This window comes from Synechococcus sp. PCC 6716 (assembly GCF_022570815.1).
Classification (GTDB): domain Bacteria; phylum Cyanobacteriota; class Cyanobacteriia; order Thermosynechococcales; family Thermosynechococcaceae; genus Thermosynechococcus; species Thermosynechococcus lividus.
Window position 1 is genome coordinate 57,347 of sequence record NZ_JAKLTU010000010.1, and the last position, 101,523, is coordinate 158,869.

A 101,523-nucleotide genomic window follows, 5' to 3' on the forward strand; every position below is an offset into this window, starting at 1 on the left:
CGCTCTTCCGGCAGGCCATAGACGGTCGTCATCAGTTCCCACGCCCAGGCGATCGCCTCCGCTTTGAAGTAATCCCCAAAGCTGAAATTTCCCAGCATTTCAAAGAATGTGTGGTGGCGGGCAGTGCGACCCACATTTTCGATATCATTGGTTCGCAAGCACTTTTGTGCCGTCGTGGCACGAGGCACGGTTCGCGGCTGCTGCCCCAGAAAAATTGGCTTAAAGGGTAACATTCCAGCAATGGTGAGCAAGACCGTTGGATCCTCAGGAATTAACGAGGCGCTGGGGAGGATCGTATGTCCCTTGGCGGCATAAAACTCAAGAAATTTTTGGCGAATTTGATCACCACTGAGGGCAGTGATCGCCGACGAAGAAGGGGACGAAGTCATAGTAACGGCATCTCGACGGGGTAGCAGTCAGACTACTATTATATTTGTTATATTTGCTTTATATTTGCTTAGCCCTGCGACAACGGCCACCCCCTAAATTCGTTGGGGAGGGGAATCGAGTGCCGTAAACAGTAGCGCAAATACATCAATTGCCGCCCAAGGTAATTATGCCCTTGGCGATCGCGCCCACAACCCCAATAGCTATCTACAGGAGAGTCTTCTACAAGATCCTCCTCTTCAGTTGCCAGCAATAACTGGCGCAACGCTGCGTGAGTCGTAAACTTAGCCACCAGTGCCCGCCACATTACCTGCTGCTTAACCTGTTCCCAATCCTGACGCACCGGATAGGTAGGATCACGCCCCAATTGTGCTGCCGCACGAGCAGTGGGGGCAGTGCGAATCCTATGGCCAAGCGCATCATAGGCGGTTCCTAAAAACTTATGGGCTTGGTAATAATGCTCTACTGTTGGCCAGTAGTAATTGTCCAACCAAAATCCATGACGAGAAAAATTTGAAAAATCACCATAGGCATCCTTAAGATGATAAAAGTAAATTGTCATTGTTGTCAAATATCGAGGTAGCGCACCACAATTATTAATTATTAAAGGATGAGGCTGAAGCTGAGATCATCAAGACGCAGATGAGGAATTAATCATCAAGCCAAACGAGATGAAGTGCAGGGTCATCGCCAGAAATACCTGTGGCATCACCGTTCGGCCTGCCACTTGCCAGAAGGATTTAGGGTGCGGTTTGCAAACGCGGGATACGCCTGCCCCACCTTGCGTTTTGTAAACGCTATATTATTTTTCTAGGGATTCAGCTATCACTAGGGTATTACCCTCCACTCCAGAAGTATTGAAATTCAAAAAGAACGGTAAAGAAAAAGCCTAAAAGCGGAAAACCTTTTAGACTTGATGTTAGGTATTTAACGTCAAACGGTTAACATGGAGAATGCTGCGAAAAGATTGCGTGGATGGCGCATTTGGACAGTTCTTGTCTTTACTGGAGTGGGTGTGCTGGAAATGGGGAGGGTACTTTGCGAAAGTCGATCCCAACGGTACTCGCCAAACCTGTCCGAGCAGTGTTGCGACTGTTAGCAACAGCTTGGAGGTGAGAGGACATCGTTGTTCTGAGTGTGGGTATCGAATGCATCGTGACCATGCGGCATATGCTAAAATCTACGATCTGGCATTATAGATAGCGTTTACCTATGCCCAAAGTTCTGGTTTCCGATCCCATTGAGCAGGTGGGGCTTGATTTACTTGCCCAAGTCGCCCAAGTCGATGTCAAAGTTGGCCTCTCCAGCGAAGAACTCATCAAAATTATTCCCGAGTACGATGCGCTGATGATTCGATCAGGCACTAAGGTGACCAAAGATGTAATTGAGGCGGCCAGCCAACTGAAAATTATTGGCCGTGCTGGGGTAGGGGTCGATAACGTTGATGTGCCTGCGGCCACCCGCAAAGGCATTATGGTGGTCAACTCTCCGGAAGGGAATACTATTGCTGCGGCTGAGCATACTCTGGCATTGATGCTGTCCTTGGCACGCCATATTCCTGATGCTAATGCCTCGGTCAAAGGTGGTGAATGGGATCGTAAACGCTACACGGGCGTGGAAATCTACAAAAAAACCCTTGGCATCATCGGTCTAGGCAAAATTGGCTCCCATGTGGCTACCGTTGCTCGTGCGATGGGGATGAAGCTCTTAGCCTACGACCCCTATCTGTCAACAGAGCGCGCTGATCAACTGGGGTGCCGCCTTGTGGAGTTAGATGTCCTGTTTGCTGAGTCTGACTTTATTACCCTGCACCTACCCAAAACACCGGAAACCCAACACCTGATCAACGCCAATACCATTGCCAAAATGAAGCCCACGGCTCGCATTATTAACTGTGCTCGTGGCGGCATCATTAATGAGTCAGACCTAGCGGCAGCCTTGAAAGCAGGTAAATTAGCAGGAGCTGCTCTCGATGTGTTTGAAAACGAACCCCTCGAACCCGACTCAGTGCTGCGCTCTCTGGGAATGGAAGCCATTTTAACACCTCACCTCGGTGCCTCAACTGAAGAAGCTCAGGTCAATGTAGCCATTGATGTGGCCGAGCAAATCCGAGATGTGCTGCTGGGGTTGCCCGCACGCTCTGCGGTCAATATTCCGGGGTTGCGGCCAGATCTACTTGAGCAATTGTCACCCTATATGCAGTTGGCGGAAACGCTGGGGAATCTGGTTGGCCAGTTGGCAGGAGGACGGGTTGAAGCCCTTGAGGTACGCCTCCAAGGGGAGTTGGCAACCAATGACAGCCAACCCATCGTGATTGCGGCGCTGAAGGGGTTACTCTCTCCAGCCCTACGGGAGCGGGTCAACTATGTCAATGCAGGCTTAGAGGCGAAAGAGCGGGGGATTCGGGTGGTGGAAACCCGCGATGAATCTCAGCGAGACTATGCTGGCTCCCTAACGCTGATTGCTAAAAGCTCCTCTGAAAGTCGTTCCGTCTCCGGTGCCTTACTTGGTCACAGTGAGTTACGCATTACCAGTATTGACGATTTCCCGATTAGTGTATCGCCTACGCGCTATATGCTTTTAACGCTGCACCGCGATATGCCGGGTATTATTGGCAAAATTGGCTCGCAGTTGGGCAGTTTTAATGTGAATATTGCCAGTATGCAGGTGGGACGCAAGATGGTGCGCGGCAATGCGGTGATGGTGATCAGTCTTGATGACCCCCTGCCGGAGGGGCTGCTGGAGGAAATTCTCAAGGTTCCCGGTATTCGTGATGCCTACATCGTCAACCTTTAGGCTATTTGTGTGATTCAACGCTGGTGGGAAATTTCGGTCACCTGCCAAGCCGCCGCTGAGGAGGTTGTCTATTGGCGGCTGCAATGTTTTGGTTGCGAGGGGGTGGCCACCCAGCAGCAGCAGGGTCGTATTCTGATTCAGGGGTATGTTCCCCAGCAACAGATCACGCTGTTGGATATTGCTGCGTTGGGTGTATGGATTGAACAGGATGTGGTGGCGCAGGGGTACTTGCCGCCTAAGCTACAGTGGCAACTGGTGAATGAGCAAGACTGGGCCCATAGTTGGCAAGCCTACTGGCATCCTTTACCGGTGGGCGATCGCCTGTTGATTTGTCCTGCGTGGGAGGATCCGGCGATTGACGAGCAACGCTTTTTGCTGAAGCTAGATCCTGGCATGGCCTTTGGCACCGGCACCCATGCTACTACCCAACTGTGCCTCGAAGCCTTGGAAATGCAACTGGACGATACCTTTGCGCCCCTGCCGCCGACGGTTATTGCGGATATTGGCTGTGGCAGTGGCATCCTTTCCATCGCAGCATTGCTGTTGGGAGCTACCAAGGTTTATGCCGTTGATGTGTCTGATTTGGCTGTGATTGCAACCCAGCGAGGAGCCGCGCTAAATCATATTTCTCCGGAGCAATTGGTGGTTGCCCAAGGCAGTTGGGAGCAAGTTCCTGAGCCGGTGGATGGTATTGTCTGCAATATCTTGGCATCAGTGATTATGGAGTTGGTGCCCCAGTGGACACCCCTTCTGAAGCCGAAAATGTGGGGGATTTTCAGCGGCATTCTACTTGAGCAAGCAGATCAGGTGGCCGCCGTCTTAGAACAGCAGGGCTGGAGCCTAGGCAGTGTTTGGCGACGGCAGGAATGGTGCTGCCTGAATGCTCGGTTTGAACCTAACGCCTATCGCTGAATGGTCAGAAATTCGCTAGGCTAGGGGAAGCAGAATGACTACGGAATGGCTAGCAATGGTATCTGCAAAGGATAATAGGATGTTTGTTAATAGTTGCTGACCTTTGCAGTGGCTGGATCTAAGTTCCTCAAAAAAATGTCTCATAATCCGTGGGCGATTTCTGTTAGAAAGGCTACAATCAATGAGGTTTTAGTTAAAATTGGTCAAAAGATTCCTACCACGTGCCAGCCGTCCATCTGCGCCTGCTCCCTGACCACTCGTGTCATACAGGACTTCTGTCACTAAACTACGGTTGTCAGCACGGTCAGCTGTGGGGTCAACACCTATAACCACACCCCCAACCCATTTGCTCTCGCGTCATCTCGCGAAACGCTGGATGTGGCGATGTGGGCAGCGGTTGGGCACTACTGTGAACCATGCATCATTAGGGAGACTTTAAGAGGACAACGGCATGACCCAAGCGAATGTACTTGACGTTTACGAACCCGCAACGAACCCACTTGAAGATGAGGTTGCTCTCCTCAGGGACTACGGCCTTGATGCTGTGGACACCGATGATGAGGAGAGCGAAGACTTTGAGGAGGTCAGTGACGATCTTGACGACAAGCCTAGCAAAGGTCGTGCCAGTCGGCGGCGCACTCAGGTTAAGAAGAAACACTACACGGAGGACTCAATTCGCCTCTATCTCCAAGAGATTGGCCGCATTCGCCTCCTGCGGGCGGATGAAGAAATTGAACTGGCGCGCAAAATTGCCGATTTGTTGGAAATGGAGCGGGTGCGCGATCGCCTCAGTGAACAGTTGGGCTGCGATCCAGAGTACCTTGAGCGGAATCCGGCGCAATGGGCAGAGAGCTTGGGAATGTCTCTACGGGATTTTCGGCACCGTCTGTTTGTCGGGCGCAAAGCCAAGGAAAAAATGGTGCAATCGAACCTGCGGCTAGTGGTGTCGATCGCCAAAAAGTATATGAATCGGGGGTTATCGTTTCAGGACTTAATTCAAGAGGGCAGTTTAGGGCTGATTCGCGCTGCTGAGAAATTTGATCACGAAAAGGGCTATAAGTTTTCCACCTATGCAACGTGGTGGATTCGCCAAGCCATTACCCGCGCCATTGCTGACCAGTCCCGCACCATTCGGCTGCCGGTGCACCTCTACGAAACCATCTCCCGCATTAAGAAAACCACGAAACTTCTCTCCCAAGAAATGGGTCGCAAACCCACTGAAGAGGAAATTGCCGATCGCATGGAAATGACGATCGAAAAATTGCGTTTTATCGCCAAGTCTGCCCAGTTGCCGATTTCCTTAGAAACGCCTATCGGTAAAGAGGAAGACTCGCGCCTAGGGGATTTCATTGAATCCGATGGCGAAACCCCCGAAGATCAAGTTTCAAAGCACCTATTACGGGAAGATTTGGAAACCGTATTGTGTACCCTTAGCCCCCGCGAGCGGGATGTGTTAAAACTGCGGTATGGTTTGGACGATGGCCGCATGAAAACCCTAGAGGAGATTGGGCAACTTTTTAATGTGACGCGAGAGCGCATCCGTCAAATTGAGGCCAAGGCACTCCGGAAACTGCGCCATCCCAACCGCAATAGCGTTCTTAAGGAATACATTCGCTAAGGAGTACTCTATGTTGCGCCCCCTCATTACTTTAACCCTTGGTGTGACCGTAGCAACCCTAGTTGCGCCTCAACCGGGTCGCGCCCAAGCCTGTGCCTATGTTAAGGGCCTAAGCCAAAGCGTTGGCAGTACGTCGTTTTTGGAGGGGGGGACGCTACCCCTAGGTCTAGGGGCGGGTGCCGTGGCGATCGGTGCTGTGGGGGTTACCCTGTGGCAACGCCAACGCCGCGCCAACGCTAGCACTCGCATGACGACACCAGCTTCTGGGGTGGAACTGAGCGTGGTTCTACCGGAGTCAGAAGCTACGGTGAGTTCAAAGGCGGAAGACGTAACACCGATTGCTTAGGCGAAGGCGATCGTGATTGGCAGCGATCGCCCCCATGGGGGTATTCGTTGACTGTCGTGGCATTGCCCAGTCGGATACCCTTTTACTATTTTTATTGTTAGTGTTTTTCCAGCTTGGGAACCACCGCCGTAATCTGGCGATTAAAGGTCGCGTCAAAGGTATCAGCGCCCTGAAATAGATACCAAACTGCTTCAATAACGCAGGCAATGCGGGCGATCGCCCCCAAGGAGCCATGCTCAACTGTTATTGGCGAAAAGAGGATCCCAAGCAACAGGTAAAACACGCCCCACAGCGGTTGCCGGAGATAAAACTTGTGAACCCCGGGCACGAGAATGCCCGTCAACGCCAGACCGATGGCGATCGCCCGGTTACGGTAGCCCATACTCACTCCCGTTGATGACATACTCTAATAATCACCAATAATCAACAGTAAAGCACTGCGATTGAATCAACGATTTAGGACTACCTGCAGACCCTTGACCTCCATTTCAATTATTACTGCCACCTATAACGCCGCCGCCCACTTGCCCGGCCTCATTGAATCCATCCGACAGCAGAGCGATCGCAATGTGGAGTGGATTGTCATTGATGGTGCCTCTGAGGATGGCACCCTAGACCTCATCAAAGGCGCATCAGACGTCATTACCGACTACCTCAGTGAACCTGACTTTGGCATTTTCCATGCCCTTAATAAAGGGATTCAACGCGCCTCAGGGGACTATTACCTAGTCGTTGGTGCCGATGATCGCCTCGACCCGATGGCGATCGCCCACTATAAACGCGCCGCAGCAGAGACCAAGGCTGATATTATTTGCGCCAATGTTTACTCAGAGCAACATCAACTCATTCAGCCAACAGGAGGAGCCATTTGGCACCATGGTGTACAATCCTTTACCACGACTCAGTCCGTTGGCACACTTATTCGCCGGGCGCTACACCATACCTATGGCTACTACTCCCATCGGTATCCTACCGCAGCCGATGCTGCCTTTATTCTCAAGGCAACTCAACAGGGGGCTAGTACAGCTAGAGCCAATTTTGTTGCTGGTCAGTATAACACAAAAGGCTTTTCTTACCGCTATAAAGCTGCACTACTCTGCGAATTATTTATTATTCAGAAGGAGTTTTTCCCGAAATGGCTGCAATTGCTACTATTAGTTTATCGCCTTATCAAAAATTATGCTCAGCTTTAATCTGTAATGCAGTACCGAATCCTAGCTCATATTACAGGGTACAATGATTCAAATTCCCTCAATAAATGTATTGATAGTCTGTTAAAGCAAACCTACCAGATTTCAGAACTATTGATTATTGATAATTCATCCACCGCTTTAGCAATTAGTGTTCCCCTAGGCAAGATATCTCTGAACGTTCATCATCACCCTGAAAATATTGGTATGGCTGGCAGTTTGTGCCAAGGCATTCAATATGCAGTTAATCATGGATTTGATTTTATTTGGACATTTGATCAAGATAGCTGTCCGACTGATGATACACTAGAAAAATTAATTACTTTCTATACAAATTTTTCAAAAAAAGATCAAATCGGTATTCTTGGTTGTGTAGCTGTTGATGATAGTACGGGTCAAAAAGACGGTGGATTTTTGTACAAAAATTATCGATTTCAGAAAATTTCCTGCGATCTCTTAAATACTTATTATGAATGTGATGCTGTAATCACTTCAGGGTCACTGATTAACTGCCAAATAGCACCAAACGTACCACTGCCCAATACATTGCTGTTTATTGATGCAGTTGATTTTGATTATTGTATGAAAATCCGCCAGCACAATTATAAAATTTTTATCCTAAATGAGGCAGTTCTAAGACATCGATTTGGTAACTCAAGAACCGTCTATCTTCCCTGTCGCTCCCATGCAACCTACTTATACACCTATTCAACCCTAAGATATTTTTACGTCCATAGAAACCATACCTACCTAGAAACCCGCTTGGCGCGTAACCTTTTCTTTCAAGTCTTGTCTGTTGCCTACCGTGTACTGAAAGCCATCAGAAAGGTTGGGGTTATTTTAATTTTTGAAGAATCAGACAAGCTCTTAAAGACCTATGCCTGCCTTAGAGGTACAGTAGATGGCCTACTCGGCCGCCTAGGTAAAACATGGCACTGAGGGTTCAGGGTTGTTTTAGGCGTATCATTTCTGTTTGAATTCGCTGGCTGAAAGCATTGTCCTGCTGTGCCCGTAGTGTAATGGCATTAAATTGTTCAAGGGTCATATTGTATTTCTTGAGCACCTGCATCGCATCCCGAATATAACTGGCACAAATGGTTTCCATGCCACTGGGGATATTTTGCGGACTCATGGCAAAGCAGGAATTTCGGGGGATTTGCCCACCCGCCAACGCCTGCGCTTGGCGATAGTATTTTTGGCGAATGGGTTCAATTTCTAAGACAACACGAGCATAGTTGATGAGTTCCCACGGAGCAATGACATCGGATTGGGATGCTGCTTGCCCTAAAGAGATACTAGGAATCACACTTACGAAAAGTAGGCTCAATATAGTGCCACAAAACATCATGGGCAACCAAGTCCAACGCATCCTCTGTGTTACCACCACGCTAGGGACATTATCTATACACTTTACTTGGAATCCTCTTGCTGGATTCAGGTTCCCGCTCCTGGACGTGTGAGGTTTGCAATACAGAGCATGACCGAGACGTGAACCCTGCGATCAACATCAGAAATGAAGCCTTGCGGAGATTGTAGGAACTCGCTCTACTGCCTTTGGGAGGGAACGTAAGTCATCTGGTAAGACTTCGGTTTTGTTAGATGCTGTCCCTGTTGAACAAGGAAGCCGCTTATCTATCCCGTAGCGATGATGAGCGGTAGTTTACCTATTGTACTCATTGCTGCTACTGTGCCAGCTAGTTATGCAATCTGCTGGATGCAATGCCGAAATTTACCGAAAAATGCTGTAAAGCCCCTGCCTTTAGGCATGGGGAGTATGTCAATGCTGGTGAATCTAAATCTCACAATTTAATTCCCCCAACCGCTGGTTAAAGCGCAGGTTTTCGCTATAGTCCACGGCAACATCAATGATGGTGGGCACCGGCTGCTCGAGGGCTGTTTTCAGGGTGGGAATAAAGTCGGCAGTGGCTTCAATGCGATAGCCCTTGAGACCCATGCTGTCCGCTAGTTTGACAAAATCAGGGTTGCCGAAGTGGACGTAGGCCGGCTCGCCAAAGTAACGGTGTTGCTTCCACTCAATGAGGCCATAGCCGCCATCATTAAAAATAATGGTGGTGAAGTTGGTCTTCATCCGCAGTGCGGTTTCTAGCTCTTGGAAGTTCATCATAAAGCCACCATCACCGGTGACCGCTACGACGTGGCGATTGGGGTGCACAAGCTTAGCCGCCATTGCCCCCGGTACAGCAATGCCCATGGCGGCAAAGCCATTGGAAATTAAGCAGGTATTGGGGCGATCGCAGTGGTAATGGCGGGCAATCCACATTTTGTGAGCACCCACATCGGAAATAACAATGTCGTCAGGCCCCATGACTTGCCGCAAATCATAGATGATTTTTTGGGGTTTGACGGGAAAGCTATCGTCTTGGGCAAACTGGCAATAGTCGGCAACGATCTCTTGCCGCAGTTGCAGGGCATAGGGGGGGGCTTTGTCTTGGCGATCGGCGCGCTTGAGAATTTCGTACAGAGAATCGGAAATATCCCCAACCACTTCAACCACAGGAATATAGCTACTGTCAATTTCAGCATGGGTTGCTGCAATGTGGATAATTGGCAGGCGGCCATCAGGATTCCAGCTTTTGGGGGAGTATTCAATCAGGTCATAGCCAATGGCAATAATTAAATCGGCATGGTCAAACCCACAGCTAATGTAGTCCCGCTGCTGCAACCCCACTGTCCACAAGGCTAAGGAGTGCTGATAGGGAATTACCCCCTTGCCCATAAACGTATTAGAAACAGGAATATTGAGTTTTTCCGCAAAGTGGGTCAAGGCCGGTGCTGCATGGGCACGAATGGCACCATTGCCGACCAAGATTAAGGGGTTGTCAGCTTGGCTAATCAGTTCCGCGGCCTTGAGGATGCTGTGAAAGGAGGCGTAGGTTTTCTCGGCGGGTTTGGGTTTGAGGGGATAGCCTTCGACGGGCATGGCCGCGATATTTTCCGGTAGATCAATGTGAACAGCGCCAGGCTTTTCGTTTTGCGCGATCTTAAAGGCTTTGCGGACAATTTCCGGTGTGATACTGGGGCGGACAATCTGTGCATTCCACTTGGTGACTGGGCTAAACATGGCCACCAGATCAAGGTATTGGTGGGACTCGATGTGCATGCGATCGGTGCCTACTTGCCCTGTGATGGCCACAAGGGGTGCGCCATCTAAATTGGCATCGGCAACCCCTGTCATGAGGTTGGTGGCTCCTGGCCCTAGGGTCGAAAGACACACCCCCGCCTGACCTGTCAAACGGCCATACACGTCTGCCATGAAGGCGGCTCCCTGTTCATGGCGGGTCGTTACAAACTGAATGCTGGAGTGGCGTAAGGCTTCGAGAACATCAAGGTTTTCTTCGCCAGGAAGGCCAAAAATATATTTCACGCCTTCGTTTTCAAGGCATTTGACGAGGAGTTCAGCAGTATTCATGAGGTAATGGTGGGTACTACCTTCAATCCTAATCTGTTATCCGTGGGCAAACCTGAAGATGTTTGCAAATCCTCACCAAAGTTTCAGCCTGCTGCCAAGGTTGAGATCACTTTGGCCAAATCAAGGTCGCGTTGGGTGATACCGCCAGCATCGTGGGTGGTGAGGCTAACAGTGACGCGGTTCCATGAAATGCAAATGTCGGGATGGTGCCCTGCCTGCTCGGACGGTTCCACAAGACGGTTGACAAAGGCAATAGAGCCAAGGAAATCTTGAAACCTAAAGGTTTGCTCGAGGCGATCGCCCACCAGAGACCATCCTGGCAGGGAGGCAAGCTGGGCTTCAATTTCGGCGGTAGATAAGCGTTCAGCCATACTTTTTGCACAACTCTATAGACTAATTATTGCGAATTTGCAGCGGAGGGCGGGGGTGCAACCTCCCTGCGGGAGCCACTGCCAACTCAGCAAATGTCCCACCGCACCACCGGCTCATGCTGCGATCGACGACGTTCGCTAGTTCAGGTCGCCAATGCGCCCAAGCTGCAGGAGGTAACGCTAACGCGCCCCAGTAGGCGCCAAATAGGCATCCCAGCAGGGGTAGGGTAGGAACATCTTTGAGCAAGTGCTGTGCCAGCATGAGGTTACCGGGGGCGATCGCCAACGCATAGCGCACTTGCATCACTGGCTCTGGGGCTGCCGCCAAGCAATTGACTGGCTTGACTAGCGGTTCCGGTCGCCACGCCTGCTCCAAGTATTCATGAAGCAGTGCCTGAATATTGGCCAACGGTGCTGGCACCACAATCAACGGCTGTTGCCATGCAGCCAAAAGATGGGGCAGAGCGGCACACCAATCATCTTGCGCCGGGGCATCCGCCAACCACTGGTGCCTATACTGCTTCACAAGCACGGGGGACTGCTGCTCGAGACCCCACAGCCCGCCTAACAGGGCACCTCTAAACTGCTCGTAAACCCCACCCCTAACCATCGTTGCGCCCCAACACAATCGCTATTTGTTTGATGACCCTTGCTAGGGAGTACTCGCCAAAAGGCTTTACCCCTTCGCCAAAATCCGTTATAGTTGTAAATTGTCGGTAAATTCCACCCCCTATGCAAATAACTGTTGCAACAATCCTACGGCGTGAGCGAGGGCTACAACGATGATTAAACTCCGCCTCAAGCGCTACGGCAAAAAGCGCAATGCCACCTACCGCATTGTAGCCATGAATAGTCGCGATCGCCGCGATGGCCGTGCCCTCGAAGAGCTTGGCTTTTACGATCCCATTCGGGAAGAAGTGCGCCTCAAAGAAGACGCTATTAAACGGCGGTTAGAGCAAGGCGCGCAACCCACGGATACGGTGCGGCGGCTGTTTGTCAAAGCCAATTTACTGCCCCAGACTAAGTCGTAATGAGCGAGTTAGCGTCTGCTCCTAATTATGTGGAGTTGATTCGCTTTTTGCTGGAGCCGTTTATGGAAGCCCCAGACACCCTGCGCATCCATGCTGAGTTTTCACCAGCGACGTCCCGAATTTGGATTCGCTTGGCCTTTGCGGGTGAGGATAAAGGGCGCGTTTATGGTCGTGGAGGGCGTAATTTGCAGGCGATTCGCGCCGTGCTGAAGGCCGCTGCTCAGGCTACGGGTCAGCAGATTTACTTAGATGTTTATGGCGATCACAAAAGTGAGCCTAAAATAAATAATCATGAGGGCGATCGCCGTGGGCGACCCCATCGTCGTTCTTATCCATCATCAAGGAGGCAAAGTTAGCGCGTGTCTGAAGTGCGTTTAGGTGAAAACGAATCCATCGAGTCGGCTCTACGGCGGTTTAAGAAAAAAATTCAAAAGGCGGGTATTTTATCGGAAGTAAAGCGGCGTGAACGTTACGAAAAACCCAGCCTGCGCCGCAAACGCAAACAGGAGGCTGCTCGTAAGCGCAATCGCTAAGCCCTATTGCCAGTGTTGCCATGAGCGACAGCTTAACAATTGATCTCCACAGCACCGAAAGTGCGATCGCCCTTGTCGGGGAGCAAGAAGCCAACCTACGCATCTTTGCTGCGCAAACAGGGGCGACGCTTGTTTTGCGAGGCCGTGATCTTTACATCACTGGTACCACTGCTCAGGTGCAACTGTGTCAGCAACTCATCCACGACCTAGGCACTCTTTGGCGTGAAGGCAAAACCGTTTCGGGTGTCGATATTCTCACCGTACGTCATGCCTACGATACCCATCAGCGGGAAGCCCTGCGAGAACTCCAACAAGACATATTAGCGCGAACCCGGCGTGGTGACGTTATCCGTGCCAAAACCTTTCGCCAGCGTCAATACATTCAGGCAATTCGCCACCACACCCTCACCTTTGGGATTGGACCTGCGGGAACCGGCAAAACCTTTTTGGCCACCGTGCTTGCCGTTCAAGCCCTACTGGCCGGTACCTACGAACGCCTTATTTTGACCCGTCCAGCGGTGGAAGCGGGTGAGCGGCTGGGGTTTTTGCCGGGGGATTTGCAACAAAAAATTGACCCCTACCTGCGGCCGTTGTACGATGCCCTCTACGAACTGGTAGAACCCGACAAAATTAGTCATCTGATGGAGCGAGGGGTCATTGAGGTGGCACCATTGGCCTATATGCGGGGGCGAACCCTCAATAACGCCTTTGTGATCTTAGATGAGGCGCAAAACACTACCCCCGCCCAAATGAAAATGGTACTGACCCGCATCGGGTTTAATTCCTGTCTGGTTGTGACGGGGGACTTGACCCAAACTGACTTACCAGAGCACCAAACTTCAGGGTTAAGTGTTGCTGCCAGTATCCTCAAGGACGTGGAAGGGATTGCCTTTTGCTATCTCACCAAGGGGGATGTGATTCGGCATCCTCTTGTTGAACGAATTATTGATGCCTACGATCGCCACGAGCAGGCGCAGGAGACCCCCAAAAGCCAGCGCCAGCGATCGCGCAAATGATTGATTACTACGGTATCACGCTTAAGTCCACTGGTACAGCTAGCGCCTAGCCTTGCGGCGGGGTTGCAGCAATTGGTGTTGGATTCTGGTGAACGACCGCTTACTTTACCGATCTCACACTAGGAGAATACACGATGGTTGGTTTTATGGGTCGCCTGGGGCTCGAACCCAGGACCAATCGGTTAAAAGCCGAGTGCTCTACCACTGAGCTAGCGACCCATGGTGCTTCACAGCTTTTCTAGCATAGCGGAAAGCAGGCACATATGCAATGGGTTAGTCGTGGGAGGGCTGAACCCAACGTTGCCATAGAATCTGTACACTCAGAGCCACCAAACCCACGCCAATGATGCTAAAGACGCCGGTGCCAAGGGTGCACAGACCCACAACAAGAGTACGAACCGCAACCGTTAAGCTGTAGATCAGTTGATTGTGGGTGCTAACGGCATGGCTGGCAAAGCTATAGGCGATCGCCCCCGTTAAGCGGTAGAGTAACAGCCCAAGCGTGCCTGCAATACAAGCACCCGTGAGGCAACGCACAGGAGTGGCGGAAGGGGCAGTCATAGGCTGATCCACTGTTGAAAAGACTATGCTTCTAGAATACGGTAGCCAATGTCGCGGCGATAGTAGGCATCGGCAAAGTGAATGGCGGCAACCCCAGCATAAGCTTTGGCTTTGGCAGTGGCAAAATCTTCGGCCAAGGCAGTCACATTAAGAACCCGTCCCCCATGGGTCAGCCATTGCCCCTCCTGCCAGCGCGTTCCCGCATGAAAGACCTGTACCCCCTGAGCCAGAGCTGTGGGAATCCCCTCAATGACATCCCCTTTACGATAGGTCCCCGGATAGCCACCGGCAGCCATCACCACGGACAGCGCTACCTCCCTGCGCCAACGCAACGCCCCCAGAGAGTCTAGGCGACCTTCAACACAGGCGAGAAGAATCTCTAATAGCGGGGTCTCTAGCAACGGCAGCACCGCTTGGGTTTCTGGATCCCCAAAGCGACAGTTAAACTCAACCACGTAGGGTTGCAGGTCGGGGGTGATCATCAGTCCGGCATAGAGTACGCCGCAGTAGTGGATTCCCCGCCCTTGCAGAGCCGCTAGGGCAGGTTCTAGAATTTGGTCTTGAATGCGCTGCATCAACTCTGGCGTGACCCACGGTACTGGGGCATAGACCCCCATCCCCCCTGTATTGGCACCGGTATCCCCTTCACCAATGCGTTTGTGGTCTTGAGCCGGCAACAGTGGCACAATGGTTCGCCCATCGGTGAGCGCCAGCACCGACACCTCTTGACCCTCTAGGACAGACTCAATCACTACTTGGTTGCCTGCTGCCCCAAATTCCCCCCCAAAGGCGCGCTCCAGAGCAGCGATCGCCTCCGCTTCTGTGGTGGCAACCGTCACCCCCTTGCCCGCTGCTAAGCCATCGGCCTTGATCACGATGGGTGCCCCTTGAGACTGCACGTAGGCCACAGCATCCCCATAGGTTGTAAACACCGCTGCTGTCGCGGTAGGAATATGAGCCTCCTGCATCAGCGCTTTTGCCCACGCCTTACTGGCTTCGATTTGGGCCCCCGCACGACTGGGGCCAAACACTGGAATGTTCAACGCATGGAGGGCATCTGCCAACCCTGCTGCTAGGGGAGCCTCCGGTCCTATCACGACTAAATCTACCTGCTGCGCTTGGGCAAACTGACGAATCCCTTCTAGATCGGTGGCCTCAATGGCAACATTTTGGCAGCGATCGCAGCACGCCGTGCCGCCATTGCCCGGCAGGCAAAAGATATGGCTCACGCTGGCAGACTCTAACAACTTCCAAGCAATAGCGTGCTCTCTGCCGCCACTGCCGACAACAATCACCTTCACAGGTTGCTCCTATCCTCTTGGTTTTTTAACGTTGTACTCTTCATGGGACAACACACTGCGGGGCTCGATGCGATCGCCCACATCATGGCAGATCAGGCGATAGTCATAGGTGAGGGGAATGCTGATGACACTGCGGTCGTGGTTGAGGCGCTTCCCCTTAAACTGGCGATAGTCTGTGCCAGCGACCAGTTCAGCAATGACTTGGCGGGCTTTGAGGACAATCGTTTTGGGTAACCCCTGCAAATCAATCAGATCGTCAGCAAAAGTTGCCTGCCACTGCTGCCGCTCGAGCCGAGCTAGTTCCCGTTCCGTTGCTTCTCGAGCTTTGACATCCTGTAACTGGGCACAGCGATGACAGACTTGACCATAGCCTTGATGGCCGCAGGGAAATTGTTTACGACGACGCGGCATAGTGACTCCCGGAAAACGTAAGCAGGGCAGAGAGTTCATGCCCCCTTACCCTGCTTGTACGTTTATTTTCTGGTTAAAGGTGGGATCGTGACAACTATCCCCCTTAAGCTAGCAATGCCTCAGCTTTGGCAACCACGTTATCGACCGTAAAGCCAAATTTTTCCATGAGTACCCCACCGGGGGCTGACGCGCCAAACCGATCAATACTTAGGGTGGCATCAGCATAGCGACACCAACCAAAGCTAGCCCCGGCCTCAACGGCTAAGCGCTTCACCCCTGCAGGTAAGACACTTGCTTGGTACTCGCTGGATTGCTCGGCAAAGAGTTCCCACGACGGCATCGAAACCACCCGCACCTTTTTGCCGCTAGCCGTGAGGGCTTCAGCCGCTTTGACACAGAGGGAAACTTCAGAGCCAGTGCCAATCAAGATCAGATCTGGGGTGCCATCACAGTCCACGATGGTGTAGGCACCTTTGGCAACATTGGCTGCGGAACTACCAGCCAAATTGGGAAGGTTCTGCCGAGTTAAGGCTAAAAGAGTCGGCTGCTTGCGCCGTTGTACCGCCACTTGGTAGGCGCCGGAGGTCTCATTGCCGTCAGCAGGGCGAATCACAAGCAGGTTAGGGATAGCCCGCAGCGAGGCGAGGGTTTCGACAGGCTGGTGGGTTGGGCCGTCTTCGCCAAGGGCGATGGAGTCGTGGGTCATGACGTAGATCACCCCTGCTTGAGACAGTGCCGAGAGCCGCAGCGCTGGCCGCAGGTAGTCGGCAAACACTAAAAAGGTGGCGCAGTAGGGAATCAACCCTGAGTTATGGAGGGCAATGCCGTTACAGATGGCGGCCATGCCATGCTCGCGCACCCCAAAACGGATGTTACGGTTTTGATACTGCCCTTTTTGAAAGTCACCGGAGCATTTGAGTTCGGTGAGGTTGGAGTGGGTCAAGTCCGCTGAGCCACCAATCAATTCCGGCAGGTTGGGGGCGATCGCGTTTAAGCAGATCTCTGAATGCTTACGGGTGGCAACGGCTTTATCCTCTGGGGTGTAGTGGGGGAGGTTTGCATCCCAGTTGGCGGGTAAGTCCCCCCGCAGGAGCCGTTCAAACTCCGCTGCTTCCGCAGGATACTTTTGGCGGTAGGTGGCTAGGGTTTGGTTCCACTCGGCTTCTGCACGTGCGCCGCGCTCAATGGCTTTGCGGAACTGCGCTAAAACATCGTCCGGCACTACAAAGGGATCGTAATCCCAGCCTAAGTTCTCGCGGGTTAACTTGACTTCATCCACCCCAAGGGCAGCGCCGTGCACCCCAGCGGTATTGGCTTTGTTAGGAGACCCGTAGCCAATGGTGGTCGTCACTTTGATGAGGGAGGGTTTGTCGGTAACCGCTTTGGCGGCTGCAATGGCTTGGGCGATCGCCGCGAGATCGGTATTGCCATTGGTGACGTGCTGAACGTGCCAGCCGTAGGCTTCAAAGCGTTTACAGACATCTTCGGTAAAGGCAATGTCTGTGGAGCCATCGATGGAAATGTGGTTGTCATCGTACAGGGCAATGAGCTTTCCTAAGCCCCAGTGCCCCGCCAAGGAGCAGGCTTCGCCAGAAACCCCCTCCATGTTACAGCCATCGCCAAGGATGACGTAGGTATAGTGATCGACCAGTTGAACATCGGGCTTATTAAACCGCGCGGCTAAGTGTGCCTCGGCCACCGCGAGACCCACAGCGTTACAAATCCCCTGCCCCAAGGGGCCGGTGGTGACTTCAACCCCTGGGGTCTCAAAATTTTCAGGGTGACCGGGGGTGCGGGATCCCCACTGCCGGAACTGTTTAATATCCTCAATGGTGACGCTATCGTACCCCGTCAGGTAAAGCATGGCGTACTGCAACATGCAGCCGTGGCCTGCCGAGAGGACAAAGCGATCACGGTTGAACCATTGCGGGTTTTTGGGGTTGTACCGCATAAATTGGTTCCAGAGGACGTAGGCCATGGGAGCCGCTCCCATAGGTAAGCCCGGATGGCCAGAGTTGGCTTTTTGTACAGCATCGATCGCCAAGAATCGAATCGCATTAATGCAGAGGTCATCAAGGGATTGAGTTACAGCAGGCATTACTTTCTCTCTCTATAGAATTGGGTGTGCAGCGAACAGTTAAAGGTTGGGGACAAATTTGCGAAACGCTAGGGTCACATTGTGACCGCCAAAGCCAAAGGAATTGGAAAGGGCAACCACCACCGGACAGGCACGACTGTGATGGGGAACGTAGTCCAGATCACAGGCTGGATCCGGCTGCTCCAAGTTAATTGTAGGGGGGATGCGGTCATGGGCAACCGCCATCACCGTGGCGATCGCCTCGATGCCACCAGACCCTCCCAGTAAATGCCCCGTCATCGACTTGGTGGAGCTAATGGGAACGCGGCGGGCATTCTCTTCGCCAAGGGCACGCTTAATCGCCGCCGTCTCGGTACTGTCATTGGCAGGGGTACTGGTGCCGTGGGCATTGATGTAGCTCACCTGATCAGGGGCAATACTGCCATCCTTGAGACAGCCTTCAATGGCACGGGCTGCCCCTTCGCCCCCGGGGGAAGGAGCCGTCATGTGGTAAGCATCACAGGTTAGGCCATAGCCGACCATTTCGGCATAGATGCGGGCACCCCGGGCAAGGGCAAATTCTAGCTCTTCCAAAATTAAAATGCCCGCCCCTTCACCAAGGACAAAGCCATCTCGGTTCTTATCAAAGGGACGACTGGCATGGTGGGGGTCATCATTGCGGGTGGAGAGGGCACGGGCTGCCGCAAACCCAGCAACAGACAGGGGAGTGATTGCTGCTTCCGTGCCACCGCAGATCATCGCCTTGGCATAGCCGTGTTGAACGAGCCGAAAGGCATCGCCAATGGCATTGGAGCCTGCGGCGCAGGCGGTGACTGAGCAGGAGTTGGGGCCTTTGGCACCGGTATGAATTGCCGTTAGGCCTGCAGCCATGTTAGCAATCATCATCGGAATCATGAAGGGGCTACAGCGATCCGGCCCCTTACTGAGATAGATTTCCTGCTGATCTTCCATAACCCGCAGACCCCCCACCCCCGTGCCAATAATGATGCCAACGTCTGTGGCATTGCTCTCATCAATGGTGAGTTGGGCATCGGCAAGGGCTTGTTTACTGGCGGCGACCCCAAACTGGGCAAACCGATCCATGCGCTTGGCATCCTTGCGATCCATATAGAGGGTGGGGTCAAAGCCACGAACCTCACCCGCAATGCGGCAATCATGACGACTGGCATCAAAGAGGCTAATCGTGTCAATGCCGCTACGACCGGCCATTAGCCCGTCCCAATACTCTGCCAAGGTGTTGCCAAGGGGGGTAATGGCACCCATGCCGGTGACAACCACCCGTTTTTGGTGAGCCTTCGTCATTGGTCTTACGCAGCTGCCTTATTGGTGATAAAGTCTAGGACATCTTGAACAGTTTTCAACTTTTCTGCTTCTTCGTCAGGAATTTCGATATTAAAGGCTTCTTCTAGAGCCATGATCAGCTCCACGGAGTCGAGGGAGTCGGCGTTCAAGTCATCTGCAAAGCTTGCTTCGGGCACGACTTTTTCAGCATCAACACTGAGTTGATCGGCAACAATGGTTTTTACTTTTTCGAGAATTTCAGAGTCAGTCATAGATGCCTGTGAATTTCAAATGGATGGACGAATGAATGATGATGCGGGCGATCGCCATTCCTCAAATCTAGGATGTTTTGTGCCCAGAATCAACGCGCCATAATTATAGGACACATTGGGGGTACAGCCCACAACGTCGTGGCAGGGGAGTCTGGCTATGGTAAGCTACATCTTGGGTATCATGGCTTTTTGAGTGCTTTTGCCGCCCCCATCGCTACAGTTGATGTTTGTTGTTGCTACCCGCTATTGAGTTACCGATGCATTTTACAATCGCCAGTCTGCTCGCTAATTTTACTGAAGATAAGTTTGTTGCCCCGAAAGCCCTTGAAAAAAAACTGGGGTGTGAGGATGAACAGAGCCAACGGGAATTAGAAATTGCCCTCGATGCCCTTGAGCGCATTGGTCTGCTCACGAAGGAGCGGGGAAAGTATCGCCGCAACTACGAGGAAGGTCTCATTGAAGGGCGACTGCGCTGCTCCAGTAAGGGCTTTTGCTTTGCCATTCAGGATACCGAAGGGGCAGAGGATATTTTCGTTCGTGAAAATCAACTCAGTACGGCGTGGAATGGCGATCGCGTGCTGGTGCGGGTCACGCGGGAAGGGCGCCGCAAAAAATCTCCCGAAGGAGAGGTCAAACTCATTCTAGAGCGCGGCAACCCGTCAGTGATTGCCCGGGTCAAGCAAACCGAGCATGGTTTCCGCGCTACCCCCCTTGACGATCGCCTCCTGTTTGAAATTGCCCTTGAACCCAATGAACTGGTGTCCGATCTCTCGCAGGTGGTGGATCAGCTAGTACACGTCAACATCCGCCGCTATCCCTTGGGGGGGTATTTACCCGTAGGTGAAATTGGTCAAATTCTGGGGACTGATGCCCAGTCAGCACCGGTGCTGGATCTAATCTGTTGTAAGCACAACCTTGTGCGGCAGTTTAGTCCGGCACTGGGATCGGCGGCCACCGCCTTGAACCAGCATCTTCAAGCCATGGAGTTTGAGCAGCGTCAGGATTTACGGGAGTTAGTCACCATCACCCTCGTGGCTCCCGGCCAAGAACCCCAGGTGGCGTTTTCCCTCGATGCCCTGGATCAGGATCTATGGCAGCTTGGCGTTCATATTGCCGATGTCGGTGGCTTGCTGCCGGTGGATGACCCATTAGATCGGGCGGCACGGCGACAGGGGATAACCCTAGCCACACCAGAACTTAGCGTGCCTTTGTTGCCCCCCGAGTTAACCCTGCTGCGGCTTCTACCTGGGGGCGATCGCGCCGCGATTTCTCTGCTGATCCACCTGACCAGTGCAGGGGAGGTGCAATCCTACACCATTCACCGCAGCCGCATTAGCGTAGATGCCTGTGTTGACAGTGAGCAGGTGGTTGCTACCCTAGAGCGGGGGGATAGCTCCGGGGATTGGTTGCGATCGCTCCTGCGGTTGGCCACTGCCGTGAGCCAGCGGCGACAGCAGCGGGGCAGTATCGAGATCACCCCTGCCGTGAGCTTAAACCTCGCCTACGCCGATGAAGGCTTAGCCACTGCCATTCCCCTACCGATGCTGGCGCCTTGGACAAGTTTAGTGGTGCTGGCCAATGAACTCCTCGGCAAACACTTGGCAACCCTGAATGTTCCTGCCCTGTACCGCACCCAGCAAGTACCGGAACTGTACGCCGTGCAGGACTTTCTGAAGCTGTGCCAAAACCTCAATTTACCCCTCAGTCTTGGGGACAGCTCCAGTGTGGCACCTCAGGATTTTCAGCGCTTCCTTGAGCAGTTAGCCGCCTCCGATCTGGCAACTGTGCTCCAAGAGCTATTGCTCGATACCCTTAAGCCCGCCACTACCTCAGTCGCCCTCTCTCCCCACTTTAGTTTGGCGCTTGGCTCTGGCTATGCTCACTTTTGCTCACCGCTACAGCGCTACAGCGACATTGTCAACCAGCGGATTTTACATACACTGCTCACCCAAGGGCGCGATCGCCGCAGCCCCCGTGCCAAGGAGCGGGTGAACCTCGGCCACTCGAGCTGCCTAGAGCAGGTCACTTGGAATGTCTTAACCACAGATGTACAGCGGGAACTGGAAGCCCTCTTAAAAGAAATTGTCGCTCATTTACAGGAGCGGGAGCGACAAACCCAGAGTGCTTGGAAAGACCTCGTAGGGCTGCAACGGGTGCGCCAAGTGCAAGCCTGTATGGGAGAGGTGCGCCCCGGCATTATCACCGGTGTTCAATCCTATGGGTTTTTTGTCGAGCTAATTGAGTTCAACGTCGAAGGCCTAGTGCACGTTAGCTCCCTCAAGGATGACTGGTACGAATATCGCGCCCACGCCCAGACCCTAACAGGACGGCGCAACCGCCTGCGTTACCGCTTAGGCGATCGGGTTGACGTACTCATCAAAAATGTCGATTCCTATCGGCAGCAAGTGGACTTAACGGTGATGAGTGGCGGCTCCCAAGCCACTGACGAGGATCTAGCAGGGGGGGCTGACCCCATCCAGACCCATGCCCCGATGGCTGAGGATGACCAGCGTGCTTAACTATGAACACTCCCAGTACAACGGTTTCACTCCATGACTTTGGTAATTTCCTGCGGGATATTTGGTATTTTGGCCTGCCATCGGCAGATCTAAAGCCAAAGCAGTTGAAGGCAAAGGTCATTCTCGGTGAGCCCATCCTCTTTGGTCGTACCAGTGATGGCACCCCCTTTGCCCTGCGCAACCTGTGCCCCCATCGGGGGATTCCGCTGCACTACGGTCACTTTGAAGGCGACGAGGTCATCTGCCCGTACCACGGCTGGCGGTTTAATCGCCATGGCCACTGCACCCTGATTCCCTCCCTCACCAGTGACAGTGACGTTGACCCCAAGCAGTTTGGTGTCCTGAGTTATCCAGTACGGGAAGCGCAAGGGAATCTCTGGATTTATATGCCAGCCAAGGAGCGGCAAACCCCTGAACCAGCGTTGGAGGTGCCCCTTGTGCCGGGCTTCAGTGCCACAACCCAACCCCAAGCCGTACAAAAATTCATTTTTCCGGGGCATTTAGACCAAGTCTTTATTAACTTTATGGATCCGGCTCACGCACCCTTTGTCCATGGCGCGTGGTGGTGGCGTACCCGTGGGAAACTCTTTGAAAAAGCTAAAACCTTTGATCCGTCTCCCTACGGGTTTACCATGCGTCGGCATCCCCTGCTGCGTAAATCTTGGGCACACCATATCCTAGGCGGCCACCCGGAGGTGGAAATTATCTATCGCTTACCGGGAATTCGTATTGAAACCAACTACACCGATCGCCACACCTTTTGTTTTTTAATTACCCTCACCCCCATTAACGAGCATCAGACTGAACTGACCAGCATATTTTACTGGACCTTTCCGTGGTTGGCTCCCCTTAAGCCCCTGCTGGCTCCCTTTGCGCGCGAATTTATTAACCAAGACCTGCGCATTGTGGCCAAACAAAGCGAGGGGCTAGCCTACAACCCGCCCCTAACCCTGATCAAAGAGGCCGATAACCAAGCAAAGTGGTACTACCAAATTAAGCGAGAGTATGCCAAGGCCATCCAAGAGGGGCGGGAGTTTGTCAATCCTATGAAAACCCAAGTGTTGCGCTGGCGCTAGGGCTGCTGCGCTAACCACCGCTGGTATAGATCTGGGCGACGCTGCCGGGTTCGCTCAATTTGCTGGGCTTTGCGCCATTTGGCAATGTTCTCGTGGTGCCCCGAAAGCAGCACCGACGGCACCGGCCACCCCCGAAACTCTGCCGGTCGGGTGTAGTGGGGGTAGTCGAGCAAGCCGTCCTCAAAACTCTCCTGTTGCAGGGACGCAGCTTTGCCCACCGTGCCCGGCAAGAGGCGCAGCACACCGTTGAGGATGGTTAGTGCCGGAATTTCGCCACAGGTGAGGACAAAATCACCAATGGAAATTTCTTGGGTCACCAAATGCTCGACAACCCGCTCATCCACCCCTTCGTAATGGCCACAGAGAATGACCAGTTGATCGCGGTGTTTGGCCCATTCCCACAGATGCTGTTGGCGGAGGGGCTGACCTTGGGGGGTAACGTAAATAATCTCCCGTCGCGGTAAGACGGGGAGGGACTCCACCGCAGCAAATAGGGGCGCGGGCTTCATCACCATACCGACACCACCGCCGTAGGGTTCATCGTCAACGGTATGGTGTCGATCCTCCGTAAAGTCGCGGGGATTGGTCAGCACCACTGAAGCAATCCCCCGCCCCAAGGCTTTGGCCATCAGACCGGTCTTGAGGGGCGTGCTAAAGAATTCTGGAAACAGGGTGATAATGTCAAACCGCATGGCTTATGGCCGACACAGGGATGCTAGTTGACCGTAGTAGGCAAGGGCACGCTGCTGGCTGAGGGCGCACAGTTGCTGTTGTTGCCAAAGGTGTTGCTCCTGCTGGGAGGGGCGCGGGAGGTGTACCCCAAACAGTTGGTTGATCAGGGGGGTGCGATCGCGCCGTAGCCGCACAACCGCATAGTTGTCGTCAATCTGGGCGGCACGGGCAAGGGCGGTGATCACCTGAGGGCGACTGAGGGTGCCATCAATCAGGCGATATTGCTGCGCCTGAGCATTGCTAAACACCATGGCGCCCATTTGGTTGCGGATGACGCTGGGATCGATGCCGCGCGCCTTGGCGACATGGCTCACAAAGGTGCTGTACTCCTGCTCTAGCCCCGCTTGGAAGACCTGAATTTCTGCTGGCGTGAGGCGCCGGAAAGGATTGCCAAAGTCTTTGCCTCGCCCGGCACTGAGGGTGCGCTCTTCAATTGCGTTGGCGGTCACTCCCCCCTGAAATAGGCCGCTATCTAAGCTCGTGGGGCGATCGTAAAAGAGCACACTTGGGCCAATAATGCCGATACTGCCGATGAGGCTGCCATGGTCAGCATAGATTTTATCAGCGGCCACCATTGCCCAAACGCCCCCGGAGGCCGAAATACCTTCAACAAAAGCATAGACGGGTCTTTGGGTGGCTTTACGATAGGCGTTGATGCCGTCGGCGATCGCCTGAGAGCCAAAGATCGTGCCTCCTGGGGTGGCAATATTCAGTAGAATGGCCTTTACACTCTCGTCTTCGGCGGCGGCCTCAAGCTGCTGCTGCACTTGGTAGCCGTAGGTTACACCAACAATGGAGGAAAATAGAGTGTCTTCTTCGGTTTGAGGACTCCCTAAAATTGGGCCAACAATATCAATGGTGAGGATACGGTTGCGGCTGGTTTCTTTGCCACTGACGTGCTGGTAGGGGCTGTCCTGATCCGCTGGTGCCATTAAGACTCCCAGAATCGCAAGGAAGAGAGTGGCACTCATGCCAACAATCCCTAGGGTTAGGAAAAAGACGAGGGTGCCAAAAAAAATCATGCCGCAGTGATGTATAACAGCAGGCCAAAATGGAGGCAGAGAACGAGTCATGAATACCAAGGGAGTGTGGTTCGGTATAATCTGTACAGTTTTTTGTCTAACGTTCTCCTCATTTTAGCGGTGCATTGCGTTCTTCTGGGTCTTATCCGTGCTGTTGATCCTCACATTGGCCAATCCTTAATGGGGCTACTGTGGCCGTGAATGCTCGATCACGTTTGTGAGGTAGGTATTAATTCGTTGATGAAACCGTCCATGACTGCTGAGCAGTACTTAAACCACCCTACGTTTGGGCTGTTGTATGGCGTTTGTCCTGTGGAGGAGAATCGGGAACTGTTTACCACCCTCTACGCCCAGCGGCTGTTCTTTATTGTCACCCTGCGTCCGGAGGGGATGGAATTTGAGTCTATTAGTCGCACCGATGCGCGCCTGTTGATTGAACAGCGGTTGCGATCGCTGCGGCGGCTAGGGAAACAGGCGGAGTATGCCGCGCTGCAAAGCGTTCATCGCCAAACGTTTTTATAGGCCCTTGGGGCTGGCGGTAGATTCGCTAGACTGGGGCTAGGATCTGGGGAGAGAGGATGAGCTACGACTACGACTTATTTGTCATTGGCGCGGGTTCCGGCGGCTTGGCAGCGTCTAAGCGGGCGGCCTCCTATGGGGCACGGGTGGCGATCGCCGAAGGAGATAAAGTGGGTGGCACCTGTGTGATTCGCGGGTGTGTGCCCAAAAAACTCTTGGTCTATGCGTCTAAGTTCAGTCAGCTGTTTACAGATGCAGCGGGCTATGGCTGGCGCGCTGTCACGCCAAAGCTGGATTGGGATCGCTTAATTCGCGCGGTGGACAACGAGGTGAACCGCCTGAGCCAGTTGCACATTAGCTATTTAGCTAAGGCTGGGGTAGAACTCCTCCCCTTTTTTGCCCGGTTTGTCGATCCCCATACCCTTGAATTGGTCGATCGCGACGGCCAAGTACAACGACGAGTCACCGCTGCCAAAATTCTCATTGCTGTAGGCGGCGAGGCGATTAAACCGAACCTGCCCGGCATCGAGCACAGTATTACGTCCCGGGAGATGTTTCTGCTGCCGAAGCAACCGAAGCGGTTAGCGGTATTGGGAGGGGGCTATATCAGTGTTGAGTTTGCGGGCATCATGCGCGGGCTGGGCAGCGAAGTCATTCATTTTCTGCGGGGCGATCGCCCCCTGCGCGGCTTTGATCAAGACATTCAGGATGGGGTATATGAGGGGATGATTCGCCATGGCATTGATGTGCGCCCCCAGTGCCACATTAGCAGCCTGAAGCTCACCAAAAAGGGGAAGATTCGCGTTTGCTACGAGCAGCAGGGACAACCCTACGAAGCCAAAGTAGATGCGGTGCTGTGTGCGGTGGGTCGCGCCCCTAACCTACAGGGACTTGGGTTAGATCAAGCGGGGGTGCACCTGAACATTAATAGTCAGGGGATTGCCGCTATTGCTGTGGATGAGGCCTATCGCACCAATCAAGACCATATTTTTGCTGTAGGCGACTGTACAAATCGGGTGAACCTTACCCCCGTTGCCATTGCCGAAGGTCGAGCCTTTGCCGATACCCAGTTTGGCAATCTTCCCCGCACCCTCAGCTACGACAATATTCCCTCAGCGGTCTTTTCTCAGCCTGAGGCCGCCTCAGTGGGGCTTTCGGAGGCGCAGGCCAAGGCCAAAGTAGGGGCAGAAAATGTCTTGGTGTATCGCGCTGCCTTTCGCCCAATGTACCATAGTCTCACCGGCAAGGAGGCCAAAGTTGTCGTCAAGCTGGTGGTGGAAAAGCAAACGGAGTGGGTTCTGGGGGCGCACATGGTGGGGGATAACGCCGCCGAAATTATTCAGGGGATCGCGATCGCCCTGAAAATGGGTGCCACCAAAAAAGACTTTGATGCCACGATCGGCATTCACCCCTCAACGGCTGAAGAGTTTGTTACCCTGCGCTAGTGGCCACTTGAACCGGTTTGTGCAATAGCTCTAGAGCCGCAAGGTACTGGGGATCCGCTGTGGTGCCCATGGCCAGCAAACTTTCAGGTGCCTCAAGAACCCGCTGGTTCGGCTCAATCCCCACCTTATTGATGTTGCGGTGGTTAGGGGTTTCGTAGTGGGCAATAGTGACCGCTAAACCAGCGCCATCGGCAAGGCTAAACAGCGACTGAATCGAACCTTTGCCAAAGGTGCGATCGCCCACCAGTTGGGCGCGACCACTATCTTGCAGGGCACCCGCTAAAATTTCACTGGCACTGGCGGTGCCACCGTTCACCAACACCACCAGCGGATCATGGCTGAGGGGAGTCCCCGTGGCATTGAGGCTCTCTGTTATCCCTTGGCGATCCACCGTATAGACAACCACCCCAGGCTCCATCCACAGTTGGGCAATCTCCACGCCTGCCTGTAACAGCCCGCCCGGATTGTTGCGCAAATCGAGAACATACGCCTGTGCTCCCTGCTCTGCTAGGGTTTGTATTGCTTTACGCATCTCGGCGGGTGCCATGGCACTAAACTGCCCTAGGCGAATGTAGCCAACGGCACGACCCTCGACGTGGCGCAATTCTGCCACAACCGGGTTAATTTCGATGTGCCCTCGCTCAAGGGTGATGAGTTGGGGCGGCTGGCTACCATGTTGCACCTGTAACTGCACCCGAGAGCCACTGGCACCGCGCATTTTTTCCGCCGCCTCATCTAGGGTGAGTTGGGAAGTGGGAATACCATCAATGGCAAGGATGCGATCGCGGGGGAGAATGCCTGCTTTGGCCGCTGGCGAGCCATCAATGGGGGCAATGACTTCTAAAATACCTGTAGTAGGATCACTACTAATTTGGAGGCCAACTCCCGTTAGCTCTCCCGCCGTGGTGGTTTGCAAGCTGCGAAATTGCGCCGGGCGCAACAGGCGGGTGAAGGGATCCTCGAGGCTGGCAAGCATGGTTTGAATGGCTTGGTAGGTTGCCTCACGGTTAGGAAGTGGGCGACTGAGGATCTGTTGGCGCACCAGCCACCAGTTTTGACCATTAAAAGAGGTATCAACGTAAGCTTGGTTAACAATGCGCCATGCTTCGTTAACGAGTTTTTGCTCGTCGGTGAGGGCGATCGCCGGTGCTGGGGCAAGCAGCTGCCACCCCAGTAGCAGCAGCCATAGGGTCAATATCAGAACGTTAGCCGAGGTCTGCCAACGAACAGCCATGGGGCATCTCTATGCATTATTTCTTCTCTTTATCTATTCTAGGCATCTCCTAGACTAATAATTAAGGCATGAGAGTGTGTGGAGCTATGCGTGTGCTACGTTTGCCCCTGCAACCCCTTTGGCAACAACTCGCTGGCTGGCCCATTTGGCAGCCAACGCGCTTGGCGATCGCTGGCTCAGTGGTACTCCACGGCATTATCCTCGCCTTAGTGCGGGTGCCTGACACCACACCAGCGCCGATCGACATCAACGAAACGGTCGAGTTAATGAGCATTCCCGCAGAGCTAGAAGCCGATCTACCCTCCATTGAACCGCTGCTCCCCACGGAATTACCTGCCATCGAGAGTGTGCCGCCCCCCCTACCCTTTACAGGCATTGAACCGCCGCCCCTCACGTTTAGTCCCCTCCCGCCGCTGCCGCCCTTACCTCCCTTGGCAGACCTGCCGCCGCCCCCCCCGTTGACGTTTCAGCCCCTGCCGTCCCCTTGGCAGCTACCACCACCTGCCCGCCCGCGACCGGATACCGGCACGCCTGAACAAGACGTGGCCACTGCCCCAGAGCTTGCACCACCTTCGCCGGCTCCGCCACCCCAAGAACCACTGGCCACCACAGACGGGGAAGCCGCCGCTGCCCTCTCCCGCTGGTTTAATCAGACCCGCCTCACCCTCAATACCACCAATATTGGGATTAACCTCAGCCAGCGAGTGACCGATCTGTACCCCCCCGACGCCTGTGGCGATCGCCTGCAAGGGCAAGCCACCGTCGCCGCTGTGATTACCCCCGACGGTCAACTGCTGCCGGCCAATGCTGCCCCAGAGACCGGACTGCTCACCCAAAACCCGCAGATTATCCGCACTAGTGGCTCAACACTGCTGGATCAGGCGGCAATCGCCGCGGTGAAACAGCAAACCTTCTCGGCCACAGGGCAATACCAAGCCTTAGCCATCACCTTTGACTTTCAGTACCGACCAGAGGTCTGTACTGCAACCCGCCCCACACCCACGCCCCAAGCCCCCCCCCCTGCCCGCGAAGCCACCCCCATCCCCCAGTCATCGCCTACACCACCTGTTTCCACGCCACAGTCATCACCGACACCAGAACCGCCGCCACCTGCACCAAGCACCAGCGAAGCGCCCGCCAGCCCCGAGGCGAGTTCAGAGGCTGACTCTGTGGTATCTGAGTAGTATTAGTAATATTTCTTAAAAAAGTTGAGTCTTACTAACATAAATCTCGACAGAGATGGCTATGAAAATTACAATTTAGTAAGGCTCGCAAGAATCCTGCACTTCAAATCTTTGATTGAAGCGTGAGATGAATTGCGGCAGCAGCTTGTAGTACAATCCAAACAGTCTTGCATGGAAGGCGACTGAGCGAAAACCAAGCTATATACGTACAAGCATTTTCTTGTCCTCCATGCTGTTTGACCTGTGGGACACGGGGCAACGCCTATCGCCAGAAGGTAAGACTCATCACTCTTCGGAGTGGAAAGCACTTCTTTGGGTAGGAAACCGCTATTGTAATCGTTGATTCGATAGCGGTAGTTCACAAACACCATCACTGCCTTACGAGGTCGGCCTGTGCAAGCAACTGGAGCCTACATCCTAATAGATACCTTGTGTCGTCATGGCGTCAAGCATATCTTTGGCTACCCCGGTGGGGCAATTTTACCGATTTACGATGAGCTATACCGTGCTGAATCCCGCGGGGCGATCCAGCACATTTTAGTCCGCCATGAGCAGGGAGCAGCTCATGCTGCCGATGGCTATGCCAGAGCAACGGGGCAAGTTGGGGTGTGTTTTGGCACCTCTGGTCCTGGTGCCACAAACTTGGTCACCGGCATTGCCACAGCCCACATGGACTCCATACCGCTATTAGTGATCACCGGTCAAGTGCCTCGCTCTGCCATTGGCACCGATGCCTTTCAAGAAACGGACATTTACGGCATTACGCTCCCTATTGTTAAGCACTCCTACGTGGTTCGCAATGCCAAGGATATGGCGCGCATCATCGCTGAGGCCATCTATATTGCCACCACAGGCCGGCCAGGGCCGGTACTCGTAGATATTCCCAAAGATGTGGGCTTGGAAGTGTGCGACTACGAGCCGGTAGAGCCAGGGCAGGTTAAGCTGCGAGGGTATCGTCCCACCATTCGCGGCAATGTGCGCCAAATTGCCCAAGCGGTGCAACTGATTCGCGAGGCCAAACGACCGCTGCTGTACGTTGGGGGGGGCGCAATTACAGCAGCAGCACATGATGAAATTTACCAACTGGCTGAGCTGTTTCAAATTCCAGTCACCACAACCCTAATGGGTAAAGGTGCCTTTCCAGAATCTCATCCACTCTCACTGGGAATGCTGGGGATGCACGGCACCGCCTATGCCAATTTTGCGGTGAGCGAGTGCGACCTGCTCATTGCGGTGGGGGCACGGTTTGATGATCGCGTTACCGGAAAACTGGATGAGTTTGCCTCGCGAGCAAAGGTCATTCACATTGACATTGATCCGGCGGAGGTGGGTAAAAACCGCGTCCCGGAGGTGCCCATTGTTGGCAGTGTCAAGCCAGTTCTACAGCAACTTCTGCACCATATCAACGAAACAGGCGTTCCCCCGGAACCGATGACCCATGGGTGGCTAGCGCGCATTAAGGCGTGGAAAGAAGATTACCCCTTAGTGGTGCCGCATCCTAGCGGGGAACTGTCTCCCCAAGAAGTGATTGTGGCCTTTGGCCGTCATGCTCCCGATGCGTTTTATACAACGGATGTGGGGCAACACCAAATGTGGGCTGCCCAATTTTTGAAAAATGGCCCGCGGCGATGGGTCTCTAGTGCAGGCTTGGGGACGATGGGCTTTGGACTGCCTGCGGCAATGGGGGTTAAGGTTGCACTGCCCAATGAGCAGGTGATCTGCATCAGTGGTGATGCTAGCTTTCAAATGAACTCCCAAGAATTGGCCACCCTTGCCCAGTACGGTATTGCGGTGAAGACAGTGATTATTAATAACTTCTGGCAGGGAATGGTGCGGCAGTGGCAGCAGGCCTTCTATGAAGAGCGCTACTCCCACTCCAATATGGCCAAGGGAATGCCAGATTTTATGAAGTTGGCGGAGGCCTACGGCGTCAAAGGATTGCGGGTGAGCGATCGCCACAATCTGGACGACATTATTCAAGAGGTGCTGACCTACGATGGCCCCGTCTTGCTAGATGCCCACGTGACCCGAGATGAAAACTGCTATCCGATGGTGGCTCCCGGCAAAAGCAACGCCCAAATGCTGGGCTTACCGGAGCAAGCAACCCTCGAAAAAGCGGCCGAGCTAGTGTACTGTACAAACTGCGGTGCCAAGACGATTTCTAGCCATCGCTTTTGCCCTGAATGTGGCAGCAAGCTTTAGCCAAGTTCTAACCAGTTGAGTAGCTGAGCCATTGCCAAACCTAGGTAATTGGCGACCCCATAGCCAAGGAGGCCAAGGGTGATGCCAACCCCCAGTAGGGCGGGCTGGTGGCGACTGCTCGCTTGAGCTGCAGCAGTGGTAGGCCCCCCCACCGCCGCTTGGGAGGCTAAGGCCAGTAATTCAACATCCAGCTTGAATAGATACCCCAGCCCAAAGATCACCACCCCATGGCTAAACACGATGGTGGCGGCAAACAGCACAATCTCAACCCCCACAGGCACTAACGAGGGCAGATGGGTTCCCGCGCCAATGACGGTAAAAAAGAGATTGAGACTAAACATGCCAAGGGCACCGGTACCACGGAGGTAGCGTACCCACTGGAATTGGGCAATGGCTACACTTAGGGTGGTGAGCCAAACCACTGTTGGGATAACCGGCCAAAATTGATGTAGCGCTGTAGCCAGCACTAAAACTCCCATGCCTAAGCTCAGGAGAATGGCTAAATCGAGGGGGGCGATCGCCGAGGCTGTGGGCAAGGGCGATAAAGCTAAGGCGTCTGTTGCTGAGCGCTGCGGATAAAACCGTGCCAAGACTGAGGGCAGCGTTAAAGTGAAGCCCAACCATACTGCCGTGAGCAGGTTATCTGCGGTCGTTGCTGCAGTAAAGAGCAGATCAGTGAGGTTCAGGGCACGCCCGACACTCACAAAATTTAAACTGCCACCAATGTAACTTGCTGCTAAGCTGCCCGCCAGCCGTGGGGTGTCGCCACCAAAACGACTGTGAAACAGGAGGCTCGCCAGTAGCGCCCCCATCAAGGTGCCCACAGCCGCAATCCCAAAGGCTAACAAGGCCGATCGCCCCAAGCGGCGCACATCCTGCAAATTCACAAGCAACAGTAACCAGACGATGGCTAAGGAGGTCACTGGCCCATAGATGGTGTCATAGACAGCAGACTGTTGGGGAATGACCCCTAAGTTGGCACACAAGGCCGCTAGGAGCAAAATAATTAAGGATCCCCCCACCCGTGCTGCCCAACGATAGCGGTGCTCCAGCCACAGCCCCAAGGCAGTCAGGGTGAGTAAAATGCCCCAGAGGGTGAGGCTCTCATCCATGGGAAGCCACCTCTGGCATGGGTTGCCCTAAGCGGGTGGGTTGCTCGTAAACTCGCCGCAGGGTATTCACATCCCGCTGAGAAATGGGCGGTGGATCCGCTACTTGGGCAAAATAGAGAGCATCCGTGGGCAGGGGACTATGCCCCCAAATACCGAGGGCATGACCCAACTCATGGCGCAGAGCCGCCAGCACATAGCGGGGGGCTTGGGTGGGTCGCACCACCACCCGAACCCGATGCCGCAGTAGGCCGTTGCTATCCACAAACAGTTCATAGCTGGTTTCCGCCGCTCGGACACGACGGTTGTTTTGGTCGCTGGGTCGCTCAGACTGGAGGCGAATATTGGCCGTAGCGGTTGGCGGCACAATTTGCAGTGGCAGATAGGCCGACCATTCGGCAACAGCTTGCTGGGCTGCCTGTGCCCATAGGTTATTGGGATCCCGCGGCGGGGGGTCAATGGCCACGGTCACCGGAAACGCTGTCCACAGCAGATACCCCACTTCCAACGGCTGTACCTCGGTAAAATAGTCGTCCCCCGCCGGAGGCAGAGTTGCAAGGGAGCTAGGCAAGGGATAGGTGGTAAGGGGGGGTAAGGCAAGATTTTGGCGGGCAAGGGAGGGGGAGCTACCGCTGAGGACAACTCCCACAGCAACGATGAGGGCAATTACCGAAAACCGCCAGCGCGATCGCATCTCTCCTCCTTAGCACCCGCTCAAAAATGGCCAGCCCGGAAAGCGCCAGAGGATGATGGGGATGGCAACGGTCCAGAAAAAGGCATTCCCAAGCGCCAGTTGCCCCGACAGATTCATGGGTAATTGGAGTAGCCCTTGCAACAACCACCGATCTAAGGGCAACACCAGCACCCACATCAGGCAGACTAGCGCCAGACCCAACCAGAATATCGACCAGCGGGCATTGGTGTTAATGTTCTCAAAAAAGGTACGACTCACCAGTTCCTCTAAAAGTGCCGTAGTTCCAGAGCGGTATTGTCCGCCGGTGGCTTGGGTCGCGGCTGCCAGTTGTGGCGCATACTCCCCGACAACAATGGCATTAATTTTAATCCCTTGCCCTTGGGCTGAGGTGACGACAGCGGTATCCACTGGTGCTGCGCCATCGGTAATGATCAGTAATTCACGGCAGCGGTTAGAAACCTGTTGCAGTTGCTGGGTGGCGGTGGCGATCGCCCCCGATAGGTTCGTGGCGCTGGGGTCCACCTGAGCTAAAAGATCGCTGCGGTTGAGCGCCTGATCGAGGTGTGTCAGCAAGACATCGGCCTTGGTTTCAAAGCGTGGGGTTAAAAAGACCACATTGCGGCCAAAGCCATGGATCATGATGGCATTGGGGTTAGCCAACTCCCGCTGATTGCGTTGCAGATAGAGTTTGGCCGCGGCTACCTGCTGCGCCATCACGGTTTGAGGCTGGTTAAACTGTAAGGGATTGTCCCCAAAGGTGCTGCCACTCAAATCCAAGGAAAGCACCACCGCCACACTGGGGCGCCCCCACCCCAACAGCGTAAACAGAAGTGCCAAGAGCAGGCACCCCGTCAGCAGGATCAGGGGACGTTGAAAGAGGGGATAAGACCACAGGGGTCGCCGTTGACGATACATGGGGCTACTGGGTGTCAAGGGTTCCCCTAAACACTGCGACGGCAGGTCCGGTCATATACAGATGTTGACTGTGCACATCCCAGCGAATATGCAGATCACCGCCGGGTAGTTCAACCGTGGCTTGGGCTTGCCCTGCTGCATCGGCTTTGAGTCGCCCGGTGAGTACCGCCGCAACAACCGTGGCACAGGCACCGGTACCGCAGGCAAGGGTCATCCCCGCCCCCCGCTCCCAGACGCGCATGCGCAGGCGATCGCCCCCCAGCACTTGGACAAACTCAGTATTCGTGCGCTGGGGAAACACAGCATGGTGCTCAAACAGTGGCCCTAGCGTCTCTAAGGGAATAGCGGCTACATCTTCTACAAAGGTGACACAGTGCGGATTCCCCATACTCACACAGGTTACCAGCCAAGGGCGATCGGCCACCGTCAAGGGCACCTCGATCACTTTGGCATCTGGAGCGGTTAGGGTAGTGGGGATTTGTTGCGCCAGCAGTTGTGGTGTCCCCATATCCACTGTCACTTGACCGTCTGCTTGAATGTGGGGCACCATCACCCCCGCTAAGGTGTCAATGCGGTAGCTGACGGTTTCACCACAGGTGCGGCCTTCCAGTTCAAAAATAAACTTGGCTAGACAGCGAATGCCATTGCCACACATTTCGGCAACGGAGCCATCGGCATTGTACATCCGCATTTGGTAGTCACAGTCGCCAGTGCCCGCCAGTAGGAAAATTACCCCGTCGGCACCCACCCCAAAGTGGCGATCGCACCAGTGGCGAGCCTCCTGTGGCGAAAGACGAAGGGTCGGCTGCTGACGATTGTCTAAGAGTAGGAAATCGTTACCTAGCCCTTGGTACTTCTGAAAAGATAGGCTCATAGAATTGTAGAGGAACTAGAGGAGAACCCATGACTGACGAATTCCAGACGGGATTACCCAGTATCCGCCAGCTACAGACCTTAATTAAAGATAGCACTGAGGTTGAGGTGAAACTGAGCACAAGTGATCTAGTGGTGGGAAAGGTGCGCTGGCAAGACGCAAACTGCCTGTGCGTGGTGGATCACTATGACCAACCAACGATTATTTGGAAGCAAGCCATTGTCTTTATTAAGCCGAAACTGACTTAGGGAGCTGGGGAGCTTGCCAGTGGCCAGAGGGCTAGCCCCGCCTTCAGTGCTGCGTGATACACCACCTGCCATGGCTGCTGATGCTGCCGTGCTAGGGCGGCACAGTCTTCATACTCCGGCTGCACATTGAGGGGGTGTCCGTGACCATCGGTGGCTAATTTCAGCCGCACCTCGCCAAACGGGGTAGTCACGGTTTTGATCTGCCGCTGGAGGACATAGCGATCTTGCACTTGGCGGCGCAGCCCTAGGGTCGTGGTTTCCCGAAAGAGGGTCTGAACACAGGCGGCTTCGGCACTGAGAGGACACAGTACGGTCAGGAGCACCCCAAGGCGTGACTTTTTCATTGTAATGGCTTGACAGAAGACCTCCACCGCACCAGCGGCATAGAGTTGCTCTATCGCGTAGGCTAAGGCTTGGGGCGGCAGGTCATCCAGTTGGGTTTGCAACTCCACAATGGCGGTGGGGGTTGGCGGTTGGCTGTTGGGGGTTTCGCCTAGCCATAGGCGGAGGAGGTTCGGCAGCGGTAACTCATGGCTGCCAGCACCTAAGCCTACTCGCTCTAGGGTCATGGCGGGTGGGGTGCCAAAGTCTTGGCTAAGGGCACAGACAATCGCGGCACCCGTGGGGGTCACCAGTTCGTTCGCAATCCCGTTGCTGTAAACCGGCACCCGATAGGCTTGCCAGAGTTGCAAGACCGCTGGCACGGGCACCGGCAGTTGACCATGGGCGGCCCGTACTGTCCCGCCACCGGTGGGCAAGGGCGAGCAGTAGATCTGCTCAATGCCGAGGTAATCTAGCCCTAAACAGGTGCCAACAATATCCACTAGGGCATCCACGGCACCGACTTCGTGGAAGTGAACGGCAGTGGGGGCAATGCCATGAACGGCACCTTCGGCGATCGCCAAGGCTTCAAACACCCGTAAACTCCAGTCGCGGGCGCGATCGGGCAAATCTGCGGCTAAAATCTGCGCCTGAATGTCTGGCCAATGGCGGTGGTGCGGATGGCTGTGCTCGTGAAGCTGGACGTGAGCCTTCAGACCCCGCTGCCCTTTTCGCTGCACGGTTTCAGTGGTTAAGGTAAACTCTGCTGCAATTCCCAGCTTTGCCAGTTGCCCGTGCAAGTAGTCAAGGGGAACGCCACCATCGATCAGCGCCCCAAGGCACATATCCCCAGCAATTCCCGCTGGGCAGTCGAAGTAGGCAACGTTCATAGAACCTCCGAAATACCCTAACGCTGGGCTAGAAGTTACCCGCTAAGGCCGCTTCACAGCGATCGCACAACTGGGGATGGGTTGCAGAGCGCCCTACACTCTCGGCATAATTCCAGCACCGGACGCACTTGGTCCCGCTGGCGGTGCCCACGCCAACCCATAGCTCCGGTTGCTCAAGGGTGTAGCTCAAGCTGAGCGATCGCGGCTGTGGCATCACCTCCACTTGTGAGACTAAAAATAGATAGCGAAGTTCATCCACGCCATTACCCGCCAAGGCATCGGCACTGTTCATGGCCTCGAGGCGATCGCGCAGGTCTGGGTTGGCCACGTACAGCCACACCTTGGCTTCGAGGGACGAGCCAATGGCCTTTTCAGCGCGCGCCTGCTCCAGTACCTTGTTGACCTCTGAGCGCAACTGCCGCAGCACCTCCCAGCGGCTCGCCAAGGGTGGGTCGCGCCACTGATCCGCACGCTGTACCCAGCCACTTTGAAACACCGATGTGTAGGGCGTGGCAAACGGTAAGTGCTGCCAAATATCTTCTGCCAAGTGGGGCAGCACCGGGGCGATCGCCCGCGCCAGATTTTGTACCGTAATAGCAAGCACCGTTTGGCAACTACGGCGGCGATCGCTGGCAGGGGCACTAATGTACAAGCGATCCTTGGCAATATCCAGATAAAAATTTGACAAATCCACCGTGCAGAGGTTCTGAATGGTTTGGAAGAACCGGTAAAACTGGTAGCTGTCAAAGGCTGCCGTCACTTCGCTAAACACCTCATGGAGGCGGTGCAGCATATAGCGATCCAGTTCTGGCAACTGAGCGTAGGGCACAGCATCCTGCTGTGGGTCGAAATCGTAGAGGTTACCCAGTAAAAAGCGCGCTGTATTGCGAATTTTGCGATAGATATCCGCCAACTGCTTCAGAATCGTTTTGCCAATGGGCACATCATTGGCATAGTCCACCGAGGACACCCACAGCCGCAAAACATCCGCACCGTAGGCCGGGTCTTGCTTTTGGTTTTTGCCGCCCTCAATTACCTCGCGCGGATCCGTGACATTGCCCAAGGATTTACTCATCTTGCGCCCCTGCTCATCCAAGACAAAGCCGTGGGTGAGCACCGATTTGTAGGGAGCGTGCCCCTGCACCGCCACCCGGGTCAGCAGCGATGACTGGAACCACCCCCGATGCTGATCCGAGCCTTCGAGGTACAGATCCGCTTGCTGCTCCCCTAGAACTGCTGCCCAAGATGAGCCGGAGTCAAACCAAACATCCATGGTATCGGTGCCCTTTTCGTAGCGATCTGCCTGATCTTGCAGGGCGGGGGGCAATAGCTCCGCCACCGAGAGTTCCCACCAAGCATCAGACCCCCGCTGGCGAATGATGGCTTGGACATGGGCAATGGTGTCTGCCGTGAGCAGGGGGTCACCGGTCACCTTGTCATAAAACACCGGAATGGGTACCCCCCAACTGCGCTGCCGCGAAATACACCAGTCGGATCGCTCCGCCACCATGGCGGTAATGCGATTTTCCCCTTGCGCCGGAATCCACCTCACCTCGGCGATCGCCGCGAGGGCAGCATCGCGAAACCCCGCTACCGAAGCAAACCATTGCTCCGTTGCTCGAAAGATCGTGGGTTTTTTGGTTCGCCAGTCGTAGGGATACTTGTGAACGTAAGGCTCTTCTTTAAGAAGGGCGCCGGCAGCCTCTAAAGCCACAATAACCGCCTCATTCCCCTCTTTGAGGACATTCAGGCCAGCGAACTGACCCGCCTCCGCCGTGAAACAGCCATCTGCATCCACCGGGGACAGAATGGGCAGGCCGTAGCGTTGACCAACGGCGTAGTCCTCCAGTCCATGACCGGGAGCCGTATGTACTAAGCCGGTACCGGAGTCCGTTGTCACATAGTCACCGCCGATAACGATTTTGCTCTGGCGATCGTACAGGGGGTGCTGATAGCGGGTATGTTCGAGATCGGCACCCTTGGCGGTAGCTACCACGGTTAAGGTTGTGCCTAGGGTTTGACTGAGGGACGGCACTAAGTCGTGCGCCACAATCAGGTAAGCGTGGCGCTTTGCTGGCGCTACCCGTACCAGAGCATAGGTCAAGTCGGGGTTGACGCTCACCGCTAGGTTCGCTGGCAAAGTCCACGGTGTTGTCGTCCAAATGGCAACCCCCATCTGCCCGAGTGCTTCATACCAAGCTACGGCCAACCCTTGGGGGAGCTCCAGTACGTCAAAGGCAGCGTACACACTGCGGGACGTATGGCCTTCAGGATATTCCAGTTCTGCTTCCGCAAGGGCAGTTTTGGAACTGGGGCTCCAATGCACGGGCTTCAGACCGCGGTAGATATAGCCCCGCAGTACCATTTCCCCAAACACCCCAATTTGTGCTGCTTCGTACTCAGGTGAGAGGGTGAGGTAGGGGTGCTGCCAGTCTCCCCACACACCGTAGCGCTGAAAGCTCCGTTTTTGTTCAGCAACGGTTTTGAGGGCAAACTCCTTGGCGCGCTGCCGCAGGGAGAGGGGGGTAAGGTTCTGGCGTTCTTCAGCACTTAGGGTTTGCAGTACTTTGAGTTCAATCGGCAAGCCGTGGCAGTCCCAGCCGGGGCGGTAGTGAACTTTGCGCCCTTGGAGGAGCTGATATTTATTGATAATGTCTTTAAGAATTTTATTAAGGGCATGGCCAATATGCAGGGCACCGTTGGCGTAGGGCGGACCATCGTGAAGGATAAATACCTCGCCCGGATTGTGCTGTTGCAGCTGTTCATAGATCTGCTGTTGTGCCCAAAAGTCTTGCAGTTGGGGTTCACGGGTGGGTGCATTCGCCCGCATCTCAAAGGTCGTCTGTGGCAGGTTTACCGTATCTTTGTAGTCTGTTGCGGGGTCAGCCATGGCAGCGGGCAGGTTTTAGAATAACAGCAGGATAACGTGCCCTTCAATTGTAGGGGAAGTGATCGGGCACGCTCAAGCTATCAAGAGGTATCAAAGGCAGGCGTGATTTCTGTTCTTGGGTTAGATGTAGGGCGCAAACGGATTGGGGTGGCGGGCTGCGATCGCCTCGGGCAGCTTGCCACCGGCTTAAGGACGATTCAGCGCCGCAATTTTGCCCACGACCTTGAGCAACTCCGGCAACTGTGTCAGGAGCGGCAGGTCGAACGCCTAGTGGTGGGGCTACCCTACACCCTCAACGGTGAGCTGGGATCCCAAGCGCGGCAGGTACAGCACTTGGCAGAACGCTTTGGCAAGGCGCTTGACTTGCCGGTGGAGTACGTGGATGAACGGCTGACCTCCTTTCAAGCCGAAGAGATTCTCAAGCAGCGGGGGCGATCGCCGCGGCGGGAGAAAGCCCTTGTGGATCAAATTGCGGCGGCGTTAATTTTGCAGCAGTGGCTTGACGCACTCAAGCAGCCTGTGCAAACGACGGTAGCAACGCCTAGGCCGACGGCGGCAGAGAGAGATTGAAGCCGTTAATTTGCCACCAACGCACATTTTCCGCCTCAAAGCGACCATCTACATCCACTCTGACTGAAAAGTCAAACCATGCGGCTGGTGGGATATTGATTCCCCACAGGCGATCGCTGCCGAGAACCACACTCACTAAGCACTGCAAAAATCCGCCGTGGGAAATACACCACACACAGTGCTCATCCCCGTGTTTGCGTAGGTGCTTCCACGTTTGTTTGGCCCGCTGCCATGCCGCTGCCATCGACTCCGCTTCGGGAATCGGCACAAGACAGTCCTGCTCCTCCAACTCATTACAGAGATGCGGCTCCTGTTCCTGAGCTTGCGCCCAAGTCAGACCGGTAAAAATCCCCTGATCAATCTCAATTAAGTCCGCCAATTCCTGAATCTTTAAGCCAGAGATGGGGTTCATTAGGCGAGCCGCCTCACAACAGCGCTGCAGCGGACTGGTATAGATAAAATCCGGCGGGGGCAAAATCTCCCGTAGCGCAAGGGCTTGCTGGCGGCCCCGCTGTGTGAGGGGAACATCCTGCCGCCCTAGCATCACGCCAGTGTCATTCCCCACCGCTTCACCATGGCGGACTAAAATTAAGCGCATTTTGCCCTCCCCTGAATATCATGACTCGCGGTAAAATTGGCAATTGCTCCACTCCTCGGTAGAATTATCGTACTGAGTGGCTGCTCTCGATGGCTGGCCACAGATTTATTTACATTTGATTGATTGCATACCTGTGCCCGTAATCGCCCCTCCCATTCGTCCTGCTTGGCATGGCTTAATTCACGCCTACGGTGACTTTTTGCCCGTCAGCGATCGCACCCCCATTGTGACCCTTTATGAAGGGAACACGCCCCTGATTCCGGTGCCCCGCATTGCTGAGCGGGTGGGTCGGAATGTTTCAGTATATGTAAAGTACGACGGCCTTAATCCCACCGGTAGCTTCAAGGATCGCGGTATGACCATGGCGATCTCTAAAGCCAAGGAGGCGGGAGCGGAAGCGGTGATTTGCGCTAGTACTGGGAATACCTCCGCGGCAGCAGCGGCCTATGCGCGGCGGGCGGGTCTGCGCGCCTATGTCCTCGTCCCGGAAGGCTATGTGGCTCAGGGCAAGCTGGCTCAGGCATTGCTCTATGGTGCTGAAGTGATTGCCATTGAAGGGAACTTTGACCAAGCCCTTGACATTGTGCGGGTGATGGCCGATACCTACCCCATCACCCTAGTGAACTCTGTCAATCCCTATCGCCTTGAAGGGCAAAAAACCGCAGCCTTTGAGGTGGTGGATAGCTTGGGCAATGCCCCCGATTGGCTGTGCATCCCCATGGGCAATGCTGGCAATATTACCGCCTATTGGATGGGCTTCTGTCAGTATCGTGAACAAAATCGCTGCAATCGCCTCCCCCGCATGATGGGCTTTCAAGCAGCGGGCTCTGCTCCCCTCGTCAACGGTGCCGTGGTCGTGCATCCAGAAACCGTGGCTACCGCCATTCGCATTGGCAACCCCGCCAATTGGCAGCGGGCGATCGCCGTCAAGGAGGCCAGCCAAGGGGCTTTTAATGCCGTCACCGATGCTGAAATCCTCACGGCTTACTGCCTATTAGCCTCTGAAGAAGGCATTTTCTGTGAACCGGCCAGTGCTGCCTCTGTGGCAGGCTTACTCAAATTAGCCGATCAGGTGCCCAGCGGTGCCACCGTCGTTTGTGTGCTGACCGGCAATGGCCTGAAGGATCCGGACACGGCCTTGCAGCAGGAGAGCGATCGCTTTCATCGCCACATCGACCCAAGCGAAGCCACCGTCGCTAAAGTCATGGGGTTTTAATCACCTCCTAGGAGCCAAGCCAACAGCAGCAAGAAGGCTCCCCACAGCACAACGCCGGGAAGATGGACCCAGCCAAAAAACTCCATGGGAACACTCACAAACAGTTGAGTCAGCAGGATGCTGATGTAGCACAGAGCACTCAACAGAACCAGAAAAACCATGGCTCATACCTAGCTAGGCGTTGCCATAGATGGGGATCGCTGCGCCACTGATTGCCCCTGCACTCTCGGAAATGAGATAGGCAATCAGTTGACCAATGGCTGTTGGCGGCACCCACATCGCGGCTTGGTCGCTCCCCATCGCAGTACGGTTGTTGGGGGTATCGATAATACTGGGAAGAATTACATTGGCAGTAATGTTCATCCCTTTGGTTTCAGCGGCGATCGCCCGCGTGAAGGCCACAACAGCGGCTTTGGCAGCGCAGTAGGCGGCCAACTCAGCCGTGGGTTCCACCGCCCCGCGTGAACCAATCGTGACAATTCGACCGTAGTGTTGGGGTTGCATCCGTTTAAGGGCGTGTTTACACACTAGGAAGGTGGTTTCAACGTTGAGGGCGAAGCTGTGCTGCCAATCACTCAAGGCAACGTTAGCCGTCGCGCCCATGCTAAAGCCCCCCACTAAATGAACCACTGCATCGAGTTGGGGCATACGATTAATCAGTGCGGCTACTTCACTTTCGTTGTTGAGGTCGGCAGCGACAAAGCGGACATTGGCCAGCTCTGCTGCGGCCAGTTGCTGCTCAAGGTGCTCCCGTCCCACCGCATCAATGTAGGGAATGGTGAGGGTATAGCCCTGAGCCAGTAATACCGGAGCTACCCCTTGGCCTAAGCCGCCCGTGCCACCCGTTAACAGTACGGCTCGATGCCCTAGCCCACTCATTTTGCACTCCTTACGTTTAGTTGCCGTGCTTTATAAAACGTTTGCAAACTGTGGCGATCGCCCACAAATCGCCAATGCCACGGTTCATAGCTAACCCCTTGCGAATTGCTCTCAGGGAACGATAGTTCAAAGCTAAAGCGAGCAGCATTCACCGCTAACCACTGAAAGGCCGGGGTTTGCTCAAAGGCCACGCTAAGATGAGTGTCGGGCTGGCTGGCATCGCCAATATCAATGGCATACCCTGTATGGTGTTCACTGTAGCCCGGCGGCGCACTCATTAAGGCACGCTCACTCGTCCGCTGTCCTCGCTGCTCCTTCACCTGAAAAAAGAGATAATCTTGATCCTGCTTAGAGCGGAAGCCCGAAAGGGGAACCAGAATAATTCCCTCCTGCTGAGCCGCAGCAACCATGGCTCGAAATCGCTCCGCCGCCGCTCGGCGTAACTGGATCTGGCCGTCGGCACTTACGGGCACTAACTCACTCAGGGGTGCTTCTTCGTAGGGTAAATGCCCCAGCAGATTCTCTGTGGGAGCCGCAATGGGGTTCCCAACTGCTTCAGCAACGGCTGAGGGTTCCGTAGAACGGCTGAAAACCCAGACACCCCCAGCCATACAACCTAAGCCAATAATGCTGGCGATCGCCCACCGTTTATACAAGGGTTGTTTCTGAAGCCTAACCGCAGAGTCTGTTGGTAAGCGTTCTGCAATAGGAATATCTTGATCCATGCTCACACCCGCTAAGCGTGTTTCCTGTTCACAGGATATATGAGGCTAGCATACAAGGATTATTTTTTCAGTTATCAAGCCCATTGGGATGCAAGCCCCGTCCTTCAGGACGGTGGAGAATGTCAAGTTGATTGCCATGGGTTTGCCCTTCTGTGGCATTCTGAAAGGGAGGATATTATCCTTGGCGTAGAAGTGAGGCGAGAGAGCACCCTATGCAAACCCTGCCTAATCCAGTTCAAGCTGCCCCCACGCCCGTAGAGACGGCAATTGTGCGGCGCAAGACCCGACCGGTTCCCGTGGGATCCATCACCATTGGCGGTGGTCATCCGGTAGCGGTGCAGTCGATGATTAACGAAGATACGCTAGACATTGATGGTTCAGTGGCTGCCATTCGTCGTCTCCACGAAATTGGTTGTGAAATTGTGCGGGTGACGGTACCTAGTCTTGCCCACGCCAAAGCGATGGAAGAGATTCGCGATCGCCTCTACAAGACCTATAAACCTGTTCCTCTGGTGGCGGATGTTCACCATAACGGCATGAAAATTGCCCTAGAAGTGGCCAAGTACGTGGATAATGTTCGCATTAATCCGGGGCTGTACGTGTTTGAAAAGCCCAAGGGCGATCGCACCGAATATTCTGCGGCGGAATTTGCTGAAATTGGCGACAAAATCCGCGAAACCCTTGAACCCCTAGTGATTTCCCTGCGGGATCAGGGTAAATCCATGCGCATTGGTGTAAACCATGGCTCGTTAGCCGAGCGGATGCTCTTTACCTACGGTGATACCCCCGAAGGCATGGTGGAATCAGCCCTAGAATTTATCCGTATTTGTGAGTCCTTGAATTTTTACAACCTTGAAATTTCCCTCAAAGCCTCGCGGGTACCCGTGATGCTGGCAGCTAACCGACTAATGGTGAAACGCATGGATGAGTTGGGGATGGACTATCCCCTCCACCTTGGGGTGACCGAAGCAGGAGATGGCGAATACGGACGCATTAAATCCACCGCTGGCATTGGCACCCTCCTAGCCGAGGGTATTGGCGATACCATCCGCGTCTCTCTCACGGAAGCGCCGGAAAAAGAAATCCCCGTGTGCTATGGGATTTTGCAGGCACTAGGGCTGCGGCGCACCATGGTGGAGTATGTCGCCTGCCCGTCCTGTGGTCGTACGCTGTTTAACCTTGAGGATGTCTTACACAAAGTGCGTGAAGCCACGAAGCATTTAACTGGCCTGAATATTGCCGTGATGGGGTGCATTGTCAACGGCCCCGGAGAAATGGCCGATGCCGACTATGGGTATGTGGGCAAGCAACCGGGCTATATTTCCCTGTATCGCGGTCGGGAAGAGGTAAAGAAAGTGCCCGAGTCAGAAGGGGTGGCAGCCCTCATTGACCTCATTAAAGCTGACGGTCGATGGATTGACCCGCAATGACGGTCGTGCGCCCCAATGAAGCATTGACACGGTTAATGCTAGGGAACCAGCGGTTTGTGCAGCACCGGCTCGATAACCCCCATCGTGACTTCACCCGTATTGAAGCTGTGGCGGAGCATCAAGAACCCTTTGCTGCCATCCTCAGTTGCGCTGACTCGCGGGTTATTCCTGAAGTTCTGTTTGATCAAGGGATTGGCGACATGTTCGTCATTCGGGTTGCTGGCAACTTAGCCATGATGGATACGGTCGCTAGCGCCGAGTACGCGATCGCCGTGCTGGGGGTTTCGCTATTGATGGTATTGGGTCATGAACGCTGTGGTGCAGTGAAAGCCACTCTCACGGGAGGCAGCTTTCCAGGAATTATTAGCACCCTCGCCGAATCAGTGGCTCCTGCTCTCAAAGCCACCCAACACCAGACAGGCGATCGCCTCACCAACGTTATTCAAGCCAATGTCCACCTCCAACTAGAGCGCCTGTCTCGCTCCACAGTTGTCAAAGCCGCCATGGCCAAGAGGCAACTGCGCTTAGTGGGTGCCTACTACGATTTAGATACCGCCGAAGTGCAAATCCTTGAAGACCGTCCTGATGCTGGTGTTTGAGAGTAAAAGTCATGACCGCAGAAACAATTTTTAGCCGCATTATTCGCCGTGAGATCCCCGCCGACATTGTCTATGAGGATGAGCTGTGTCTGGCCTTCCGCGACATTAACCCCCAAGCCCCGATCCACATTTTGATTATTCCGAAAAAGCCAATCCCCCAGCTTAGTCTTGCGGAACCGGAAGACCACCGGGTACTGGGTCACCTGCTGTTGAGCGCCAAGCGGATTGCCGAAAACGAGGGGCTGAGCAATGGCTATCGCATTGTGATCAACAATGGCGCAGATGGCGGGCAAACCGTCTATCACCTCCACCTTCACCTGCTGGGAGGCAGAGCCTTCCAGTGGCCTCCTGGGTGAGGCCACCACAGTTATTTACTTTCTGTAATGCTTTTTACGGGCGATCGCCGAAAACTCGTAGCTTAAGATACAGTTTCTAAGGATAACGCCCCCTTAACCTATGGGAGATTATTGCTTTCATTGATAGAGATAGCAACCCCCATGGCTCAACAATTTGGACTTGGACGACGTAAATTTATTGTGTATGGCTCCGCCGCCTTAGGAACGAGCCTATTGATCAAAGGCTGCGCTCCAGCCACAGAAACCGGTGGTGGTGGCACAACAGCAGGCAGTGGTGAGACAATTAAAGTCGGTATTTTGCACTCCCTGAGCGGCACCATGGCCATCAGTGAAAAAAGCGTCGTTGATGCCACCCAGCTAGCCATCGATGAAATTAACAGTGCTGGCGGTGTCCTTGGTAAACAGATTGAGCCAATCCTTGAAGACGGTGCCTCCGACTGGCCCACCTTTGCCGAAAAAGCCACCAAACTCATCGATCAAGATAACGTCGTTGTTGTCTTTGGCTGCTGGACCTCTGCCTCCCGCAAAGCCGTGCTGCCAGTGTTTGAGGCTAAAAATCATATGCTCTGGTACCCCGTGCAATATGAAGGTCAAGAATGCTCTAAAAATATTTTCTATACGGGGGCAGCCCCCAACCAGCAAATTGAACCTGCCGTAGATTGGTTGCTGGAAAATAAAGGGAAGAAATTCTTTTTGGTCGGCTCTGACTACGTCTTCCCCCGCACCGCCAATACTATTATTAAGGCGCAACTCGCGGCCAAAGGTGGGGAAACGGTCGGTGAAGACTATCTGCCCCTTGGTAGCATCGAGGTCACCCCCATTATTACCAAGATTCGCTCTGCTCTCCCCGATGGCGGTGTTATTTTTAACACCCTGAACGGCGATAGTAACGTTGCCTTCTTCAAACAACTGCAGGGGGCGGGGTTAACTCCCGATAAATACCCCACCATGTCGGTAAGTATTGCTGAAGAAGAAGTTCAAGCCATTGGTGTGGAGTACCTCAAGGGGCACTACGCTGCTTGGAATTACTTCATGACCGTTGATACGCCCCAAAACAAAACCTTTGTGGAGGCCTTCAAAGCAAAATTTGGCCAAAATCGCGTTACCAACGACCCCATGGAGTCTGCCTATATTGGGGTTAACCTGTGGAAGCAAGCAGTGGAGCAGGCGGGAACCGCTGATGATCTCGAAAAAGTGCGCCAAGCTGCCATTGGCCAAGCCTTTGATGCACCCCAAGGCCCGGTGAAGATGTTCCCCAATCACCATATTTCGCAAACGGTGCGCATTGGAGAAGTGGGCGACGATGGCCTCTTTAAGATTGTTTATGCCACCCCACAGCCAGTGGATCCGCTGCCGTGGAACCAGTTCGTGGCTGAAACCAAAGGCTTTACCTGCGACTGGACGCGCACTGATGTAGAGAATCCCGGCCAATTCCGGATGGAAGGGTCATAATCTAGCCATTTGGTAGCTTCAAAAACAGTTTGTGCCACCCCGACCGTTGACGATCAAGGTTAACTGTTGGCGGTGGTTCTTTAACCCTAACCTTGTTTAGCCATGACGTTTTTGCTTGAGAGTATTTTTAATGGCATGAGCATTGGCGCAGTCTTGCTGTTGGCAGCACTGGGCTTAGCCATTGTCTTTGGCATTATGGGGGTGATTAATCTTGCCCACGGCGAACTAATGATGCTGGGAGCCTACACTACCTTTGTGGTGCAAAATGCCTTTCGGGCACTAGGAGATAGCTGGTTTGACTGGTACTTGCTGGTGGCTGTTCCCCTCGCCTTTGCCCTAGCAGCTGGCGTTGGTGTTATGCTCGAGCGCAGTGTCATTCGCTATCTCTACGGTCGTCCCCTCGAAACTCTATTGGCGACGTGGGGGGTGAGTTTGATTTTGCAACAGTTGGTGCGCAGCATTAGCTGGCAGATGACCCTGCAAATTGCTCTGTTCTGCCTCCTGTTTTTTGGGGGTATGTGGCTGCTCAAGGGACGTACCATAGCTCAGCGTTGGCACGCTTGGGTAACCCCTGTCTTGCTAGTGCTGTCTTTGGGAATTGGTATTACAGCGGGGCTGGCTGTAGGGGGGGCAGCGGGCTTAGCTGTGACTAAGCCGTGGTTTGGTGCCCAAGGGGTTGATGTCACCGCACCCAGTTGGTTGCGGGCGGGGGTGAACCTCTTGGGGGTGCAATTTCCCTTTGTGCGTTTGTTTATTATTGCCTTGACAGCAGTATGCTTGGTGGCCATTTATCTGTTCCTGCTGCGATCGCAATGGGGGTTGCGTATTCGTGCGGTTACCCAAAACCGCAGTATGAGTGCTTGCCTAGGCATTCCCACTCAAACTGTGGATGCCTTGACCTTTGCCCTCGGATCAGGGCTGGCTGGGATTGCTGGCTGTGCTATTAGTCTGCTGGGGTCGGTGAGCCCAAACACTGGTCAAAACTACATTGTTGATGCCTTTATGGTGGTGGTGGTCGGCGGGGTCGGCAAAATTGTTGGCTCCATTGTAGCTGCCTTGGGGATTGGTTTTGTCAACTATGTGATTGGCTCTGGGCTCTTCACGCGATTCTTGGCACCCGGTACGGGGCTTTACGACTTCTTTGAGTTTTTTGCCAGTACCAGTATGGCGCGGGTGATGGTCTTTATCCTCATTATTACCTTCTTGCAAATTCGCCCTGCTGGCTTATTTCCGCAAAAAGGACGTACCGTCGATGCCTAAGTTACCTAAACTGTCGTTTCCTAAGCATCGTATCAGTGCTCCAGAGTTAGGGGTGGTGGCTGCCCTTGCCTTAGTTTTAATCTTTATTATGCCCCTTGTCCTGCCCGGCTTCCGTTTGGATCTGCTGCATCGCTATTTGGCACTGGCAATTGTGGCGCTTGGCATTGACCTGATTTGGGGATTTACGGGCTTACTGAGCTTAGGGCATGGCATTTTCTTTGCCTTGGGCGGCTATGCGATCGCTATGCATATTAAACTGCAAGTCCCAGCAGGCGCCGCCAGTCCTCTGCCGGATTTCATGACCCTTTATGGGGTCACGGAGCTACCTTGGTTTTGGTATCCGTTCTATTCCTTTGCCTTCGCTGTGGTAGCAGTGGTGCTGATTCCGGCACTCTTGGGGGCAATTCTAGGCTATCTAGTGTTTCGCAACCGCATTCGCGGCGTTTACTTTTCCATCCTTACCCAAGCGGCCATTATCGTCTTCTTTAATTTCTTTAACGGTCAGCAAAAGCTTTTTAACGGCACTAACGGTCTCACAGACTTTCAGACCCTTTTAGGGGTACCCGTACGGGATGCCCAAACGCAGTATTGGTTTTACGTGCTGACGGTGATCTTCCTCGCGCTGGCGTATTTGCTCTGTCGTTGGCTGACCATGGGACGCTTTGGCCGACTCTTGGTGGCGATTCGCGATGATGAAGCTCGGGTGCGCTTTTCCGGCTACAACCCCACTAGCTATAAGGTACTGGTGTTTGCCATTTCTGCTGCCCTAGCGGGGATTGGCGGTGCTTTTTTTACGCTGCGAACCGGGATCATCTCGCCGCGTGCGATGGATATTGCCTTTTCCATTGAGATGGTGATCTGGGTGGCGGTGGGCGGTCGTGCCAGCCTGATCGGCGCAATTTTAGGGGCACTGCTTGTAAACTTTGCCCGTAGTTTGCTAAGTGAGCAGTTTGCAGATATTTGGCTCTTTTTCCAAGGGGCGCTGTTCCTCATTGTTGTGTTGGCCTTACCCACGGGAATTGTGGGCTGGCTGCGGACGGAGAGCCATTTGTTTTTGGCAAGACTGCTGGGGCGACCCCAACCTTTGGCCACCTATCCTGAATTGGAGCTAGACCCAGACATACAGTATGAGCGTGACGTTCTCACGCAGGAGGGCAAACACCCATCGTGACACCACCGATTCTAGAAATTGAGGATCTCACCGTTAGCTTTGATGGCTTTAATGCCCTGAATCACCTTTCGTTTCAAATGGAAACGGGAGAGCTAAGGGTGATCATTGGTCCCAATGGTGCTGGGAAGACCACTTTCTTAGATGTCATTACCGGCAAAGTGAAGCCTACCCAAGGCCGAGTACTGTTCAAAGGCCGTAATCTCCGCCGTTATAGCGAAGATCAGATTGCCCGTTTTGGCATTGGCCGTAAGTTTCAAACACCGCGGGTGTATCTCAATTTAACGGTACGAGAAAACTTAGAGTTAGCGGGTGCCCGGCAAAAAGGCGTGCTCTCAACCCTGTTACACCCCTTACCCAAACCGGATCGGGAGCGGATTCAGGCCTTGATTGAAACCATTGGCTTACGGCCGAAAGCCAATTTTCCGGCAGGCTTACTCTCCCACGGCGAAAAGCAATGGTTAGAGATTGGGATGCTGGTGGCGCAATCACCGGATCTATTACTGGTGGACGAGCCAGTGGCGGGTCTTACGGATGAGGAAACCCGTCTCACAGGAGAACTCTTAGTGGCGCTGGCGGAAAACCATTCCATTATTGTGATTGAGCACGATATGGAGTTTGTGCGGCAAATTGCCCGTACGGTTACGGTGCTCCACGAAGGCTCGGTACTGTGTGAAGGCTCCATCGAAGATGTCCAGAATGACCCCCGCGTGATTGAGGTCTATTTGGGGGCACCCTTAGAAGAACCTACCTCCCAGAAACAGCCATGACCCGTGTTGATCACTACCCTTTACCCACGACTGCGGTGGCCGCCGATTGGATGCTGCGGGTGCGCGGTCTGAATGTCTATTACGGTGAAAGCCATATCCTACGGGATATTGATCTGAGTGTGCCTACCGGTAAGATGGTGTGCCTGATTGGTCGCAATGGCGTTGGCAAAACTACTCTCCTCAAGAGTATCATTGGCTTACTCAACCCCCGCCAAGGTGAACTGGTGTGCCAAGAGCAGTCATTACTGCCGCTGCGCCCGGATCAGCGGGCAAAGCTGGGGATTGGCTATGTTCCCCAAGGCCGTGAGATCATTCCACGGCTGACGGTTAAGGAAAATTTACTGCTGGGGTTAGAGGCACGCCCGCACTCTGCTCGCAAAGGTGATATTCCCGAGGACATTTTTGAGTTGTTTCCCGTCTTGAAGAAGATGCTACACCGTATGGGGGGCGACCTGAGTGGGGGGCAACAACAGCAGTTGGCGATCGCCCGGGCATTGATGGGGCAGCCCAAGCTTTTGCTGCTGGATGAACCCACTGAGGGAATTCAGCCCTCAATTATTTTAGAAATTGAAGCCGCCGTCCGACGGATTATTGCTGCCCGTGGTATTTCTGTCCTTTTGGTGGAGCAGCACCTCCACTTTGTGCGCGAAGCCGATTGGTACTACGCTATGCAAAAGGGGGGGATTGTTGCCTCAGGCCCAACCAGCGACCTCAGTCAAGATGTGATTCAGCGGTTTTTGGCAGTTTAGGCGTCTGCCCGTCTATATCAATCTCTATATCAATCTAGGGTGCTGGGCTGCTCTACAAGGGTGACCCGCCGCGGTTGAGCGAGTTGCCGCAGTACCGGTTGGAGGGTGGCGAGGGTCTGGTTTAGGGTCTGGAGCACTAATTGCAGGCTGCCCGTCTCTGCAAGTGCGTTGAGGGCATCGCTCAGTTGCTCGATGAGGAGCAGTCGCTGTTGCAGGCGTTGTTCGCTTTGCGAGAGTAACTGGGCTATAGACTGGCCGTGCTGGCGCAGTTCTTGGCCAATGGCTATGTGCTCTTGATTAACGCGCTCAAGAAGTTGAAGTTGGCTTGTTTCTAGCTGCTCTAGCAATCGCTGAAATGACGCATCGGCAGACTGCTGTTGCGTGGTGATGGCCGCCACAAACTGTTGGCGATCGCTCACCATTGCCCGCGCTAAATGGGTGAGGTTTTGCAGCAGTTGCTCGAGCCGCTCGGTAGCGGGTGCCATCAGGGCTTCTGGATTGGGTAACTCGGCTCGGATGACTTCTTGCAGTACCGCTTTGAGGGTGTCTGGTGCCAGCGCCGCTGGACTGGCACCCATGGGTAAGCGCGGTAGCAGATAATCGTTAATGTAGGTGTCAATTTGCAGCAGTAACTTGGCTTCCCAGCGCTCAACCGCCACTAAAGGAATCATGACAAAAACACTCAAGACTAAGGCCACGAGGGTGGTGTCAAAGGCAACCGCCAAGCCAGTGGTGACGCTGCCAATCCCCTCCTTAATTTGGTTGACATCCTGAGCCGTTTCCAAAAAACTGGAAAACCCACTCACCGCTTGGCTAATGCCAACGACGGTGCCGATGAAGCCCAGCAGCGGGATCGCCCACACCAAAACCCGTGGAATAGTGTAGGAGGCATCCGCTGCTGCTGCTGCACTGCCACTGTCTTCTGCGGCAACGTCTGCAGCAATGGCGCGCTGCTCACTGGTCATAAATGCCGCCAACACTCGCCCACAGCGATTGGGGAGCAGCCCCTGGCGTTGGGCTAAGGTCTGCTGTAAGTAAGCGACATCCCGCGCCGTTGTCAGGGGATAGTTAGCCGGGATCCAATTTTGGCGCAGGCTGGGAAACTGCTGCACCAAGGCGATCGCCTTCAGAAGAGTAAAGATCAGCACTGTCCAGGCAAAAAACAGCGCCACAGGTTGGGTCCACCCCCGTGCAAGAAGTAATTGCCCTAAGTAGGTACCCTGAAACGGCAGAAACCCAATATAGACCCCTACAGTGGCCACAAGGGCGATCGCCAACGCCAGCCACAGATTCGCCCGGATATCCTTACGCGCAACCGCCACCGGGGTCAACGGCGGCGTTGAGGTTAGCACAGGGGTTGAAGAAGCAGTCATACTCACCGTCACGGATAATGCAAACGTTTACCATCTTACTGAACCCCAGCCTGCCCCTCTCAGGGCTTGGGTGTAATCGCGGTACTCTGCTGCCAACGCCAAATCCCGGCCAACAGGCTACCAATCAGCGAATGGGTCACCCCTGAAATGGCACAGGGGACGGCGGTCAGGGGGTTAGCGAACGCTTGCCGTGCCAAGGCCACCCCCAACCCCGAATTTTGCATCCCCACCTCAATGGAAATCGTGCGACAGGTTCGCTGGGAATAGCCCACCCATCGTGCGATGTAGTACCCGCCAAAGAAGCCAATACTATGCAGGGAGATCACCGCCGCCAATAGCTGCACCCCATGGGTAACAATCGCACTGGCACTTGCGGCAAAAACCCCACCGCAAATGATGCAAATTCCCAAAACTGAAATAAAGGGGGAAATAGGCAGTACCTTTTTCACCAGATTAGGTGCCTTTGTATTCAAGGCAAGACCCACCAGAATAGGCAACAGCACCACCTGCACCGTTCCCCAAAACAACTGCATTGCATTCACTTCCACGTACTGCCCCGCCAACAGTTTTGTTAGGAGCGGGGTGAGCACAACGGCCGCTAACGTAGAGCAGAGGGTCATCACCACCGACAGAGCAACGTGGGCACGAGCAATAAAGCTCACCACATTAGAGGCCGTTCCCCCCGGACAGCAAGCAACCAGAATCAGACCCACCGCAAAGGGGGGTGGCAACTGGTAAAGACGCGCCACCAGCCATCCGGCCGTTGGCATGATCAAGTACTGCGCTAAGAATCCCAAGGCAACAGAGCGAGGCATTAAACCGACAGCCTTAAAGTCCGCCCAACTGAGGGTCAGCCCCATCCCCAGCATCACCACCATCAAAATCCAGACGATGTAGTCACTGCTCACCCACAAAAACAGCGGCGGATGCAGCAGCGCAACAATAGCAGTGATCAAGACCCATAGGGGAAAAAGATTGGTCAGCCACTCAAGGCGAGACATGGTGGGCACTGCTCCCTAGGGGGTGGGTCGCCGCCGCTGCAAAAACTCTGGAATATCCAGCTTAGGCTTGCCCTCAGGGTCTGTTGGCTCAGACTTTGGAGCGGGCGCAGAGGTAACATTCGATGGGGGCTTGCTAGGGAGGGGGGGGGCTTTGGCAACCGTGCGGCTGCGGGGAGTGGCCTCCCCCGTGAAGCCCGTTGCAATAACCGTGACTTGCACTTCGCCCTGTAGCTCGGGATCAATCACCGCCCCAAAGATAATGTTGGCATTCGCATCGGCCACATTGTAGATGACCTCTGCGGCAGCATTGACTTCGTGCAACGTTAAATCCGTTCCGCCAGTAATGTTAAAGACAACCCCTTTGGCGCCTTCAATAGAGCCTTCCAAAAGGGGTGAAGAAATGGCCGTCATCGCTGCTTCTGCCGCTCGGGATTTACCAGAGGCAATGCCAATCCCCATCATGGCAGAGCCAGCATCGGCCATCACAGAGCGAATATCCGCAAAGTCAACGTTAATCAGACCCGGCAGGTTAATAATGTCGGAGATGCCCTGTACCCCTTGGCGCAGCACATCGTCTGCCACGCGGAAGGCATCCTGCACAGAGGTTTGCTCAGAAATGACGGAAAGAATTTTATCGTTGGGAATAACAATAAGGGTATCTACCCGACTTTGCAATGCCTCAATGCCTTCGTCTGCTTGAGTTGCCCGTCGTCGGCCTTCAAAAGTAAAGGGGCGAGTCACCACCGCAACAGTGAGGGCACCTTGCTCCTTGGCAACTTCCGCCACAATGGGCGCAGCACCCGTGCCTGTGCCGCCCCCCATCCCACAGGTAATAAAAATTAAATCAGCATCCTTCAGTGCCGCCGCAAGCTCTTCCCGGGATTCTTCGGCAGCTTTTTGGCCAATGGCCGGATTGCCACCTGCTCCAAGGCCCCGGGTTAATTTTTGGCCGATTTGTAAGGCGCGATGGGCTTGAGACTGGGCGATCGCTTGGGCATCAGTATTGACCGACCAAAACTCAACGCCAGCAACATTACTGGCAATCATGCGATTGACTGCATTGCCACCACCACCACCGACGCCAATGACTTTAATGCGGGCTGCTGACGTTTCCACCAAATTCTCATGACTCCTTAACACATCGGTCGGCGCGCTATAACCATTTTCGCCAGATGCAACCTCAGAATCTCCTGCAGCAAAAGACTTGGAATCATTAACGGGAACGCTTTCTGCAGGAAAATAGTGCTCTGACTCCATAAGACAACGTTCTTTACCCATGATAAATATGGGGCAACTATATCATGAACTCTAGTAAAGGCATGATTAACATCTACAAAATTATAAATAGGTCGTCCTCATTTTGGCAGACCTATCAACAGATAACGTGAAGGCAGTGTGTCCACTGACGAGCAAATTGACTGCCTAGGGTTTGGATTCAGATCAAAGCTTCGCTAGAGTGTTTTAGGAACCATTGCACAACCTGTCGGAAGAGGAAAGGACGCATGAAACGGCTGTGGACGCAACGTCTAACGCTCATAGGCCTTGCGCTGTTACTGTGGGGGTTGCTCACGAGTGTCAGTTGGGCTGGGGTAAACGACGATCGCTACGACGGCAACATTTTTGCCCTTTACGGTGGCAACGGCTCCCTCGTGCCGCCCAAAGTTAGCCTCAGCCAATCGCTAAAGAGCGATCGCGCCACGCTGCTGGTGTTTTACGTCAACGACAGCCGTGACTGCAAACAGTTTGCCACCACTATCTCCCAACTACAGGGCTATTATGGCCGTGTCACAGACTTTATTCCTATTGATATTGATGCTCTACCCCTAGGGGCTGAATTTACCGCCACCGATCCGGGGTACTACTACAAAGGATTGGTGCCGCAAACCCTAATTTTTGATCGGCAGGGGCGGCTCCGCCAAGAGGTGGTGGGCAATGTCCCCTTTGAAACCCTTGACGATACCCTGCGGCAGGTCTTTGATCTGTTGCCTCGCTCGGAGTCACCAGAACTACGGTCTCGCTTTGTGAATGACAGCCTCCCCAATTTGTAGAGGAGGGGAGTGTTTAGAAGAGGCAGCTTAAGGCAGAACGCAGTTTGAAGCGCAAGGCGATCGCCGTCAGGTTATCGTGGCCGTTGACTTCGTTCCCCATCTCAATGAGTTTATGGAGGGTTTGGCTGAGGGGCACGCTAAAGTCTAGCATGGGCAGGATATGGCTAATGATATGGGTTTCGAGGCAGCGATTATCCGAGAGACCATCGGAGCACAATAAAACTAAGGTATCTTCATCAATGGTAATATCCATAACCTCAGGGGCAACGGATTGATTATTGCGTGGGCCAAGGGCTTGGGTCAGCTGGTAGGCATCGGGGCGACCGTAGGCAATCTCTGGCTCTACGCCCTGCTGAATGAGGCGCTGACCCACTTCATGATCAACGGTGAGCTGCTCTAAGCCTTGGCGTTTGGTAAAGCGATAGATACGGCTATCGCCTACATACCCTAAGCGCAGATGATAGTTATCCACCAGCGCCATAACCAGTGTGGTTCCCATGCGGCCACTGCCGGTTTTTGCCTTTTGCTCGTTGGTTTCAAAAATGGCTTCATTTGCACGATAAATAGCCTTTCGCACCTCGTCGGCGCTGGGCAGGTCTCCCTGCCATGGCCACGTTTCTTCAAAATAGTCATACACCGTTTTAGCTGCAAGGGAGCTAGCAACTTCCCCTTCGGCGTGCCCCCCCATACCATCACACAGGATAAATACTCCTTGCATATTTAATTGCTGGCCGTTGGGGGTGACCCGCAACTGCTGGCGGTGATTCATTAAATACACGTCTTCATTATGGTGGCGATCGCGTCCGGTATCGGTTTGGGCCGCAACCTCTACTTGAACCAGTTGGCGGGGTAGCAGTGCCGTGGGCGCATCATCAATGGCGGTATGGTCGTTATCATCTGGCAAGGGCAGTTTAGGGAGCGCAGCAATCAAATCATCCGTGCTCTCACCCGCCTCATCCGCTTCATTAAGCACTAACAGGGGTTCGGTGCGCAGCGTTTCTGCTAATGAGTCTAGGAGCATTTGTATCTCCCTGATGGTTTCAATGGGAGCGGTACTCAGGGATACCAACAACGGCATGAAGACCGACTGCCGACGCACTGAGGTGTTTTCAAACAGTTGCTGCCAGATAGTGACAAGGGTTGGCCGTTGAGCAAGAGGGCGAAAGCTCTCGACAAGGGGAGGCGTGAAGTCAAGCTGGTGTAACCGTAGGCTTTGATCAGGGTTGACGGCCAAGTTTTTAATTGTTAAAAGCGAAAAATGACTATGCCATGGCTCTAGCAGTTGCCAGAGGCTAAGCATGTCTTCAAGATAGGCAAAAATACGCTCGTCGGGGATGCTGTCGTCTTCCCATACATCTTTGAGGGGGCGGGCGGCGTGGTTGTAGTCCAGAATAACACCGTGGCATTGATTCGCCGGGAAATTAGCTGTTGCAACGGTATCTAGCCAAGCATCATGAATGGCTGGCACTGACTCAGGGCAGGCAAGATTGAGCACTAAGTAGGCGATCGCCACCCCACTGAGACCGGGGTAGGCGGCCTGTAGCTGGGCAATAACACGCTCCGGCTGCGCTAGATCGAGTCCATCGGCCCACAGATGGGGCGAGGCGTGTAACTCAGCCAGCAGGGTGCTCTCATGGGGTTGCAAATCCTGCACGAGTTGCGGCAAATCGTAGGCATAACGACTGTTCCACCGCTGGTAGCGATGCTGGGGGTCAAAATAAGCCGCAGCGTTCGGTGGGTTGGTATCCTGCTCAAAGACTGTGCCCTCCACCTCCGGAGTGGCAACTGCCAAAATTGGATGGTCATTGTAAGCCGGATAGAGAACACCCCACCAGAGCTTGAGGTCTTTATCGGTTTCAGTGGTGTGCATTACAGACTGTAGAGCAGGAGGGACAGTGTGGGTACTCCTGAGGGCAGATGATTGAGCAATAGCGCTCAGGAGTAAGCCTATTGTATAGCGATCGCCCTCGAAGCATCACAGTTTAGCCAGTACGCTCTAGGAGAGCTGCCACTGCCCTAGTCCTCAGAGACTCTAATTAACCGACTCCCGTCCCTCAACCTTGGTGAGGAAACACAACTCGGTTAGAGTGCAGGGCTGATCTACCCCCAAATCCCCTCAGCTAAGGGAAAATGAGGTTGCCAAAAAACTTGACGGCACAGGGGTTGGTGTGGTGGGTTGATGCAGGCGGATAAGCTGCGCTAAGGTCTCTTTTAGCTCGGTGCGGGGCACAATCGCATCCACAAAGCCACACTTTTGCACGAATTCTGCCGTTTGGAAGTCATCGGGTAATTTCTCCCGCAGAGTTTGTTCAATGACGCGCCGTCCAGCAAAGGCAATGGTGGCTTTTGGCTCAGCTAGGATAATATCCCCCAGCATGGCAAAGCTAGCGGTGACCCCCCCAGCGGTTGGATGGGTTAACACTGGAATGTAAAGTAAGCCAGCGGCGCGATGGCGCTCGAGGGCAGCGGCGGTTTTGGCCATTTGCACAAGGCTGAGCATGCCTTCCTGCATCCGCGCTCCCCCGGATGCACAGATGAGCACGAGAGGAATGTGCTCCCACGTGGCTCGCTCAATCAGGCGGGTGATTTTTTCCCCCACTACGCTACCCATGCTGCCACCCATAAAGGCAAAATCCATGACCCCAAGAGCCACAGGTAGGCCGTTGAGCTGCCCTAACCCGGTTTGCACCGCATCCTTCAGACCGGTTTTTTCTTGGTATTCCCGCAGGCGATCGCTATAGGGCTTGCGATCTTTGAACTGGAGGGGATCACAACTCACCAACTGCTCATCGAGGGGTCGCCACGTTTGAGCATCAATCAGTTGTTGGATGCGCTCATGGCTACTAACCCGGTGATGATGACCACACTCAGGACAAACTAACTGATGGCTATGGAGGTCTTTGCTATAGATCATCACCCCGCAGGCTTCGCACTTTGTCCACAGGCCATCGGCAATTTCTCGTTCTTGGTGCATGGGGGTAAGGGCAGTTTCTTTACGGCGATTTGCAAACCAGTCAAATAACGACATTGTTGAAAATTCCCTCTAAGCTTAACGTCAGATTGTTTAATCGATGCCTCTTCCAGCACAAAACCAAGGTTCGAGAAGGCGTAACCCTAGCACTCTTAGTTGATTTCTGCACTGAAACAGGTCATAAGGCGTGTGTATTAAGTGTCCTCAAGGGGCAACAGCTAAGAATAATTACTTATCATCCCACTTTGTTGCAATTTTGCAATATATCGTACAAACTGAGAAAAATATGCATAGCAGGGGTAAATACCCACGGCACACGGGGGGCACAAGTGCCACAATGGGAAAGAAGCGTACCTGTCAAAGCGTAGCATTGGGTTCAGTCCATGTCGATGGTTGCAGTAGCGGTGGCGATCGCCATCCTCGGAATCTTAATTTTCGTTCACGAGTTGGGGCATTTTCTAGCAGCCCGCAGCCAAGGAATTTACGTCAATCGCTTTTCGATTGGCTTTGGCCCCATCCTCTGGAAGTACCAAGGGGCGCAAACAGAGTACGCCCTGCGACTCATTCCTTTGGGGGGGTATGTGGGGTTTCCTGACGACGATCCCAACAGTGCCGTTCCCGCCAGCGACCCTAACCTTCTCAGTAACCGACCCATTCTGGATCGAGCCATTGTCATCAGCGCGGGGGTGATTGCTAACCTTCTGTTTGCCTATCTGCTATTCCTCGTTCAGATGGGGGTGCTTGGGGTCAGCCATGCCACCTACTACGATGGAGTGTTAGTTCCTGCCCTTGTGCCTGAAAGTAGTTTGGTGGCCACCAAGGCAGGCATTCAGCCCGGCGATCTGATCATTTCGGTGGAGGGAAAACCCTTAACCGCCAGTGCCAGTAGCCTGCCCACCCTGATGAAAGCTATTCAGCAGCACCCGAACCAACCCCTCACCCTTGAGATTCAGCGCCAAGGAATCGTTAAGCAAGTCACTCTAATTCCTGAAGTTAACAGCGACGGCCAAGCCCGTATTGGCGTACAACTTGCTCCCCATGCTGAGGTGCGTCGAGAGCGAACATGGAACCCTATCACTTTGGCCACCGCCGCCGCCGCAGAATTCCAAAACGTTATTCTCCTCACCTTCGATGGGTTTCGTGAACTGTTTCAGCACTTTGATCAAGCAGCGCAGCAGGTGTCTGGGCCAGTGGCGATCGTGGCGATGGGGGCTGACATTGCCCGCTCCAATGCCGAGCAGTTGTTTACCTTTACCGCGCTGATCAGCATTAACCTTGCCATTATTAACATCTTGCCCCTACCGGCTCTGGATGGTGGCCAACTGTTATTTTTACTCATCGAAGCCCTGCGCGGTCGCCCATTGCCCAATCGCATTCAGGAAGGGGTGATGCAAACTGGTCTGGTCTTACTGCTGGGGCTAGGGATGGTACTGATTGTCCGTGATACGGTGAACCTGACCGGACTAGCTTGGGTACAGCAACTCTTTTAGTGATTATTCGTTGATTAGTGATGAATCGTTGTCCTGATGGCTATTACCCGCCGCCTTTGTGCTAAACAACAACGAGCTTTGGAAATTCTCACCCGCCTCAAGCGTCTTTATCCAGATGCCACCTGTAGTCTCAAGTTCGAGACTCCTGTGCAGTTACTGGTGGCCACTATCCTCTCAGCCCAGTGTACCGATGAGCGGGTGAACCAAGTCACACCGGCCTTATTTGAGCGCTTTCCGGATGCAGTGGCTTTTGCTAATGCCGATGTGGCAGAGCTAGAGCACTATATCAAATCCACCGGCTTCTATCGCAATAAAGCGCGGCATATTCAAGGGGCGTGTCGGCGGATTGTGGAGGTGTATGGCGGACAGGTGCCTAAGGTGATGGAGGATCTACTCTCACTACCGGGAGTGGCTCGCAAAACTGCTAATGTGGTACTGGCTCACGGCTTTGGTATTTTWGGTGGGGTAACGGTGGACACCCATGTCAAACGCCTCAGTCAGCGGTTTGGGCTAACCACAGAAACAGACCCGGTGAAAATTGAGCGCGATCTCATGCGCTTAGTGCCCCAGCCTGATTGGGAGAATTGGTCTATTCGCCTGATCTATCATGGTCGTGCAGTGTGCCAAGCGCGCCAGCCCCATTGTGAGGGCTGTGAGCTAGTGGATCTGTGTGCGACGGGCAAACAACTCTTGGGGGTGCGCTGAGGAGCGTCTCCCCGCAGGCTAAGATGCCTCTAACAAACTACAGTGTTCAAAAGCAACTTTAGCGGCGATCGCCATGGTGGATGCAATCACTGCGACCAGCCCCTTGATCCTCTGGACTAGCCTTGGTTTGGTACTGGGACGGTGGCTACCGGCAGTCATCCCCCAGTGGTTGGGTCGTGGCCTTTACTGGGTGGGGGTACCGCTACAAATCTTTGCCCTTGTGCACCACACTGACTTTACGGGCCTCATTTGGCTGTCGCCCGTCTTTGCCTTTTTGACGTTGGTGGTGGGCTATGTTGTAGCCCAGGTCTGTTACCCTTGGCAAGAACGCTATTTTCTGCCCCAATGGCTCCAGTACACACCGCCAACTTTAACTACAGCGTTGCCTGTGGCTGAAGCTCGGCGCTTTCAGGGCAGCTACCTCATTTCTTGCATCCTTGGTAATACGGGCTTTGTGGGGTTAGGCGTAGCCATTCCCCTACTGGCAGCGGCGGATCTGCGCTGGGCCACCTTTTATGCTATTACCCAAAATGCCATTGGTACCTATGGTCTGGGGTCGTTTCTGGGACAGTACTACGGTAAAACGCACTCCCAATCCTGGTGGCACGCCCTGGCTGTCCTCCCCACAGTACCCACCCTCTGGGCAGCGATGGCTGGATTTGCCACCCATGGGATGCTGTTTCCCCCAGGGGTTGAGTTCATACTGCAACTGGATATTCGCGGCGTGATTCCCCTAGCCTTTGTCCTGACGGGGATTCGCTTAAGTCGGCTGCCGGGGTGGCACAGTTTTGCGATGGCGATCATCCCAGCCTTGGTTAAAACGTTGATCTTGCCCCTGCCGATGTTAGCGATTGTCTATGGTCTGGGGCTGCGGGGCGATCCCCTGCTGGCGATCGCCATCATGACGAGTACGCCCACCGCCTTTGCCGCATTGATCCTTGCAGAAGAGTATGAGCTAAATGCAGAGCTACCACCGGCAGCCATTGCCCTGAGTACCCTAAGCTTTATTGCGGTGCTGCCCCTGTGGATTTTCCTGTGTCGCCATCTGCTGGTATTTGGCTGAGTTCAATGAGGTTGCCATCGGGATCCTGCACAAAAATGGCCGCGCGACCTGAAGCGCTGGCTTGCACAGGAATACCCGCCTCCGTGAGGGTTGCCTTCAGAGCCTCTAAATTGGTAACCCCCAAAGCAAGGTGAGGGTTCCGTCCCCAGCGATCGCCATCTTGGAGCCGATTGGTCACATGGGCTGCTTGGATGAGGTGAATTTGCACCGCACCCACTTGGTACCACAACCCCGGAAATGTCAGGGGGCGATCGACTCGGTGTAACCCGAGCAGCCCCTCATAAAAGGCAGCGGCACGATCAAGGTCAGTCACATTGATTGCTGTGTGCAAAAACAGCATCATGACTGGGCGGGTTGGGTCACCCCCAAACGAATTTCAGAACAAAAGGATGCCATACTAAAGCCGCCAAAGCGCTTCAAAATACTGGTGCGCAGTCGCAGATTGGGGCTGGCAAACCACAACCGCTCTTCCGAGTACATGGTTTCGTACTCTGTAATCAGCGTGAGCGCACCATCACTGCCCATACTAAAGCGACCCGCCACTGGTGCTTTCTCGGCATAGCCCATCTCCCGCAGCAACTTGCCTTCGTGGGTTGATCCGTCCCCCATAATCGGTACAAGCACCGTTGATCCCTCGTGCTTTTCAGCATCCCATTCCATCGTGCCATCCCAACTAACCCGCGCCCCACAAATGGCCCATTGCGGATCCATTTCGTACTGCTGGCACAGGGCAATCACCGCCGGATCATCCACACTCAGTAAATCAATCGTTAGTTGAGACTTGCCCGACTCAGTCTGCTTAAAGGCAAGATGATGACTTGTGCGCTGGGAAAACCAACGACCAGCACTCTGAGCAAAAAAATCGCGGATATCCATGCTAACCCCATGCAACTATAGCTAGATAGACGAATCGATTTACAGCATTGCCACCCTAGGCCGAAAAATCAACAACATAAGCGTTGACTCCTTCATCTAGGGTACTACAGCCAATTTCCCTCAGTGTTGGCAATGACCAGCTTGGAGGGCTGCCCTCAGCGCCTGGCACCATGGCGACAAATTCCCTGAACAAATTGTAACAATATGTAAACGAGATTAAGATTTAAGATAGAAGTAAGGTTGTCCCCATTGCCCTATGTTGCACTCCAATTTACCTGAACCCCAACTCCTCAAGGTGTTACTGGAACCGTTGCTTGACGATTTCCAAGACTGGTTTAGCCGTGCTCAATCCCTGTTGCGGACGGAGGTCATGCCGTTTTTAGAGGTTGCTGACCAGCAAGCCCTGTTGAGTCGAGTGGATGCCGCCCTAAATGATGTGGTTGCGACCCAAAGTCTATTTCGAGCAACAGAAGGGCAGGTTGGCGTGGATACGCAGGTATTAATGCAATGGCATACGCTGTTGATGGAGTGCTGGCAGGTTGCCCACCACTATCGCTTATCCAAATCCAACGGTTGTCACACTTAAAACGTCTTTTATTGTCTTAAACTCTTGGCTCGGAGGTGCTCTTTTCATGTTGCAGTTGCTTTACATTGTTGCCTTTACGGTACTGGCACTATTGGCAATGGCCAACCTTATTCGGAGTTTGTTGACCTTAGGGATTGAATCGCAGCGACAGTCTGCCGCCCCTCGGGGGCGAACCGTTAGCCATCCCGAACTGCTCGATAGCCATGGCCATGTCATTGACGAGCCATTACTGGTGATGCGCTCCCTGAGTGTGGAGGATGCCCGGGCACAACTGGATGCGATCTATCGCGAGTCTCCCAGCTACGGTGATGATCAGCGTGGTGAAAGCCAACGTTAAGCCACTCCCCCAGTATCTGCGATCGCTAACCCGCTGGTTTCAGGTGGATGCCACGGCCTTGGCAGAGGTGTTGGCGACAGCGCGGCAACAGCTTCCTGTGACCGAAGTGCTACTGATTGGCAAGCCCCAATCGGGTAAAAGTTCAATTGTGCGAGGGATGACGGGAGCCTCCCCAAGTATTGTGGGTTCGGGCTTTCGCCCCCATACACGTCAGACGCAACGCTATCACTACCCGACAGCGGATTTACCCCTGATCACCTTTACCGATACGGTGGGGTTAGGGGAAACCCCAGCCCAGACAGAGCAGGTGGCGGCGGAACTGGATCACCTCCTGCGGGAGAGTCAGCGGGCACGGGTGATTATTCTAACCCTGAAAGTCACAGACTTTGCCAGCGATCGCCTGTATCAGGTGGCCAAGGAACTCAAACGCCATCATCCCGACATTCCCTTTTTAGTGGCAGTTACCTGCTTGCACGAGTTATATCCACCCAGCCAAGAGAATCATCCGCCCTACCCGCCGGACTTCCCTGATCTCACCTTGGCGATCGCAGGGTTAACAGAGCGCTTTGCTGACATTAGCGATCGCGTGGTTCCGATTGACTTTACGCTGGAGGAAGATGGCTACACACCGCTGTTCTATGGGTTTGAATCCTTAGCAGCAACCTTGGAAACTGTGCTGCCCAAGGCAGAGGCTCATATGCTGCGGCAGCTGGTGGTGCACTCAGACCTCGGCGATCGCCTTGCCCCACTCTATCGCCAAGTGGGACGGCGTTACATTGCGCCCTTTGCGGTGATGGCGGGCACCCTCTCAGCGGTACCCTTTCCCTTTGCCACGATGCCGGTCTTGGTAGCAGTGCAGGTGGTGATGGTGATTCTGCTCGGGCAGCTGTACGGTCAAACGCTGTCACCATCGCAAGCTGGGGGAATTTTAACCACGATTGGCGGTGGGTTTGTCGCCCGCTTGATCGGTCAGCAGTTGATTAAGTTCGTTCCTGGGGTGGGGTCGGTGCTCGCTGCCTCCTGGGCTGCGGCCTATACTTGGGCATTGGGAGAGGCAGCCTGCGTCTATTTTGGTGATCTCATGGGAGGGAAAACCCCGGATCTCGAACGGATTCAGCAGGTATTACAAGACACCTTCACCTCAGCAAAGCTCAACCTACCCCAGTCTTAGAAAATTCCATCATTGCTGGCATCGAGATTGGCCGTTAGCGCGGTGTTGGGGGTCCAGCGGATCTCGCCATCGCTGCCGACAATAAAATAGGGAATATTTTTTTGCTGTAGGGCTGCACTGATCTGTGGTGCCAGCCGTGCCTGACTAAAAATAATCGCTTTAGGCTGAATGTGCTCTAACAGTTGCAGGTCAAACCGACGCCCCCACCACCAGAGAACATCTGGGGTGGCGACAGGGGAACCCCTCAACCAGTGGTACTGGTCAGCGGCAGGATCGCTAATAAATAACCAATCACTGCGACCAAGGTTGAACCGAAGAATCGCAGGATCGGCTCGTTGTACTGTAATCTCAACGTTCCCCAAGCGGCTCGGTTGCTGGGGCAGCAAAGTGTGGTGTTCAACGGGTAGGGCTGCCAGCATTTGCTGATAGGCAGGGTCGCTGTTGGCCGTGGCCACGGTAGTGAGGCGACGCAGGGGGGTGGTGGCATGAACGTCAAGCCAGTTCTGGGATCGGCGATCGCTGGCAATCGCCCAATCAATTCGGTTAATGCCCTCTTGGGCTAAAAATGCGGTCAAAACATGGGGATCCCCAGCATTGAGGGCGATCGTCCCCGCCGGTTGCTGAATGACCAACATCGGCACACGGGTTGTGGCTAAGACAGTGGCTTGAAACAGCATCTGCTGGCGGATGAGGAAGGGCAGTACCACGAGGGCTAACCCAACGGTAAAGACGGCAAGCCAGCGGTGTTGCCACCATGGGTGCCACCACACCAGCACGATCAGGGCATACAACACCACCACTTGTCCCCAGCCGAGGGTGCCCAACGCAATGGTTGCGCCCGGCCATTGGCCAATGTGCTGCACGAACCAGACCAATAGCTCCGTTGGCCAGTAGAGCATGGTGGCAATGCCAGCTCCAATCGTTGGCAGGAGTAACGCGCCAAGGGCACTGATGAAACCGCCGACGGTCAGCATGACGAGGAGAAAGGTCGTGAGGACATTGGCAAGGAGACCATATACGGGAAAGACACCAAAAATTGCTAGGGATAGGGGAAAAACCCAAATCGTCGCCGCCAAAGGAACAGCTAGCAGATTCCGGAGGACTCCGGGGCACCAGTCAAGGCGATCGCTAATGGGTTGGCTACTAACAATCAGCCCAAGGGTGGCTAAAAAACTCAGTTGAAAGCCAATGTCCTCAATCCAAAGGGGATTATAAAGCAGCATGCCACAGGCGATCGCTAGCAAGGCGCCTAGGGGCTGCACCTTTTGGTTGCCTGCTAAGGCCGCTAAACTGGCTAACCCCATCAGCCCCGCCCGAATGGCCGACGGTGCAAAGCCACTGAGGCACACAAAGAGGATCAGAACGCCACCGCCACAACTGTACCGCCAACGCTCAGGGAACGGGCGCACTAGGGTTAACGCTACCGTTAAGAGGATAGCCGTATGGAACCCTGATGCAGCCAAGGCATGGGAAAGCCCCMCCCGCCGAAAGGCATCCCGCAGCTCAAAGGGCACCGCTACCGCTCGTGACCCCAGCACCATGGCCGACACTAATGAGCCATAGCGATCGCCTAAACCTGCCCGATGCGCTGCGGTAATGCGCTGCCGAATCGCCCACAACCCCCAACCGGCGCCGTGATCAAGCCCCCTAAGCTCTTCGCCCGTTAACCCAGCAAAGGTGTTCTGGAGTTGCAACTGGCGCTGAAAATTAAAGGTGCGGATAAAACGACTGCCACTGGGGCGGGGACGGTAGAGGGTTCCTTGGACTTCAATGCGTTGACTTGGATGGAGATCGGCGGCGATCGTCCCGGGCAGCGTCACGTAAAGACGGCCACTGGCACGACCCCGCAATAGTCCATCCTGACTGGCCTGTTGGCTGACATTGCGATACTGCTCCACCACCATAAAAAAGCGCAGCCGTCCAGCACGGTTGGGCAATGGGGTGGTTTGGACAACACCCGTCACCGCAACGGTGGGGGGCAAGTTGAGGTCTGCCAACCGCCTAACCACCCCGCTCATATCCGTGACTGTGGGCTGAGGCGTGCGCAGCCACAGGTAGCTCATGGCCAGCAGGGCAACGACGGTGGCGATTGCCACACTGCGAGAGGTAGGAAGCCGCAGCCAGAGGGAGCGTCCCCAACGCTGTCGCCGTAGCCACCAGCACAAGCCTCCAGTGCCTAGGACAATCAGCCAGCCCCCTTGAACAAGGGTAAGGATGCAACCTGCGATGAAGGCGATCGCCCACAACACAAGATCGTTCCTAGGAACCGTGCTGACCATCAGAGCAATCTATCCCCTCGTGGCCAGATAACCTCTAACGACTCCGCCGCCGTCTGAGGTCACCCTGCTGTTTAAGGCACGGCAGAACTAAGGGGCATCAGAGGCTTTTTTGCCATTTCCTCATCAATTGTCAGATCCTGAGGCCGACACCGCAATACTTCGACATCAAAGCCTTCAGCACCTTCTGCTTTCAAATCTTCAAGGTAACCGTCCTTTTCCTTATCGGCTTCGGCTGGAGTGAGAAACGGCCCAAAGTAGTAGATGCAGTGGGGCTGCTGTGTTTCAACCTTGACCCACCACGCTAAACCAATTTCATTGACAACATTGGCCAGCCAGCCAGTAAAGGTTGTGTTATTATCGCCAACCATTTAGTATATTCCTCCGGTAATTGCCTAACGACCCCAACCAATCTGGTTCGCTCTCTATTTGTGTATAACTGATCCCCTCACAAATGTGTATGCGGAAAATTCCAAACCATAAATTGTCATATTTATTTACGTCTAGGATCAGAATTGATGCAGATCAACCCAATCTATCGCCTTGAGCAATGGTGACAATTTTTAGAATGTTGGGAATACTTCAAGTCCTCTAGGGTAGAAGCGTCAGACCACTGAATTGCCGACATTATCGAAGCTTTGGTAAATTATGGAGTGCTCCCTACCAAATATAGCGTAAGCGTTTATGAACCGACGGCGATCGCCCGCCTCGCTCTGGCTAGACACCCTTCTTGCTGCTCTACTCCTTGGGCCGTTGTTGGCTCCATTCTTAGCGGCCAGTCAGTTTCTGTTTTTACCCCGGATTGCCCACATTATCTACACCATGGGGAACCACGTCTGTCCCCAACCAGAGATGGGCGTGGTGTTGGCACCCCCTTGGACGATGGCTGTGTGTATGCGCTGTTATGGGACGTTGATGGCCGTCTTGCTGACCCGCGTGTGGATTGGGCGATCGCCCGCCGCTCAGGAATGGTACTGGCTGCATCAGTACGGAGGCCGTGGCTGGGCAGTTGCCATCCTGTTAATGTTGTTTTACCCCCTAGAGTGGGCATTACAACACTACGGTGTCTGGGACTACTCTAACTGGGTGGTCTTTCCCTTTGGCGCGATCGCTGGCTTAGGGCTTGGCCTGTTAATCATGCCGCGCCTATACCCCAAAGCTTCCTTGGCGGCGTCCCATTGAGGAACCACCGTTCGTAAGGAATCATGCTGCAACGAGAATCAAGGCTTTTTGGTAGCCTGCGATACAAAAAACGGTGAAGTCAACTTTCTACCATAGATTGTCGCTGCGGTGCGCCCAAACATAGAAGGAGTAACCTTACATGGCAACGCCCCAAGAAATCCTTGATTTGATCAACAGCAAGTACGAGTTAATCGACTTGAAATTTATTGACATGCCCGGAACATGGCAACACTTGACCGTTCACAAGAGCCAATTAAATGAAAGCTCGTTTAGCGATGGTGTTGCCTTTGACGGCTCCAGCATTCGCGGTTGGAAAGCCATCAACGAATCCGACATGATGATGGTGCCCGATCCTGAGACAGCGTGGGAAGATCCCTTCATGAAAGAACCCACCCTCAGCATGATCTGCACTATTAAAGACCCTCGCACTGGTGAACTCTACGATCGCTGTCCCCGCTCCATTGCCACCCGTGCCATTGAATACCTAAAAGCCACTGGCATTGGCGATACGGCATTCTTTGGGCCAGAAGCTGAGTTTTTCGTCTTTGATGATGTTCGCTACGACCAAAATCAAAAATCGGGCTACTACTATATTGATAGCGCTGAAGGTCTTTGGAACACTGGCCGTGAAGAAGACGGTGGCAACCTTGGCTACAAAATCCGCGGCAAAGAAGGGTATTTCCCCGTTGCGCCAACGGATACCCTCCAAGACTTGCGTACGGAAATGCTCTTAACGATGGCCAAATGTGGGGTACCCATTGAAAAACACCACCACGAAGTGGCAACGGGGGGTCAGTGCGAGTTGGGTCTGCGCTTTGGCACCCTTATTCAAGCAGCAGACTGGCTGATGACCTATAAGTATTGTGTCAAGAACGTGGCGCGCAAGCACGGTAAAGTGGCTACCTTCATGCCCAAGCCAGTGTTCAATGACAATGGCTCCGGCATGCACACCCACCAATCGATTTGGAAAGATGGTCAGCCGCTCTTTTGGGGCGATGGCTATGCCAACCTCAGCCAAACCGCTCTTTGGTACATTGGTGGTATTCTCAAGCATGCCCCAGCGCTGTTGGCCTTCACCAACCCGACGACTAACTCCTACAAGCGTCTAGTGCCGGGGTTTGAAGCACCGGTGAACTTAGCCTACTCCCAAGGCAACCGCTCCGCGTCTGTGCGGATTCCGCTGACCGGCACAAACCCGAAAGCAAAGCGCTTAGAGTTTCGCTGCCCCGATGCCACCAGTAACCCCTACTTAGCCTTTGCCGCCATGCTGTGTGCAGGGATTGACGGTATTAAAAATCAAATTGATCCTGGTAGCCCGCTGGATGTCGATATCTACGACCTCAGCCCTGAAGAGCTGGCCAAAATTCCCTCTACCCCTGGTTCTTTGATGGCAGCGCTAGAAAATCTGCAAAAGGATCATAGCTTCTTGACCGCTGGTGGGGTCTTTAGCGAAGACTTTATCCTCAACTGGATTCAGTACAAACTCGACACCGAAGTGATTCCGATGTCACTGCGTCCCCATCCCTACGAGTTTGCCCTTTACTTCGATGCCTAGGCGCATTGAAGACTAAAAGTAGCTCAGTAGCTCAGAGGTGGTTCCAAAAGAGCCGCCTCTTTTTTTAGTGAAGTTTAGTAATGCCAAAAACCTAGCCGAAGAGCAGCGCTACTATTGCTGTTGATATAACCCGAAGACGTCGGATCAGGGTCTGAAAATGACAGAAATCGGCGTAAAGCCCATCGTGCTTCAGCCGTTGGAGGATGTTAATAAAAATCAAAAATATATAGAATCCTTGTGAGAAAAGGTGCAGGAACCTTACCAAGTTGGGTCACTAAAAACAGAGGCAGTCACGGTGAGGCGATCGCCCGCAAGGGTGGAAATACAGGCGCGAATTTCCTCGCCATCTTCTAGCTCCAGCGTGCACGCACCACAACTCCCCATACAGCAGCCCGTGGGAATCTCAACCCCGGCGCGATCGGCCACGGTCAACCACGATTCCCCAGCCTCAGCACTCACCGATACGTTCTCGGGCAAAAAGGTTACCGTAATCATCCACCTGCGTCCGGCGTACTCCCCATCAAATATAACAAGGCCATCCGCACCGCCACACCACTGGTCACCTGTTGGTTCACGAGGCTGACGTGCCCATCATCAAGTAAGGCGGAACTCAGTTCTACCCCACGGTTCACAGGCCCCGGATGCAGAACCCGCACGTGGGGCTGGCACAGCCGTAGCCGTTCGTGGGTAATGCCAAACTGTTGGTGATACTCGCGCAAACTGGGAATCAAATGCTGATCCATGCGCTCCCGCTGCAACCGCAGGGTCATCACGATGTCGGCCTTGGCGAGGGCTGGCTCTAGCTGCCAGTGGAGGGTGACCCCATACTTGGCAAACTCAGACGGCAAGAGGGTCGGCGGCCCTGCCAGATGCACATCGGCACCAGCAGTCGTCAGGCTATAGAGGTTGGAGCGTGCCACCCGGGAATGGCGAATATCTCCGACAATGGCAATTTTTTTCCCCCGGAGAAGTTCACAGCGGGGCTGACGAGGACTGTAAAGCTGACAGAGGGTAAATAAATCTAAAAGGGCTTGGGAGGGGTGCTCGTGCAGGCCATCCCCGGCATTGAGAACCGCCACCTGAGTGCCAAGGCGATCCATTTCAGCCGCAATGGTGTGGGGCACCCCCGACTGTTGGTGGCGAATAACCATGAATTCCGCCCCCATCGCCCAGAGGGTCTTGGCGGTATCCAGAATGGTTTCCCCCTTACTGAGGGCAGAGGTTCCCGGCGCAAAGTTAAGAATATCGGCAGAGAGACGCTTGGCTGCTAGTTCAAAACTATTGCGAGTGCGGGTGGAGCTTTCAAAAAAGAGATTGGCAACCACCCTAGCCTGGAGCGTTGGCACTTTTTTGGTGCGGCGATTCAGTACCTCCTGAAAGCTGGCGGCGGTTTGCAGGACAATATCTAGCTCTGGAACGCTAAAGTCCTGGAGCGACAGGATATGACGGCGGTGCCATTGCAGAGGTGTGTGGAGGGATGAGGTCATGGACAGGGGCTAAAGGTTGCGGCTAAATCGGTCACACTCAACTGTTCGTAGCGCTCAAAGGGCTGATGAATCCACGGATTGTCCGGTAGGTAGTGCACATAATAGTCGGGCGTGATACAGGAGGCGGCCTTGTACCACAGTACTGCAGTACGAATCTCTTCAATTGCAAAGCCGTACTTTACGTCGAGCCAGCGTAGCGTCTTTTTCAGTGACACGCCGGAATCAACCAAGTCATCGACTAGGAGCACATGGCTGCCAAGGTTGGCGGTGGTCATGGTTAGGTCATGGCCAAAGGTGATGCGCCCCCGTTCTTGGTTATGCACTCCTCTGTAGGAGGATACCGCCAGAATGGCTAGGGGCTGCCGAAATAGGCGGCTGAGAATATCCCCGACCCGTAGCCCCCCCTTAGCTAGACAAAGCACTTGATTAAACTGCCAGCCAGAGTCGTGGATGGCGATCGCCAACTGCTCAATGGTGCGATGGTAGTCGTCCCAGTTGATATAGAGGTCTGCCATAGCCCCTAGAACGTGGCCTTCAGCCAAGAGAGGGGAATAAAAAAGGTTTTGCGCAGATCCGAGACAAAGGCGCGGCGATTAAACACATCGTAGCCATTGCGCTCAATGACATCCAAAATTTCGCGATAGAGCATCAGGGCAGACCACACCGGCCAGCGGGCATCGCGCTCAAGGTAGGCCACGCCCACCTCTGCTTCACGGTAAAATTCCCGCGCCCGCTGAATCTGGAATTGCATGAGGGCACGCCAGCGATCGTCGATCACGCCTCGCTGCAGATCGGCTTCGCTGTAATTAAAGGCGTGCAGGTCTTCAAGGGGCAGATAGATACGCCCCCGCCGCATGTCCTCGCCAACATCCCGCAAAATATTCGTGAGTTGGTTGGCAATGCCTAGGGCAATGGCCTGATCCTTGAGGGTGCCCTTAGCATGGTAGGGATCGACCCATGGCGCGCAGAGGCGATCGCTAAAGGGGTTCCCCCCCATCACCTCAAGGGACATTAAGCCAACGGTGCCAGCCACGCGATAGCAGTACAGTTCTAGCTCGGCAAAGGTTTCGTAGCGGCTGCGGTGCAAGTCCATCCGCTGACCGGCAATCATATCCCGAAAGGGCTGGATATCGAGGGGAAACTGTTCCAAGGTGGCGGTTAAGGCCAAATCCATCGCATCGTGGGGTCGCCCGGCAAAAATATCCTCGAGGCGGGCTTCCCAGTCATCTAAGGTGGCCATGGTGGTGGTGGCTGCCTGCGGACCATCCACCAGTTCATCCGTGCGCCGACACCAAACGTAAATCGCCCAAATGGCACGCCGCTTTGCCAAGGGCATCAGGAGCGTGCCGAGGTAAAACGTTTTGGCGTAGGTGGCTGTGACTTGGCGGCACAGCTCGTAGGCTTCGTCAAGGGGAATCAAGGGGGGGGCGTACTCGGCTCTAGGCAGTTGCAGCATTGGCGACAGTCTGAGTAGAGGGCATAGGGGGCTGCTGGGCGATCGCCTGCGCTGCCAGCTTACCAGAAAGTACCGCCCCTTCCATACTCCCCAAGTAGGGCTGCATTGTATAGCTGCCGGATAGAAAGAAGTTGGGAATGGGGGTGACCTGATCGGGACGGAAGGCTTGGCGACCGGGGGTTGCTTTGTAAACCGAGSGGGGGGTTTTCACAACCGCCGCTTTCAGCACTTTAGCAGGTTCCGGCAGGTGATTTGGAAATAATTTTGCCAGTTCAGCAAGTGTCGCTTCAATAATCTCTGCATCGGGGCGACCAATCCACTCGGCGGCGGGGGCTAGCACTAACTCCAGCATGGATTTATCGGGGTCAGCATAGCCTTTGCAGGTTTCACTCATGTCGGCATACACACTCAGCAGGGGCGATCGCGAAAAGAGAAGGTGATCGACCGTCGGCAGCTTGCGGTCAAACCAAATTTGTACGTTGATCACGGGTACCCCTTCCAAGCCGTTCAGTTTTTGGAAAAAGGGTAGCTCTTGCCAAGGTTTCGGCAGCAGTAGCTTGATGGCATCCACCGAGAGGGCTGAGACGTAGGCATCGGCAGTTACCTCAAAGCGGCGTTGACTTTCGGAATCCGCCATGACAAAGCACTGAACGGAGAGATCCTCTTTGAGCACAATTTCCCGCAGGGCAACATTGGTGTGCACTTCGCCGCCCCGTGCCGTGATGTACTCCACAATAGGCTGACACAGCCGCTCAGGGGGTGCCCCATCCAAAAAGGCAATTTTTGAGCCATAGCGTTCCCGCAAAAAGCGGTTCATGGCCGTGAGGGGAACGGTGGCAGAGACCTCATCGGGGTTAATAAAGGTCAAGGCTTTTGAGGCGGCAATGAAAATATCCGAGTTCACCCGCTCATCAATGCCTTGGCGCTCTAGCCACTCGAGGAGGGTGTATTTATCCATAGCTTCAACATATTTTTGCCCCCGCACAATGGCTGGCCACAGACCCAAGGCAAAGCGCAGTTTTTGCTCCCACGTCAGCATGTCGTTATTGCGCAGAATTGAAAGCAGCACGTTGATGGGGGAAGGCAGATCGGGAACATCAAACCACGAGAGTACTTCGGGATTTTCCGGCTGATTGAAAATCAAGGCGTGGCGCTTCCATTGCAGGCGATCGCTAATGCCTAATTCTTCAAGCAGTTGCAACATGTTGGGATACGCCCCAAAGAAGGCGTGTAGCCCTGTTTCTACCCAGTCGCCATCGGCATCTTGCCATGCTGCCACCAACCCCCCCAGCACAGCGGCACGTTCAAAAATAATGGGGGTGTGCCCCGCATCAACTAAGTACTTGGCGCAGGCTAATCCTGCTAGACCCCCACCAGCAATTGCAACTCGCATGAATGACGCTATCCTTGTTTGACCCTACTGTTTGTTAACCCAGCTTTGGGGCGATCGTGAAAAGCTTTTTATTATTATATTTACAAAACGTTACGCAGGAATGGCCGACCCCAAAATTCCTGTGGCTCAGGAGAGCGCGTTAAAATCCAAATGGAACTGCTCAGTTGCCTTATTGCACCCAAACTCCTGTGATGACCTCTTCGTTTCTGCCGTTCGACCCCTGTGCTCCAGCCGTTCCCTGCCAATTACCGCCGGTGGATGTGGCGATTGTTGGGGGGGGAGTGGTTGGCCTTAGTTTAGCCTGTGCCCTGCGCCAGAGCGCTCTTAAGGTCGCCGTAATTGAAGCGGTGCCCACCTCCGGGGCGATCGCCAAGGGGCAAGCCTACGCGCTGCATCAGGTGTCGCGACAGTTTTTTCGTGAGATTGGGGTCTGGGAGGCTTTAGCCCCTCGGATTCAGCCCTTTGAGCAGGTACAACTTTCGGATGGTACCTTTTCCCAGACAGTGCGTTTTGACCCGCAGGATTTAGGCACGGAGGTCATTGGTTATGTGGCCGAGCATGCTGTGCTGGTGGACACGCTACAGGCGACGCTCAAGGCGGCAAGCAATGTGGTGGTCTATTGTCCATGGCGAGTGATAGAGACTCAAGGGGGGGGCGATCGCGCTCAGTTAACTCTAGTGAGTGCTGATTTGGCTCAGCCACAGGTGGCTCACCTCAGTGCCCGGTTGATTGTGGCGGCGGATGGAGGTAAATCTGCTGTGCGGGAGCAAATGGGTCTGAAACCGTGGGGCTGGCATTACCCTCAATCCTGCGTTGTGGCCACCCTCAACGTTGCCCATCCCCAACCCGTGCTGGCCTACGAGCGCTTTTGGCCCACCGGCCCGCTGGGGGTGTTGCCCTTGCCGGGCGATCGCTACCGTGTGGTCTGGACGCTGCCCCATGAGATGGCGGCGGCGGTTCTGGCGCTGGAGGATGCTGCCTTTTTAGCGCAATTGCGGCCTTACCTTGACCCCGCTATGGCAGAGATCACTGGCGTGAGTGAGCGATTTATCTTCCCCACCCAACTGATGCAGGTGACTTCCTACGTGGGCGATCGCTGCGTGGTCATTGGCGATGCGGCGCACCGCTGTCATCCGGTGGGAGGGCAGGGCTTAAACTTAGGCTTGCGAGATGTCTGGGCATTGGCAGCACAACTACAGGCGATCGCCCCCCAAGACATTGGCAGCTACCCTCAACTGCGGCAGTTTCAGCGGCAGCGGTTTTGGCAAAACAGCCTGACCTTGGCCTTCACCGACCTTCTGAATCGTCTCTTTTCCAATGATTGGCTCCCCCTAGTCCTGCTCCGTCGCGGTGGTTTGCTGGCTCTGCGATCAATCCCGATCCTGAGGCAGGCCGTGTTGCGATTCATGGCAGGTCTCACCTTCCCAGTGTCTTAGGGAAAGCGCTGCGATCGATAGCGGTAGAGCACAAAGGGAACAACAGGGGCGAGAATGACTAAGAAGCCGTACAGGCCAACCACAGTGGCTAAATCCGTATGGAAAAAATCCCGCGCTAGGCGCACCAAGTCGTGATCAATTCCCCCTTTGCCCATGAGGTAGAGTTCCCGAAACACATCGTTGAACTGCAACTGCCACGCAAAGCGCATATTAAATAGCACAATAAAAAAGCCCAGCATGGCATAAAGGGGGCGCTCAATGGCGTAGCGACACCCCCAGCCGCTCAGCGCACGGTAGAGAAAAATCATCGCAAATAGGAGTTCAAAGCCGTGCCCCATCGCTACAAAGAGCATCTCGTGAATGGGACTCAGGGCAAAAAGAGTGTAGATTGCGGTCAATACGCCAAGGGCGATCAATAGCGGCCGATGGTGGCGACAGTAGTAGGCCAAGCCTGCTAACCCAGCGTAAAGCAGCACCACTAAAAAACCGACGCGATCGCCATGCAGCGTCACGCCACCGCCGTAGCGAAAATCAAAGGCAGGAATAGCCGGATAGCCAAACAGCCATGCGGTGCATGCGTGCCCCAGTTCATGCACCAGCGTGATTAATGGACTCAACAAAAAGGTGACCCGCTCGGAACTGAGCACCAGTAGCGCCAGACCGATCCCTGCTACAACCACCTGCCAGTCGTTGCTCGTGGGGTCTTGCCCGGGCAGACTCACCTTGCTCACGGCTAGGGGAGGGGCTGGAGACGGTTGTGGCGAGGCAGTGCGCAGGAGGTCGCCCTGAGCCACCTTCTGTAGGCGACTGCGGCTAGTGAGGTCAAGGGACGTTTCCCACAGCAGAGCGTCCTGATGGTAGGCGCTAACAATGGCACTAAAGGTTGGGTAGGTGGGCCACTGCACTAGTTCGCGGCTCAACAGCGTCAGGGCGATCGCCGCGGGCACCGGTGCTGGACACCGTAATCCTAGGTACAAACACTGGCTTTTGTGCTGTACCTCAACCTGAACCCCCTTCGGAGCCAAAGCTTGGGTGAGGAGGGTCTGCACTGCCCCCAGATCCCCCATGGCGGCTGCTTGCCGCAGCGAGTGCTGTGCTGTCCCCATGGCTTACTCCGACTTGAGCCGCCGCTGCCAGTCGCGATCAATTCTCTCTGATTGTGCGAGTTCCTGCTCAAGAAGATCTTGATCAGAGCGGTAGGCAAGGTTGTCCTCATCAACCTGTCTCTCTTGGGTGTAGGCTTGAGCCGCTCTCAGTTTGGCTTGCACCTCGGTGCTGGGGTTCGCCAAAATTGCCGCATAGCGATAGCGGCGGGCATTGCGATCGCGAATGCGCTGATTTTGCCACAGTAACCAGTAATATCGTCCTAGGGGAATTCCCAAAAAGCCAAGGCCATACCCCAATAACACCCAAAAAATAGAGGCGACAAAGGCCACTAGCCCCCCTAACTCTTGGGCAATCTCGCCATCCCCCAGCAGGTACCAGAGCATGAGGGCACCAATGAGGTTGACGCAGCCAAGGCCAATCGCCACCATAATTTGCCACGCCGGTGCACGACTAAACCGCCAGAGATGCTCCTCTAGGATGGGGGGTAAGGAGGGCTGAGGCCGCCGCCGTTGCCCTGCGGTGGTTTGCAGATCAGGAAACCGGTAGATAATTTGACCCGTTTCAGTTACCTCGGGGCGGCCATTGAAGTGGCTGAGCACCGGAATCATAAAAGACTCGTCATCGCTGGGGCGATCGCCAAGATCAAGGTAAGGAGCAATCTGCTCCGCTATGACGGCTCCTTGATGTTGGCGAATAACTTGACCAATCAGTTGCCAGCGGCGCTCCTCAAGATCGGCATTGGGGTTACCGTCCCCAAATAAAAACGAATAGACTCCTTCAAAGAAGTTCATCTCTTCGCTGTCATCTCTGCTGCGCCCTCTCGTTGCGCTGCTGAACGCGGACGATCGCCGTCGCGAGGAGGTATCCCCAAAGAAAAACCAAAAGTCAGGAACCACCCACCAACGAACGCCGCCACCACCCCATGAACTACCCTCGCCATTGCTATCGTCACTATTGCGGCCTTGGGTTGCTAAGGCAATGAGAATAATGGCGATCGCCAAGAAAATCAGGACAATAGACACCACGAGGAAAATGCCAAAGGAGATGCGAATAAGATAAAACAGCACCCCCCAGACCCGCTGCCACAGCGCGTGGAGTTGCAGTTGCCAATACTTTGCCTGCAAAATACTGCGAAAGTTGGGGGGCAGGACGTAGGCAATATCGCCACTTTCAGCAACTTGCAGCGTACCGCCGACCTCCCCTGCCAAGGCAAGGAGCCCCCTTTCTGCCTCCTGTAGCGGCAACCCCACCGCCGCTGCCACATCCCCAGCGGTGACACGGTAGCCAAGGGTTTCAACAGCCCGCATTAGTCGGCGATCAACATTCATCAAAACCTCCCGACCCCCCTATGGGCTAAGGCTCTATCTTTACTGTGACATACTCTCAGGGGTGAATAATCTTGTATTCAGGACACAGATTCTTAGCATTGACCACACCCCATTTCTGAGACTAGCCATCAGGTTGCTGTTTTCGGGCTGGGAGATGGCACATAAGCGGACAGGCATTGACAGCACACCGATGCTGTTCCCACCAGTTGAATCGCGCTGCACATGTCAACCGCATCTACTGGCAGGATATACTCTGGCATGCGTCCCACTTGGTCGCTTCTTGTGGTGGCACCATGGTTTCCGTGCTGCAGCGATATAGTGAGAGCCAGACTGCACCCGACTCGTACCATAGGAGGGGGTTCATCTGCAGGGCATTGAACCCCTTGATGAACGTGCTTTCATCCCGATGCTCACCTGACCCTTTGGGATGTGAGCTACAGGTAGAGCGCGGGGCGTCCCGCATAGCTAAAACCAGCTGACAGCAAGGCTTACCGATTGCCGCAGAACCGTACTACACAACCCGAACGAACAAGGACGACACACCCAGCGATCGCCCCCCAGAGGCAGAACTGCATCGACAGCCACTGCGGGATGCGCTCATACAGAGCGATGCTGCGGTGGAATATGCTGGACTGGATGTTCTGGGTGCGTGGCTTCCCACTCCGCAAGGAACTCTTTGGTATCTTTGACTGGAGGTAAGGGCAACGCGCCTCCCGGACCAGTCAAGGGGCGTAACCCGTTGAGTTCCGCCAAGATCGCGGTTCCATTGTTAATGACCACCGCAAGGATAGGATCAAGGGCAAAGAAGATGCCTGACAGCAGCGCACCAATGTTTGGAATGGCTACAATGGCTGTGTTTTGCCAGACAATTTCCATGGCTTGCTTGGCAATGCGAATAGCAAGGGTTAGCCCCCGCAAATCATCTTCCATCAGCACTACATCTGCGGTCTCCCGAGCAATATCCGTAGCACCAGCAAAGGAAATAGACACATCTGCATAGGCCAAGGCCGCGGAGTCATTGATGCCATCACCGCAGAAGGCAACTACTTTACCGCTGTCGTGAAGACTGCGCACCACCTCAACTTTCTTTTCGGGAAAGGCTTCAGCGTAGATATTCTGGGGAGCAATGCCAAGATCCTTCGCCACAGCACGAGCAACTCGACCCACATCGCCCGTGAGCATATGGGGGGTAATGCCTGCACCTTTGAGTTCGCGAATGACCTCGGGGCTTTCATTGCGCATCGGGTCGCTGTAAAGGATGACACCAATGAGATGGCCATCACCAGCAACATAAACCAGCGATGCCCGCCCAGAATTGAGATCCGGGAACCGCTCATTCAGTTCGTTTAGGTAAATGTTCTCCTGATCCATCATGCGGCGGCTGCCCACCCGCAGATCCACACCCCGAACCTTGGTCACCACCCCTAAGCCCACACGGTATTCCCAGTCTTCGCAGTCGTAAAGGGGCACGTTTGTCTCGCGGGCATGGCGGACAATGGCTTCAGCAACCGGATGGGTCAGCCCTTGCTCGGCACTGGCAGCCATACTGAGGATGTCCTCTGCACTGAAACGGGGATCCATCACTTTAATATCGGTAACCCCTGCATGCCCTTGGGTGAGGGTGCCGGTTTTGTCAAAGACGATGGTGTCAATCTGCGCCAATTTTTCAATGGCGCGGCCACTGCGGATCAAAACACCGTGCTGCGCTGCGTAGGTGAGGGCAGAAAGGATGGTCGTGGGCACCGATACGCGGATCCCTGTCCCTAGATCAAGGGTGAGCAGGGCGATCGCCCGATTCAAGTCACCGGAGAGCAGCCCCACACCAGTACCAATGGCAAGGGTGGGAATCACCGCTCGGTTGGCCACCGCCGCCGCGTAGTTTTCAATACGAGTATCGTGCACCGGGGCAGCCTGCATGAGGCCAACAATAACTCCTGCGCGGGTATTGTTGCCAACCCGCTCAGCTAAAATGACCAGTTGGCCATCGACTAGGAGCGTTGAGGCAAAAACCTCCATCCCTTCACTGCGGGTAACAGGGACTGATTCCCCCGTTAGCTTACACTGATCAATTAAGCCGGTGCCCCGCAGCACAATGCCATCGACCGGAATTTGGTCACCGGGGTAAACAACGACGCGATCGCCTTCGACAATATCTTTAACTTCTACTTCTACCTCAACCCCATCGCGCTCTACAAACGCAGTCTTGCCAAGACAGTCCAGCAGATTGAGATTAGCGCGCTCCGACCCACGGGCTGTCAGATCCCGAATGACTTCCCCCCCTTCGATTAACCCCAACATAAAGGAAGGAGCAAAATAATGACCTTGCATCGTGTGCAGCGCGATCGCCAACCCATCTAGAAAATCAATGGTTAACTGCTTTTCCTCTTGCAGAGCATCCCATGCCCGCTTAAAGACGGGCATCGCTCCAGCAATAACCACACTGGCAATCACATACCCCGGAATAGGCAGCCCCATGAGAGAGCCTAAGCTCAGCCCCAACCCCAAGGCGGGCAGCCCTAGGCGCTCCCAATAATTAATTTCATGACTTTCAGGCGCCGGCGCTGCTTTTTCTGCCGCTAGGACAGGTAAGTCCGGATTAGCTGCCACCTGAATAGACTCAAAAATCTGCCCCTGTACGGTTGCCAGTGCTTCGCCAAAAAGCTTGGGATTGTACTCCACAACTAAAGACCGCGCAGGCGGGTTAATCCGTGCCGTAGTAACAGCGGGTAAGGTTCCCACAATATAGAGGAGGCGTGCGCCATACTCCGCATCAACGCCCAAGCGGGGAATCCGAATCCGAAACCGTCCAGTGATCCAATGAACGACTTGATAATGAATCGTTTCTGCTGCAACAGTAGTGGCTAAATTCGACTCAGGGGAAGCACTGCGGGCAATGGTAGTCATGGTTGGTTCCTGAATGGGATAAAACTGTCAAGCACAGGTCGTATTCAAAGGTTTCAGAGGTATTCTATGGCTTGTAGCTTAAGACACGGAGATGACAACATCATGGCAGCACTGTGAACCCGAAGTGACAAAAGTTGATTCAAATTAAAGCAGTCTATGCAATGAAAGGCAATGTGTCATGGGACGATTTATACCTTACAACTTACATTTGCAAATTAGCCAAATGTACCAACAAGGGCAGTCCTTCTTTGCAACAGCAAAAGTAGAAGATTGGCTGAGACAGTATCAACAAAATCCTGCCGACTACATCATCTCTTTTTCTCAACATCCCGCCCCTCCCAATTCTGGCTTGGTCTATGTGGTACAGGTTCACCTGCAACGGCGTGATGGCCAGCCCGTAGATCCATGGCTATTGGCACAGCTTCAAGGAGGCCAATAGTAAAGTTTTGTGAACGACTTGCGTTAAGGTGGAGAAATTGTTAAATTAGATACAGAAATGAATCGTTCATCTCTCTCAGGACATCAGTAAAACGCGTTTAAGACGTTAGTGACTCGTCAGCGTTGTTCCTGTAGTCAGAGACGGAAGTAGGGAAAGTGATCCCGAAGGAACGCGCCTCAAATGATCCACCTTGTAATAAAAATGGGGCGACAACTATGACTACTCTTACCTATCGCGGCGTTCAGTACAACTACGTTCCTCCTGCGATCAACACACAAGCCACGGATGTGGTGGCCAAATATCGCGGCACTACCTACCGTGTGGCCACAGCAGTGAATCCACCGGAAGACTCCCTGAAAATCATGACCTATCGCGGTGTTAAGTACCAAAAAGGCAAAAAATTGGCGGGAGTGCCGGCAGCACGGATGGCCGATACAACGGTGTCTGTAGCCATGCCTTCAGGTATTAATGAAATGGCACGTTCATTGGCAATGGCTCATCACGCTACCATCAAAAGCCGTGAGCAAACCCTGTTGGCACGGACTGCTGCTGCTATTGGTATGCCCGCCACTGCCGCCAACTACTGGAGCCAAATTCAAGGCAAAATCAATCCTGTATTTGGTGCCACCTACGATCGCTCCCACGTTGCCCTTAGCTAGGGCAATCAGGGGCGCAGCCCATTAGCCAAATGTAGATGAACATCAGGGAGCTAGGGATACAACTTGGCTCCCTTTTTAGTGGGATTGCAGGCTGCGTCCGCCGCAACCATAAAGGCGTAGGTCTGCCATCAGAGGTTGTCTTGGCGGAAGCGGTTGAGCAGTTCTAAAAGGCTATCTTGATTCGTTTTGGGAACCAACCGGTCAAGGGAGAGAGACTCTTGGCCACCCCCCAGAGGCACGCTCACCTCCTGCAACACTGCTTGTACGTGGCTACGGTTCACCTCTCCCTGCTCTAGGAGGGGCAAAAATGCCTCCGCAAGGGGGGTATGCAGCTTGGCATCCCTGAGGTACAGATGCCATTTGGCTACATCAATGTAAATTTCACCACCAATGGCAGCAGCCAATCGTTCAATTAAGGGGGTGCGACTCATGGGGTAAACTCTCCATCGGCGTAGCGGGCGATCGCAAAGATATACGCCCCATGCCCCAGCAATAGCACCAGCCACCCCAGGGTGAGTAGGGGTAAAAAGGGCAAAGCGTGGGGCTGAACTTGGTGCCAAAACCAACCGCCCGAGTTCACTGCGGCAAATGCTGCCACATGAACGGCAAAATTCATGCGATCGTCTAAACGACGGTAGCGCGGATCTCGACGATCCGGTTTACGGGGCCAGCGAGGGGGCATAGTAGAACACTCCGCATTCAAGCGTGTTAAGGAATGGACAGGTGCTATTTTTACTGTACTGGATGCGTTGGCTCGTTACAGGTTGGTAAACTACCCGACGCTCCTCCTAGGGACAGAGCGCGGTCTTTCGGTAGCCCTGCAGTTGGCACGCCAACCACGTTCCGTAGGTGGCGTCAGCCATACCTCTAGGCTGGCTTACAGGCCACCCCAAAAGTGCAATCACAGTTGCACCATTAAAGTCTGCATCCCTCTGCCAGCCACAATGACCGCATGTGAACATCTTACCCGACCGATAGGATTTGCTCCGGTCAGGATGAATATGCAGGCACTTGTGGCAGGKCTGCGATGTGTAGGCCGGCGACACAACCACAAGGTTAACCCCTGCCAGTATCGCCTTGTACTGCAGACATTGTCTCAATTGATAAAACGCCCAACTGTTGGCTCTGCGGCGCTCCTGCGGTTTTTAGCTGAGCAGGGTCTAGCTTCGATAGAATACGAAAGGTCACGGACTAGGGGTTGCATGGTTACTGCTCACTTACCGCGGGTTCTCGAGCCAGAGGTGATGGACACCCCTGAAGCCGCAGCCGCCTACGATGCCACAGACTTTAGGGCAGTTAACACGGCGTTTTGTGAGGATTTACTGGCGCAGATTACCGAGGCCGATCACCCCCTATCTTTGCTGGATGTCGGCACAGGCACAGCACGAATTCCCCAGATGCTCGCGCAGCGATACCCCCATTGGCACATCACCGCCACGGATCTGAGCGCAGCTATGCTGGCGATCGCCCACACCCATACTCAGCAATGCCCTAACATCACCCTTTGCCCCTGCGATGCCAAGGCACTGCCCTTTACCGACGGTTCCTTTGCCGTAGTTATCAGCAATAGCCTTATTCATCACTTGCCAGATCCACGGCCAGCGTTCGCAGAAATGTTGCGGGTACTGCGCCCCGGCGGGCTGCTCTTTGTGCGGGATCTGATCCGCCCGACCACCCATGAGCACCTCAATACGCTGGTGCAAACCTACGCCCAAGACTGTGATCCACAGCAACGCCAACTCTTTGCCGACTCCCTCCATGCCGCCCTCACCCTTGAGGAAATTAGCAGCATGTTGGCCAATATACCCCAGCCACCCTGCAGCGTTGAGGTGACCGCCACCTCCGATCGCCATTGGACCGTTGTTGCCTACCGCTAACCTAGCCAATTAAAAATAGCGGTTCAGGAAATCCTCAAGAGACTCTAAGGGGAGTTGAAAGTAGTGCTGTACTCGCTCAATGTCGCTGCTAGGACACAAACTTTCGTAGGCCAATAGGGTGCGCAGGGTGCCCATGCTGGCTTCAATGTCACGATTGAATAACCCTAGAAATTGGCGGGCACCGTCGATCGCCCCCAAGGGCAGGTTAACCACAAAAGGGCGTTTATTAAAAAAGCGACCTAGGCGATCGGCAATCTCTTGACGGCTAAAGATTTCTGGATGGGCAATGCTAAAAATCTGGCGATCGCTGGTGTGGCTAGCAATCATAATGCAGCGAGCCAAATCCTCCGGGCTGGTGAGTTGCAGACGGTGCTGCGGATCCCCCAAAATCACATAGATACCAGTTTGCTGAAAGCGCTCCGCAAGGGGAATCAAGCTAGACATTAGGGTGGCACAGCGGAAGATGGTGTAGTTCAAGCCACTGCGGATCAGAGCTTGCTCGGCTTCGTACTTCGCCTTAAGAAAGGGGGAATCGTGGCGATCGCCAGTGACAGCCAACGGGGAAATGAGGGTGACATGGCGCACCTGTTGAGCTTGGGCCGCTTGAATCAGATCAAGGGTGGCACGGTAATCAATAGCGTGGATGTAGCGGCTAATGAGGTGGCTCCCATGGCAGCAGACCAACGCTGTGATCCCCTGCATGGCCTTGGCAATATCCCGTGGCTCTTGGAGGTCGCCAATAAAGACCTCGGCTCCCCACTCCTTCAGCATGTCATACTGGCTCGTGAGGCGCACAAAGGCACGCACCGGCACATTGAGGGACACACAGCGCCGCACCACTCGCAACCCCAGTTGTCCACTTGCGCCTGTGACTAAGTACATGCATTCCAGTCCCAGAGGTGCATTTACTAGCCTAGCGCGATTCCACCTACTCCACTGTGACCGACTTGGCTAAGTTGCGAGGTTGATCCACATCTAAGCCGCGCCGCGCCGCAATATGGTACGCCAGCAATTGCAGCGGAATCACCGTTAAAATTGGCGAGAGAAGTTCATCCACCTCCGGCACGGGCAATAGATCATCAAAGGTGTGCTGTGCTTCAACCTCTGCCATGGGGGTAACGCCAATTAAGCGGGCATCCCGGGCGCGGGCTTCTTGGGCATTAGAGAGTACCTTTTCAAACACACTCCCAGGCATGGCGATCGTGACCACGGGGACTTTAGCATCCAGCAGGGCAATGGGGCCATGTTTCATCTCTCCGGCGGGATAACCCTCGGCATGGATGTAGCTAATTTCCTTGAGTTTAAGGGCACCTTCTAGGGCAATAGGGAAGTTAATGCCACGCCCTAAAAAGATAAAGTCTTGGGTGTCCGAAAAGTTGTGGGACAGCGCTTCGATATAACGCTCTTGGCTTTCTAAAATCAGTTCAATTTGCGCCGGTAGCTGCCGTAGGCCAGCCACCAGTTCAGCGAGGCGATCGCCCCCTAGGGTCTGCCGCTGCCATGCCAACTCCAGCGACAGCAAGTAAAAGGCCATGAGTTGAGCCACAAAGGTTTTCGTTGCAGCAACGCCAATTTCAATGCCTGCATGGGTATCAATAATGGCGGGGACTAACTGCCCCAAGGTGCTTTCAGGGCGGTTGGTAATGCCCAATAGCCGCGCACTCAACGGCGGCTCTAGCCCCTGCCGTCGGCTCAGCTCCATTTCTAGGGCAGCTAGGGTATCCGCCGTCTCACCGGATTGGGTCACCCCAATGGTCAAGGTGTTGGGCAGCAGCGGTGGCGGCGCATAGCGAAACTCCGAGGCGTACTGCACACTCGTGGGAATGTTGGCTAACTGCTCCAGAAGGTATTTGCCGACAAGGCTGGCGTGCCAACTAGTACCACAGGCAACAATTTGAATGAACTCAAGGTCAGCGAGAACCGCAGGTGCCAACCCTAGTTGCACCGGACTATAGGGCGCTTGCGGCTCCCACTCAGGGCGCAGATACACCTCTAAACAAGTGCGCACCACACCGGGTTGCTCATAGATTTCCTTGAGCATATAGTGCTTAAAGCCCTGTTTCTCCACCATGACGGGGTTCCAGTTCAGGGTGCGAGGGGTTTTGCGCAGACGCTGGCCAGCAAAGTCATAGACTTCAACCCCAGTGGGGGTCAATCGCGCCAGTTCACCATTTTCTAGGGGCAGTACCGCGCGAGTATAGGGAATAATGGCGGGAGTATCGGAGGCGCAGAAAAACTCCCCTTGGCCAAAGCCAATGACGAGGGGAGCTTGCTGCCGCGCCACAATCAGTTCATCGGGATAGTCGGCGCAAACAACGGCGATCGCAAACGCCCCTTCTAACTCTTGCACGGCCTTCTGTACCGCCTCCAGCAACCCATTGGGCTGAGGAGTGGCAGGKAAATACTCCGAAATTAAATGGGGAATAACTTCTGTGTCGGTTTCCGAGCGAAAGAGGTGCCCTCGCTCCTGCAACTGTTGCCGCAATTCGCGGTAATTTTCAATGATGCCGTTTTGCACCACCGCAAGGCGATCGCGACTATCCCGATGGGGGTGAGCGTTGTGCTCCTCTGGTTTGCCATGGGTTGCCCAGCGGGTGTGGCCAATGCCAACATGAGCCAGAATTTCGAGTTGCTGAACTTTTTCCGCAAGATTGTGGAGCTTACCCTTGGCGCGCACACATAGAAGTTCACCTTCACTAAGGGTGGCAATGCCCGCCGAATCGTAGCCACGATATTCGAGCTTTTGCAAGCCCTGTAGCAGCACCTCCGCTGCCCGCTGTGGACCGATGTAGCCAACAATGCCACACATAGCAAACCTCTCTATGAGTTGTGAGGACGTTAACGACGGGTGGCAAACTGCGGGAGTTCCACCTGCGGACGTTTCAAGGGGAGCGGTGTCCGGGTACGAAATCGCTGTTGGGTAAACTCAGCCTGCCATGGCTGGATACCAATGGGTTCGACAGCGCGACGCGGAACCCGAGGAACCGATGCCGAGTCTATTTTTGCAGCCCGTAAATGACCTAAATGATTTATCACGGGCAACTGCGAACTGGTACGCCACGATTGCTCGATCTGACTGCGGGAGTTGGCGATCGCCCGCCACTCCTGCTCATCCATCGTCCACTCCATTTTGCGCCACTCACTCATCACCACACACCTACGCCAATGACGTATAAAAATGTTTTGTTTTACGAACTAGGTTATCGGATTTTTAACAAAACGCAAGCCTTGGCTAAAAATTGTCATAGGATGCCTAACGGACAGCCTGCAAACCCTGCCAAGCGCTGTGTTGAGAATTACGCGGAGGCCCTGCCCTCCATGCGATTCCGATAGCCTTCAAGACACTTCACATAGTGTCCTAGGCCAGCGATATTGAGGCGATAGCTACGGGGGTGAGCAATCAGGTAGGCCGTGCTAGTAAAAATTTGCTCGAGTTCCACCAATCCATTTTCCTTGAGGGTGCGCCCGGTGGACACCAGATCCACAATAGCCTCCGCCATGCCGGTCAGCGGTCCAAGTTCCACAGAACCGTAGAGGGGCACAATATCCACTGGCACATCTAACTCTTGGAAAAAGGCATTGGCGCAGCGAACAAATTTTGAAGCCACTCGGCAATGGGGCGGTAAATCGCGGGCACTGCGATAAGGGCTAGTGGCCTTCACAGCCACCGACAGGCGACATCGCCCAAAACCCAGATCTGCTAATTGGGCAACATGGGGAGTCTTTTCCCGCAGAACATCGTAACCCACAATACCCAACTGCGCTTGACCGTACTGCACATACACCGGCACATCTTGGGCACGTACTAGCAAGGCACGCGCCACGCCATCGCGGGAAACGACCTGTAGCTGACGATTATCCGGTTCTAACAGCGCATCAAAATTTAAGCCCACCTGCTGAAAGTAGGCAATGCTCTCTTTTAAGAGAGCACCTTTGGGCAGAGCAATCGTTAACATCCGCTAACCATCATCATATTCAAGGGCAGCAAATACGATGGGAGGTATGATCAAGGTCTCTATGCCGTCTAGAAAACGCCACAGAGATAGTGAACGCATCATAGTCCTGCTGCACATCTAGATCAATTGCAGCATAGCAGGTTGGGGCATCCCTGCTTCAAGCTCTGCAAAATGGACGACCGAAATTCTCTGGCACTGAGCATCTATGCTGTACCCTTCGTCACCATGAACCGCTCTGCCCCTAGTAGGCCACCATACCCGTGCGCCATAAAGTCTAGTGAATGAAAACCTAGTGAATGCGTCAGCGTAGTCTGCTTTCTGTATCCCTAGTATTTCAGTCCTGTAGTGGCTTAACAAACCTCAATGAGCCTTGTATGTAAAAACTGCCTTAAGTTATAGTCTTGAGAGCAAGAAAATTTCTACAATTATGAAGAGTGAACTCAAAATATCTTGGGGGCACTATAACCTTTTAAATATCTTTACTTTATGATAGTGTTATGTCTTCGATGCCTTTTGTCATTGACCATAGAGACTGCGCAGTGAATACTTGATACTTGATATTAGAGAGACTTTTCGATGGAACAGGTAGATATATTGCTTATTGAAACCTTTAGTTACTGTCCACATTTAGAAACAGCTGGCGAGATAGCGCTCGATTTTCATGAAAAAGGATTTGAAGTTATATTCTCATTTATTTTATTCGATAATATTTTAGACTATTCTCCTTCAATAATTAGAAGGACTTTGTTATTTCAGCGCCGAATATACCGAGTTAAAGCGCTCATTAACAAATTAAACAGTAGTGGCCTTTATAAAACAGAAATTTTTGCACCTCAAAGAAATCAAGTCCAACTAATTTTTAATCAAATTAGACCGTCATTGGATGCAGCTAATAATATTGAAGAAATAAAATTAATTTGTTATGATAGCATAAAAATCGGCATGGCAGTGGCCAGTTCCTATATATCATTAATGGGTGATCCATTTCCAAGTATTAATAAGAAAATTATTGCTAGACTATTCAAGGCAGCCATTGCAACTTACTTAGGAACACAGCAATTAATTGAAAAGTTTAAACCATTGACAGTAATAACTTTTAATGGTAGATTCGCAACTTCAAAACCAATCATAGATGTTTGCAAAAACAATGATATACAGATTATGTACCATGAAAGAGGAGCCAATGAAACAAAGTATTTTTTAGATTATTGCTCGCCTCATTCTTTTATATGTCATAGAAAGAATATGAATCTTCTTTGGCAAAGTGATGCACCAGAAGATAAAGTAGCTATTGCAAAGTCATATTTTGAACGTAAAATATCTGGAGAAGGGATAGGGTGGTTTTCTTTTAGTAGAAATCAAGTTAAAAACCTAATTCCAGAACAAAGAAAACTTAAGCGATGGACATACTTTAGCTCTAGTGATGATGAATATGCTGCTGTTGAAGATGCGATTGAGCATCCACTATTTGAGTCACAATTTGAAGCAATTAAATGGTTAATCTCTTTTGTAGATAAAATAGATAATACCGAGTTATTAATTAGAGTTCATCCTCATAAAAAATTTAAGTCCGAAAGATTAAGACGTTGGTGGGAAGATCTAGCAGGTAAAAATGTTACTGTAATTGCAAGTGATTCGCCAATAGATTCCTATGCACTGGCAAACAGCTCTGATTTAGTTATTGTTTACGGATCTACAATTGGCGCTGAAGCTGCATATTTAGGTAAACCTGTGATTGTTCTGGGAGATGCTATTTACAGGAATTTAGGATGTGTTTATGAACCATCATCAATTACAGAATTAGAAGAGATTTTATCTCAAGATAGCCTTTCTGCCAAACCTAAAGAAGCAACTTATCCTTTTGGTTATTACAATTTGAATTACGGAAAAAATTTTCAATACTACAAACCAGAAAACTTATTTTTTGGCAAATTTTTGGGAACTTATCTTAGCTACTATCCGCCTTTAATTCAACCTTTGCACAATTTGGAAATAAAAATCAAAAAAACAATCTTGTCCCGCTTTAGTAAGTCAAAATAGCAGGAAATTCTTGAAACTATGAAAGCACCAGTTTTATTCCTTATTTTCAAACGTCCTGACACCACACGCCGAGTCTTTGAGGCTATCCGGCGGGCACAGCCTCCAAAGCTTTATGTCGCTGCTGATGGCCCGCGCACAAATAAGCTAGGTGAAGCCGAACGCTGTGCAGAAGTGCGATGCATTGCTACGTCAGTTGATTGGCCGTGTGAGGTAAAAATCCTGTTTCGTGAAAAAAACCTAGGCTGCAAGCGAGCAGTAAGCGACGCAATTACTTGGTTCTTTGAATATGAAGAGCAGGGAATCATTCTTGAGGACGATTGCCTACCTCATCCAGATTTTTTTCATTTTTGTGATGTGCTTCTCGAATATTATGCTAGTGATAAACGCGTTTTTGTTATTACTGGCAACAACTTTCAGGATGGGCAAAAACGCGGTAATGCCTCATATTACTTCTCCAAGTATAATCACTGCTGGGGATGGGTAAGCTGGCGACGTGCTTGGAAGCATTATCAAGAGGATATTCCGTTTTACCCCAATTGGATTGCATCGCCTGAATGGTTCGCTCTTAACCCAGATCCAGTTGAGCGCTACTACTGGTCAAAGATATTTGAATCTTTTTGTGCTGGTAAAGTCGACACTTGGGATTATCCTTGGACGGCGAGTGTTTGGTATCAGAATGGTCTAACGGCTACCCCGAACGTCAATTTGATTAGCAACATAGGCTTCGGAGCAGACGCCACACACACAAAGAGAGCCAAAAGCCCCCTTGCAAATAAGCAGACGTTCGAGTTGGGTCAGTTGGTACATACAGATGGCGTGCACCAAGATACCGAAGCAGACCGCTATGTATTTGAGCACGTTTTTGGTGGGCGATTCATGCGTTTTCCTTGGTCAATGTTATACCTMCCCCGCCGCATTGCAGGAAGCATTTATCGACGCTTGCAAGAGAGTGTAGCGTGAATCAATCCACAAAAGTCAACCTTGCCTGTGGCAATATTTAAATAGGATCCGTACTGGCCAAAGCTGGATTCGCAGACATCGTGGATTACACATCCGAATGCCAGCCAGTTTTAAGGCTTCCCGTTCTATCCGGTCGATTTGGATACGTGCGGCAATTCGCGCAAGGGAGCTGAGTCGATGTATATCGAGGCACGTAAATCTGGTGGTGATCACTGAAGCACGAGTATGATCTCACTACTAACTGGTAAAGATGAAGCGCGGGTTATCAAGCGGTTGAGTTCACTAGAGATAGCCCAAAAGTGGCAAGCCACCTTGGGAATCGATGTTGGCGATAATTTCCGGCGCTTGGGTACGATTGAGTATCTACAATGCAATGCGACCGGATTTTGCTGGTACAGTCCATTGAAGGCAGCGGGGGGAGCAGATCTATACGAACAACTTGATAAGTTTGAGTGGTATTACATGAAGGACAAGTGGGAATTCCATTTGGCTGTTGACTTACTCCGGGGAGCAAAATCTATCTTAGAGGTTGGGGTTGGGGTTGGCAGTTTTCTTGAAGCTGCTCGAAGCGCTGGTTTCGATATTGAAGGGGTGGAGCTGAACCCTAAGGCAGCAAAGCGGGCACGTGCACGCGGTTTTACGGTTTACGAATTAATGCTTGAGGAACTCAGCAAAGTGACACTAAAACGCTTTGATGCGATTTGTTCTTTTCAAGTATTAGAGCACATTCCCAATCCAATGAGTTTTCTTAATGGAATGCTAAGTCTGCTCAAGCCTGGGGGCAGGCTTATCCTTTCGGTTCCTAATGCAGCAGTAATGCGTAAAGTTGACCCAGATAACGAGGATTTGCTCAACCAACCACCGCATCATATGAGCCATTGGGATGAGAAAGTATTTCGCTCACTCGAACACTTATTGCCACTCAGGGTCATCTCTGCACATTGCGAACCATTGGCCAGTTATCACATTAGCTGGATGTTGAATGGATATCTGAGAAGCGTGCTGGCACCTCTTGGTAGCACTTTACCTCGTCTATTGATTAATCGTTACACGACCTTCCCTTTGCAGTTAACTTTGCGCATGGGCTTACGTAGGCTGCTACCTGGTCATACTCTGCTTGTTGAATTCAAATACCAACCATAAGCATGCACGTCTTCCACCTCAACTACTCAGACATCGTTGGTGGAGCTGCTCGTGCTGCCTATCGTATCCACTGTGCTTTGCGCACCGCAGACGTGGATTCTAGGTTAATGACTGATGTTGCTATATCTGGGGATTGGACAGTTCAAGCACCAAACAGCAAAATTACTAAGGCATGGGTGGTGCTGCGACCTCATCTGGGTAGTTTAGCCACCCGCCTGTTGCGCACCGACAACCCAGTTCTTCATTCCCCATCCATCTTTCCTTCCGGTCGGTTACGGCGCTTAAACACCTGTGAGGCAGATCTAGTGCACTTGCACTGGGTACAAAATGAAATGCTTTCAGTGGCTGACATTGGCCGCTTGCAAAAACCTCTGGTCTGGACGCTTCATGATATGTGGGCATTTTGCGGGGCAGAGCACTACGCAGAAGATCGGCGCTGGCAAGAGGGCTATCGCGCCAATAATCGTCCAGCCTATGAACGCGGCGTTGACCTCAATCGCTGGACATGGGAGCGTAAACGCAAACACTGGAAACATCCCATCCAAATCGTGACCCCTAGTCAGTGGCTGGCGGCGTGTGTCCGTCAGAGTGCTTTGATGCACGATTGGCCAGTTACTGTGATTCCTAACCCCATCGATACGGAAGCTTGGCAGCCGCTAAACCGTGAGTTGGCACGTAAGCTACTTAATTTACCGCTGGAGGTTCCCTTAGTGCTATTTGGGGCAGTAGGGGGCACTCGTGATCCGCGCAAGGGATTTGACCTATTGCAGGCGGCGTTGCAGTCTCTACAGATTAACGTGTCTGGGTTAGAACTGCTTGTTTTTGGTGAACGTCAACCACAACAACCGCCAGATCTTGGGTTTCCTACTCATTATGTAGGACACCTCTACGATGATGTTAGTTTGCGAATATTGTATAGTGCCGCGGATGTGATGGTTGTTCCGTCCCGTCAGGATAACCTACCCAATACAGCCATTGAATCGATTGCATGTGGTACACCTGTTGTCGCCTTTGCGGTTGGTGGCTTACCAGATATTGTGACTCATCAGCAAACGGGTTATTTGGCCACTCCTTTTGACGCGGCTGATTTGGCTCACGGCATTCAATGGGTGATTGAGGACTCGTATCGTCACGCTCAACTTTGCGCAAATGCCCGGGCGTTTGCAGTTCGGGAGTTTGCCTATCCGGTGGTAGCAAAGCAGTACCTTGCGGTGTATGAGGAGGTGCTAGCGCGGTATCGTACTCAACCTCGGCCTGCTTAAGGTGCTAAATGCGTTGCCTGCGGCGATTTACTGTGGCTGGTGAGAAGCCGCGATTTTTGGTAATATAAATTAACAATTACAATTGCTAAGATTTAGCACCGCTATGACTGCCACGCTTACTCCTAACGTGACCCTACAACAACGAACAACGGCGATCGCCCAGCGGTTAGGCATTCGCAAATTTGATCTAGGCGGTGCCCACGTTGATGAAGTGAGCGTTCAGGTGCAGCAAGGGGAGCCGAAGCAAGTCAAGGCATCCCAGCGATCTGGCATTACGGTGCGGGTCTGGAATGCTGCAGGTCGCTTGGGGGTCACCAGTACTACCCAATTGGATGATCAGGGGCTAGAAACGGCTCTAGGCATGGCGCTGGAAGCCAGCGAGTTTGGGGTAGATGAGCATATTCCAGACTTTAGCCCACTGGCAACGGCACCCCTTGCGGAACTATCGCTGCCAGAGGCACAGCCCCTCGCCCCTGCCAAAATGCTTTTGGATCACCTGATTGCTGCTGAGCAGGAACTTCTTGGCCGCCACCCGGCGATCGCCAGTGTGCCCTACAACGGCCTTAGCCAGCGATGCACAGAGCGGTTTTATCTCAACAGCGATGGCGCCAATCGCCAGCAACGCACTACAACGACGACTCTCTACCTTTACAGCAAAACCGAGGAAGCAGGTCGTAAGCCCCGTAGCGCTGGTGCCATGCGCCTCAGCGCCGATCTCGAGCAATTAGATATTAACGGCTGCATTGAAGAAGTGGCGGACAAAACCATTCGTCATCTTGACTATGCCCCTATTCCATCGGGGCAGTACCCAGTGCTTTTTTCGCCTCAAGCCTTTTTGAGTTTGCTCAATGCCTTTTCTAACCTATTCAATGCTCAAAATATCCTTGATCGTCAAAGCCTGTCGAGTCCTGATTCTCTCCACCAGGCGATCGCTGCGCCACTGCTAACGATTTACGACGATGCCCGCCACCCCCACAATATTGGTCAACCGTTATTTGATGGGGAAGGAACCCCCACTCGCCGCATTCCTTTAATTGAAGCAGGTTGCCTTACGGGGCTATACCACAGCGCGGGCACGGCGGTTCGCTTTGGCTGCCAACCGACAGGTCATGCCAACCTAGGCGCTAAAGTCACCGTCAGTGGCTATTTTTACGATGTGCTGCCGGGTCAGACAACGGCGGCTCAGTACCGGCGCGATCGCGCCGATGGCGTTGTCTGGATTGATGAACTCCATGCCCTGCACGCCGGGGTCAAAGCTCTTCAAGGCTCGTTTTCCTTACCCTTTGATGGGTGGCTCCTACGGAATGGAGACGCGATTAGCATTGAATCTGCCACAGTTGCTGGGGACATTCGCACCCTGCTGCACCAGATTCTTTACCTTGCGCCAGAGCCAGCATTTACCCCCTATGGAATGTGCCCTGAGGTCTGGGCTGCTCCCTTGGCGATTACTGGTGAGTAAACTTCCCCGCCCTAGAAGGGCGAGGCTTTCTGTAGCCCTCCGGCTATCTCGCAAGCTAGCCAGGAGCCTCCAGGCAGCGTTACGGACTGCCCCAAAAGCGCAATATTGATTGCGCCATTTAGGTCTGCATCACCAATCCATCCGCAATGCCCACACCTGAACTTTTTTTCAGTTCTCAACCCAATATGCAAGCAACAATGGCAGGTTTGACTGGTATAGGCAGGTGGTACAGCAACCACCTCAACTCCTTCCTTGATACCCTTGTATTCCAGGAATTGTCGCAACTGATAGAACGCCCAACTGTTAGACCGTCTCCGCTCGGTCGTGTTTCTCGGTTGCTGGTTGATTCTATCGCGAATGCCGGTCAAATCCTCGATAGCAACAATGGCATGGAGGTGTTTTGCTTCACGAATGATGGATGCACTGATGGAATGATTGAGCCATCGCTGAAAACGTCTCTCCCTCCCCGACAGCCGTTGCAGGATTTGTCGGCATCTACGCCGACTCGACCGTGTGCCCTTCGAGGCTTTTTGCTGGAGCGATGCTCTCACTTTGGCGAAATGATCTCGGACTTGATTCAACTGCTTAGCATCCCACCCTTTACCGGTACTAGTTTTAGCGATTTCACGCCGACCGAAATCAACGCCAATCCCCTTGTCCGACCGAATGGGTTCAGGAGCGTCGTCGCTCAGTTGAATGTGGATGTAGTATCGTCCATCTCTGTGCTTGCACAGTTGAGCCGACGTGGGTTTACGCCCCTTCAGCTTGCCGCGCTGGTAGTGTCCTATGTCCAGGTTGATGTGTTCTCTACATCCCAGCAGGGTCAGGCTGACTGTCCAATCCGTCTCCCGAAAAGAGAAGATTCGGGCATCGTAGTCTGCCGAAGTTGGACGAAACGCTTTGACAGGTTTGCCCTTCACTTTGGCTGTTTTTCGATTCGCCCCAACCCTAGCACAAACCCTGACTGCCTGATTAGCACTCAACCCAAACTGTTCTCGCAGGTCGTTATAGACCAACGACTGAATCATTGTTTTGCTGGTTGTTTTGGGTTTGACGCGCTCATTGGCATAGTTGCAAGCAGCAGCAAACGCCTGAAGCACTGCCTCAATCTTGGCATTTTGTTCGGGTGTGGTTGCAAGTTTGCAAACTAGTGTCAGAGTTTGTTTCATCCTTTTATATTCTCACCCGTGTTCTCACCCGTGACTATGAAAAACAAGCGTACTAAACCTGGCAATTTCGGGGGTATTGAACCCCTCTCAATTGCCGCTCCTGTCCCTCCCCGACCTGAAGGTGCGGGGCTTCTCGGAGGTTTTCGGTGAGGAGGCAAGCTGTTGCCAAGAACTTTGCCAAAGGTTCCCTGCCAAGGGGAAAATGTAAGGGCAATCCTGCCGTTTTTGTCTGGTTATGCCCGTTTCGCTGCCACCCACCTTTGACGTATGGTCTGAGCATGACTTTTGTACCCATGTCAGTGGGGTGATAGCGGCTGCCCAGCAAGCCGGATGTCAGTTCCTTAGCGTTGGGGCAGCATTACCGGCCATTGATCCCCTGAGGGTTATGGCCGCACTGATGCACGCAAGTGGCCAAACGGATCACTTTTACATTGAGCAACCTCACCCCGGAGAGATTGTTGCCGCCTGTGGGCGAGTTGCTGCTACTGTAGCCACTGGAGAGCAGCGGTTTCAAGCCCTCCAAGGCTTTAGTGAACAGACCCTCAACCATATTTGGGCGGCTGCCCCTGCGGAACCACGGGTGTTCTGCCAGTTCGCCTTCCGGGATGCTGCGACCACCGCCATGAACCGCGCTTTTTTACCCCGCTGGCAAATTATTCAACGCCAAGGCCACGCCTTCCTAACGCTAAACGGTCGCCTCGACGGGTTGAGCAGCTCTGAGGTATCCCTGTGGCAGGACTGGCAATTGCTGTGGAGCACGCTGGCCAGTGTCCTTGAAACACCTGTATCGTCCCCCCCGCCACTGGCGATCGCCCTTCCCTCCCTAGCAGAGCAATCACAGTCCTTCATCACCGGCGTCAACCGTGCCCTCAAACTCTTAGACGAGGGGCTGCTAGAAAAACTGGTTCTTGCCTGTACCACAACCATTGAGCACCCTACTGGCTTTAACTGGCTAGGCACCCTGCAAAACCTACGCCAGCAGTACCGCAATTGTTACGTCTTTAGCGTCGGCTCCAATTGGCAGGATGTTTTTTTAGGGGCCAGCCCAGAGCGACTGGTGAGCATCGGGGATGGCTTGCTTTGGGCAGATGCCCTTGCAGGGTCGCGCCCTCGTGGACAAACCGATCACGAAGACCAAACCCTACGCCACGGACTGTACCATAGCCCCAAAGAGCGACATGAGCATCAGGTCATTGTTGAGTTTCTCTGCCAAACCCTAGATCAGATGGGGATGACCTGTGAATTTTCCACAGAGCCACGGATCTTAGAATTGAGCAATATTCAGCATCTACAAACGCTGATTCAGGCACGGGTTTGCCAACCCATCCATATCCTAGAGATTGTTGCGGCTCTGCACCCCACGCCCGCAGTGGCGGGCTACCCCCGCGCCACGGCACGACACTGGCTAAGCCATTTAGAACAGTTTGACCGTCATGGCTATGCCGCTCCCCTCGGCTGGGTAACCCCTCAAGGGGAAGGTGAATTTATTGTGGGGATTCGCTCCGCCCACCTCCAGGGACAGTACGCCCATTTATTTGCAGGAGCGGGAATTGTCAAAGGCTCCGAGCCAGAGCGAGAGTGGCAGGAAATCCTCCTAAAGCTACAGGCAATGATATCGGCTCTTGCCTAGCGGTGTGGCGGCGGTTTCTTAGTCATCGTCAGCATTGGCAGGGGTTGCGATGACTGGGGCGGCAGGGCATACTGTGCCACTTTCTCCGGTAAGGAACGCTGCCGTGGAGATTGCAACCAACGGTACACAAGTGCACTGCCCATGAGTCCAACCCCTACAACCAGCAACCCGCCATATCCCCCCGCCCCTCCAATGGCCAAATCGACACTCCCCATCACCACCAGAAAGGCAGAAATGGGTTCTTTGCGATAGGCGGTACGCAGAAAACGCGGATAAATCATAGGTTGTTGTGCGGTTGAGTCAACATCAGCATACTAAAGAGATTGCGATCGCAGTGCAGATGAAGTAGCAATTTTTGTATTGGGGCACCACAGATGCAGAATCTCTCAACCCTTCTAACTCCTATCCTGACAAATTTGCGCGAGCCTGTGCACAGGGCTGAGGCAGATACTTCTACCCCAACCCCTAGGTGGCTCAAGACGGCAGAACGCCTAGTAGGTCTCGACGTGCCAGCGACCTTCTTTTTTCAGGGTGCCTTTGAGGAAGTCTTGCCAGTCAGCGCCGTTTTTCGCGGCGGCAGCGGTCATGGCTTCATCAATGCCCGGCTCCATGCCCTTTAGACCACACATATAAACGTGGGTATTCTTCTTCTGCAGCAGTTGCCATAGTTCGTCGGCGTGTTCGGCAATACGGTTCTGGATGTACATTTTGCCACCATCGGCGGTTTTTTKCTCGCGACTAATGGCGTAGGTGAGCCGGAAGTGATCGGGATACTTCTGTTGTAACTCTTCGAGTTGCTCTTTGTAGAGAATGTTAGCTGTGTAGGCAACGCCAAAGAAGAGCCACGCTAAGCCTTTAAACTGATAGTCTGCATGCTGCTCTTTGAACATCCGCCACAGGAAGGCGCGGAAGGGGGCAATCCCTGTACCGGTGGCCAGCATGATAATGGTTGCTTCGGGATCATCGGGGAGGAGCATTTCCTTACCGACAGGGCCGGTAATTTTGACTTCGTCTCCGGGCTGTAACTTGTTCAGATAGGAGGAGCACACACCATAGACGGTTTCCCCCGTTTCCTTGTCTTTGTACTCTAATTGGCGCACACACAACGAGACGGTTTTATCGTCTAGGTGATCGCCATGGCGGGTGGAGGCAATGGAGTAGAGGCGCAGTTTGTGGGGTTTGCCGTTGGCATCGGTGCCCGCTGGAATAATGCCAATACTCTGACCCTCTAGATAGCGTAAATCGGTGTTGGAAATGTCAAAGACAATGTGCTTGACGGTGCCTTCACCGCCTTCTTTGACTAATTCTTCGTTAGAGATGACTTTGCCGATACAGGGATTGTTGGGGCGGTAAATATTGACGGGAATATCAACTTTCTTTTCTTTTGCTGGTTGAGGCGCAGCGGCTTCAGGAGTGCTAGGAGGGGTTGGCTGGGTATTAGCCTGTAAAGGAGCAGAGCCATCAAGGGGTTGAATGCTGATGATTTTGCCTCCCCAGCGGCTAATTTGCTGCATAAACTGGTTCATGCGCTCATAGGGGACGTTAAAAAATTGGCTGCCACTGTTGCGAATGGAATGATTCGTTTTATCGGTTTCAGCATTTTGCCGCAGTCCTACCACTTCATAGCGGAACACCCGACTGCCAAAGTTGGTCGCGTTATACATTGGTTACACCATCTCCAAAAATCATTAACTCAGCTTTACATTCTGCAACAGAACGTCCCAACCGCGATACTCAATTACGTTTCGGCGACAGGAATGACCCTTTTTACTGCTACCGCAGATTTTTGGCCACACATATTATACCGACCTCAGGCAACGGCTAGGGGTGCTGATCCGCTTGCTGGCGGTACCTGAGGGGTTGGTTGAGGTCATTCACGGCAGTGGGGTAGGTTTGAATACTGTAGCGATCGCGCCCGGAGCGTTTGGCATGGTACAGAGCCACATCTGCACTGGCGATCAGCTCAGCAATGGGGCAATCGATAGAGCTGGCGGTGGCAATACAAATTCCTGCGCTGAGGGTGAGGTAGGGTTGCACTGGGGAGGCCGCGTGGGGAATGTTGAGACTGCGAATGTAGTTAAGAATGCGCTGCAGGACGCAGATAGCGACATCATGGTGGGTTTGCCGCAACAGGAGAACAAATTCTTCGCCGCCATAGCGCGCCACCAGATCTGCCTCGCGCACTTGGGATCGGATGGCTTTGGCAACCCGCTGCAAGGCGCGATCGCCCGCCAGATGCCCATAGGTGTCGTTGTAGAGCTTAAAGTGATCGATATCGAGCATGGCAACTGCTAGGGGCGTAGAGTGGCTGTAGGCTTCGTGCCATCCATGGCGTAACCCAGCTTCAAAGGCGCGCCGATTGGCTAATTGGGTGAGGCTGTCGCGATGGGACATACTCTGGAGGTAGCGGTTCTCGGCCTCTAGGGCGTGCTGTCGTTGCTCTAGTTCAACGATCAGGGCTGTTTGTCGAGCCATCTGTTGCCGCAGTTTTTCAAATTGATACCGCTGTTGAATAAACGCTTGGAGGAACTGCCGCTGTTTGCGCACCCGTAATAGAATGAGGGGAGACTTTAGAAAGTGAATGCCAACGGCTTCGACTTCAATTTTCTGCGCCTGATTTGCTGCTTGCTTCAGAACTAAACTACCGGGTACCATTGTGGTGGCCTGCTGCCAAAGTTTTAGCTTCTTCTGCAATTGCTCTGTGGGAGTGGCCACCCAGGCCGCAATGGATTGACCGAGGAACGGATCACCACTGCACCGATGGTTGTCTTCAATACGACCAAAAAACTCACGGGCAGCGCTATTGATCGCTAGAATCTTGCCTGCGCTATCGAGCACAAGGATTGGCTCTGGCAGCAGCTCAATCCATAACGCTAAGCCTGACGTGCTATCCATCATTGCCCCTGCTGTTAACAACTTGGCGAACTGTCAATCGTCTTTTGACTGCTCTAGTTTGTAGTACTCTCGACCCATCGCGGCTTGGGCAGCTGCTGAAGGGCGGGTATAAACCACGACGCGACAGCCCTGATCACCGTTCGCGATCGCCCCTTCAATGCACACTTTGGCATAGCCTAGGTGGTGGGCGGTAATCACGCCAAAGACATTGGAGGTCATCATGCATAGGGATGGATGCCCCACAACCCTGCTGCCCAAAGGACAGCGGTGATTCCCAAGAACAATGCGATCGGCATCTTGCTCGACAATAAAAAACTGTCCTTCAATGCGATTTTTCAGATCAACAAGAATTTTGGCGACAACCTCCGGCGGCACGAGGCGATCGCCCATTGCCTCTTGGTAAATTTGATTGATCTCATTGCCCATCTGCTGCCCCACAAGGGCAACGAACCCCGCGGCATCCTCAACCCCCACAACCTCCTCAAGGGTACCGGCCAGATAGCTCAGCAAACTTTGCAGGAAACTAGATAGCTTTAGGGGCACCTCAAGGGTGCTAGCATCAGAGTTAGCCTCGGAAGAAGCAATATCCGCACTAGCCATAAGCGCCTATAACGTGTTTTGTGGTGTTTTATGGGTATGAAAAATTTATAGAAAATGGAGGGCACGGGAACCAGATAAACCCCCTTCCTTCAGGTCGGGGATACAGAATGGTTCCCGCGCCGCTGCAAAGCGGCAGAGTTGATCAACCCTGGCACTCTTTCGATATAGCGCTTAACGGTTTGAGCCGACACATTGCCACAGGTTCCCCAATAAAACGACCTGGCCCAAAGCGGATCTTTTTGGCAGAGCTGCTTCAGCCAGGGAAACTCCATCCTAAGATGCCGTGAACTGTAGCCTTTCAGGATGTTCACGACTTGAGACGCTGACATTCTGGGCGGGAATGATGCAAAAACGTGAACGTGGTCTATCAGGGTGCGGTCAATCTCAATGTCATTGTTCGCCGCCGCCTCTCGGATATACCGCTTCGTGGCCTCAATGATCGCCTCATCCCGAAAGATTTTGCGCCGCTTAAAGGGTAAGATCGGAAGA

General features: G+C 53.6%; 103 protein-coding genes, 1 tRNA gene, 1 pseudogene and 1 riboswitch (1 of these 106 running past the window's edge). Of the genes and pseudogenes, 48 read left to right on the forward strand and 57 right to left on the reverse strand.

Annotated features, from left to right (window positions below):
• Together alaS and ybiA are read right to left on the reverse strand one after the other, a co-directional pair.
• Positions 1–389, reverse strand: partial view of an alanine--tRNA ligase gene (gene alaS, locus L5220_RS07100; protein WP_499572612.1) — the start only. It extends 2,287 nt beyond the left edge of the window; only the first 389 of its 2,676 coding nucleotides appear in the window; the start codon lies at positions 387–389; its stop codon lies beyond the left edge, outside the window.
• A 68-nt stretch (positions 390–457) separates the two neighbouring features.
• Positions 458–949 carry a riboflavin biosynthesis intermediates N-glycosidase gene (ybiA, locus tag L5220_RS07105; RefSeq protein ID WP_099798557.1) on the reverse strand — a complete coding sequence of 164 codons (492 nt, stop codon included), beginning with the start codon at positions 947–949 and terminating at the stop codon, positions 458–460.
• A gap of 391 nt (positions 950–1,340) precedes the next feature.
• On the opposite strand from ybiA, the gene L5220_RS07110 reads away from it, so the two are divergent.
• From L5220_RS07110 to L5220_RS07130, 5 genes are all read left to right on the forward strand, one after another.
• Positions 1,341–1,586 carry a zinc ribbon domain-containing protein gene (locus tag L5220_RS07110; RefSeq protein ID WP_499572614.1) on the forward strand — a complete coding sequence of 82 codons (246 nt, stop codon included), beginning with the start codon at positions 1,341–1,343 and terminating at the stop codon, positions 1,584–1,586.
• Between the two features lie 13 nt (positions 1,587–1,599).
• Positions 1,600–3,183: a phosphoglycerate dehydrogenase gene (serA, locus tag L5220_RS07115; protein ID WP_448513970.1), complete on the forward strand. Its 1,584-nt coding sequence runs from the start codon at positions 1,600–1,602 to the stop codon at positions 3,181–3,183.
• A 3-nt stretch (positions 3,184–3,186) separates the two neighbouring features.
• Positions 3,187–4,095, forward strand: coding sequence for a 50S ribosomal protein L11 methyltransferase (gene prmA / locus L5220_RS07120; RefSeq protein ID WP_499497952.1), 909 nt, complete (start codon positions 3,187–3,189; stop codon positions 4,093–4,095).
• Positions 4,096–4,546: 451 nt separating this feature from the next.
• Positions 4,547–5,713, forward strand: a complete 1,167-nt coding sequence (gene rpoD, locus L5220_RS07125; protein ID WP_099798559.1) for an RNA polymerase sigma factor RpoD — start codon at positions 4,547–4,549, stop codon at positions 5,711–5,713.
• Between the two features lie 10 nt (positions 5,714–5,723).
• Positions 5,724–6,059 (forward strand): hypothetical protein, encoded by a 336-nt coding sequence (locus tag L5220_RS07130; RefSeq protein ID WP_499572616.1) that lies wholly within the window; start codon positions 5,724–5,726, stop codon positions 6,057–6,059.
• Between the two features lie 97 nt (positions 6,060–6,156).
• On the opposite strand, the gene L5220_RS07135 is transcribed toward L5220_RS07130, so the two are convergent.
• Positions 6,157–6,441, reverse strand: a complete 285-nt coding sequence (locus tag L5220_RS07135; RefSeq protein WP_099798561.1) for a TM2 domain-containing protein — start codon at positions 6,439–6,441, stop codon at positions 6,157–6,159.
• 94 nt (positions 6,442–6,535) lie between these two features.
• On the opposite strand from L5220_RS07135, the gene L5220_RS07140 reads away from it, so the two are divergent.
• Entirely contained in the window at positions 6,536–7,252 is a 717-nt protein-coding gene (locus tag L5220_RS07140; RefSeq protein ID WP_448513973.1) for a glycosyltransferase family 2 protein, read from the forward strand.
• A gap of 6 nt (positions 7,253–7,258) precedes the next feature.
• A complete protein-coding gene (locus tag L5220_RS07145) occupies positions 7,259–8,188 on the forward strand; it encodes a glycosyltransferase family 2 protein (RefSeq protein ID WP_499572618.1) in 930 nt (309 codons plus the stop codon).
• A gap of 4 nt (positions 8,189–8,192) precedes the next feature.
• On the opposite strand, the gene L5220_RS07150 is transcribed toward L5220_RS07145, so the two are convergent.
• The gene (locus L5220_RS07150) at positions 8,193–8,618 is read right to left on the reverse strand and encodes a DUF4168 domain-containing protein (RefSeq protein WP_499572620.1); all 426 of its coding nucleotides are present in this window, start codon (positions 8,616–8,618) and stop codon (positions 8,193–8,195) included.
• A gap of 56 nt (positions 8,619–8,674) precedes the next feature.
• Between L5220_RS07150 and L5220_RS07155 the strand changes: the two genes are divergently transcribed.
• Complete coding sequence (locus L5220_RS07155; RefSeq protein WP_499572622.1) at positions 8,675–8,785, forward strand: zinc ribbon domain-containing protein; 111 nt, start codon at positions 8,675–8,677, stop codon at positions 8,783–8,785.
• Positions 8,786–9,041: 256 nt separating this feature from the next.
• Here L5220_RS07155 and L5220_RS07160 read toward each other — a convergent pair whose 3' ends face one another.
• The 3 genes from L5220_RS07160 to L5220_RS07170 all read right to left on the reverse strand — a co-directional run bounded on the left by L5220_RS07160 (position 9,042) and on the right by L5220_RS07170 (position 11,660).
• Positions 9,042–10,679 carry an acetolactate synthase large subunit gene (locus tag L5220_RS07160; RefSeq protein ID WP_499572624.1) on the reverse strand — a complete coding sequence of 546 codons (1,638 nt, stop codon included), beginning with the start codon at positions 10,677–10,679 and terminating at the stop codon, positions 9,042–9,044.
• Positions 10,680–10,762: 83 nt separating this feature from the next.
• A complete protein-coding gene (locus L5220_RS07165; protein WP_099798565.1) occupies positions 10,763–11,050 on the reverse strand; it encodes a 4a-hydroxytetrahydrobiopterin dehydratase in 288 nt (95 codons plus the stop codon).
• A gap of 22 nt (positions 11,051–11,072) precedes the next feature.
• Positions 11,073–11,660: a hypothetical protein gene (locus L5220_RS07170; protein ID WP_499572626.1), complete on the reverse strand. Its 588-nt coding sequence runs from the start codon at positions 11,658–11,660 to the stop codon at positions 11,073–11,075.
• A 172-nt stretch (positions 11,661–11,832) separates the two neighbouring features.
• Between L5220_RS07170 and rpsP the strand changes: the two genes are divergently transcribed.
• The 4 genes from rpsP to L5220_RS07190 are packed head-to-tail and all read left to right on the forward strand — an operon-like array spanning position 11,833 to position 13,630.
• Entirely contained in the window at positions 11,833–12,081 is a 249-nt protein-coding gene (gene rpsP, locus L5220_RS07175) for a 30S ribosomal protein S16 (RefSeq protein ID WP_099798567.1), read from the forward strand.
• On the forward strand, positions 12,081–12,437 hold the full coding sequence (locus L5220_RS07180; protein ID WP_499572628.1) for a KH domain-containing protein: 357 nt from the start codon (positions 12,081–12,083) through the stop codon (positions 12,435–12,437). The genes rpsP and L5220_RS07180 overlap by 1 nt, the downstream gene beginning before the upstream one ends.
• A gap of 3 nt (positions 12,438–12,440) precedes the next feature.
• Positions 12,441–12,614 (forward strand): 30S ribosomal protein S21, encoded by a 174-nt coding sequence (rpsU, locus tag L5220_RS07185; protein ID WP_015126245.1) that lies wholly within the window; start codon positions 12,441–12,443, stop codon positions 12,612–12,614.
• A gap of 20 nt (positions 12,615–12,634) precedes the next feature.
• Positions 12,635–13,630: a PhoH family protein gene (locus tag L5220_RS07190; protein WP_099798569.1), complete on the forward strand. Its 996-nt coding sequence runs from the start codon at positions 12,635–12,637 to the stop codon at positions 13,628–13,630.
• Between the two features lie 147 nt (positions 13,631–13,777).
• Here the strand turns inward: L5220_RS07190 and L5220_RS07195 are convergent.
• From L5220_RS07195 to acpP, 7 genes are all read right to left on the reverse strand, one after another.
• A tRNA-Lys gene (locus L5220_RS07195) sits at positions 13,778–13,849 on the reverse strand.
• Positions 13,850–13,903: 54 nt separating this feature from the next.
• On the reverse strand, positions 13,904–14,191 hold the full coding sequence (locus L5220_RS07200; protein WP_099798570.1) for a DUF3082 domain-containing protein: 288 nt from the start codon (positions 14,189–14,191) through the stop codon (positions 13,904–13,906).
• Between the two features lie 23 nt (positions 14,192–14,214).
• Complete coding sequence (gene purD / locus L5220_RS07205) at positions 14,215–15,492, reverse strand: phosphoribosylamine--glycine ligase (RefSeq protein WP_499572630.1); 1,278 nt, start codon at positions 15,490–15,492, stop codon at positions 14,215–14,217.
• Positions 15,493–15,501: 9 nt separating this feature from the next.
• Positions 15,502–15,903 (reverse strand): DUF7682 family zinc-binding protein, encoded by a 402-nt coding sequence (locus L5220_RS07210; RefSeq protein ID WP_499572632.1) that lies wholly within the window; start codon positions 15,901–15,903, stop codon positions 15,502–15,504.
• 103 nt (positions 15,904–16,006) lie between these two features.
• Complete coding sequence (tkt, locus tag L5220_RS07215) at positions 16,007–18,001, reverse strand: transketolase (RefSeq protein WP_499572634.1); 1,995 nt, start codon at positions 17,999–18,001, stop codon at positions 16,007–16,009.
• Positions 18,002–18,040: 39 nt separating this feature from the next.
• Positions 18,041–19,303, reverse strand: coding sequence for a beta-ketoacyl-ACP synthase II (gene fabF, locus L5220_RS07220; protein ID WP_448525069.1), 1,263 nt, complete (start codon positions 19,301–19,303; stop codon positions 18,041–18,043).
• 5 nt (positions 19,304–19,308) lie between these two features.
• Positions 19,309–19,554, reverse strand: coding sequence for an acyl carrier protein (gene acpP / locus L5220_RS07225; RefSeq protein WP_448513986.1), 246 nt, complete (start codon positions 19,552–19,554; stop codon positions 19,309–19,311).
• Between the two features lie 257 nt (positions 19,555–19,811).
• On the opposite strand from acpP, the gene L5220_RS07230 reads away from it, so the two are divergent.
• On the forward strand, positions 19,812–22,073 hold the full coding sequence (locus tag L5220_RS07230; protein ID WP_499572637.1) for a ribonuclease R family protein: 2,262 nt from the start codon (positions 19,812–19,814) through the stop codon (positions 22,071–22,073).
• Between the two features lie 2 nt (positions 22,074–22,075).
• A complete protein-coding gene (locus tag L5220_RS07235) occupies positions 22,076–23,149 on the forward strand; it encodes a Rieske 2Fe-2S domain-containing protein (RefSeq protein WP_448513988.1) in 1,074 nt (357 codons plus the stop codon).
• Here L5220_RS07235 and trmD read toward each other — a convergent pair.
• Complete coding sequence (trmD, locus tag L5220_RS07240; RefSeq protein WP_499572639.1) at positions 23,146–23,841, reverse strand: tRNA (guanosine(37)-N1)-methyltransferase TrmD; 696 nt, start codon at positions 23,839–23,841, stop codon at positions 23,146–23,148. The two genes, L5220_RS07235 and trmD, sit on opposite strands and share 4 nt — an antisense overlap.
• 3 nt (positions 23,842–23,844) lie before the next feature.
• On the reverse strand, positions 23,845–24,903 hold the full coding sequence (locus L5220_RS07245; protein ID WP_499572641.1) for a S49 family peptidase: 1,059 nt from the start codon (positions 24,901–24,903) through the stop codon (positions 23,845–23,847).
• 252 nt (positions 24,904–25,155) lie between these two features.
• Here L5220_RS07245 and pipX point away from each other — a divergent pair, with 252 nt between their 5' ends.
• Positions 25,156–25,425 (forward strand): transcriptional coactivator PipX, encoded by a 270-nt coding sequence (pipX, locus tag L5220_RS07250; protein WP_198406226.1) that lies wholly within the window; start codon positions 25,156–25,158, stop codon positions 25,423–25,425.
• Positions 25,426–25,481: 56 nt separating this feature from the next.
• On the forward strand, positions 25,482–26,867 hold the full coding sequence (gene gor / locus L5220_RS07255) for a glutathione-disulfide reductase (protein WP_499572643.1): 1,386 nt from the start codon (positions 25,482–25,484) through the stop codon (positions 26,865–26,867).
• Here the strand turns inward: gor and L5220_RS07260 are convergent.
• The gene (locus L5220_RS07260; RefSeq protein ID WP_499497867.1) at positions 26,854–28,101 is read right to left on the reverse strand and encodes a S41 family peptidase; all 1,248 of its coding nucleotides are present in this window, start codon (positions 28,099–28,101) and stop codon (positions 26,854–26,856) included. The two genes, gor and L5220_RS07260, sit on opposite strands and share 14 nt — an antisense overlap.
• Before the next feature lie 92 nt (positions 28,102–28,193).
• Here L5220_RS07260 and L5220_RS07265 point away from each other — a divergent pair, with 92 nt between their 5' ends.
• Positions 28,194–29,285, forward strand: a complete 1,092-nt coding sequence (locus L5220_RS07265; RefSeq protein WP_499572645.1) for an energy transducer TonB — start codon at positions 28,194–28,196, stop codon at positions 29,283–29,285.
• A 393-nt stretch (positions 29,286–29,678) separates the two neighbouring features.
• A complete protein-coding gene (gene ilvB, locus L5220_RS07270; protein ID WP_499572647.1) occupies positions 29,679–31,487 on the forward strand; it encodes a biosynthetic-type acetolactate synthase large subunit in 1,809 nt (602 codons plus the stop codon).
• Here the strand turns inward: ilvB and L5220_RS07275 are convergent.
• From L5220_RS07275 to dapF, 4 genes are read right to left on the reverse strand one after another with little or no spacing between them, the layout of a single operon-like run.
• Positions 31,484–32,599 (reverse strand): DUF819 family protein, encoded by a 1,116-nt coding sequence (locus L5220_RS07275; RefSeq protein WP_499572649.1) that lies wholly within the window; start codon positions 32,597–32,599, stop codon positions 31,484–31,486. The two genes, ilvB and L5220_RS07275, sit on opposite strands and share 4 nt — an antisense overlap.
• The gene (locus L5220_RS07280) at positions 32,592–33,290 is read right to left on the reverse strand and encodes a peptidase (protein ID WP_448527091.1); all 699 of its coding nucleotides are present in this window, start codon (positions 33,288–33,290) and stop codon (positions 32,592–32,594) included. The genes L5220_RS07275 and L5220_RS07280 overlap by 8 nt, the downstream gene beginning before the upstream one ends.
• Positions 33,291–33,299: 9 nt before the next feature.
• Positions 33,300–34,223, reverse strand: coding sequence for a vWA domain-containing protein (locus L5220_RS07285; RefSeq protein ID WP_499572651.1), 924 nt, complete (start codon positions 34,221–34,223; stop codon positions 33,300–33,302).
• The gene (dapF, locus tag L5220_RS07290) at positions 34,210–35,079 is read right to left on the reverse strand and encodes a diaminopimelate epimerase (protein ID WP_099798583.1); all 870 of its coding nucleotides are present in this window, start codon (positions 35,077–35,079) and stop codon (positions 34,210–34,212) included. The genes L5220_RS07285 and dapF overlap by 14 nt, the downstream gene beginning before the upstream one ends.
• A 29-nt stretch (positions 35,080–35,108) precedes the next feature.
• On the opposite strand from dapF, the gene L5220_RS07295 reads away from it, so the two are divergent.
• On the forward strand, positions 35,109–35,327 hold the full coding sequence (locus L5220_RS07295; protein ID WP_448514849.1) for an Hfq-related RNA-binding protein: 219 nt from the start codon (positions 35,109–35,111) through the stop codon (positions 35,325–35,327).
• Here L5220_RS07295 and larC read toward each other — a convergent pair.
• Both larC and ileS read right to left on the reverse strand, forming a co-directional pair.
• Positions 35,324–36,538, reverse strand: a complete 1,215-nt coding sequence (larC, locus tag L5220_RS07300) for a nickel pincer cofactor biosynthesis protein LarC (protein ID WP_448527088.1) — start codon at positions 36,536–36,538, stop codon at positions 35,324–35,326. The genes L5220_RS07295 and larC overlap by 4 nt on opposite strands.
• A gap of 28 nt (positions 36,539–36,566) precedes the next feature.
• Complete coding sequence (gene ileS / locus L5220_RS07305; protein WP_499572654.1) at positions 36,567–39,428, reverse strand: isoleucine--tRNA ligase; 2,862 nt, start codon at positions 39,426–39,428, stop codon at positions 36,567–36,569.
• A gap of 102 nt (positions 39,429–39,530) precedes the next feature.
• Between ileS and ruvX the strand changes: the two genes are divergently transcribed.
• Positions 39,531–39,998, forward strand: a complete 468-nt coding sequence (gene ruvX / locus L5220_RS07310; RefSeq protein WP_499572656.1) for a Holliday junction resolvase RuvX — start codon at positions 39,531–39,533, stop codon at positions 39,996–39,998.
• Here the strand turns inward: ruvX and L5220_RS07315 are convergent.
• Positions 39,970–40,596 (reverse strand): histidine phosphatase family protein, encoded by a 627-nt coding sequence (locus L5220_RS07315; RefSeq protein WP_448525018.1) that lies wholly within the window; start codon positions 40,594–40,596, stop codon positions 39,970–39,972. The two genes, ruvX and L5220_RS07315, sit on opposite strands and share 29 nt — an antisense overlap.
• A 133-nt stretch (positions 40,597–40,729) precedes the next feature.
• Between L5220_RS07315 and thrC the strand changes: the two genes are divergently transcribed.
• Positions 40,730–41,812, forward strand: a complete 1,083-nt coding sequence (thrC, locus tag L5220_RS07320; protein WP_499572658.1) for a threonine synthase — start codon at positions 40,730–40,732, stop codon at positions 41,810–41,812.
• Here thrC and L5220_RS07325 read toward each other — a convergent pair.
• Genes L5220_RS07325 through L5220_RS07335 form a run of 3 tightly spaced genes read right to left on the reverse strand, consistent with a single transcriptional unit; the run spans position 41,809 to position 43,416 of the window.
• A complete protein-coding gene (locus L5220_RS07325; RefSeq protein ID WP_499572660.1) occupies positions 41,809–41,973 on the reverse strand; it encodes a hypothetical protein in 165 nt (54 codons plus the stop codon). The genes thrC and L5220_RS07325 overlap by 4 nt on opposite strands.
• 13 nt (positions 41,974–41,986) lie before the next feature.
• Positions 41,987–42,691 carry a 3-oxoacyl-ACP reductase FabG gene (gene fabG / locus L5220_RS07330; RefSeq protein WP_499572662.1) on the reverse strand — a complete coding sequence of 235 codons (705 nt, stop codon included), beginning with the start codon at positions 42,689–42,691 and terminating at the stop codon, positions 41,987–41,989.
• Positions 42,688–43,416 (reverse strand): M15 family metallopeptidase, encoded by a 729-nt coding sequence (locus L5220_RS07335; RefSeq protein ID WP_499572664.1) that lies wholly within the window; start codon positions 43,414–43,416, stop codon positions 42,688–42,690. The genes fabG and L5220_RS07335 overlap by 4 nt, the downstream gene beginning before the upstream one ends.
• Before the next feature lie 212 nt (positions 43,417–43,628).
• On the opposite strand from L5220_RS07335, the gene ispG reads away from it, so the two are divergent.
• The 8 genes from ispG to urtE all read left to right on the forward strand — a co-directional run bounded on the left by ispG (position 43,629) and on the right by urtE (position 51,200).
• Positions 43,629–44,846 (forward strand): (E)-4-hydroxy-3-methylbut-2-enyl-diphosphate synthase, encoded by a 1,218-nt coding sequence (ispG, locus tag L5220_RS07340; RefSeq protein WP_099798211.1) that lies wholly within the window; start codon positions 43,629–43,631, stop codon positions 44,844–44,846.
• On the forward strand, positions 44,843–45,445 hold the full coding sequence (locus tag L5220_RS07345; protein ID WP_499572667.1) for a carbonic anhydrase: 603 nt from the start codon (positions 44,843–44,845) through the stop codon (positions 45,443–45,445). Before ispG ends, L5220_RS07345 begins: the two co-directional genes overlap by 4 nt.
• An 11-nt stretch (positions 45,446–45,456) precedes the next feature.
• Complete coding sequence (locus L5220_RS07350) at positions 45,457–45,801, forward strand: histidine triad nucleotide-binding protein (RefSeq protein WP_099798213.1); 345 nt, start codon at positions 45,457–45,459, stop codon at positions 45,799–45,801.
• 141 nt (positions 45,802–45,942) lie between these two features.
• Entirely contained in the window at positions 45,943–47,253 is a 1,311-nt protein-coding gene (urtA, locus tag L5220_RS07355) for an urea ABC transporter substrate-binding protein (protein WP_448513724.1), read from the forward strand.
• A gap of 102 nt (positions 47,254–47,355) precedes the next feature.
• Complete coding sequence (urtB, locus tag L5220_RS07360; RefSeq protein ID WP_499572669.1) at positions 47,356–48,513, forward strand: urea ABC transporter permease subunit UrtB; 1,158 nt, start codon at positions 47,356–47,358, stop codon at positions 48,511–48,513.
• Positions 48,506–49,684, forward strand: coding sequence for an urea ABC transporter permease subunit UrtC (gene urtC / locus L5220_RS07365; protein ID WP_499572671.1), 1,179 nt, complete (start codon positions 48,506–48,508; stop codon positions 49,682–49,684). Before urtB ends, urtC begins: the two co-directional genes overlap by 8 nt.
• The gene (gene urtD, locus L5220_RS07370; protein WP_448513721.1) at positions 49,681–50,451 is read left to right on the forward strand and encodes an urea ABC transporter ATP-binding protein UrtD; all 771 of its coding nucleotides are present in this window, start codon (positions 49,681–49,683) and stop codon (positions 50,449–50,451) included. The genes urtC and urtD overlap by 4 nt, the downstream gene beginning before the upstream one ends.
• The gene (urtE, locus tag L5220_RS07375; protein WP_448527079.1) at positions 50,448–51,200 is read left to right on the forward strand and encodes an urea ABC transporter ATP-binding subunit UrtE; all 753 of its coding nucleotides are present in this window, start codon (positions 50,448–50,450) and stop codon (positions 51,198–51,200) included. Before urtD ends, urtE begins: the two co-directional genes overlap by 4 nt.
• A gap of 29 nt (positions 51,201–51,229) precedes the next feature.
• On the opposite strand, the gene L5220_RS07380 is transcribed toward urtE, so the two are convergent.
• The 3 genes from L5220_RS07380 to ftsZ are packed head-to-tail and all read right to left on the reverse strand — an operon-like array spanning position 51,230 to position 54,831.
• Positions 51,230–52,573, reverse strand: a complete 1,344-nt coding sequence (locus L5220_RS07380) for a MotA/TolQ/ExbB proton channel family protein (protein ID WP_499572673.1) — start codon at positions 52,571–52,573, stop codon at positions 51,230–51,232.
• A 59-nt stretch (positions 52,574–52,632) separates the two neighbouring features.
• Positions 52,633–53,574, reverse strand: a complete 942-nt coding sequence (locus L5220_RS07385) for a bile acid:sodium symporter family protein (protein ID WP_499572675.1) — start codon at positions 53,572–53,574, stop codon at positions 52,633–52,635.
• Positions 53,575–53,589: 15 nt separating this feature from the next.
• Complete coding sequence (gene ftsZ / locus L5220_RS07390) at positions 53,590–54,831, reverse strand: cell division protein FtsZ (RefSeq protein ID WP_499572677.1); 1,242 nt, start codon at positions 54,829–54,831, stop codon at positions 53,590–53,592.
• A gap of 245 nt (positions 54,832–55,076) precedes the next feature.
• Between ftsZ and L5220_RS07395 the strand changes: the two genes are divergently transcribed.
• The gene (locus L5220_RS07395; RefSeq protein WP_499572679.1) at positions 55,077–55,622 is read left to right on the forward strand and encodes a thylakoid membrane photosystem I accumulation factor; all 546 of its coding nucleotides are present in this window, start codon (positions 55,077–55,079) and stop codon (positions 55,620–55,622) included.
• Positions 55,623–55,635: 13 nt separating this feature from the next.
• Here L5220_RS07395 and L5220_RS07400 read toward each other — a convergent pair whose 3' ends face one another.
• Complete coding sequence (locus tag L5220_RS07400; RefSeq protein WP_499572681.1) at positions 55,636–57,492, reverse strand: serine/threonine phosphatase; 1,857 nt, start codon at positions 57,490–57,492, stop codon at positions 55,636–55,638.
• Positions 57,493–57,738: 246 nt separating this feature from the next.
• On the reverse strand, positions 57,739–58,650 hold the full coding sequence (gene accD, locus L5220_RS07405) for an acetyl-CoA carboxylase, carboxyltransferase subunit beta (protein WP_099798221.1): 912 nt from the start codon (positions 58,648–58,650) through the stop codon (positions 57,739–57,741).
• A gap of 326 nt (positions 58,651–58,976) precedes the next feature.
• On the opposite strand from accD, the gene rseP reads away from it, so the two are divergent.
• From rseP to L5220_RS07420, 3 genes are all read left to right on the forward strand, one after another.
• Positions 58,977–60,083 carry an RIP metalloprotease RseP gene (rseP, locus tag L5220_RS07410; protein ID WP_448533076.1) on the forward strand — a complete coding sequence of 369 codons (1,107 nt, stop codon included), beginning with the start codon at positions 58,977–58,979 and terminating at the stop codon, positions 60,081–60,083.
• A 33-nt stretch (positions 60,084–60,116) separates the two neighbouring features.
• On the forward strand, positions 60,117–60,788 hold the full coding sequence (gene nth, locus L5220_RS07415) for an endonuclease III (protein ID WP_499572734.1): 672 nt from the start codon (positions 60,117–60,119) through the stop codon (positions 60,786–60,788).
• Positions 60,789–60,861: 73 nt separating this feature from the next.
• Entirely contained in the window at positions 60,862–61,851 is a 990-nt protein-coding gene (locus tag L5220_RS07420; RefSeq protein ID WP_499572683.1) for an AEC family transporter, read from the forward strand.
• Here L5220_RS07420 and L5220_RS07425 read toward each other — a convergent pair.
• Both L5220_RS07425 and L5220_RS07430 read right to left on the reverse strand, forming a co-directional pair.
• On the reverse strand, positions 61,793–62,164 hold the full coding sequence (locus tag L5220_RS07425) for a VOC family protein (protein ID WP_499572686.1): 372 nt from the start codon (positions 62,162–62,164) through the stop codon (positions 61,793–61,795). The two genes, L5220_RS07420 and L5220_RS07425, sit on opposite strands and share 59 nt — an antisense overlap.
• A 26-nt stretch (positions 62,165–62,190) precedes the next feature.
• Positions 62,191–62,727, reverse strand: a complete 537-nt coding sequence (locus L5220_RS07430) for a phycobiliprotein lyase (RefSeq protein WP_448513711.1) — start codon at positions 62,725–62,727, stop codon at positions 62,191–62,193.
• 256 nt (positions 62,728–62,983) lie between these two features.
• On the opposite strand from L5220_RS07430, the gene L5220_RS07435 reads away from it, so the two are divergent.
• The 3 genes from L5220_RS07435 to L5220_RS07445 are packed head-to-tail and all read left to right on the forward strand — an operon-like array spanning position 62,984 to position 64,821.
• A complete protein-coding gene (locus L5220_RS07435) occupies positions 62,984–63,313 on the forward strand; it encodes a DUF2605 domain-containing protein (protein ID WP_448513710.1) in 330 nt (109 codons plus the stop codon).
• Between the two features lie 46 nt (positions 63,314–63,359).
• Positions 63,360–63,650 carry a DUF2973 domain-containing protein gene (locus tag L5220_RS07440; protein WP_099798226.1) on the forward strand — a complete coding sequence of 97 codons (291 nt, stop codon included), beginning with the start codon at positions 63,360–63,362 and terminating at the stop codon, positions 63,648–63,650.
• Positions 63,631–64,821 carry a GTPase family protein gene (locus tag L5220_RS07445; protein ID WP_499572693.1) on the forward strand — a complete coding sequence of 397 codons (1,191 nt, stop codon included), beginning with the start codon at positions 63,631–63,633 and terminating at the stop codon, positions 64,819–64,821. Before L5220_RS07440 ends, L5220_RS07445 begins: the two co-directional genes overlap by 20 nt.
• Here the strand turns inward: L5220_RS07445 and L5220_RS07450 are convergent.
• Positions 64,818–67,100: a ComEC/Rec2 family competence protein gene (locus L5220_RS07450; protein ID WP_499572695.1), complete on the reverse strand. Its 2,283-nt coding sequence runs from the start codon at positions 67,098–67,100 to the stop codon at positions 64,818–64,820. The two genes, L5220_RS07445 and L5220_RS07450, sit on opposite strands and share 4 nt — an antisense overlap.
• Before the next feature lie 71 nt (positions 67,101–67,171).
• Complete coding sequence (locus L5220_RS07455; RefSeq protein WP_099798229.1) at positions 67,172–67,468, reverse strand: DUF1816 domain-containing protein; 297 nt, start codon at positions 67,466–67,468, stop codon at positions 67,172–67,174.
• Between the two features lie 313 nt (positions 67,469–67,781).
• Between L5220_RS07455 and L5220_RS07460 the strand changes: the two genes are divergently transcribed.
• Together L5220_RS07460 and glnA are read left to right on the forward strand one after the other, a co-directional pair.
• A complete protein-coding gene (locus tag L5220_RS07460) occupies positions 67,782–68,279 on the forward strand; it encodes a DUF2085 domain-containing protein (protein ID WP_099798230.1) in 498 nt (165 codons plus the stop codon).
• Between the two features lie 139 nt (positions 68,280–68,418).
• Entirely contained in the window at positions 68,419–69,834 is a 1,416-nt protein-coding gene (gene glnA, locus L5220_RS07465; RefSeq protein ID WP_099798231.1) for a type I glutamate--ammonia ligase, read from the forward strand.
• 258 nt (positions 69,835–70,092) lie between these two features.
• On the opposite strand, the gene L5220_RS07470 is transcribed toward glnA, so the two are convergent.
• From L5220_RS07470 to pds, 5 genes are read right to left on the reverse strand one after another with little or no spacing between them, the layout of a single operon-like run.
• The gene (locus L5220_RS07470; RefSeq protein ID WP_099798232.1) at positions 70,093–70,329 is read right to left on the reverse strand and encodes a 2Fe-2S iron-sulfur cluster-binding protein; all 237 of its coding nucleotides are present in this window, start codon (positions 70,327–70,329) and stop codon (positions 70,093–70,095) included.
• A complete protein-coding gene (locus L5220_RS07475; RefSeq protein ID WP_499572736.1) occupies positions 70,326–71,297 on the reverse strand; it encodes an aspartate carbamoyltransferase catalytic subunit in 972 nt (323 codons plus the stop codon). The genes L5220_RS07470 and L5220_RS07475 overlap by 4 nt, the downstream gene beginning before the upstream one ends.
• 20 nt (positions 71,298–71,317) lie before the next feature.
• Positions 71,318–71,836, reverse strand: a complete 519-nt coding sequence (locus L5220_RS07480) for a phosphoribosyltransferase (protein WP_448527071.1) — start codon at positions 71,834–71,836, stop codon at positions 71,318–71,320.
• A gap of 5 nt (positions 71,837–71,841) precedes the next feature.
• Positions 71,842–72,777: a phytoene synthase gene (locus L5220_RS07485; protein ID WP_448527070.1), complete on the reverse strand. Its 936-nt coding sequence runs from the start codon at positions 72,775–72,777 to the stop codon at positions 71,842–71,844.
• Positions 72,761–74,170 carry a 15-cis-phytoene desaturase gene (gene pds / locus L5220_RS07490; protein ID WP_499572698.1) on the reverse strand — a complete coding sequence of 470 codons (1,410 nt, stop codon included), beginning with the start codon at positions 74,168–74,170 and terminating at the stop codon, positions 72,761–72,763. Before pds ends, L5220_RS07485 begins: the two co-directional genes overlap by 17 nt.
• Positions 74,171–74,361: 191 nt before the next feature.
• On the opposite strand from pds, the gene L5220_RS07495 reads away from it, so the two are divergent.
• On the forward strand, positions 74,362–75,606 hold the full coding sequence (locus tag L5220_RS07495; RefSeq protein WP_499572700.1) for an FAD-dependent hydroxylase: 1,245 nt from the start codon (positions 74,362–74,364) through the stop codon (positions 75,604–75,606).
• On the opposite strand, the gene L5220_RS07500 is transcribed toward L5220_RS07495, so the two are convergent.
• The 3 genes from L5220_RS07500 to L5220_RS07510 all read right to left on the reverse strand — a co-directional run bounded on the left by L5220_RS07500 (position 75,603) and on the right by L5220_RS07510 (position 80,945).
• Complete coding sequence (locus L5220_RS07500) at positions 75,603–76,712, reverse strand: hypothetical protein (RefSeq protein WP_499572701.1); 1,110 nt, start codon at positions 76,710–76,712, stop codon at positions 75,603–75,605. The two genes, L5220_RS07495 and L5220_RS07500, sit on opposite strands and share 4 nt — an antisense overlap.
• Before the next feature lie 3 nt (positions 76,713–76,715).
• On the reverse strand, positions 76,716–78,041 hold the full coding sequence (locus L5220_RS07505; RefSeq protein WP_499572703.1) for a hypothetical protein: 1,326 nt from the start codon (positions 78,039–78,041) through the stop codon (positions 76,716–76,718).
• 597 nt (positions 78,042–78,638) lie between these two features.
• Positions 78,639–80,945, reverse strand: a complete 2,307-nt coding sequence (locus L5220_RS07510; protein ID WP_499572705.1) for a heavy metal translocating P-type ATPase — start codon at positions 80,943–80,945, stop codon at positions 78,639–78,641.
• A 178-nt stretch (positions 80,946–81,123) separates the two neighbouring features.
• On the opposite strand from L5220_RS07510, the gene L5220_RS07515 reads away from it, so the two are divergent.
• Both L5220_RS07515 and gifA read left to right on the forward strand, forming a co-directional pair.
• Positions 81,124–81,384, forward strand: a complete 261-nt coding sequence (locus L5220_RS07515; RefSeq protein WP_448513840.1) for a hypothetical protein — start codon at positions 81,124–81,126, stop codon at positions 81,382–81,384.
• Positions 81,385–81,445: 61 nt separating this feature from the next.
• Positions 81,446–81,560, forward strand: a riboswitch (Glutamine riboswitch).
• A gap of 39 nt (positions 81,561–81,599) precedes the next feature.
• Entirely contained in the window at positions 81,600–82,043 is a 444-nt protein-coding gene (gene gifA, locus L5220_RS07520; protein WP_099798239.1) for a glutamine synthetase inactivation factor IF7A, read from the forward strand.
• 128 nt (positions 82,044–82,171) lie between these two features.
• Here gifA and L5220_RS07525 read toward each other — a convergent pair whose 3' ends face one another.
• The 3 genes and pseudogenes from L5220_RS07525 to L5220_RS07535 all read right to left on the reverse strand — a co-directional run.
• On the reverse strand, positions 82,172–82,474 hold the full coding sequence (locus L5220_RS07525) for a DUF3181 family protein (RefSeq protein WP_448525050.1): 303 nt from the start codon (positions 82,472–82,474) through the stop codon (positions 82,172–82,174).
• Positions 82,471–82,725 (reverse strand): hypothetical protein, encoded by a 255-nt coding sequence (locus L5220_RS07530; RefSeq protein WP_099798240.1) that lies wholly within the window; start codon positions 82,723–82,725, stop codon positions 82,471–82,473. The genes L5220_RS07525 and L5220_RS07530 overlap by 4 nt, the downstream gene beginning before the upstream one ends.
• Positions 82,726–82,831: 106 nt before the next feature.
• A pseudogene (locus L5220_RS07535) lies at positions 82,832–83,179 on the reverse strand (zinc ribbon domain-containing protein); the annotation flags it as partial.
• Between the two features lie 66 nt (positions 83,180–83,245).
• On the opposite strand from L5220_RS07535, the gene L5220_RS07540 reads away from it, so the two are divergent.
• On the forward strand, positions 83,246–83,920 hold the full coding sequence (locus tag L5220_RS07540; protein ID WP_099798116.1) for a class I SAM-dependent methyltransferase: 675 nt from the start codon (positions 83,246–83,248) through the stop codon (positions 83,918–83,920).
• Positions 83,921–83,929: 9 nt separating this feature from the next.
• Here the strand turns inward: L5220_RS07540 and L5220_RS07545 are convergent, their stop codons facing one another.
• The 4 genes from L5220_RS07545 to hisG form a co-directional block, all read right to left on the reverse strand.
• Positions 83,930–84,802: an SDR family oxidoreductase gene (locus tag L5220_RS07545; RefSeq protein WP_499572707.1), complete on the reverse strand. Its 873-nt coding sequence runs from the start codon at positions 84,800–84,802 to the stop codon at positions 83,930–83,932.
• Between the two features lie 46 nt (positions 84,803–84,848).
• A complete protein-coding gene (gene glmS, locus L5220_RS07550; protein ID WP_499572709.1) occupies positions 84,849–86,729 on the reverse strand; it encodes a glutamine--fructose-6-phosphate transaminase (isomerizing) in 1,881 nt (626 codons plus the stop codon).
• Between the two features lie 29 nt (positions 86,730–86,758).
• The gene (locus tag L5220_RS07555; RefSeq protein WP_499572711.1) at positions 86,759–87,067 is read right to left on the reverse strand and encodes a hypothetical protein; all 309 of its coding nucleotides are present in this window, start codon (positions 87,065–87,067) and stop codon (positions 86,759–86,761) included.
• Between the two features lie 149 nt (positions 87,068–87,216).
• Entirely contained in the window at positions 87,217–87,876 is a 660-nt protein-coding gene (gene hisG, locus L5220_RS07560) for an ATP phosphoribosyltransferase (RefSeq protein WP_099798109.1), read from the reverse strand.
• Between the two features lie 576 nt (positions 87,877–88,452).
• Between hisG and L5220_RS07565 the strand changes: the two genes are divergently transcribed.
• The 5 genes from L5220_RS07565 (at position 88,453) to L5220_RS07585 (ending at position 94,740) form a co-directional block, all read left to right on the forward strand.
• Positions 88,453–89,916 (forward strand): capsular polysaccharide export protein, LipB/KpsS family, encoded by a 1,464-nt coding sequence (locus L5220_RS07565; protein WP_499572712.1) that lies wholly within the window; start codon positions 88,453–88,455, stop codon positions 89,914–89,916.
• 18 nt (positions 89,917–89,934) lie between these two features.
• A complete protein-coding gene (locus L5220_RS07570; protein WP_499572714.1) occupies positions 89,935–90,876 on the forward strand; it encodes a glycosyltransferase family 2 protein in 942 nt (313 codons plus the stop codon).
• Between the two features lie 225 nt (positions 90,877–91,101).
• Complete coding sequence (locus L5220_RS07575; RefSeq protein ID WP_499572716.1) at positions 91,102–92,019, forward strand: class I SAM-dependent methyltransferase; 918 nt, start codon at positions 91,102–91,104, stop codon at positions 92,017–92,019.
• A 2-nt stretch (positions 92,020–92,021) separates the two neighbouring features.
• Entirely contained in the window at positions 92,022–93,281 is a 1,260-nt protein-coding gene (locus L5220_RS07580; protein WP_499572718.1) for a glycosyltransferase family 4 protein, read from the forward strand.
• 103 nt (positions 93,282–93,384) lie between these two features.
• Positions 93,385–94,740 carry a TldD/PmbA family protein gene (locus L5220_RS07585; RefSeq protein ID WP_499572720.1) on the forward strand — a complete coding sequence of 452 codons (1,356 nt, stop codon included), beginning with the start codon at positions 93,385–93,387 and terminating at the stop codon, positions 94,738–94,740.
• An 11-nt stretch (positions 94,741–94,751) separates the two neighbouring features.
• Here L5220_RS07585 and L5220_RS07590 read toward each other — a convergent pair whose 3' ends face one another.
• Complete coding sequence (locus tag L5220_RS07590; protein WP_499572722.1) at positions 94,752–95,909, reverse strand: RNA-guided endonuclease InsQ/TnpB family protein; 1,158 nt, start codon at positions 95,907–95,909, stop codon at positions 94,752–94,754.
• A 235-nt stretch (positions 95,910–96,144) separates the two neighbouring features.
• Between L5220_RS07590 and L5220_RS07595 the strand changes: the two genes are divergently transcribed.
• Entirely contained in the window at positions 96,145–97,539 is a 1,395-nt protein-coding gene (locus L5220_RS07595; protein ID WP_448526816.1) for an isochorismate synthase, read from the forward strand.
• On the opposite strand, the gene L5220_RS07600 is transcribed toward L5220_RS07595, so the two are convergent.
• The 5 genes from L5220_RS07600 to tnpA form a co-directional block, all read right to left on the reverse strand.
• Positions 97,536–97,820 carry a hypothetical protein gene (locus L5220_RS07600; RefSeq protein ID WP_099798369.1) on the reverse strand — a complete coding sequence of 95 codons (285 nt, stop codon included), beginning with the start codon at positions 97,818–97,820 and terminating at the stop codon, positions 97,536–97,538. The two genes, L5220_RS07595 and L5220_RS07600, sit on opposite strands and share 4 nt — an antisense overlap.
• 210 nt (positions 97,821–98,030) lie before the next feature.
• Positions 98,031–99,203, reverse strand: a complete 1,173-nt coding sequence (gene cpcD/petH / locus L5220_RS07605) for a bifunctional rod-capping linker CpcD/ferredoxin--NADP reductase PetH (RefSeq protein ID WP_499572725.1) — start codon at positions 99,201–99,203, stop codon at positions 98,031–98,033.
• A gap of 157 nt (positions 99,204–99,360) precedes the next feature.
• A complete protein-coding gene (locus L5220_RS07610) occupies positions 99,361–100,434 on the reverse strand; it encodes a GGDEF domain-containing protein (RefSeq protein ID WP_499572727.1) in 1,074 nt (357 codons plus the stop codon).
• A gap of 33 nt (positions 100,435–100,467) precedes the next feature.
• Complete coding sequence (locus L5220_RS07615; RefSeq protein WP_499572728.1) at positions 100,468–101,034, reverse strand: methanogen output domain 1-containing protein; 567 nt, start codon at positions 101,032–101,034, stop codon at positions 100,468–100,470.
• 89 nt (positions 101,035–101,123) lie between these two features.
• Positions 101,124–101,523 (reverse strand): IS200/IS605 family transposase (tnpA, locus tag L5220_RS07620; RefSeq protein ID WP_499572730.1); only part of this gene is annotated, 400 nt, incomplete at its 5' end.

Excerpts from the sequence above, each read along its gene's own strand:
- ybiA (WP_099798557.1), bottom strand. The coding sequence starts at position 949 with ATGACAATTTACTTTTATCATCTTAAGGATGCCTATGGTGATTTTTCA.
- L5220_RS07110 (WP_499572614.1), top strand. The coding sequence starts at position 1,341 with ATGCTGCGAAAAGATTGCGTGGATGGCGCATTTGGACAGTTCTTGTCT.
- serA (WP_448513970.1), top strand. The coding sequence starts at position 1,600 with ATGCCCAAAGTTCTGGTTTCCGATCCCATTGAGCAGGTGGGGCTTGAT.
- rpoD (WP_099798559.1), top strand. The coding sequence starts at position 4,547 with ATGACCCAAGCGAATGTACTTGACGTTTACGAACCCGCAACGAACCCA.
- L5220_RS07130 (WP_499572616.1), top strand. The coding sequence starts at position 5,724 with ATGTTGCGCCCCCTCATTACTTTAACCCTTGGTGTGACCGTAGCAACC.
- L5220_RS07135 (WP_099798561.1), bottom strand. The coding sequence starts at position 6,441 with ATGGGCTACCGTAACCGGGCGATCGCCATCGGTCTGGCGTTGACGGGC.
- L5220_RS07145 (WP_499572618.1), top strand. The coding sequence starts at position 7,259 with ATGCAGTACCGAATCCTAGCTCATATTACAGGGTACAATGATTCAAAT.
- L5220_RS07150 (WP_499572620.1), bottom strand. The coding sequence starts at position 8,618 with ATGCGTTGGACTTGGTTGCCCATGATGTTTTGTGGCACTATATTGAGC.
- L5220_RS07160 (WP_499572624.1), bottom strand. The coding sequence starts at position 10,679 with ATGAATACTGCTGAACTCCTCGTCAAATGCCTTGAAAACGAAGGCGTG.
- L5220_RS07165 (WP_099798565.1), bottom strand. The coding sequence starts at position 11,050 with ATGGCTGAACGCTTATCTACCGCCGAAATTGAAGCCCAGCTTGCCTCC.
- L5220_RS07170 (WP_499572626.1), bottom strand. The coding sequence starts at position 11,660 with ATGGTTAGGGGTGGGGTTTACGAGCAGTTTAGAGGTGCCCTGTTAGGC.
- rpsP (WP_099798567.1), top strand. The coding sequence starts at position 11,833 with ATGATTAAACTCCGCCTCAAGCGCTACGGCAAAAAGCGCAATGCCACC.
- L5220_RS07180 (WP_499572628.1), top strand. The coding sequence starts at position 12,081 with ATGAGCGAGTTAGCGTCTGCTCCTAATTATGTGGAGTTGATTCGCTTT.
- L5220_RS07190 (WP_099798569.1), top strand. The coding sequence starts at position 12,635 with ATGAGCGACAGCTTAACAATTGATCTCCACAGCACCGAAAGTGCGATC.
- L5220_RS07200 (WP_099798570.1), bottom strand. The coding sequence starts at position 14,191 with ATGACTGCCCCTTCCGCCACTCCTGTGCGTTGCCTCACGGGTGCTTGT.
- L5220_RS07210 (WP_499572632.1), bottom strand. The coding sequence starts at position 15,903 with ATGCCGCGTCGTCGTAAACAATTTCCCTGCGGCCATCAAGGCTATGGT.
- tkt (WP_499572634.1), bottom strand. The coding sequence starts at position 18,001 with ATGCCTGCTGTAACTCAATCCCTTGATGACCTCTGCATTAATGCGATT.
- fabF (WP_448525069.1), bottom strand. The coding sequence starts at position 19,303 with ATGACGAAGGCTCACCAAAAACGGGTGGTTGTCACCGGCATGGGTGCC.
- acpP (WP_448513986.1), bottom strand. The coding sequence starts at position 19,554 with ATGACTGACTCTGAAATTCTCGAAAAAGTAAAAACCATTGTTGCCGAT.
- L5220_RS07230 (WP_499572637.1), top strand. The coding sequence starts at position 19,812 with ATGCATTTTACAATCGCCAGTCTGCTCGCTAATTTTACTGAAGATAAG.
- L5220_RS07235 (WP_448513988.1), top strand. The coding sequence starts at position 22,076 with ATGAACACTCCCAGTACAACGGTTTCACTCCATGACTTTGGTAATTTC.
- trmD (WP_499572639.1), bottom strand. The coding sequence starts at position 23,841 with ATGCGGTTTGACATTATCACCCTGTTTCCAGAATTCTTTAGCACGCCC.
- L5220_RS07245 (WP_499572641.1), bottom strand. The coding sequence starts at position 24,903 with ATGATTTTTTTTGGCACCCTCGTCTTTTTCCTAACCCTAGGGATTGTT.
- pipX (WP_198406226.1), top strand. The coding sequence starts at position 25,156 with ATGACTGCTGAGCAGTACTTAAACCACCCTACGTTTGGGCTGTTGTAT.
- gor (WP_499572643.1), top strand. The coding sequence starts at position 25,482 with ATGAGCTACGACTACGACTTATTTGTCATTGGCGCGGGTTCCGGCGGC.
- L5220_RS07260 (WP_499497867.1), bottom strand. The coding sequence starts at position 28,101 with ATGGCTGTTCGTTGGCAGACCTCGGCTAACGTTCTGATATTGACCCTA.
- L5220_RS07275 (WP_499572649.1), bottom strand. The coding sequence starts at position 32,599 with ATGGATGAGAGCCTCACCCTCTGGGGCATTTTACTCACCCTGACTGCC.
- L5220_RS07280 (WP_448527091.1), bottom strand. The coding sequence starts at position 33,290 with ATGCGATCGCGCTGGCGGTTTTCGGTAATTGCCCTCATCGTTGCTGTG.
- dapF (WP_099798583.1), bottom strand. The coding sequence starts at position 35,079 with ATGAGCCTATCTTTTCAGAAGTACCAAGGGCTAGGTAACGATTTCCTA.
- L5220_RS07295 (WP_448514849.1), top strand. The coding sequence starts at position 35,109 with ATGACTGACGAATTCCAGACGGGATTACCCAGTATCCGCCAGCTACAG.
- larC (WP_448527088.1), bottom strand. The coding sequence starts at position 36,538 with ATGAACGTTGCCTACTTCGACTGCCCAGCGGGAATTGCTGGGGATATG.
- ileS (WP_499572654.1), bottom strand. The coding sequence starts at position 39,428 with ATGGCTGACCCCGCAACAGACTACAAAGATACGGTAAACCTGCCACAG.
- L5220_RS07315 (WP_448525018.1), bottom strand. The coding sequence starts at position 40,596 with ATGCGCTTAATTTTAGTCCGCCATGGTGAAGCGGTGGGGAATGACACT.
- L5220_RS07325 (WP_499572660.1), bottom strand. The coding sequence starts at position 41,973 with ATGGTTTTTCTGGTTCTGTTGAGTGCTCTGTGCTACATCAGCATCCTG.
- fabG (WP_499572662.1), bottom strand. The coding sequence starts at position 42,691 with ATGAGTGGGCTAGGGCATCGAGCCGTACTGTTAACGGGTGGCACGGGC.
- L5220_RS07335 (WP_499572664.1), bottom strand. The coding sequence starts at position 43,416 with ATGGATCAAGATATTCCTATTGCAGAACGCTTACCAACAGACTCTGCG.
- ispG (WP_099798211.1), top strand. The coding sequence starts at position 43,629 with ATGCAAACCCTGCCTAATCCAGTTCAAGCTGCCCCCACGCCCGTAGAG.
- L5220_RS07345 (WP_499572667.1), top strand. The coding sequence starts at position 44,843 with ATGACGGTCGTGCGCCCCAATGAAGCATTGACACGGTTAATGCTAGGG.
- L5220_RS07350 (WP_099798213.1), top strand. The coding sequence starts at position 45,457 with ATGACCGCAGAAACAATTTTTAGCCGCATTATTCGCCGTGAGATCCCC.
- urtA (WP_448513724.1), top strand. The coding sequence starts at position 45,943 with ATGGCTCAACAATTTGGACTTGGACGACGTAAATTTATTGTGTATGGC.
- urtB (WP_499572669.1), top strand. The coding sequence starts at position 47,356 with ATGACGTTTTTGCTTGAGAGTATTTTTAATGGCATGAGCATTGGCGCA.
- urtC (WP_499572671.1), top strand. The coding sequence starts at position 48,506 with ATGCCTAAGTTACCTAAACTGTCGTTTCCTAAGCATCGTATCAGTGCT.
- urtE (WP_448527079.1), top strand. The coding sequence starts at position 50,448 with ATGACCCGTGTTGATCACTACCCTTTACCCACGACTGCGGTGGCCGCC.
- L5220_RS07380 (WP_499572673.1), bottom strand. The coding sequence starts at position 52,573 with ATGACTGCTTCTTCAACCCCTGTGCTAACCTCAACGCCGCCGTTGACC.
- L5220_RS07385 (WP_499572675.1), bottom strand. The coding sequence starts at position 53,574 with ATGTCTCGCCTTGAGTGGCTGACCAATCTTTTTCCCCTATGGGTCTTG.
- ftsZ (WP_499572677.1), bottom strand. The coding sequence starts at position 54,831 with ATGGAGTCAGAGCACTATTTTCCTGCAGAAAGCGTTCCCGTTAATGAT.
- L5220_RS07395 (WP_499572679.1), top strand. The coding sequence starts at position 55,077 with ATGAAACGGCTGTGGACGCAACGTCTAACGCTCATAGGCCTTGCGCTG.
- L5220_RS07400 (WP_499572681.1), bottom strand. The coding sequence starts at position 57,492 with ATGCACACCACTGAAACCGATAAAGACCTCAAGCTCTGGTGGGGTGTT.
- accD (WP_099798221.1), bottom strand. The coding sequence starts at position 58,650 with ATGTCGTTATTTGACTGGTTTGCAAATCGCCGTAAAGAAACTGCCCTT.
- rseP (WP_448533076.1), top strand. The coding sequence starts at position 58,977 with ATGTCGATGGTTGCAGTAGCGGTGGCGATCGCCATCCTCGGAATCTTA.
- L5220_RS07420 (WP_499572683.1), top strand. The coding sequence starts at position 60,862 with ATGGTGGATGCAATCACTGCGACCAGCCCCTTGATCCTCTGGACTAGC.
- L5220_RS07430 (WP_448513711.1), bottom strand. The coding sequence starts at position 62,727 with ATGGATATCCGCGATTTTTTTGCTCAGAGTGCTGGTCGTTGGTTTTCC.
- L5220_RS07435 (WP_448513710.1), top strand. The coding sequence starts at position 62,984 with ATGTTGCACTCCAATTTACCTGAACCCCAACTCCTCAAGGTGTTACTG.
- L5220_RS07440 (WP_099798226.1), top strand. The coding sequence starts at position 63,360 with ATGTTGCAGTTGCTTTACATTGTTGCCTTTACGGTACTGGCACTATTG.
- L5220_RS07455 (WP_099798229.1), bottom strand. The coding sequence starts at position 67,468 with ATGGTTGGCGATAATAACACAACCTTTACTGGCTGGCTGGCCAATGTT.
- L5220_RS07460 (WP_099798230.1), top strand. The coding sequence starts at position 67,782 with ATGAACCGACGGCGATCGCCCGCCTCGCTCTGGCTAGACACCCTTCTT.
- glnA (WP_099798231.1), top strand. The coding sequence starts at position 68,419 with ATGGCAACGCCCCAAGAAATCCTTGATTTGATCAACAGCAAGTACGAG.
- L5220_RS07470 (WP_099798232.1), bottom strand. The coding sequence starts at position 70,329 with ATGATTACGGTAACCTTTTTGCCCGAGAACGTATCGGTGAGTGCTGAG.
- L5220_RS07480 (WP_448527071.1), bottom strand. The coding sequence starts at position 71,836 with ATGGCAGACCTCTATATCAACTGGGACGACTACCATCGCACCATTGAG.
- L5220_RS07485 (WP_448527070.1), bottom strand. The coding sequence starts at position 72,777 with ATGCTGCAACTGCCTAGAGCCGAGTACGCCCCCCCCTTGATTCCCCTT.
- L5220_RS07495 (WP_499572700.1), top strand. The coding sequence starts at position 74,362 with ATGACCTCTTCGTTTCTGCCGTTCGACCCCTGTGCTCCAGCCGTTCCC.
- L5220_RS07500 (WP_499572701.1), bottom strand. The coding sequence starts at position 76,712 with ATGGGGACAGCACAGCACTCGCTGCGGCAAGCAGCCGCCATGGGGGAT.
- L5220_RS07505 (WP_499572703.1), bottom strand. The coding sequence starts at position 78,041 with ATGAATGTTGATCGCCGACTAATGCGGGCTGTTGAAACCCTTGGCTAC.
- L5220_RS07510 (WP_499572705.1), bottom strand. The coding sequence starts at position 80,945 with ATGACTACCATTGCCCGCAGTGCTTCCCCTGAGTCGAATTTAGCCACT.
- L5220_RS07515 (WP_448513840.1), top strand. The coding sequence starts at position 81,124 with ATGGGACGATTTATACCTTACAACTTACATTTGCAAATTAGCCAAATG.
- gifA (WP_099798239.1), top strand. The coding sequence starts at position 81,600 with ATGACTACTCTTACCTATCGCGGCGTTCAGTACAACTACGTTCCTCCT.
- L5220_RS07525 (WP_448525050.1), bottom strand. The coding sequence starts at position 82,474 with ATGAGTCGCACCCCCTTAATTGAACGATTGGCTGCTGCCATTGGTGGT.
- L5220_RS07530 (WP_099798240.1), bottom strand. The coding sequence starts at position 82,725 with ATGCCCCCTCGCTGGCCCCGTAAACCGGATCGTCGAGATCCGCGCTAC.
- L5220_RS07540 (WP_099798116.1), top strand. The coding sequence starts at position 83,246 with ATGGTTACTGCTCACTTACCGCGGGTTCTCGAGCCAGAGGTGATGGAC.
- L5220_RS07545 (WP_499572707.1), bottom strand. The coding sequence starts at position 84,802 with ATGTACTTAGTCACAGGCGCAAGTGGACAACTGGGGTTGCGAGTGGTG.
- L5220_RS07555 (WP_499572711.1), bottom strand. The coding sequence starts at position 87,067 with ATGAGTGAGTGGCGCAAAATGGAGTGGACGATGGATGAGCAGGAGTGG.
- hisG (WP_099798109.1), bottom strand. The coding sequence starts at position 87,876 with ATGTTAACGATTGCTCTGCCCAAAGGTGCTCTCTTAAAAGAGAGCATT.
- L5220_RS07565 (WP_499572712.1), top strand. The coding sequence starts at position 88,453 with ATGGAACAGGTAGATATATTGCTTATTGAAACCTTTAGTTACTGTCCA.
- L5220_RS07575 (WP_499572716.1), top strand. The coding sequence starts at position 91,102 with ATGATCTCACTACTAACTGGTAAAGATGAAGCGCGGGTTATCAAGCGG.
- L5220_RS07580 (WP_499572718.1), top strand. The coding sequence starts at position 92,022 with ATGCACGTCTTCCACCTCAACTACTCAGACATCGTTGGTGGAGCTGCT.
- L5220_RS07585 (WP_499572720.1), top strand. The coding sequence starts at position 93,385 with ATGACTGCCACGCTTACTCCTAACGTGACCCTACAACAACGAACAACG.
- L5220_RS07590 (WP_499572722.1), bottom strand. The coding sequence starts at position 95,909 with ATGAAACAAACTCTGACACTAGTTTGCAAACTTGCAACCACACCCGAA.
- L5220_RS07595 (WP_448526816.1), top strand. The coding sequence starts at position 96,145 with ATGCCCGTTTCGCTGCCACCCACCTTTGACGTATGGTCTGAGCATGAC.
- L5220_RS07600 (WP_099798369.1), bottom strand. The coding sequence starts at position 97,820 with ATGATTTATCCGCGTTTTCTGCGTACCGCCTATCGCAAAGAACCCATT.
- L5220_RS07610 (WP_499572727.1), bottom strand. The coding sequence starts at position 100,434 with ATGGATAGCACGTCAGGCTTAGCGTTATGGATTGAGCTGCTGCCAGAG.
- L5220_RS07615 (WP_499572728.1), bottom strand. The coding sequence starts at position 101,034 with ATGGCTAGTGCGGATATTGCTTCTTCCGAGGCTAACTCTGATGCTAGC.